The organism is Streptomyces sp. NPDC004284 (assembly GCF_042874035.1).
Lineage (GTDB): Bacteria > Actinomycetota > Actinomycetes > Streptomycetales > Streptomycetaceae > Streptomyces.
The window spans coordinates 224304-337712 of sequence record NZ_JBIAMJ010000007.1; the positions used below are offsets into that span (position 1 = coordinate 224304).

101 protein-coding genes and 2 pseudogenes (2 of these 103 running past the window's edge) are annotated in these 113409 nt (G+C 72.9%); 31 read left to right on the top strand and 72 right to left on the bottom strand.

The features are described 5' to 3' along the window. From ACFYUS_RS20305 to ACFYUS_RS20320, 4 genes are all read right to left on the bottom strand, one after another. Nucleotides 1–1099 carry the 5' portion of a lysine N(6)-hydroxylase/L-ornithine N(5)-oxygenase family protein gene (locus ACFYUS_RS20305; RefSeq protein WP_388853579.1) on the bottom strand. Its footprint begins 314 nt before the window's first position, so only the first 1099 of its 1413 coding nucleotides appear in the window; it begins with the start codon at nt 1097–1099; its stop codon lies beyond the left edge, outside the window. Continuing rightward, nucleotides 1096–2466 carry a pyridoxal phosphate-dependent decarboxylase family protein gene (locus ACFYUS_RS20310; protein WP_388853582.1) on the bottom strand — a complete coding sequence of 457 codons (1371 nt, stop codon included), beginning with the start codon at nt 2464–2466 and terminating at the stop codon, nt 1096–1098. The genes ACFYUS_RS20305 and ACFYUS_RS20310 overlap by 4 nt, the downstream gene beginning before the upstream one ends. A gap of 139 nt (nt 2467–2605) precedes the next feature. Then, entirely contained in the window at nt 2606–4222 is a 1617-nt protein-coding gene (locus ACFYUS_RS20315) for a multicopper oxidase family protein (protein WP_388853585.1), read from the bottom strand. Further along, the gene (locus ACFYUS_RS20320; protein WP_388853588.1) at nt 4215–4592 is read right to left on the bottom strand and encodes a hypothetical protein; all 378 of its coding nucleotides are present in this window, start codon (nt 4590–4592) and stop codon (nt 4215–4217) included. The genes ACFYUS_RS20315 and ACFYUS_RS20320 overlap by 8 nt, the downstream gene beginning before the upstream one ends. A 105-nt stretch (nt 4593–4697) precedes the next feature. On the opposite strand from ACFYUS_RS20320, the gene ACFYUS_RS20325 reads away from it, so the two are divergent. Next, nucleotides 4698–5588, top strand: coding sequence for a LysR family transcriptional regulator (locus ACFYUS_RS20325; RefSeq protein ID WP_388853591.1), 891 nt, complete (start codon nt 4698–4700; stop codon nt 5586–5588). A gap of 16 nt (nt 5589–5604) precedes the next feature. On the opposite strand, the gene pepN is transcribed toward ACFYUS_RS20325, so the two are convergent. From pepN to ACFYUS_RS20345, 4 genes are all read right to left on the bottom strand, one after another. Further along, entirely contained in the window at nt 5605–8088 is a 2484-nt protein-coding gene (pepN, locus tag ACFYUS_RS20330; protein WP_388853594.1) for an aminopeptidase N, read from the bottom strand. 82 nt (nt 8089–8170) lie between these two features. Then, nucleotides 8171–9160 carry an asparaginase gene (locus tag ACFYUS_RS20335; RefSeq protein ID WP_388853597.1) on the bottom strand — a complete coding sequence of 330 codons (990 nt, stop codon included), beginning with the start codon at nt 9158–9160 and terminating at the stop codon, nt 8171–8173. Beyond that, the gene (locus ACFYUS_RS20340) at nt 9160–9483 is read right to left on the bottom strand and encodes a chorismate mutase (protein ID WP_388853600.1); all 324 of its coding nucleotides are present in this window, start codon (nt 9481–9483) and stop codon (nt 9160–9162) included. The genes ACFYUS_RS20335 and ACFYUS_RS20340 overlap by 1 nt, the downstream gene beginning before the upstream one ends. Nucleotides 9484–9494: 11 nt before the next feature. Beyond that, complete coding sequence (locus ACFYUS_RS20345; RefSeq protein ID WP_388853603.1) at nt 9495–10382, bottom strand: AraC family transcriptional regulator; 888 nt, start codon at nt 10380–10382, stop codon at nt 9495–9497. 79 nt (nt 10383–10461) lie between these two features. Here ACFYUS_RS20345 and ACFYUS_RS20350 point away from each other — a divergent pair, with 79 nt between their 5' ends. Next, nucleotides 10462–12222 (top strand): beta-galactosidase family protein, encoded by a 1761-nt coding sequence (locus tag ACFYUS_RS20350; protein WP_388853606.1) that lies wholly within the window; start codon nt 10462–10464, stop codon nt 12220–12222. A gap of 57 nt (nt 12223–12279) precedes the next feature. Here ACFYUS_RS20350 and ACFYUS_RS20355 read toward each other — a convergent pair whose 3' ends face one another. Beyond that, entirely contained in the window at nt 12280–13050 is a 771-nt protein-coding gene (locus ACFYUS_RS20355; protein ID WP_388854134.1) for a S1 family peptidase, read from the bottom strand. A 201-nt stretch (nt 13051–13251) separates the two neighbouring features. Here ACFYUS_RS20355 and ACFYUS_RS20360 point away from each other — a divergent pair, with 201 nt between their 5' ends. Further along, a complete protein-coding gene (locus tag ACFYUS_RS20360) occupies nt 13252–14136 on the top strand; it encodes a hypothetical protein (protein WP_388853609.1) in 885 nt (294 codons plus the stop codon). 45 nt (nt 14137–14181) lie between these two features. After that, on the top strand, nt 14182–15651 hold the full coding sequence (locus tag ACFYUS_RS20365) for an ankyrin repeat domain-containing protein (RefSeq protein ID WP_388853611.1): 1470 nt from the start codon (nt 14182–14184) through the stop codon (nt 15649–15651). A 21-nt stretch (nt 15652–15672) separates the two neighbouring features. Here ACFYUS_RS20365 and ACFYUS_RS20370 read toward each other — a convergent pair whose 3' ends face one another. Then, nucleotides 15673–17052, bottom strand: a complete 1380-nt coding sequence (locus ACFYUS_RS20370; RefSeq protein WP_388853614.1) for an MFS transporter — start codon at nt 17050–17052, stop codon at nt 15673–15675. A gap of 114 nt (nt 17053–17166) precedes the next feature. On the opposite strand from ACFYUS_RS20370, the gene ACFYUS_RS20375 reads away from it, so the two are divergent. Then, a complete protein-coding gene (locus tag ACFYUS_RS20375; RefSeq protein WP_388853617.1) occupies nt 17167–17658 on the top strand; it encodes a MarR family winged helix-turn-helix transcriptional regulator in 492 nt (163 codons plus the stop codon). 191 nt (nt 17659–17849) lie between these two features. Further along, entirely contained in the window at nt 17850–18752 is a 903-nt protein-coding gene (locus ACFYUS_RS20380; RefSeq protein ID WP_388853620.1) for a tyrosine-protein phosphatase, read from the top strand. Here the strand turns inward: ACFYUS_RS20380 and ACFYUS_RS20385 are convergent. The 5 genes and pseudogenes from ACFYUS_RS20385 to ACFYUS_RS20405 form a co-directional block, all read right to left on the bottom strand. After that, nucleotides 18677–20398: a DEAD/DEAH box helicase gene (locus ACFYUS_RS20385; RefSeq protein WP_388853623.1), complete on the bottom strand. Its 1722-nt coding sequence runs from the start codon at nt 20396–20398 to the stop codon at nt 18677–18679. The genes ACFYUS_RS20380 and ACFYUS_RS20385 overlap by 76 nt on opposite strands. Before the next feature lie 190 nt (nt 20399–20588). Next, on the bottom strand, nt 20589–21260 hold the full coding sequence (locus ACFYUS_RS20390; protein WP_388853626.1) for a TetR/AcrR family transcriptional regulator: 672 nt from the start codon (nt 21258–21260) through the stop codon (nt 20589–20591). A 40-nt stretch (nt 21261–21300) separates the two neighbouring features. Next, nucleotides 21301–21810, bottom strand: coding sequence for a pyridoxamine 5'-phosphate oxidase family protein (locus ACFYUS_RS20395; RefSeq protein ID WP_388853629.1), 510 nt, complete (start codon nt 21808–21810; stop codon nt 21301–21303). Nucleotides 21811–21878: 68 nt separating this feature from the next. Continuing rightward, nucleotides 21879–22250, bottom strand: a pseudogene (locus tag ACFYUS_RS20400) (VOC family protein); the annotation flags it as partial. Nucleotides 22251–22303: 53 nt separating this feature from the next. After that, complete coding sequence (locus ACFYUS_RS20405) at nt 22304–22657, bottom strand: MerR family transcriptional regulator (RefSeq protein ID WP_388853632.1); 354 nt, start codon at nt 22655–22657, stop codon at nt 22304–22306. Between the two features lie 69 nt (nt 22658–22726). On the opposite strand from ACFYUS_RS20405, the gene ACFYUS_RS20410 reads away from it, so the two are divergent. Then, on the top strand, nt 22727–23623 hold the full coding sequence (locus ACFYUS_RS20410) for an aldo/keto reductase (protein WP_388853635.1): 897 nt from the start codon (nt 22727–22729) through the stop codon (nt 23621–23623). Here ACFYUS_RS20410 and ACFYUS_RS20415 read toward each other — a convergent pair. Next, nucleotides 23618–24337 (bottom strand): vWA domain-containing protein, encoded by a 720-nt coding sequence (locus ACFYUS_RS20415; RefSeq protein ID WP_388853638.1) that lies wholly within the window; start codon nt 24335–24337, stop codon nt 23618–23620. The genes ACFYUS_RS20410 and ACFYUS_RS20415 overlap by 6 nt on opposite strands. Further along, on the bottom strand, nt 24338–24913 hold the full coding sequence (locus tag ACFYUS_RS20420; protein WP_388853641.1) for a PadR family transcriptional regulator: 576 nt from the start codon (nt 24911–24913) through the stop codon (nt 24338–24340). 95 nt (nt 24914–25008) lie between these two features. Here ACFYUS_RS20420 and ACFYUS_RS20425 point away from each other — a divergent pair, with 95 nt between their 5' ends. Next, nucleotides 25009–26130 carry an LLM class flavin-dependent oxidoreductase gene (locus ACFYUS_RS20425; protein ID WP_388853644.1) on the top strand — a complete coding sequence of 374 codons (1122 nt, stop codon included), beginning with the start codon at nt 25009–25011 and terminating at the stop codon, nt 26128–26130. A gap of 108 nt (nt 26131–26238) precedes the next feature. Here ACFYUS_RS20425 and ACFYUS_RS20430 read toward each other — a convergent pair whose 3' ends face one another. From ACFYUS_RS20430 to ACFYUS_RS20440, 3 genes are all read right to left on the bottom strand, one after another. Further along, a complete protein-coding gene (locus tag ACFYUS_RS20430; RefSeq protein ID WP_388853647.1) occupies nt 26239–27699 on the bottom strand; it encodes a glutamate synthase subunit beta in 1461 nt (486 codons plus the stop codon). Next, the gene (gltB, locus tag ACFYUS_RS20435; RefSeq protein ID WP_388853650.1) at nt 27692–32254 is read right to left on the bottom strand and encodes a glutamate synthase large subunit; all 4563 of its coding nucleotides are present in this window, start codon (nt 32252–32254) and stop codon (nt 27692–27694) included. The genes ACFYUS_RS20430 and gltB overlap by 8 nt, the downstream gene beginning before the upstream one ends. 521 nt (nt 32255–32775) lie before the next feature. Then, the gene (locus ACFYUS_RS20440) at nt 32776–33504 is read right to left on the bottom strand and encodes a VIT1/CCC1 transporter family protein (RefSeq protein WP_388853653.1); all 729 of its coding nucleotides are present in this window, start codon (nt 33502–33504) and stop codon (nt 32776–32778) included. Nucleotides 33505–33756: 252 nt separating this feature from the next. Between ACFYUS_RS20440 and ACFYUS_RS20445 the strand changes: the two genes are divergently transcribed. The 7 genes from ACFYUS_RS20445 (at nt 33757) to ACFYUS_RS20475 (ending at nt 41735) form a co-directional block, all read left to right on the top strand. Next, nucleotides 33757–34752 (top strand): ADP-ribosylglycohydrolase family protein, encoded by a 996-nt coding sequence (locus tag ACFYUS_RS20445; RefSeq protein ID WP_388853656.1) that lies wholly within the window; start codon nt 33757–33759, stop codon nt 34750–34752. A 146-nt stretch (nt 34753–34898) separates the two neighbouring features. After that, nucleotides 34899–36263, top strand: a complete 1365-nt coding sequence (locus tag ACFYUS_RS20450; RefSeq protein WP_388853659.1) for an ADP-ribosylglycohydrolase family protein — start codon at nt 34899–34901, stop codon at nt 36261–36263. After that, on the top strand, nt 36244–37395 hold the full coding sequence (locus tag ACFYUS_RS20455) for an ADP-ribosylglycohydrolase family protein (protein WP_388853662.1): 1152 nt from the start codon (nt 36244–36246) through the stop codon (nt 37393–37395). The genes ACFYUS_RS20450 and ACFYUS_RS20455 overlap by 20 nt, the downstream gene beginning before the upstream one ends. After that, nucleotides 37392–38765, top strand: coding sequence for an ADP-ribosylglycohydrolase family protein (locus tag ACFYUS_RS20460; protein ID WP_388853665.1), 1374 nt, complete (start codon nt 37392–37394; stop codon nt 38763–38765). The genes ACFYUS_RS20455 and ACFYUS_RS20460 overlap by 4 nt, the downstream gene beginning before the upstream one ends. Further along, a complete protein-coding gene (gene rbsK / locus ACFYUS_RS20465; protein ID WP_388853668.1) occupies nt 38762–39682 on the top strand; it encodes a ribokinase in 921 nt (306 codons plus the stop codon). Before ACFYUS_RS20460 ends, rbsK begins: the two co-directional genes overlap by 4 nt. Beyond that, nucleotides 39679–40878, top strand: coding sequence for a CaiB/BaiF CoA transferase family protein (locus tag ACFYUS_RS20470; protein WP_388853671.1), 1200 nt, complete (start codon nt 39679–39681; stop codon nt 40876–40878). The genes rbsK and ACFYUS_RS20470 overlap by 4 nt, the downstream gene beginning before the upstream one ends. Then, on the top strand, nt 40875–41735 hold the full coding sequence (locus tag ACFYUS_RS20475; RefSeq protein ID WP_388853674.1) for an HpcH/HpaI aldolase/citrate lyase family protein: 861 nt from the start codon (nt 40875–40877) through the stop codon (nt 41733–41735). The genes ACFYUS_RS20470 and ACFYUS_RS20475 overlap by 4 nt, the downstream gene beginning before the upstream one ends. A 57-nt stretch (nt 41736–41792) precedes the next feature. On the opposite strand, the gene lgt is transcribed toward ACFYUS_RS20475, so the two are convergent. From lgt to hisI, 11 genes are all read right to left on the bottom strand, one after another. Then, a complete protein-coding gene (gene lgt, locus ACFYUS_RS20480; protein ID WP_388853677.1) occupies nt 41793–42806 on the bottom strand; it encodes a prolipoprotein diacylglyceryl transferase in 1014 nt (337 codons plus the stop codon). A gap of 100 nt (nt 42807–42906) precedes the next feature. After that, the gene (locus ACFYUS_RS20485; protein ID WP_388853680.1) at nt 42907–43731 is read right to left on the bottom strand and encodes a DsbA family protein; all 825 of its coding nucleotides are present in this window, start codon (nt 43729–43731) and stop codon (nt 42907–42909) included. A 64-nt stretch (nt 43732–43795) separates the two neighbouring features. Then, entirely contained in the window at nt 43796–44617 is an 822-nt protein-coding gene (gene trpA / locus ACFYUS_RS20490; protein WP_388853683.1) for a tryptophan synthase subunit alpha, read from the bottom strand. Then, nucleotides 44614–45861: a tryptophan synthase subunit beta gene (gene trpB, locus ACFYUS_RS20495; RefSeq protein ID WP_388853686.1), complete on the bottom strand. Its 1248-nt coding sequence runs from the start codon at nt 45859–45861 to the stop codon at nt 44614–44616. Before trpB ends, trpA begins: the two co-directional genes overlap by 4 nt. 330 nt (nt 45862–46191) lie before the next feature. Next, entirely contained in the window at nt 46192–46479 is a 288-nt protein-coding gene (gene trpM / locus ACFYUS_RS20500) for a tryptophan biosynthesis modulator TrpM (RefSeq protein WP_388853689.1), read from the bottom strand. 7 nt (nt 46480–46486) lie between these two features. Beyond that, nucleotides 46487–47296, bottom strand: coding sequence for an indole-3-glycerol phosphate synthase TrpC (gene trpC / locus ACFYUS_RS20505; RefSeq protein WP_376584785.1), 810 nt, complete (start codon nt 47294–47296; stop codon nt 46487–46489). A 133-nt stretch (nt 47297–47429) separates the two neighbouring features. Then, nucleotides 47430–47888, bottom strand: coding sequence for a DUF2752 domain-containing protein (locus ACFYUS_RS20510; protein WP_388853692.1), 459 nt, complete (start codon nt 47886–47888; stop codon nt 47430–47432). Nucleotides 47889–48319: 431 nt separating this feature from the next. Then, entirely contained in the window at nt 48320–48574 is a 255-nt protein-coding gene (locus tag ACFYUS_RS20515; RefSeq protein WP_388853696.1) for an HGxxPAAW family protein, read from the bottom strand. A 134-nt stretch (nt 48575–48708) separates the two neighbouring features. Further along, the gene (locus tag ACFYUS_RS20520; protein ID WP_388853698.1) at nt 48709–49359 is read right to left on the bottom strand and encodes a TIGR02234 family membrane protein; all 651 of its coding nucleotides are present in this window, start codon (nt 49357–49359) and stop codon (nt 48709–48711) included. A gap of 14 nt (nt 49360–49373) precedes the next feature. After that, nucleotides 49374–50864, bottom strand: coding sequence for an anthranilate synthase component I (locus ACFYUS_RS20525; protein ID WP_388853700.1), 1491 nt, complete (start codon nt 50862–50864; stop codon nt 49374–49376). A gap of 11 nt (nt 50865–50875) precedes the next feature. Next, complete coding sequence (gene hisI / locus ACFYUS_RS20530; protein ID WP_388853702.1) at nt 50876–51244, bottom strand: phosphoribosyl-AMP cyclohydrolase; 369 nt, start codon at nt 51242–51244, stop codon at nt 50876–50878. A gap of 84 nt (nt 51245–51328) precedes the next feature. Between hisI and ACFYUS_RS20535 the strand changes: the two genes are divergently transcribed. Next, nucleotides 51329–51964: a TIGR03085 family metal-binding protein gene (locus tag ACFYUS_RS20535; RefSeq protein WP_388853705.1), complete on the top strand. Its 636-nt coding sequence runs from the start codon at nt 51329–51331 to the stop codon at nt 51962–51964. On the opposite strand, the gene ACFYUS_RS20540 is transcribed toward ACFYUS_RS20535, so the two are convergent. The 10 genes from ACFYUS_RS20540 to hisD form a co-directional block, all read right to left on the bottom strand. Further along, entirely contained in the window at nt 51961–53202 is a 1242-nt protein-coding gene (locus tag ACFYUS_RS20540) for an MFS transporter (RefSeq protein ID WP_388853708.1), read from the bottom strand. The two genes, ACFYUS_RS20535 and ACFYUS_RS20540, sit on opposite strands and share 4 nt — an antisense overlap. A 5-nt stretch (nt 53203–53207) precedes the next feature. Further along, on the bottom strand, nt 53208–53795 hold the full coding sequence (locus ACFYUS_RS20545) for an ArsR/SmtB family transcription factor (RefSeq protein ID WP_388853711.1): 588 nt from the start codon (nt 53793–53795) through the stop codon (nt 53208–53210). A 112-nt stretch (nt 53796–53907) separates the two neighbouring features. Beyond that, entirely contained in the window at nt 53908–54663 is a 756-nt protein-coding gene (gene hisF / locus ACFYUS_RS20550; RefSeq protein ID WP_388853714.1) for an imidazole glycerol phosphate synthase subunit HisF, read from the bottom strand. Continuing rightward, on the bottom strand, nt 54660–55058 hold the full coding sequence (locus ACFYUS_RS20555) for a RidA family protein (protein ID WP_388853717.1): 399 nt from the start codon (nt 55056–55058) through the stop codon (nt 54660–54662). The genes hisF and ACFYUS_RS20555 overlap by 4 nt, the downstream gene beginning before the upstream one ends. Beyond that, the gene (gene priA / locus ACFYUS_RS20560) at nt 55055–55789 is read right to left on the bottom strand and encodes a bifunctional 1-(5-phosphoribosyl)-5-((5-phosphoribosylamino)methylideneamino)imidazole-4-carboxamide isomerase/phosphoribosylanthranilate isomerase PriA (RefSeq protein WP_388853720.1); all 735 of its coding nucleotides are present in this window, start codon (nt 55787–55789) and stop codon (nt 55055–55057) included. Before priA ends, ACFYUS_RS20555 begins: the two co-directional genes overlap by 4 nt. Before the next feature lie 2 nt (nt 55790–55791). Next, entirely contained in the window at nt 55792–56439 is a 648-nt protein-coding gene (gene hisH / locus ACFYUS_RS20565; protein WP_388853723.1) for an imidazole glycerol phosphate synthase subunit HisH, read from the bottom strand. Then, nucleotides 56436–56600 (bottom strand): hypothetical protein, encoded by a 165-nt coding sequence (locus ACFYUS_RS20570; RefSeq protein ID WP_388853726.1) that lies wholly within the window; start codon nt 56598–56600, stop codon nt 56436–56438. The genes hisH and ACFYUS_RS20570 overlap by 4 nt, the downstream gene beginning before the upstream one ends. Nucleotides 56601–56602: 2 nt before the next feature. Then, nucleotides 56603–57196 (bottom strand): imidazoleglycerol-phosphate dehydratase HisB, encoded by a 594-nt coding sequence (gene hisB, locus ACFYUS_RS20575; RefSeq protein ID WP_030492957.1) that lies wholly within the window; start codon nt 57194–57196, stop codon nt 56603–56605. Further along, on the bottom strand, nt 57193–58305 hold the full coding sequence (locus ACFYUS_RS20580; RefSeq protein WP_388853729.1) for a histidinol-phosphate transaminase: 1113 nt from the start codon (nt 58303–58305) through the stop codon (nt 57193–57195). The genes hisB and ACFYUS_RS20580 overlap by 4 nt, the downstream gene beginning before the upstream one ends. After that, a complete protein-coding gene (hisD, locus tag ACFYUS_RS20585; RefSeq protein WP_388853732.1) occupies nt 58302–59645 on the bottom strand; it encodes a histidinol dehydrogenase in 1344 nt (447 codons plus the stop codon). The genes ACFYUS_RS20580 and hisD overlap by 4 nt, the downstream gene beginning before the upstream one ends. A gap of 215 nt (nt 59646–59860) precedes the next feature. Between hisD and ACFYUS_RS20590 the strand changes: the two genes are divergently transcribed. From ACFYUS_RS20590 to ybaK, 4 genes are all read left to right on the top strand, one after another. Then, entirely contained in the window at nt 59861–61468 is a 1608-nt protein-coding gene (locus ACFYUS_RS20590) for an oxidoreductase (protein WP_388853735.1), read from the top strand. Nucleotides 61469–61570: 102 nt separating this feature from the next. Further along, entirely contained in the window at nt 61571–62611 is a 1041-nt protein-coding gene (locus ACFYUS_RS20595) for a hypothetical protein (protein ID WP_388853737.1), read from the top strand. A gap of 11 nt (nt 62612–62622) precedes the next feature. Beyond that, nucleotides 62623–63360 carry an LON peptidase substrate-binding domain-containing protein gene (locus tag ACFYUS_RS20600; RefSeq protein ID WP_388853740.1) on the top strand — a complete coding sequence of 246 codons (738 nt, stop codon included), beginning with the start codon at nt 62623–62625 and terminating at the stop codon, nt 63358–63360. A gap of 47 nt (nt 63361–63407) precedes the next feature. Beyond that, nucleotides 63408–63905: a Cys-tRNA(Pro) deacylase gene (gene ybaK / locus ACFYUS_RS20605; protein ID WP_388853743.1), complete on the top strand. Its 498-nt coding sequence runs from the start codon at nt 63408–63410 to the stop codon at nt 63903–63905. A gap of 24 nt (nt 63906–63929) precedes the next feature. On the opposite strand, the gene ACFYUS_RS20610 is transcribed toward ybaK, so the two are convergent. The 4 genes from ACFYUS_RS20610 to ACFYUS_RS20625 form a co-directional block, all read right to left on the bottom strand. Continuing rightward, a complete protein-coding gene (locus ACFYUS_RS20610; RefSeq protein WP_388853746.1) occupies nt 63930–64568 on the bottom strand; it encodes a DUF2567 domain-containing protein in 639 nt (212 codons plus the stop codon). A 34-nt stretch (nt 64569–64602) separates the two neighbouring features. Then, nucleotides 64603–65406 (bottom strand): ABC transporter permease, encoded by an 804-nt coding sequence (locus tag ACFYUS_RS20615; protein ID WP_388854137.1) that lies wholly within the window; start codon nt 65404–65406, stop codon nt 64603–64605. 70 nt (nt 65407–65476) lie between these two features. Then, nucleotides 65477–66448 (bottom strand): ABC transporter ATP-binding protein, encoded by a 972-nt coding sequence (locus tag ACFYUS_RS20620; RefSeq protein WP_388854145.1) that lies wholly within the window; start codon nt 66446–66448, stop codon nt 65477–65479. 20 nt (nt 66449–66468) lie between these two features. Then, nucleotides 66469–67794 (bottom strand): NYN domain-containing protein, encoded by a 1326-nt coding sequence (locus ACFYUS_RS20625; RefSeq protein ID WP_388853748.1) that lies wholly within the window; start codon nt 67792–67794, stop codon nt 66469–66471. 251 nt (nt 67795–68045) lie between these two features. On the opposite strand from ACFYUS_RS20625, the gene ACFYUS_RS20630 reads away from it, so the two are divergent. Further along, nucleotides 68046–68219, top strand: a complete 174-nt coding sequence (locus ACFYUS_RS20630; RefSeq protein ID WP_388853750.1) for a hypothetical protein — start codon at nt 68046–68048, stop codon at nt 68217–68219. Nucleotides 68220–68323: 104 nt separating this feature from the next. Here the strand turns inward: ACFYUS_RS20630 and dnaE are convergent, their stop codons facing one another. Further along, complete coding sequence (gene dnaE / locus ACFYUS_RS20635) at nt 68324–71863, bottom strand: DNA polymerase III subunit alpha (protein WP_388853753.1); 3540 nt, start codon at nt 71861–71863, stop codon at nt 68324–68326. Nucleotides 71864–72024: 161 nt separating this feature from the next. On the opposite strand from dnaE, the gene ACFYUS_RS20640 reads away from it, so the two are divergent. The 5 genes from ACFYUS_RS20640 (at nt 72025) to ACFYUS_RS20660 (ending at nt 78049) form a co-directional block, all read left to right on the top strand. Further along, a complete protein-coding gene (locus ACFYUS_RS20640; RefSeq protein ID WP_388854148.1) occupies nt 72025–73350 on the top strand; it encodes a DUF2252 domain-containing protein in 1326 nt (441 codons plus the stop codon). Nucleotides 73351–73411: 61 nt separating this feature from the next. Further along, entirely contained in the window at nt 73412–74098 is a 687-nt protein-coding gene (locus tag ACFYUS_RS20645; protein ID WP_388853756.1) for a hypothetical protein, read from the top strand. A gap of 55 nt (nt 74099–74153) precedes the next feature. Continuing rightward, nucleotides 74154–74969 carry a DsbA family protein gene (locus ACFYUS_RS20650; RefSeq protein WP_388853759.1) on the top strand — a complete coding sequence of 272 codons (816 nt, stop codon included), beginning with the start codon at nt 74154–74156 and terminating at the stop codon, nt 74967–74969. Nucleotides 74970–75112: 143 nt separating this feature from the next. After that, on the top strand, nt 75113–76762 hold the full coding sequence (locus ACFYUS_RS20655) for an alkaline phosphatase D family protein (RefSeq protein ID WP_388853762.1): 1650 nt from the start codon (nt 75113–75115) through the stop codon (nt 76760–76762). A 339-nt stretch (nt 76763–77101) separates the two neighbouring features. Next, nucleotides 77102–78049, top strand: coding sequence for a zinc metalloprotease (locus tag ACFYUS_RS20660; protein ID WP_388853765.1), 948 nt, complete (start codon nt 77102–77104; stop codon nt 78047–78049). A 78-nt stretch (nt 78050–78127) separates the two neighbouring features. On the opposite strand, the gene ACFYUS_RS20665 is transcribed toward ACFYUS_RS20660, so the two are convergent. The 6 genes from ACFYUS_RS20665 to ACFYUS_RS20690 form a co-directional block, all read right to left on the bottom strand. Continuing rightward, nucleotides 78128–78697, bottom strand: a complete 570-nt coding sequence (locus ACFYUS_RS20665; protein WP_388853768.1) for a dienelactone hydrolase family protein — start codon at nt 78695–78697, stop codon at nt 78128–78130. A gap of 53 nt (nt 78698–78750) precedes the next feature. After that, nucleotides 78751–80337 (bottom strand): Na+/H+ antiporter, encoded by a 1587-nt coding sequence (locus ACFYUS_RS20670; RefSeq protein WP_388853771.1) that lies wholly within the window; start codon nt 80335–80337, stop codon nt 78751–78753. A 56-nt stretch (nt 80338–80393) separates the two neighbouring features. After that, nucleotides 80394–80861: a GNAT family N-acetyltransferase gene (locus ACFYUS_RS20675; protein ID WP_388853774.1), complete on the bottom strand. Its 468-nt coding sequence runs from the start codon at nt 80859–80861 to the stop codon at nt 80394–80396. Beyond that, nucleotides 80858–81799: an RluA family pseudouridine synthase gene (locus ACFYUS_RS20680; protein WP_388853778.1), complete on the bottom strand. Its 942-nt coding sequence runs from the start codon at nt 81797–81799 to the stop codon at nt 80858–80860. Before ACFYUS_RS20680 ends, ACFYUS_RS20675 begins: the two co-directional genes overlap by 4 nt. Before the next feature lie 29 nt (nt 81800–81828). Further along, a complete protein-coding gene (lspA, locus tag ACFYUS_RS20685) occupies nt 81829–82413 on the bottom strand; it encodes a signal peptidase II (RefSeq protein ID WP_388853781.1) in 585 nt (194 codons plus the stop codon). A gap of 80 nt (nt 82414–82493) precedes the next feature. Further along, nucleotides 82494–83465, bottom strand: coding sequence for a TraR/DksA C4-type zinc finger protein (locus ACFYUS_RS20690; RefSeq protein ID WP_388853784.1), 972 nt, complete (start codon nt 83463–83465; stop codon nt 82494–82496). A 544-nt stretch (nt 83466–84009) separates the two neighbouring features. On the opposite strand from ACFYUS_RS20690, the gene ileS reads away from it, so the two are divergent. Continuing rightward, nucleotides 84010–87177, top strand: coding sequence for an isoleucine--tRNA ligase (ileS, locus tag ACFYUS_RS20695; protein WP_388853787.1), 3168 nt, complete (start codon nt 84010–84012; stop codon nt 87175–87177). A gap of 147 nt (nt 87178–87324) precedes the next feature. Here ileS and ACFYUS_RS20700 read toward each other — a convergent pair whose 3' ends face one another. From ACFYUS_RS20700 to rsmH, 17 genes and pseudogenes are all read right to left on the bottom strand, one after another. Next, complete coding sequence (locus ACFYUS_RS20700) at nt 87325–88434, bottom strand: DivIVA domain-containing protein (RefSeq protein WP_388853790.1); 1110 nt, start codon at nt 88432–88434, stop codon at nt 87325–87327. Between the two features lie 67 nt (nt 88435–88501). Then, nucleotides 88502–88792 (bottom strand): YggT family protein, encoded by a 291-nt coding sequence (locus ACFYUS_RS20705; RefSeq protein WP_388853793.1) that lies wholly within the window; start codon nt 88790–88792, stop codon nt 88502–88504. 80 nt (nt 88793–88872) lie between these two features. Then, nucleotides 88873–89493, bottom strand: coding sequence for a cell division protein SepF (locus ACFYUS_RS20710; protein ID WP_030693462.1), 621 nt, complete (start codon nt 89491–89493; stop codon nt 88873–88875). Between the two features lie 122 nt (nt 89494–89615). Beyond that, a complete protein-coding gene (locus ACFYUS_RS20715) occupies nt 89616–90335 on the bottom strand; it encodes a YggS family pyridoxal phosphate-dependent enzyme (RefSeq protein ID WP_388853796.1) in 720 nt (239 codons plus the stop codon). Next, complete coding sequence (gene pgeF, locus ACFYUS_RS20720; protein WP_388853799.1) at nt 90335–91072, bottom strand: peptidoglycan editing factor PgeF; 738 nt, start codon at nt 91070–91072, stop codon at nt 90335–90337. The genes ACFYUS_RS20715 and pgeF overlap by 1 nt, the downstream gene beginning before the upstream one ends. Then, nucleotides 91069–92283: a cell division protein FtsZ gene (gene ftsZ, locus ACFYUS_RS20725; RefSeq protein WP_388853802.1), complete on the bottom strand. Its 1215-nt coding sequence runs from the start codon at nt 92281–92283 to the stop codon at nt 91069–91071. The genes pgeF and ftsZ overlap by 4 nt, the downstream gene beginning before the upstream one ends. Before the next feature lie 284 nt (nt 92284–92567). Beyond that, nucleotides 92568–93365: a cell division protein FtsQ/DivIB gene (locus ACFYUS_RS20730; protein WP_388853805.1), complete on the bottom strand. Its 798-nt coding sequence runs from the start codon at nt 93363–93365 to the stop codon at nt 92568–92570. A 27-nt stretch (nt 93366–93392) separates the two neighbouring features. Continuing rightward, nucleotides 93393–94478: an undecaprenyldiphospho-muramoylpentapeptide beta-N-acetylglucosaminyltransferase gene (gene murG / locus ACFYUS_RS20735; RefSeq protein ID WP_388853808.1), complete on the bottom strand. Its 1086-nt coding sequence runs from the start codon at nt 94476–94478 to the stop codon at nt 93393–93395. Between the two features lie 6 nt (nt 94479–94484). Continuing rightward, complete coding sequence (ftsW, locus tag ACFYUS_RS20740) at nt 94485–95825, bottom strand: putative lipid II flippase FtsW (RefSeq protein WP_388853811.1); 1341 nt, start codon at nt 95823–95825, stop codon at nt 94485–94487. A 55-nt stretch (nt 95826–95880) separates the two neighbouring features. Continuing rightward, on the bottom strand, nt 95881–97320 hold the full coding sequence (murD, locus tag ACFYUS_RS20745) for a UDP-N-acetylmuramoyl-L-alanine--D-glutamate ligase (protein ID WP_388853814.1): 1440 nt from the start codon (nt 97318–97320) through the stop codon (nt 95881–95883). Beyond that, the gene (mraY, locus tag ACFYUS_RS20750; protein ID WP_388853817.1) at nt 97302–98372 is read right to left on the bottom strand and encodes a phospho-N-acetylmuramoyl-pentapeptide-transferase; all 1071 of its coding nucleotides are present in this window, start codon (nt 98370–98372) and stop codon (nt 97302–97304) included. The genes murD and mraY overlap by 19 nt, the downstream gene beginning before the upstream one ends. Further along, entirely contained in the window at nt 98369–99793 is a 1425-nt protein-coding gene (gene murF, locus ACFYUS_RS20755) for a UDP-N-acetylmuramoyl-tripeptide--D-alanyl-D-alanine ligase (protein ID WP_388853820.1), read from the bottom strand. The genes mraY and murF overlap by 4 nt, the downstream gene beginning before the upstream one ends. A gap of 4 nt (nt 99794–99797) precedes the next feature. Continuing rightward, nucleotides 99798–101462, bottom strand: a complete 1665-nt coding sequence (locus ACFYUS_RS20760; RefSeq protein ID WP_388853823.1) for a UDP-N-acetylmuramoyl-L-alanyl-D-glutamate--2,6-diaminopimelate ligase — start codon at nt 101460–101462, stop codon at nt 99798–99800. A gap of 16 nt (nt 101463–101478) precedes the next feature. Beyond that, a pseudogene (locus ACFYUS_RS20765) lies at nt 101479–102177 on the bottom strand (penicillin-binding transpeptidase domain-containing protein); the annotation flags it as partial. Nucleotides 102178–102210: 33 nt separating this feature from the next. Further along, nucleotides 102211–104205, bottom strand: a complete 1995-nt coding sequence (locus ACFYUS_RS20770) for a penicillin-binding transpeptidase domain-containing protein (protein WP_388853826.1) — start codon at nt 104203–104205, stop codon at nt 102211–102213. Between the two features lie 7 nt (nt 104206–104212). Then, nucleotides 104213–104743 (bottom strand): septum formation initiator family protein, encoded by a 531-nt coding sequence (locus tag ACFYUS_RS20775; RefSeq protein WP_388853829.1) that lies wholly within the window; start codon nt 104741–104743, stop codon nt 104213–104215. Beyond that, the gene (gene rsmH / locus ACFYUS_RS20780; RefSeq protein ID WP_388853832.1) at nt 104740–105696 is read right to left on the bottom strand and encodes a 16S rRNA (cytosine(1402)-N(4))-methyltransferase RsmH; all 957 of its coding nucleotides are present in this window, start codon (nt 105694–105696) and stop codon (nt 104740–104742) included. Before rsmH ends, ACFYUS_RS20775 begins: the two co-directional genes overlap by 4 nt. 278 nt (nt 105697–105974) lie before the next feature. On the opposite strand from rsmH, the gene ACFYUS_RS20785 reads away from it, so the two are divergent. The 4 genes from ACFYUS_RS20785 to ACFYUS_RS20800 all read left to right on the top strand — a co-directional run bounded on the left by ACFYUS_RS20785 (nt 105975) and on the right by ACFYUS_RS20800 (nt 111411). Next, a complete protein-coding gene (locus ACFYUS_RS20785; RefSeq protein WP_388853835.1) occupies nt 105975–106514 on the top strand; it encodes a beta-class carbonic anhydrase in 540 nt (179 codons plus the stop codon). Between the two features lie 123 nt (nt 106515–106637). Next, on the top strand, nt 106638–107669 hold the full coding sequence (locus tag ACFYUS_RS20790; RefSeq protein ID WP_388853838.1) for an AAA family ATPase: 1032 nt from the start codon (nt 106638–106640) through the stop codon (nt 107667–107669). Then, a complete protein-coding gene (locus tag ACFYUS_RS20795; RefSeq protein WP_388853841.1) occupies nt 107669–109024 on the top strand; it encodes a DUF58 domain-containing protein in 1356 nt (451 codons plus the stop codon). Before ACFYUS_RS20790 ends, ACFYUS_RS20795 begins: the two co-directional genes overlap by 1 nt. Then, complete coding sequence (locus ACFYUS_RS20800; RefSeq protein ID WP_388853843.1) at nt 109021–111411, top strand: DUF3488 and DUF4129 domain-containing transglutaminase family protein; 2391 nt, start codon at nt 109021–109023, stop codon at nt 111409–111411. Before ACFYUS_RS20795 ends, ACFYUS_RS20800 begins: the two co-directional genes overlap by 4 nt. 159 nt (nt 111412–111570) lie before the next feature. Here ACFYUS_RS20800 and ACFYUS_RS20805 read toward each other — a convergent pair whose 3' ends face one another. From ACFYUS_RS20805 to ACFYUS_RS20815, 3 genes are all read right to left on the bottom strand, one after another. Beyond that, the gene (locus tag ACFYUS_RS20805) at nt 111571–111960 is read right to left on the bottom strand and encodes a DUF3040 domain-containing protein (protein WP_041128792.1); all 390 of its coding nucleotides are present in this window, start codon (nt 111958–111960) and stop codon (nt 111571–111573) included. A gap of 278 nt (nt 111961–112238) precedes the next feature. Then, a complete protein-coding gene (locus ACFYUS_RS20810) occupies nt 112239–113027 on the bottom strand; it encodes a methyltransferase domain-containing protein (RefSeq protein ID WP_388853846.1) in 789 nt (262 codons plus the stop codon). A 67-nt stretch (nt 113028–113094) separates the two neighbouring features. Next, on the bottom strand, nt 113095–113409 hold the 3' portion of the coding sequence (locus tag ACFYUS_RS20815; RefSeq protein WP_388853849.1) for an SAV_6107 family HEPN domain-containing protein. The gene runs 204 nt beyond the window's last position; 315 of the gene's 519 nt are visible here — the last part of the coding sequence; the start codon falls outside the window, past its right edge — the gene reads right to left on this strand; its stop codon occupies nt 113095–113097.

Consider the following 113409-nt stretch of genomic DNA (forward strand, 5'->3'; position numbering starts at 1 on the left):
CGAGCATCCGGTCCACCGGGCGCTCCCGGTAGCCGGTCGCCAGGACGACGGCGTCGGTGGTGAGCCGGGAGCGGGTGCCCTGCTGCACGTGCTCCAGGTGCAGTTCGACCTGGGTGGTGGCGACCCGGCCGGCGGTGCGGACCCGGACGCCGGGGGTGAGGACGGCGTCGGGCCAGCCGCCGTGCAGGGTGCGGCGGTAGAGCTCGTCGTGGACGGCGGCGATGGTCTCCGCGTCGATCCCCTTGTGCAACTGCCACTGCCGGGGCATGAGTTCACCGCGCACGGGCTCGGGCAGGGCGTGGAAGTAGCGGGTGTAGTCGGGGGTGAAGTGCTCCAGGCCGAGCTTGGAGTACTCCATGGGGGCGAAGGCCTCGGTGCGGGCCAGCCAGTGGATCCTCTCGGCTCCGGCGGGGCGGGCCCGGAGCAGGTCGAGGAAGACCTCGGCGCCGGACTGGCCGGAGCCGATCACGGTGACGTGCCCGGCGCGCAGGAGCGTCTCGCGGTGGGTCAGGTAGTCGGCGGAGTGGATCACCGGGACGCCGGGGGCGTCGGCGAGCGGGCGGAGCGGCTCGGGGACGTACGGCTCGGTGCCGACGCCCAGGACGACGTTCCGGGTGTAGGCGCGGCCCAGGGCCTCGGCCTCGCCCTCCGGGTCGACCTGGGTGAAGTCGACCTCGAAGAGGCGCCGTTCGGGGTTCCAGCGGACCGAGTCGACCTGGTGGCCGAAGCGGAGTCCGGGGAGCCGCTCGCTGACCCAGCGGCAGTAGGCGTCGTACTCGGCGCGCTGGATGTGGAACTTCTCGGCGAAGTAGAAGGGGAAGAGGCGCTCGCGGCTCTTCAGGTAGTTGAGGAAGGTCCAGGGGCTGGCCGGGTCGGCGAGGGTCACCAGGTCGGCGAGGAAGGGGACCTGGAGGGTGGCGCCGTCGAGGAGGAGCCCCGGGTGCCACCGGAAGGCCGGCCGCTGCTCGTAGAAGGTGGCGGCGAGGCCGCCGGGGACGCCGTGCGCGAGGGCGGCGAGCGAGAGGTTGAAGGGGCCGATGCCGACGCCCACCAGGTCGTGGGGCTGGTCGAGGTCCTGCTGGGGGGTGCTGCCGGTCATCGGTGCGCGCTGCCTTCCACGAGGGTGAGGATCTCTGCGAGATCGCCGGGGGTGGTGTGGGGGTTGAGCAGGGTGGCCTTGAGCCAGAGGCGGCCGTCGGCCGTCGCCCGGCCGAGGACCGCGCGGCCCTCGGCGAGGAGGGTGCGGCGGATCGCCGCGACGGTCCCGTCGTCGGCGGCGGTGGGCCGGAAGAGGACGGTGGTGAGGACGGGCCGGCCCCTGAGGTCGAGGCCGGGGGCCTTCTCCACCTGGTCGGCGAGGTCCTGGGCGAGGTCCATGCAGGTGTCGACGAGCGCGCCGAGCCCGGCGCGGCCGAGGGCCCGGAGCGTGACCGCGGTCTTGAGGACGTCGGGGCGGCGGGTGGTGCGCAGGGAGCGGCCGAGGAGGTCGGGGAGGCCGGCCCCGGTGTCGTCGTCGGCGTTCAGATAGTCGGCGGTGTGGCCGAGGACGGCGAGGTCGGCGGTGTCGCGTACGGCGAGGAGTCCCGCGGCGGCGGGCTGCCAGCCGAGTTTGTGCAGGTCGACGGTGACGGTGCGGGCCCGGTCGAGGCCGTCGAGGAGGGGGCGGTGGGTACGGCTGAAGAGGACGGGCCCGCCGTACGCGGCGTCCACGTGCAGCTCCGCGCCCCGGGCGGCGCAGACGTCCGCGATCGCGGGCAGCGGGTCGATCAGGCCCTCGTCGGTGGTGCCGGCGGTGGCGGCGACGAGGACGGGGCCCGTCCCTCCGGCCAGGGCTTCGGTGAGGGCGGCCGGGTCCAGCGTGCCGCCGGGGGTGGGCAGGGTGACCGGCTCGGGCAGGCCCAGGAGCCAGGCGGCGCGGCGGAAGGAGTGATGGGCGTTGGCGCCGACGACGATCCGCAGTCCCGCGCCGTGCCGCTCCCGGGCCAGGAGCAGCGCCAGCTGGTTGGACTCGGTGCCGCCGGTGGTGACGAGCGCGTCGGGCGCTTCCGCCCCGGGGAAGAGCTCGGCCGCCAGGGCCGCCGTCACCTCCGCCTCCAGGGCGGAGGCCGCCGGCGCCTGGTCCCACGAGTCCATGGACGGGTTCAGCGCGGAGGCGGCCAGGTCGGCGGCCGCGGCGAGCGCGAGGGGCGGGGTGTGGAGATGGGCGGCGCACCGGGGGTGGGCGGGATCCGCGGCCCCTTCCGCGAGGGCCCGGGCGAGGGTCCTCAGCGCCTCGTCCGGCCCGGTGCCGGTCTCGGGCAGTACGGCTCCGAGGGCCCCGATCCGGCGTGCCACCGCCTCCGGCCCCCCGGCCGGCAGCGGCCCGCCCCTGGCCTGCGCTCCTTCCTGGAGCGCGTCCAGGGTGATGCCGAGCAGACGGCTCAGGGCGGTGGGGTCGGCGGCGAGGGGTGGGGGTGCGGCACGCATGGACGACAGGGTGCCGGGGCGTGCGGGGCGTTGTCCGGGGAGTCCGTCGACGTGACCCGAACGAGGGACGTCGGGCGTGTGCTTCCGGAGCGGGGGCGGGCGCCGCCCGGCGGGGCGGCGCCCACGACGGGCGGTGTCCTTACGTCACTTGGAGGTTGGCCATCATGCCCATGTCCTCGTGTTCCGCGTTGTGGCAGTGGAAGAGGTAGCGGCCGCGGTAGCCCTCCCAGCGGGTGATGATCTCGGCGGATTCGCCGGGGCGGAGGGAGATGGTGTCCTTGAGGCCGCCGTCGTGCGGGAGGGGGTCCTTGGTGCCCCGGGAGAGGATGCGGAAGCCGGTGAGGTGGAGGTGGACGGGGTGGTGGACGTCGGCGACGAGGCGCCAGATCTCCACGTCGCCGAGGCGGACGGTCACGTCGGAGCGGGCCGGGTCGAAGGGCTTTCCGCCGATGAGCCAGCCGTGCCTGCTGTCCTCGCCCATGCGTCCGGCGCGGAAGGAGAAGTCGCGGACGCGGACGGCGTCGGAGCGGCGCCAGGTCGGGAGGTCGGTCGAGAGGCGGGAGGGGACGCGGCTGTCGTCGGCGGCCTTGCGGGCGACCCGGAAGGCCATCACGTCGCGCGTGCGCCCGGAGCCCAGGCGGTTGACGAGCTTGACGAGGGTGCCGACGGGGAAGCGCGAGAAGTCGACGACCAGGTCGTAGCGTTCGGCCGGGGCGACGGGCAGGGAGGAGTGCTTCACCGGTGCCGCGAGCAGGCCCTGGTCGGCGCCGATCTGGACGAACTCGACCGTGCGCCCGTCGCCTTCGTCGACGAACTCCAGCTCGTAGTGCCGGGCGTTCGACGCGTTCAGGAGGCGCAGCCGGTAGCGGGCCGCGTCGACCTCGTGGACGGGCCAGGGGGCGCCGTTGACGAGGATGACGTCGCCGAGGACGCCGGCGAGGTAGGGCTCCTGGACGCCGGGGCGGTCGCGCAGGGTGGGGTCGAGGGAGGGGTAGTCGAGGCTGCCGTCGGCGGCGAAGGCGCGGTCCGCGATCATGAGGGGCAGTTCGCGCGGCCCGGCGGGCAGCCCGAGGGCCTCCTCGGCGTCGTCGCGCACGATGTGCATGCCGGCGAGGCCCCGCCAGATCGCCGGGGCGGTGAAGTCCATGCGGTGGTCGTGGTACCAGAGCAGCGTCGGCCGCTGTTCGAGCGGGAAGGTGTAGTCCCTGGTCAGGTCGGTCGTCACCGCCTGGGGGTCGTGCATGCCGCCGTGACCGGACCCGTGACCGCCGCCGTGGCCGCCGCCGTGACCGCCCTCCTGGCCGCCCCAGCCCGCGGGCAGCACCAGGTCCGTCGGGTAGCCGTCCGAGGCCGCCGGGGTGCGTCCGCCGTGCAGGTGCACGACGGTCGGCACGGGCAGTTCGTTGCGGTGGGAGACGGTGACCGGGCGGCCGCGGCGCGATTCGATCGTGGGGCCGGGGAAGGTGCCCCCGTACGTCCACAGCCGTGTCCTGACGCCGGGCAGGATCTCGGCGGTCGCCTCGCGCTGGACGATCTCGTAGCGGTCCGCGCGGCCGGACGTGGAGACCGGCTTCAGGACGGCGGGGAGCGGCAGCGGCACCTTGAAGGGCGGCGGCAGCGGTACGGCGCTGCGGAGTTCGGCTCCGGTGGCGGCGGGGCTGCGGGAGAGCACGGCGCCGACGGTGAGGCCGGTGGCCGCCATCGCTCCCAGCGCGCCGCCGATGCCGAGGACCCGGCGCCTCGTCAGGTCAGGCATCGACGGTCTCCTTGCGCTCCAGCGGCCGCAGCCAGGTCGCGGCGAACAGCAGGACGACGGCGGCGATGGTGAACACGCCCAGGGGGATGTGCAGCCACAGCAGCCCGGCCAGTCCCGCGGTGTACTGCGTCATCTCGGCGGCCACGAGCGCCAAGCTGACATAGAAGGGCCAGGAGCGGCGCAGCCGTACCCAGATCACGATCGCGACGACGAGCTGGACGAGGGCGAGCGTGGCGACGGCGTTGGCGCCCGCCGCGTGCATGCCCAGGCCGTCGAAGTCGCCGCTCAGATAGACACCGGCGAACACCGGCTGACCGAGGATCGCCAGCACGTGCACGGTGACGATGCCCCGCCACACACCTCTCAACATGACGCGCTCTTCCCCTCGTTGTCGGCGCGGAACGCTCATGACGCTATGTCCCCGGCGATAATCTGTCCAAGATCGATATCGCTATGGGGCCATGCCCCTGGGGGCATGATGGATCTCCACGCGCTCGGGCAATTCGTCGTCGTGGCCCGCCTTGAGCACCTCAGCCGGGCGGCCGAGGAACTCCACGTTGCCCAGCCGTCCTTGAGCCGCACCATAGCCCGGCTGGAGAGCGAACTGGGCGCACCTCTGTTCGACCGGGTCGGCCGGCTCCGGCTGAACGAGGCGGGGAAGGTCTTCCTCCGGTACGTCGAGCGCTCCCTCGGGGAGCTCGACGCGGGACGGCGGGCCGTCGCGGCCCTCACGGGCGGGGAGTCCGGCACGGTACGGCTGGCCTCGGAGACCTTCCTCACCCTGACCGGGCCGCTCGGGGCGTTCAAGCGGGCCCACCCCTCGGTCGAGGTCGAACTGCACCAGATGGGCGCCGAGGAGATGGCCCGCGGTCTGCGCACCCAGGAGGTGGACCTCTGCGTCGCCTCGCAGCCGTACCCGCCCGAGGGCCTGGAGGCGGTGCGGCTGCTCGACGAGGAGGTGTGGGTGGTCGCGCCGCTCGGCCACCCGCTGGCGGGCCGCTCCTCGGTGACCGTCGGCGAACTCGCCGGCGAGTCCTTCGTCGCCACCCGCCGGGGGCACTGGCAGCGCCGGCTCCTCGACCGGCTCTTCGCGGGGGACGGCCTCGCTCCCCCGCGGATCGTCTGCGAGGGCGACGAGCCGAGCGCCACCGCGATCCTGGTCGCCGCGGGGCTCGGCATCGGTCTCATCCCGGACATGGCCCGGCGCAGCGCCACCCGCGCCCCCGTGGCCTGGATATCCGTCGACAGCCCGGACTGCCGGCGCGTCCTCACCCTGCTCCGGCACGCCGACAGTCCTCCCACGGGCGCCGCGCGCCTGATGCACGCGGCGCTCACCGGCTGGGACTGGTCGGGAGGACCGGTCTAGACGGTCCCGGTACGCCTCAGCCGCGGACGCGCAGTGCGCGGCGCAGGTCGTCCAGCTGGTCGACCAGCTTGCGGTGGAGGGCCGGGATCATCCGGTCGTCCGCGAGGTGGCGGTCGCCCAGGGCCAGGGAGTCGGCGTCGATCGCGTACGCGGGGAAGGCGTAGCGGCCGGCGGCCTCGGCCATGGCGGGGCCCCGGCGGTCGCCGAGCGCGATGGCCGCCTCGTAGAAGCGCGGCACGTACTCCCGTACGAGCTCGGCCTGTTCGGGCTGCCAGAAGCCCTGGGCGGTGGCGGTGAAGAGGTAGTTGGAGAGGTCGTCGGAGGAGAACATCGCAGCCCAGGCCGCCTCCTTCGCCTCCGGGTCCGGGAGGGCGGCGCGGCAGCGGGCCGCGCCTTCCTGGCCGGTGGCGCTCGGGTCCCGTTCCAGTTCGGCGGCGATCACGGTCTCGTCGGTGGCGCCGAGGACGGCGAGCCGGGCGAGGATCCTCCAGCGCAGCTCGGGGTCGAGCTCGGGGCCGCCGTGGACGGTGCCCTCGTCGAGCCAGGAGGCGATCTTGTCGGGGGTGGTGGCGCTGTCGACGCAGGTGCGGACGGCGGTGAGGCGCAGCCCGGGGGCCTCGCCGTCCTCGGTGCGGCGGAGCAGGGCGCGGGCGATCTCACCGATGGCGGCGAGGGCGGCGGGGCGCTCGCCCTCGGAGACGTACCGGTCGGCGATCTGGGTGCGGGCGAAGCCCAGGACGCCCTGGACGACGGCGAGTTCGTCCTCCTCGGGCAGGTGGGCGAGGGCGGTCTCCAGGTAGGCGGAGGGCTCCAGCGCGCCGTCGCGGACCATGTCGCGCAGCGCGTTCCAGACGACGGCGCGGGTGAGGGCGTCGGGGATGCGGGAGAGGCCGCGCAGGACGGTCTCCAGGGAGACCTCGTCGAAGCGGAGCTTGGTGTAGGTGAGGTCGCCGTCGTTGAGGACGACGAGGGCGGGGCGGGGGCCGGTCAGCTCGACGGGCGCCTCCTGCGGGACGTCGAGCTCGCGGCGCTCGCGGAGGGTGAGGGCGCCGTCGGGCTGCCGGTCGAAGATCCCGGCCTGGATCCGGTGGGGGCGGCTGCCGTCGCGGTCGACGTGGAGCCGCCACTGGGTGCCCTCGCCCTCGAGGCGGGGGGTGAGGGTGTCGACGCCGGTGGTGCGGAGCCACTGCTCGGCCCAGGCGTGGACGTCGCGGTCGGTGGCGGCGGCGAGGTTGTCGATGAAGTCGGCGAGGGTGGCGTTGCCGAACTTGTGGCGCTTGAAGTGGATGTTGATGCCGGCGAGGAAGTCCTTCTCGCCGAGCCAGGCGACGAGCTGGCGCAGGGCGGAGGCGCCCTTGGCGTAGGAGATGCCGTCGAAGTTGAGGAGTGCGGAGGCGGTGTCGGGGACGGCTTCCGGGTCGGGGGCGACGGGGTGGGTGGAGGGCCGCTGGTCGGCCTCGTACCCCCAGGCCTTGCGGGTGACGCCGAAGTCGATCCAGGTGTCGGCGAAGAGGTCGGAGCAGGCCTCGTTGACGGTCTGGAAGCCCATGTACTCGGCGAAGGACTCGTTCAGCCAGATGTCGTCCCACCAGCGGAGGGTGACGAGGTCGCCGAACCACATGTGGGCCATCTCGTGCGCGATGACCATGGCGCGGGTCATCCGCTCGGTGGCGGTGACGGCGGAGCGGAAGACGAACTCGTCGCGGAAGGTGACGAGTCCGGGGTTCTCCATGGCGCCGGCGTTGAACTCGGGGACGAAGGCCTGGTCGTACGAGTCGAAGGGGTACGGCTCGTCGAACTTCTCGTGGTAGCGGTCGTAGCAGGCCTTGGTGACGGCGAGGATCTCGTCGGCGTCGGCGTCGAGGTGGGCGGCGAGGGAGCGGCGGCAGTGGATGCCGAAGGGCAGGCCGGCGTGCTCGGTGCGGACGCTGTGGAAGGGGCCGGCGGCGACGCAGACGAAGTAGGTGGAGAGCAGCGGGGTGGCGGCGGCCTTCCAGCTGCCGTCGGGCTGCTGCTCGGTGATGCCGTTGGACAGGACGGTCCAGCCCTCGGGCGCGGTGACGCCCATCTCGAAGACGGCCTTCAGGTCGGGCTGGTCGAAGCCGGCGAAGACGCGCTGGACGTCCTCCATGAAGAGCTGGGTGTAGACGTACGACTCGCCGTCGGTGGGGTCCGTGAAGCGGTGCATGCCCTCGCCGGTGCGGGAGTACCGCATGGTGGCGCTGATGTCGAGGGTGTGCTCGCCCTCGGTGAGGGTCAGCGGGAGCCGGTTGCCGTAGAGGGCGGTGACGTCGAGGGGCTCGTCGTCGAGGAGGGCGGAGTGCAGGGTCTCGGGCTTGAGCTCGACGAAGGTGTCCCCCGCGGCGCGGGCCGTGAAGCGGATGAGGCTGCGCGACGCGAAGGTCTCGTCGCCGGTGGTGAGGTCGAGGTCCACGCGGTAGTGGTGGACGTCGAGGAGCTGGGCACGGGTCTGCGCTTCGTCGCGCGTCAGTACGGACATGGGGGCCATGCTGCCTGATGGATTTCCCCAGCGGTACAGGGATGTCCGGCAAGAGGCCGCTTACCGGCCTCCCGCGGGCCTCTCACGCGAGTCCGGAGCCGTTCAGGTGGGTGAAGGCGGCGGCGATGCGGGGGCGGTCGTAGCCGGTCGGTCCGGCGGCGCCGCTGGAGATCAGGGTGTGGAGCAGGATCCGGGCCTTGGCGGGGTCGAGCGGGCCGGCCGGGATCAGTCCGTGGCGCAGCAGGTCGTACTCGGAGCCGGGGCTGCGGTAGGTGCGGGAGAGGGTCGCGCCGCCGCCCGTGCGGGAGGCCAGGACGACGGGGATGCGGCGGGCGATCTCGGCGAGGGGTTCGACGAGGTGGGCGGGGGCGTGTCCGGCGCCGAAGGCGGCGACGACGAGGCCCTGGAAGCGGTGGTCGACGGCTTCGAGGAGTTCGCCGCGGTCGCCGAGGGAGAGGGTCACCAGGGCGACGCGCACGGAGGGGTCGAGCTTCAGCGCGCAGAGCGCGGTGGGGGCGGCGGGGCGGAGCAGGATGCGGGGTTCGCCCTCGACGACGGTGCCGATGGGTCCGGCGCCGGGTGAGGCGAAGGTGGCGACGGAGGTGGTGTGGGTCTTGCGGGCGAGGCGGGCGGCGTGGATCTCGTCGGCGAGGACGACGAGGACGCCGAGGTTCCGGCAGGCGGGGTCGGCGGCGACGGCGAGCGCGGCGGCGAGGTTGGCGGGGCCGTCGGCTCCGGGCAGGTCGGGGCGGCGCATGGCGCCGGTGACGGCGATCGGCGCCTGTTCGGTGCTGCAGAGCAGGTCGAGGAGGAAGGCGGTCTCCTCCAGGGTGTCGGTGCCCTGGACGACGACCACGCCGGAGCCGTCGGCGACGGTCTCGCGGATCTCGTCGGCGAGGGCCGCGAGGTCCTCGAAGGAGAGGGTGGAGCTGGGGACGCGGCGGAAGTCCCGCAGGACGACGTCCTCGGGGGCGCCGAGCTCGGCGAGGACCTCCTGGCCGGTCATGCGGGCTGCGTCACCGCCTCGTGCGGAGATGGTCCCTCCGAGGGTGAAGACCGTGACGCGGCCCATCAGCGTGCTCCGTCCGCAATCGTCTCGTGGTGCCGGATGACCTCGGCGATGATGAAGTTGAGGAGTTTCTCCGCGAAGGCCGGGTCCAGTTTCGCGCTCTCGGCGAGTTCGCGCAGCCGGGCGATCTGGCGGGCCTCGCGGGCGGGGTCGGCGGGCGGGAGCTGGTGCTCGGCCTTGAGTATGCCGACCTGCTGGGTGCACTTGAAGCGCTCGGCGAGCATGTACACGACCGCGGCGTCGATGTTGTCGATGCTTTCGCGCAGCCGGGTCAGCTCGGCGATGACGTTCGGGTCGATGGCACTGGTGCCGCTGGTGTCGCTCATGATCTGCGAGCTTAGACGGATCTGGGGAGGATCGTGGGCGGGTGTTCGGGATCCGGAACGACGTTGCTCCAGCCCCCGTGCACGGACCGTCCCTGCTGCTCGCGGAAGCGGATGGGCGCGGTGCCGACCCGGCGGGTGAAGAGCCGGGAGAAGTAGGCGGGGTCGTCGTAGCCGACGCGGCGGGCGACGGCGGCGACGGGCAGCTCGGTGGCGGCGAGGAGCTCCTTGGCGCGGCCGAGGCGGACGGTGAGCAGATAGTCCTTGGGGCTGCACCCGGCGGCGCGGCGGACGGCGGTGCGCAGCTCGGCGGGGGTCATGCCGTGCCGGGTGGCGTGGTCGGCGACGGAGAGCGGCTGGAAGGCGTCGCGGGCGAGGGCGGCGAGGACGGGGTCGCCGTCGGCGTTGGTGTCGGCGCGGGCCCGGCGCAGGGCGACGAGCAGTTCGTGGACGGCGGCGCCGGTCTCGACCTCCAGGAAGGGGTTGCCGGGGCGGGCGGCGCGGGCGATCCGGCCGATGGCGGCGCGGGCGGGGGCGGCGTCGGAGAGGGGGACGACGGGCCGGTCGGGCTCGATGTAGCCGAGCTCGGTGTAGGTGGCGGTGGCGGGTCCGGTGAAGTCGACGAAGGCCTCGTCCCAGCCGGTGCCGGGGTCCGCGGCGTAGTGGTGGGGGACGCCGGGGGTGAGCCAGAGGAGGGCGGGGGCGGTGACGGTGGTGCGGCGCCCGTCGGCCCCCCGGTACCAGCCGCCGCCGGCGGAGACGACGACGGCGACGTGGTGGTCGAGGGTGCGCGGGCCGACGGTGGGCAGGGTGCCGTGCTGGAGTCCGACGCCCAGACAGACGAGGCCGAGGCGCTGGTGGACGGGGCCGGGCGTGAAGTAGCGCATCCAGGTGTGGTACATCGCCGTGCCTCCGTAACGTCCAAACTGCGACGATCTTTGTCCATGGACCGTGCCGCCGCCAGGGGGTGAGGGTGAGGCCATGAGCACGTTCGCTGTGGGTGACTTCGCTGTCGGTGACGAGGACTTTCTGCTCGACGGGCGGCCGGTGCGGCTGCTGTCGGGGGCGCTGCACTACTTCCGGGTGCACGAGGGGCACTGGGAGCACCGGCTCGGGATGCTGCGCGCGATGGGCCTCGACTGTGTCGAGACGTACGTCCCGTGGAACCTGCACGAGCCGGAGCCCGGCCGGTACGCGGATCCGGAGGCGCTGGGCCGGTTCCTGGACGCGGTGGGGCGGGCCGGGATGCGGGCGATCGTGCGCCCGGGGCCGTACATCTGCGCCGAGTGGGAGAACGGCGGGCTTCCGCACTGGCTGACCGGGCCGCTGGGGCGGCGGGTGCGGAGCCTCGACCCGGAGTTCCTGGCGCCGGTGGAGGCCTGGTTCCGGCGGCTGCTCCCGCAGGTGGTGGAGCGGCAGGTGGACCGGGGCGGGCCGGTGGTCCTGGTGCAGGTGGAGAACGAGTACGGGAGTTACGGGAGCGACCGGGGCTATCTGGAGTGGGTGGCGGGGCTGCTGCGGAGCTGCGGAGTGAGCGTGCCGCTGTTCACCTCGGACGGGCCCGAGGACCACATGCTGACGGGCGGTTCGGTGCCGGGGGTGCTGGCGACGGCGAACTTCGGCTCGGGGGCGCGGGAGGGCTTCGCGACGCTGCGGCGGCATCAGCCGTCGGGGCCGCTGATGTGCATGGAGTTCTGGTGCGGCTGGTTCGACCACTGGGGCACGGAGCACTCCGTGCGGGACGCGGCGGACGCGGCGGCGGCGCTGCGGGAGATCCTGGAGTGCGGCGCCTCGGTCAATGTGTACATGGCGCACGGCGGGACGAACTTCGGCGGCTGGGCGGGCGCGAACCGGGACGGCGAGCTGCACGACGGCCCGCTGCGGCCGACGGTGACCTCGTACGACTACGACGCGCCGGTCGACGAGGCGGGGCGGCCGACGGAGAAGTTCCGGGCCTTCCGCGAGGTGCTCGCGGAGTACGCGGAGGGGCCGCTGCCGGAGCTCCCGGAGCCGCCGGCCCGGCTCGGGGCGCCGGTGTCCTGCGTGCTCGACGGCTGGGCGCCGCTGGACGGCGTCCTGGAGGTGCTCGGCGGCGAGGAGACGGCGACGCCGATGCCGCCGGCCTTCGAGGAGCTGGGCGTGGACCGGGGGCTGGTCCGCTACCGGGTGGCGGTGCCGGGTCCCCGGCAGCCGTATCCGCTGGGCGTGACGGGGCTGCGGGACCGGGCGGTGGTGTACGTCGACGGGGTGGCGGCGGGGGTGCTCACGGAGACGGAGGCGGTGCTGCCGGAGCCGGTGGCGGGTCCCGCGCTGGTGGACCTGTGGGTGGAGTCGCTCGGCCGGGTCAACTACGGGCCGCGGCTCGCGGAGCCGAAGGGGATCACCGGCGGCGTACGGCACGAGCGGCAGTATCTGCACGGGGTACGGGCCCGGGGCCTGCGCCTGGACGCCTTCGAGCCGGCGGCGGTCGGCAAGGTGCCGTTCGGGCCGGTCTCCGACGGCCCCGGCCTCTACCGGGGGGCGTTCGACGTGACCGGGGCCGGTGACGCGTGGCTGCGGCTGCCGGGCGCGGCCCGCGGCTTCGTGTGGGTGAACGGCTTCTGTCTGGGCCGCTACTGGGCGGCGGGCCCGCAGGAGGCGCTGTTCGTGCCGGGTCCGGTGCTGCGGGAGGGCGCGAACGAGGTGTGGGTCCTCGCCGTGGAGGGCGGTCCCGGGTCGGGGCCGGTGCTGGACCCGGTGTGAGCGTGAGGGCGCCCCGGAGCCGAGGCCGCTCCGGGGCGCCCGTTCACGAGCCGTCCGCTACAGCGTGGCGGCGGCGGAGGTGATGGCGGCGGCGAAGGTCGAGACCTCCGTGTAGACGCCGGGGAAGCCGGGCCGCGCGCAGCCCTCGCCCCAGCTCACGATGCCGACCTGGATCCAGGCGCCGTTGTCGTCCTTGCGGAACATGGGGCCGCCGGAGTCGCCCTGGCAGGTGTCGACCCCGCCCTGGCTGTAGCCGGCGCAGATCTCGTCGGAGGGGACGAGGTCGCTGCCGTAGGCGGCCTGGCAGGAGGCGTCGGAGACGAACGGGACGTTCGCCTTGAGCAGGTAGCGCTGCTGCGCCCCGCCCTCGCGGGCGGCGCCCCAGCCGGCCACGGTGAAGGTGCCGTTGTTGTACGCGGTGGTGTCGGCGATCTTCAGGTTGGGCAGCGAGGTGATCGGGCTGGCGAGCTTGATGAGCGCCCAGTCCTTGCCCTGTCCGGTGTAGCCGGGGGCCTGGAGGACCTTGGTCGACTTGACCTTGATGGCGCTGCTGGACTGGAGGTCCACGACTCCGGCGGTGGCGGTGATGCTCGTGTTGGTGCCGGAGCCGCTCACGCAGTGGGCGGCGGTGAGGACGACCTGAGGGCTGATCAGGGAGCCGCCGCAGCCCATGGAGAGCCTGACCATCCAGGGGAACTCGCCCTGGGCGGCGCGGGTGCCGCCGACGACGGGCGCGGGGGCGGCGGAGGCGGTGGTGGTGGGCTGGAGACTGACGGCCGCCAGGACGACGGCGCCGGCGGCGGCCAGCTTCTGGAGGGCACGGACCATGCGGTTCTGCTTCACGTGTCTTCCTTCTCTCGTGGGGGGTCGGCCTCGGCGGGTGGCGGTGTGCGGGCGGGCCGCAAGCCGTGACATGCGCCCGTCAAGGCATGTCCGGAGTATGGACAGCGCCCAACTAACGCCACAAGAAAGCCTTTTCGGCCAGATCCGTTGGAGGGACCGTACAGTGGACGGGAGGGGGGATCCGGCATGCCGAACCGACATGAGGCCGACCGTGTCATCCACGGCTTTCCGCACCGCGCCGCCGTGCGGGCCTCGCTCACCGCGCTCTACCGCCGCCTCTCCCCCGACGGCGTGCACCGCTACCCGGCCTCCGTGACCGCCGCCGACGTGGCCTTCGGCGACGAGGAGGACCTCCACCTGGGCGCCCAGCGGGTGGCCCGCGCCCTCGTGCGGCACCTCGGGCTGCCCGAGGCGCGCATCGTGGTGAGCTTCCGGGCCATGGAGTACGCGGCGGCCGTCGACCTCACTCCGGGCCCCGAGTACTTCGTGGAGCTCAACGACCGCTTCCGGACCCGCCGCAGGGACATCGGCGCGGCCCTCGCCCACGAGATCACCCACGTCCTGCTGCACCGGCTCGGCCTCGGCTTCCCCGGCACCGCCGAGAACGAGATCCTCACGGACGTGGTCACCGCCTATCTGGGCGCCGGCTGGCTGCTCCTCGACGCCTACCGGCGGGACGGCGTCGAGAGCCAGCGGCTCGGCTATCTGACCCCGGAGGAGTTCGGCTACGTCCTCGCCAAGCGGGCCGAGGTCTTCGGCGAGGACCCCTCCCCGTGGTTCACCAGCGCGGTGGCGTACGAGGCGTGGCTACGGGGCCGGGCCGAGGCCGCGCGGGAGCGGACCGCACCGCCGCTCGCCGGGGCGGGCTGGGCCGAGCGCCGCCGGTACGGATGGGAGCGGCGCCGGGGCCGGGCCGCCGGGGACGCGCCGTACGCCTTCGACGGCGGGGCCCCGGCGGCCGGCGTCTCCTTCCCCTGCCCGGTCTGCGGGCAGCGCCTGCGGATTCCGGCGGGGCGGGCGCTGCGGGCCCGGTGCGGGGTGTGCGGATCGGTCCTGGAGTGCGCGGCCTGAGGAACCGACTTGCGCCGGGACCGGACGGGGAGTCAGGGTCGGCGCATGAGCACGTTGTTCGACGCGATCCTGGCCGGGGACGAGAACGGGGTCGTACGGGCCCTGCGGAGCGGAGCCGGACCCGAGGACCTGGACGACGGGGAGAGCGCCCTGTACCGGGCGGCCGTCGGCGACGAGGCCGGGATCGTGCGGGTGCTGCTCGCCGCCGGGGCCGATCCGGGCCGGCCCAGCGGCGAGGACGGCGGCGACCTGCCGCTGTGCGGGGCGGCCTGCGGCGGGCACACCGAGGTGGTGCGGGCACTGCTCGCGGCGGGCGCGGCGGCCGACCAGGAGGAGGAGTTCGGCTTCACCGCCCTCGCCTGGGCCCTCCGGCTCGGCCACGCCGACACGGCACGGGTCCTCCTGGAGCACGGCGCGGACCCGGACCGGCCCGGGCCGGACGGGCTCCGGCCGCTCGTCGCCGCCGCCCGGCGCGGCTCCTCCGCGTGCGTGCGGGCGCTCCTCGACCACGGCGCGCGGTTCCGGGAGGAGGCGCTGCGGGAGGCGCGGCGGTGGATCGGCGCCGACATCGCGGCCGAGCTGCGGCGCGGCCTGGTCGCCGGGCACGAGGGCGGGCAGACGTACGAGGCGGTCGTCCGGCGGGTCCGGGAGGACGGCGGGCTCACGGTCGTCGTGGAGCTGCTGCGGGAGGACGGCGCGCCGGGGCGCGGCGACGACCGGGGGACCGGCCACGCGGCGATCGCCACGCTCCTGGAGGCGGCGCTCGGTCTGCGCACCCCGCACGAGGAGCTCGCGGGGCGGGCGCTGCGCTGCGGCGATCCCGGGCTCGACGACTGGACGACGGCGGTGTCCGAGCTGGCGGGCCGGGCCGACGAGGAGACCTTCGTGGCGGCGGCCGGCTGGTGCGCCCACCGGGATCCGCTGCGCCGGGCGCTGGGCGCGCGGGTGCTCGGCGAGCTGCCCGGCTTCGGTCCGGGCGCGGTCCCGGTCCTGCGGCGGCTCGCGGCGGAGGCCGTGCCCCCGGCGCGGGAACCGCTGCTCTCGGCGGTGGCCGCGCTCGGGGAGTGCGCGGACCCGGCCACCGTGCCCGAACTCCTCGCGGCGGCCGGGCATCCCGACGCGGTGGTGCGCCGGGCCGTCGCGTCGGCCCTCGCCGGGATCGTGCCGGCCGGTCACGTCGAGGCGCTCGGGGTGGTGCTCGCGCTGAGCCGGGACGGCGACGCCCGGGTGCGGGACTGGGCGACCCTGGCCCTCGCCGAGCTGCCCGACGACACCCCGCTCGTGCGGGAGGGGCTCGCGGAGCGGCTCGGCGACGCGGACCCGGAGACGGCGGCGGAGGCGGCGCGGGGGCTCGCGATCCGTCAGGACCCGCGCGCCGTCGACGCGCTGGCGTCGATCCTGGCCGACGGGGAGGCGGACGGCGCGGCCCGCGAGACGGCCCTCGCCGCCCTGGAGCACGTGCACGACCCGCGGGTCAGGACCCGCCTGGAATGGACGACGCCGCGGCGGGGCTGACACCCGGCCACCGCCCGCCGCTCACGCCCCCTCGGCGACCGCCGCGGCCGCGGTCGACGACGTCGCCGAGGCCGGGAGCCGCAGGCTCAGCAGGGCGGTGAGGAGGTAGGCGCCGAGCACCCAGGGCATCGCGGCCGCGAGGGAGAGGTCGGCGAAGTACGCGGTGCCGATCACCGCCGCTCCGAGGGCGCCGCCGAACTGCTGGGCCGTCGAGAAGGCCCCGGAGGCGCTGCCCGCGAGCGCGGCCGGGGCGGACGACAGGACGATGTTCACGAGCGGCACGACGAGGAGGCCGAGCCCGGCGCCCGCGACCACGAGACCGGGGACCAGGGGCCAGGCGCCGGTGTGGGCGGGGGCGGCGCCCTCCATCGCGTACCAGACCCAGCCGTAGCCGGCGGCCATGAGGACCGCGCCGGCCGTCGGGACGTACCGGCCGAGCCGGACCGCGAGCGGTTCGGCCGCCGGCGCGGTCAGGAAGCCGCCGGCCGAGAAGGCGGCCATGAGCACGCCGGCCTGGGTGGGGGTGTAGCCCTGGCCGCCCTGGAGCCAGATCGCGAGGACGAGGAAGAAGCCCTGCATGCCGAGGGCGAAGAGCAGCTGGACGGCGAGGCCGTACGAGAAGGCGGGCACCCGGAACGTGCCGGCCGGGAGGACCGAGCCGCGCGCCGCCACGCCCGCCACGGCGAGCGCGCCCGCGGCGAGCAGGCCCCAGCCCCACGGCGGCCAGCCCCAGCCGCGGCCCTGCACCAGCGGGAGCACGACGGCCACGAGACCGGCGGCGAGGACGAGGCTGCCGGGGACCGGGGGCCGGGTGGCGGCCCGCTCGCGGGTGGCGGGGACGAGGACGACGGCCGCGATCAGGGTGAGGAGCGAGACGGGGACGTTGACGAGGAAGACGCTCCGCCAGCCGAGGCCGAAGAGGTCCGCGTCGGTGAGGACCCCGCCGAGCAGCAGTCCGATCGCGGAGGCGAAGCCGGCCACCGCCCCGTACAGGCCGAAGACCTTGCCGCGTTCCTCGCCCTTGAAGAGGCTGTGGAAGGAGCCGAGCACCTGCGGCATGAGGACCGCGGCCGCGATGCCCTGGACGGCGCGCGCCGTGATGAGCCGGCCGGGGGTCTGCGCGAGGCCGCAGGCGAGGCTCGCGAGGCCGAAGCCCGCGGTGCCGGCGAGGAAGAACGCCTTGCGGCCGTACCGGTCGCCGAGCCGTCCGGCGACGACGAGGGTCGCGGCGAAGCCGAGCAGATAGGCCGAGACGGTCCACTGGAGGGCGCTCTCGGAGGCTCCGAGGCCGCGCCCGAGGGAGGGCAGGGCGACGTTGACGATGGTGACGTCGACCAGGTCCATGAGGGCGGCGACCATCATGACGACGGCGGCGGCCCAGCGGTGCGGGGTGGGTGACACGGGTCCTCCTCGATTTATTTCGTTCGAGCGAACGAAATAAAAATGGCACGCACCGATCCTTGATCACAAGTCTTTCGTTCGGCCGAACGAAATGAATGTTGCTAGGCTGCCGCCATGAGCGAGCAGGGCAGCGGGCGGGACGGCGGGCAGGACCGGGAACGGAGCGCGGTCATCGCCGCCCTCACCGCCGCCGGCCGGGACTCCAGCGCGGCCTCCGTCGCCTTCCACTCGGCGATCGCGGCCCAGCAGGACCTGGGCGCCACCGAGACCAAGACGCTCGACCTGCTCGAACGGCACGGCCCCCTCACCGCCAAGGAGCTGGCCGAGCACTCGGGCCTGGCCCCCGCCTCCGTCACGGGACTGGTCGACCGCCTGGAGCGCAAGGGCTTCGTGCGCAGGGTGAAGCACCCGACGGACAAGCGCCGGGTGCTCGTCGAGCCCCGCCCCGAGAAGCTGGCCGAGCTCGCCCCGCTCTTCGACGACTGGGCGCGCGAGGTGCACGAGCTCTACGAGGAGTTCACGACCGGGGAACTGGCGACGATCACCCGCTTCCTGACGGGCGCGACCGCACGCCAGCGCGCCGCCACCAAGCGCCTCACGGAGTAGCCGGCGCGGCCGCGTGCCGCACACCCCTCCCGTTCGGCCCCCGCGGCTGATACCTTCCTCGCCGACACGTCACCTAACTAACGTTAGGTTCAGAGCGGCCCCGCGGGCCCGTCCGCCCACGGCTGTCCCACCCGAGTCCGTCAGCCGTACGGCCCTGCCGTACGTCCGTCAGTCCGTAAGGGAGCCCAGCCATGCCCCTGTCCCGTCGCGCACTGCTCACCACCACCGGTGCCGCCGCCCTGCTCTCGGCCCTGCCGACGGAGGCGCTCGCCCGCCCCCGCCCCCGCCCGGCGGAGGCGATCCGGCAGATCCCGCTCCAGGGCGCGGTCAACACCCGCGACCTCGGCGGACACCCCACCCACGACGGCGGCCGGGTCCGGCACGGCCTCGCCTACCGCAGCGACCACCTCGCCAGGCTCACCGACGCCGACCTCACCACCCTCGCCGGGCTCGGCCTCGGCACGGTGGTCGACCTGCGGATCCCGCTGGAGGTCGGGTACGACGGCGCCGACCGGCTGCCCGCGGGCCCGGTCCCGGTCGCCCGGCCCATCACCGACAACGGCCTGTTCGGGCAGCTGATGGCCGCCATCGGCTCCCGCGACCCGGTGCGCCAGGAGGAGATGCTCGGCGGCGGGCGGGCCGCCGCCTTCATGTGCGAGGTGTACCGCACCTTCGTCACCGACCCCGCGAACCGGGCCGCCTTCGCGGCCACCCTGCGGGACCTGGCCGATCCCCGCCGGGGGCCGCTGCTGCTGCACTGCACCTCCGGCAAGGACCGCACCGGCTGGACGAGCTGGCTCCTGCTCACCCTGCTCGGGGTGCCCCGGGCCTCCGCCCGCGCGGACTACCTGGCCTCCAACGCCTTCCGCGCCGCGAACGACGCACGGGTGCGGGAGGGCCTGAGGCAGGCCGGGCTCATGCAGAACCCGGAGCTGATCGTGCCGCTCCAGGAGGTGCGGGACGCGTACCTGGACACCGCCCTCGACCAGCTCCGCACCTCCTACGGGAGCCTCTTCCGTTACGTGTCGGTCGGCCTCGGCCTGGAGCTGCGCGAGCTCGCGGCGCTCCGCGAACGGCTGGTGGCCGAGGCCTGACGCCCGCGCCCGCCGCCCGCGCCGGAACCGGAGCCCCGGCCCGAACCGCCCGCACCGCGCCCGGAGCCGCCCGTGCCGCCGGAGCCCCGGCCCGAGCCCGTCGCGGCGTTGGGGGTCCGGTTTCCGGTGGGGGTGGCGGAGCCGCGGCCCGTGGACGTGCCGGGGGCGCGGCCCGAGGACGGTGCGGCCGTGCCCGTACCACCGTTTCCGGCTCCGGAACCGGCCGGACGGCGACGACGGCGGCCGCCGCCCGTGCCGGCGGCGCCGCCTCCCGCCGGCTTGCGCGGCGGGGTCGGCTGCGGGGTCTCGATGACGACGGGGACGCCCGAGGGCTCCCGGGCGCCGGTGAGCTCGACGAGCTCCTCGTCGCTGGACTTGATCTGCGCCGTACGGGGGCTGATGCCCGCGTTCGACATCAGCCGGCCCATGTCCCGCTTCTGCTCGGGCAGGACCAGCGTGAAGACGCTGCCGGACTCGCCGGCCCGGGCGGTGCGGCCGCCGCGGTGCAGATAGTCCTTGTGGTCCATCGGCGGGTCGACGTTCACGACCATGTCGAGGTCGTCGACGTGGATGCCGCGGGCCGCCACGTTCGTCGCGACGAGCGTGGTGACCTGGCCGGTCTTGAACTGGTCCAGGGTCCGGTTGCGCTGCGGCTGCGAGCGCCCGCCGTGCAGCCCGGAGGCCCGGACGCCGTTGGCGAGCAGCCGCTTGACCAGCCGGTCCACGGACCGCTTGGTGTCCATGAAGAGGATCGTCCGCCCGTCGCGGGCCGCGATCCGCAGCGTGACGGCCTTCTTGTCGGTCTCGTCCTGCACGTACAGCAGGTGGTGCTCCATCGTGGTCACCGCGCCCGCCGAGGGGTCGACGGAGTGCACGACCGGGTCGTCGAGGAACATCTTGACGAGCTTGTCGATGTTCCGGTCGAGGGTCGCGGAGAACAGCAGCCGCTGCCCGCCCGGCTCGACCTGCTTCAGCAGCTTCGTGACCTGCGGCAGGAAGCCCATGTCGGCCATCTGGTCGGCCTCGTCGAGGACGGTGACGGCGACCTGGTCCAGGCGGCAGTCGCCCCGCTCGATGAGGTCGTGGAGCCGGCCGGGCGTGGCGATGAGGACCTCGGCGCCGCGCCGCAGCGAGGACGACTGCCGGGTGATCGACATGCCGCCGACGACCGTGGTGATCCGCAGCCGCAGCCCGGAGGCGTACGGGGTGAGGGCGTCGGTCACCTGCTGGGCGAGCTCGCGGGTCGGCACCAGGACCAGCGCGAGGGGCGCGGTCGGCTCGGCGCGGCGGCCGGCGGTGCGGGCGAGGAGCGCGAGCCCGAAGGCGAGGGTCTTGCCGGAGCCGGTGCGCCCCCGGCCGAGGACGTCGCGCCCGGCGAGCGAGTTCGGCAGGGTCGCGGCCTGGATCGGGAAGGGCTCGGTGACGCCCTGCTCGGTGAGCGTCCGCAGCAGCGCGGCCGGCATGTCCAGGTCCTCGAAGGAGGCCACGGGCGGCAGCGCGGGCGTCACCGTCTCCGGCGGAGTGAACTCCTGCGGCGGCGGGGGCGCGGCGGGACGACGGCCGCCGCGGGGGCCCTTCGGCTGGGACGTGGACTTCGCCTGGGCGGTGCGGGGGCCGCGCTTGTGGGGGCGTTCGGAGCGGGTCATTCGTGCCTTCCTGCCGGTGCGCGGCACAGCCGGGGCCCGCACCTGCGCGATGCGGGCCCCGGCTGTTCTACCCGGAACACCTGATACGGGCCCCGGCTGTCTCTCCCGGGACACCCGTACGCGGGCCCCGGCTGTCTCCCCCGGGACTCGCGATACAGGTCCCGGACGTCTACCGGAACAATAGTGCGCCTCAGGACCTTCCCGCCCCGACCCCCCGCTCCCCGGACTCCCCGGACACCCCGGCACCGCGTACGGCGATCCCGTCCAGGACCATCGACAGGTACTGGCGGGCGATCTCCTCGGGGCTGTGCCGGCCGCCCGGCCGGTACCAGGAGGCGGCGACCCACACGGTGTCGCGGACGAAGCGGTACGTCAGCCGGACGTCGAGGTCGGCGCGGAAGACCCCCGCCGCCACACCGCGCTCCAGGGTCCCGAGCCAGGCCTTCTCGAACCTGCGCTGCGACTCGGTCAGATAGTCGAAGCGGGGCAGGTCGACCAGGTGGAGGGACTCCTTCTGGTAGATGGCGACGGCGGCGCGGTGCCGGTCGATCTCGCGGAAGGACTCGGTGACGAGGGCCTCGATGGTCTCGCGGGGGCCGAGCTCGGCGTCGAGGACGGCGTCGTACCCCTCCCACAGCTCGTTCAGGAAGGTGGAGAGGATCTCGTCGAGCATCGACTCCTTGGAGTCGAAGTGGTAGTAGAGGCTGCCGGCGAGCATCCCGGCGGCGTCCGCGATCTTGCGGACGGTGGTGGCGTTGTACCCCTGGGCGGCGAACACCTCGGCCGCCGTGTCGAGGAGTTCACGGCGCCGCTCGGGCCCGCCGTTCACCTGGTTTTTCTTCTTGCTTGCTGTGTTCGGCACATGCCCATTCTGGTCCCCCGCGCGGCGGCGCACCCAAGGGTCAGGCGTCCTCGCGGGGCGGGCCGTCGTCGTTGCCTCGCCGGAGCGTCCGCGTCGGGCGTCCCGGCGCCCAGCTGCGGAAGGCGATCTCCTCGCCGTCCACCCAGGTCCGTACGACCTCGGTCGGCTCCACCCGGAAGAGGTGGAAGGGCTGCGGGGCGCCCGCCTCGGCCGCGTACCGGTCCAGTCGCTCGGGGTCGGTGACCTCGACCGCCCGCCCGGAGATCCGGACGTCCCCTCCTCCCAGGTCGGTGCCGGGGCCCAGGTTGGCGAGCAGCGCGAACCGGGGGTCGCGGCGCAGGTCGAGCGCCTTGCGGGAGTTCGGCATCATGCCGAGCCAGAGCTCCCCGTCGCGGAAGTCGGCCTCGATGCCGCTGAGGCGGGGCGAGCCGTCCTTCCGCACGGTGGCGAGGGCGTGGTGGGTGTACTTCCCGAAGCGCTCCCGCACGGTCGCGGCGAACTCGGGCTCGGCGGCCTCGAAGTCCGACCAGGTGGTTCCGGTGTCTCCCATGACTTCAGGAAACACCGGATACCCGACACCTACTGTCCGGATTGCTCCGTCTCCCGGGTTCAGGAGGTCGCCGCGCGCTCCGCCGCGCTGCGCTCCACGCAGAACTCGTTGCCCTCCGGGTCCGCCATCGTCGCCCAGCCGGTGCCGTCCGGGTTCCGGCGGTCGTCGACCAATGTGGCGCCGAGGCCGAGCAGCCGCTCGACCTCCTCGTCCCGGGTGCGGTCCTGCGGCTGGAGGTCGAGGTGGACGCGGTTCTTCACCGCCTTCGCCTCGGGGACCTGGATGAAGAGGAGGTTCGCGCCGGGCGATTCGACCGTGGCCTCCGGGTCACCGGGGAAGTCGTCGTCGGCGAGCTTCGCGTCCAGGGCGGCGGCCCAGAAGCCCGCCAGGGCGTAGGCGTCGGCACAGTCGATGGTCACGTGGCGCACGAGAGAGGTCATGGCGTCATGATCGCCCGCGGCCGGGCCGGAAACCACCGGTTTCCCGGCCCCGTTCAGAGGCGGCGCCCCTCGGTCACCGCCACGAGCGCGGCGAGCGAGGAGCGGGTGCCCTGGAGGTCCTGGATCTGCTCGTCGATGGCGTCGAGCCGGGCGACGAGCAGCGGGCTGAGGCAGGGCTCGATCTCCGCCTCGCTGCCGCAGACGCAGTCGAGGACCTCGGCGATGATCCGGGTCGGCAGCCCGGCGCCGAGGAGGGCCCGGATGCGGCGCACGACGGCGGGGGCGTCGGGGCCGTACACCCGCTGCCCGCCGGAGGTGCGCTCCGAGTCGAGGAGGCCCTGCTCCTCGTAGTAGCGGAGCAGCCGGACGCTCACCCCGGTCTCGCGCGCCAGCTCACCGATCTTCATGTGACCCCCCTCACATCCGCCCGTCCGTGCTTGAACCTCACACCTGTGTGAGCTCCTACGGTCCGGACCATGACGAACAACACGAACTCCCCTACCGGCACGACGGTATTCCAGCTCGGCGGCGACCTTCCGGTCCGGCGCATCGGGTACGGCACGATGCGGCTCGCCGACGGCCCCGGCGACCCGACCGGCCCGGAGGCCCGCATCTGGACGGCCCCGGCCGACCGGGCGGCGGCGGTGGGCCTGCTGCGGACGGCCGCCGAGGCGGGCGTCACCCTCTTCGACACGGCCGACGCGTACGCCCTGGGGGCCGGCGAGGAGCTGCTCGCCGAGGCGCTGGCCCCGTACGGCGACGGGGTCGCGGTGGCCACCAAGGTCGGCGTGGTCCGCCCCTCCCCCACCGAGTGGGTGCCGCTCGGCCACCCCGCCTATCTGCGCCAGCAGGCCGAGCTGAGCCTGCGCCGGCTGCGTACGGAGCGGATCGACCTCCTCTATCTGCACCGTCTCGACGAGAACGTCCCGGTCGCCGAGCAGATGGGCGCCCTGAAGCGGCTTCAGGAGGAGGGCAAGGTCCGGCACATCGGGCTCTCGGAGGTGACCGTCGAGCAGCTCACCGAGGCCGAGGCGACGGCCCCGGTCGCGGCCGTGCAGAACCTCTACAACCTGGCGACCCGCGGCCACGAGCCGATGGTCGACCACACGGCCGGACGCGGGATCGCCTTCGTCCCCTTCTTCCCGGTCGCCATGGGCGGCCACGCGGGCCCGGACGGGCCGGTCGCCCGGGTCGCCCGGGAGCTCGGCGCGACCCCCTCGCAGACGGCCCTGGCCTGGCTCCTGCACCGGGCCCCGCACGTCCTCCCGATCCCGGGCACCTCCTCGGCGGCCCACCTCCTGGAGAACCTGGGCGCGCTCGACGTCACGCTCACCGAGGAGCAGTTCGCGCGCCTGGCCCGAGAGGTCTCATGACCGGACGACGCCCTGGGCCCGGGCCGCGGCGAGCCACGCGGGGAACTCGGAGACGAGCCTGTCGTACAGCTCCGCGTCCGGGACCCGGCTCGGGTCCTGGCCCGCGTGGAAGAAGCCGACGTTGTCGAGGGGCCGCCGCTCCGGCACGGACAGCTCGTCGAGCCTGCGCAGGAACTCGAACTGCCGGCTGCCGGGATCACCGAAGCCGATGAACTGCCAGAAGATCGGCAGCCGGGCCGCCTTGCAGACGTACCGCTCGGCGGCGAGCTTGTCGATCGGCCCTCCGTCGGTCTGGAAGACGACGAGCGCGGGCGCGGTGGAGCCGCTGTCCAGGTAGTGGTCGATGACGGCGTCCATGGCGAGGTGGTAGCTCGTCTTCCCCATGTGGCCGAGTCCGGCGACGATCCGGTCGATCCTGCCGACGTGGTCGTCGAGCCGGATGTCGGTCTCCGCGTCGATGTCGGTGGAGAAGAAGACCACCGGCACCCGCCCGTCGTCGTCGAGGTGCGCGGAGAGCCCGAGGACCCGGTCGGCGAGGGCCTGGACGGTGCCGTTGGCGTAGTAGGGCCTCATGGAGCCGGAATGGTCGATGACGAGGTAGACGGCGACCCGCTGTCCGCTGATGCCGTGCCGCACCAGTGACGCCCCGGCCTCCTTGTAGAGGCTCACCAGCGCGGGCGCGGTCTCCTCGACCTTCCGCGGGCTCAGTGCCATCTACCGCTCCCCCTCCAGCCGCTCGATGTCCGCGAGCATGGCGTCGGCCAGGTCGCGTTCCGCCGTGTAGTACCGCTCGGCCCAGGCGAGGGTGAGCCGGGGGTACGCCCAGGCCTCGTCCGCCCCCGCGTCCGCCACGTCCGCCTCGGCGCGCCGTCGCATGCCCTCGGCGTACTCCCGGTGCGCGGCCAGGATCTCCCGCATCCGCTCGGGTTCGAGGAGGTGTCCGAGCCAGAGCCGCAGCATCGGCCCGTGCTTGAGGACGGGCGGGTCGAGGGGGGCGGTGCGGGCCCAGGTCCGGACGGCGTCGAGGCCCTCGCCGGTGATCCGGTAGACGCGCTTGTCGCGGGTGCCGGCCTCGGGGGCGACGAGCCGCGAGGTGGCGTAGCCGCTGTTCTCCAGGCGCTTCAGCTCGCTGTAGATCTGGCTGAAGGACGGGCTCCAGTAGAAGAGGCCGAGGGACCGGTCGGACCACTTCTTGACGTCGTAGCCGGACAACTCCCGTCCGTGGGAGAGCAGTCCGAGCACCGCCCAGCTCGTCGCGGGAAGCCCTGGCACGCTCTCTCGGTCCACCACGGACGGCAGTCTACGGTCCTTCCCTCCTCTCCCTATGCCTGCTAGAAGTATTTCGATTAGGCATAAGGTTCGGCCTGCCCCGGGAGGAGCGTCCCGTGAAGTTCTCCATGATCTTCGAAGCACAGCTCGTCGACCCGACCCCCGACCGCGAACGCCAGATCATCCACGACTGCGTCGAACAGGCCGTCCTCGCCGAGGAGATGGGCTTCGACCGGATCTGGGCGGTCGAGCACCACTCCCTCGTCCAGTACGCCCACATGAGCGCCTCCGAGGTCTTCCTGACCTGGGTCGCCGCCCGCACCCGGACCATCCGCGTCGGCCACGGCGTGGTCACCATGCCCTTCGGCTACCAGCACCCCGTCCGGGTCGCCGAGCGCGCCGCCATGCTCGACGTGCTCTCCGGCGGCCGGGTCGACGTGGGCGCCGGCCGGGGCGCGACCCGCCAGGAGACCCGCATGTTCGGGGTGCGCCCGGAGGACACCCGTCCCCAGACCGAGGAGGCGCTGCGGATCTTCGCCGCCGCCTGGCGGGAGCCGGAGTTCGAATGGCACGGCACCCTCGACATCGGTCCCGGCGCGGTCCTCCCCCGCCCCGTACAGATCCCGCACCCCCCGCTCTTCATGGCCTGCTCCCAGCACGACTCCCTCCGCCAGGCCGCCGAACTCGGCATCGGCGCCCTGGTCATGGGCTTCGCCGGCGCCGAGGACGTCCGGGCGATGCGCGCGGTGTACGACGAGGCCCTCGCCTCCAGGGACGGCTCCCGCTTCGTCTCCACCGAGGTCAACGACCACTTCTCCGCCCTCTGCCCCACGATCGTCCTCGACGACCCCGCCCGCGCCCTCCGCCTCGGCACCCGCGGCCAGCGCTTCTTCGCCGAGTCCATCGCCCACTGGTACGCCGGCGCCCCCGCCCCCACGGGCTACGCGGAGGACGAGGACCACAGCGGGGCGCTCGACGAGCAGCGGCAGAAGCTGATCGCCCGCCTGCACGAGGCGAACATCCCGGCCCGCCCGGTCGACACGGGCACGTACAACACCGACCACGCCTACGGGGACGCGGCCACCGCGATCGCCTACGTCGAGCGGCTCCGGGAGATCGGGGTCGACGAGGTGATGTGCCTGATCCAGATGGGCACGGTCCCGCAGGAGGTCTGCCTGGAGACGATCCGGCAGTGGGGGGAGCACGTGATCCCGCGCTTCCGTTCAGAACGCGCCTGAGAACGCACCGCAGCGCCCCCCAGTCGTCCGGTCGGGGACATTCAGGGGGCGCTGCGTTCAGTTCCGTACGCCGTTGTACGGGACGTCCTCAGGGGTGATCCGGCCGGATCAGACCGTCAGGGCGCGGTCCGTCGGGCGGATCGGGGCCGGCAGGGAGCTGGCGCCGGTCAGGTAGCGGTCGACGCCGCGGGCGGCGGAGCGGCCCTCGGCGATGGCCCAGACGATGAGGGACTGGCCGCGGCCGGCGTCGCCGGCGACGAAGACGCCGTCGACGTTGGTGGCGAAGTCGGCGTCGCGGGCGATGTTGCCCCGCTCGTCGAGCTCCAGGCCGAACTGGGCGACCAGGCCGTTCTCCACGTCCGTGCCGGTGAAGCCCATCGCGAGCGTGACCAGCTGGGCGGGGATCTTGCGCTCCGTGCCCGGCTTCTGGGTCAGCTTGCCGTCGACGAACTCGACCTCGACGAGGTGGAGGAACTGGACGTTGCCGTCCTCGTCGCCCTCGAAGTGGGTGGTGGAGACGGAGTAGACCCGCTCGCCGCCCTCCTCGTGCGCGGAGGTGACCTTGTAGAGCATGGGGAAGGTCGGCCAGGGCTGGCCGGCGTTCCGCTCGTCGCCCGGCTTCGGCATGATCTCCAGCTGCGTGACCGAGGCCGCGCCCTGGCGGTGTGCCGTGCCGACGCAGTCGGCGCCGGTGTCGCCGCCGCCGATGACGACGACGTGCTTGCCCTCGGCGGTGATCGGCGGGGCCACGAAGTCGCCCTCGACGACCTTGTTGGCGAGCGGCAGGTACTCCATCGCCTGGTGGATGCCGTTCAGCTCGCGGCCCGGGACGGGCAGGTCGCGGGCGGTGGTGGCGCCGGCGGCGATGACGACCGCGTCGTACCGGTTGCGCAGCGCCGTCGCCGGCATGTCGCGGCCGATCTCGACGCCCGTGCGGAACTTGGTGCCCTCCGCGCGCATCTGCTCGATGCGGCGGTTGATGTGCCGCTTCTCCATCTTGAACTCGGGGATGCCGTAGCGGAGGAGGCCGCCGATGCGGTCGGCCCGCTCGTACACGGCGACCGTGTGGCCGGCCCGGGTCAGCTGCTGGGCGGCGGCGAGACCGGACGGGCCGGAGCCGATGACGGCGACGGTCTTGCCGGAGAGGCGGTCGGGCGCCTGCGGCTTGACGTCGTTGGCGTCCCAGGCCTTGTCGATGATGGAGACTTCGACGTTCTTGATGGTGACGGCCGGCTGGTTGATGCCGAGCACGCACGCCGACTCGCAGGGAGCCGGGCAGAGGCGGCCGGTGAACTCCGGGAAGTTGTTGGTGGCGTGCAGGCGCTCCTGCGCCGCCGACCAGTCCTCGCGGTAGGCGTAGTCGTTCCACTCGGGGATCAGGTTCCCGAGCGGGCAGCCGTTGTGGCAGAACGGGATGCCGCAGTCCATGCAGCGGCCGGCCTGCTTGCTGATGACGGGGAGCAGGGAGCCGGGGACGTAGACCTCGTTCCAGTCCCTGACGCGCTCGCCCACCGGCCGGGTCTGGGCGACTTCGCGCCCGGTGGTCAGGAAGCCCTTGGGGTCAGCCATGGGACGCAGCCTCCATCATCTTCTCGGTGGTCTCGGACTCGGAGAGACCGGCGAGCTCAGCGGCGTCCTTGGCGGCGAGCACTGCCTTGTACGTGGCGGGGATGATCTTGCTGAACCGGGCCGCGGCGGCGTCCCAGTCGGCGAGGAGCTTCTCGGCGACCGTGGAGCCGGTCTCCTCGAAGTGGCGGCGCACGACGTCGTGCAGCCAGGTCTTGTCGGTGTCCGACGGGGCCTCGATCGCGCCCAGGTTGCCGGAGTTGACGTGGTCCCGGTCGAGGTCGATGACGTAGGCGACACCGCCCGACATGCCGGCCGCGAAGTTGCGGCCGGTCTCGCCGAGGACGACCGCCGTGCCACCGGTCATGTACTCGCAGCCGTGGTCGCCCACGCCCTCCGAGACGACCAGGGCGCCGGAGTTGCGGACGCAGAAGCGCTCGCCGGTGCGGCCGCGGAGGAACAGCTCGCCGCCGGTGGCGCCGTAGCCGATCGTGTTGCCCGCGATCGTCGAGTACTCGGCCAGGTGGTCGGCGCCGCGGTCCGGGCGGACGATCACACGGCCGCCGGAGAGGCCCTTGCCGACGTAGTCGTTGGCGTCGCCCTCCAGGCGGAGGGTGACACCGGCCGGCAGGAAGGCGCCGAAGGACTGGCCGGCGGAGCCGGTGAAGGTGATGTCGATGGTGTCGGCCGGGAGGCCGGCGCCGCCGAACTTCTTCGTCACCTGGTGGCCGAGCATGGTGCCGACCGTGCGGTTGATGTTGCGGATCGCGACCTGGGCGCGGACCGGCTGGGCCTCCTCGGCGGAGGCGGCGCCCAGGGCCTCGGCGGCGAGCTCGATCAGCTCGTTGTCGAGGGCCTTCTCCAGGCCGTGGTCCTGCTCGATCCGGGCGTGGCGGACCGCGCCCTCGGGCAGCTCGGGCACGTAGAAGAGGGGCTCCAGGTCGAGGCCCTGCGCCTTCCAGTGCGTGACCGCGCGGCTGGTGTCGAGCAGCTCGGCGTGGCCGACGGCCTCTTCGAGGGTGCGGAAGCCCAGCTCGGCGAGGAGCTCGCGGACCTCCTCGGCGATGAACTCGAAGAAGTTGACGACGAACTCGGCCTTGCCGGAGAAGCGGTCGCGCAGGACCGGGTTCTGGGTGGCGATGCCGACCGGGCAGGTGTCCAGGTGGCAGACGCGCATCATGACGCAGCCGGAGACGACGAGCGGCGCGGTCGCGAAACCGAACTCCTCGGCGCCGAGCAGCGCGGCGATGACGACGTCGCGGCCGGTCTTCAGCTGGCCGTCGGTCTGGACGACGATCCGGTCGCGCAGGCCGTTGAGCAGCAGCGTCTGCTGGGTCTCGGCGAGGCCGAGCTCCCAGGGACCGCCCGCGTGCTTCAGGGAGGTCAGCGGGGAGGCGCCCGTACCGCCGTCGTGGCCGGAGATGAGGACGACGTCCGCGTGGGCCTTGGAGACACCGGCGGCGACCGTGCCGACGCCGACCTCGGAGACCAGCTTCACGTGGATGCGGGCGACCGGGTTGGCGTTCTTGAGGTCGTGGATCAGCTGCGCCAGGTCCTCGATGGAGTAGATGTCGTGGTGCGGCGGCGGCGAGATGAGGCCGACGCCCGGCGTCGAGTGACGCGTCTTGGCGACCCACGGGTAGACCTTGTGGCCGGGCAGCTGGCCGCCCTCGCCGGGCTTGGCGCCCTGGGCCATCTTGATCTGGATGTCGTCGGCGTTGACCAGGTACTCGCTGGTGACGCCGAAGCGGCCGGAGGCGACCTGCTTGATCGCGGAGCGGCGCGCCGGGTCGTACAGGCGGTCCGGGTCCTCGCCGCCCTCACCGGTGTTGGACTTGGCGCCCAGCTGGTTCATGGCGATCGCGAGCGTCTCGTGCGCCTCGCGGGAGATGGAGCCGTACGACATGGCGCCGGTGGAGAAGCGCTTGACGATCTCGGAGACCGGCTCGACCTCGTCGATGGAGATCGGGGTGCGGCCTTCGGCGGCGAAGCCGAAGAGGCCGCGGAGCGTCATGAGGCGCTCGGACTGCTCGTTCACCCGGTCCGTGTACTTCTTGAAGATGTCGTACCGCTTGGTGCGCGTGGCGTGCTGCAGGCGGAAGACGGTCTCCGGGTCGAACAGGTGCGGCTCTCCCTCGCGGCGCCACTGGTACTCGCCGCCGATCTCCAGGGCGCGGTGCGCCGAGGGGACGCCGGAGACGGGGTACGCCTTGGCGTGGCGGGCGGCGACCTCCTTGGCGACGACGTCGAGACCGGCGCCGCCGATCTTGGTGGCCGTGCCGTTGAAGTACGTGGCGACGAAGGTCTCGTCGAGGCCGACGGCCTCGAAGACCTGGGCGCCGCGGTAGGAGGCGACGGTGGAGATGCCCATCTTGGACATGACCTTGAGGACGCCCTTGCCGAGGGCGTAGATCAGGTTCCGGATGGCCTGCTCGGGCTCCAGGCCCTCGATGAAGGTGCCGGCGCGGACCAGGTCCTCGACGGACTCCATCGCCAGGTACGGGTTGACCGCCGCGGCGCCGTAGCCGATGAGCAGGGCGACGTGGTGGACCTCGCGGACGTCGCCGGCCTCGACGAGCAGACCCACCTTGGTGCGCTGCTTGGTGCGGATGAGGTGGTGGTGGACGGCCGCGGTGAGCAGCAGCGAGGGGATCGGGGCGTGCTCGGCGTCGGAGTGCCGGTCGGAGAGCACGATCAGGCGGGCGCCGCCCTCGATGGCGGTGTCGGCCTCGGCGCAGATCTCCTCGATGCGGGCGGCGAGGGCGTCGCCGCCGCCGGAGACCCGGTAGAGGCCGGAGAGGGTCGCGGCCTTCATGCCGGGCATGTCGCCGTCGGCGTTGATGTGGATGAGCTTGGCCAGCTCGTCGTTGTCGATCACCGGGAAGGGCAGGGTGACGCTGCGGCACGACGAGGCGGTGGGCTCGAGCAGGTTGCTGCCGGGGCCGAGGGAGGACCGGAGCGAGGTGACCAGCTCTTCGCGGATGGCGTCCAGCGGCGGGTTCGTGACCTGCGCGAAGAGCTGCGTGAAGTAGTCGAAGAGCAGCCGCGGGCGGGCGGACAGGGCCGCGATCGGCGAGTCCGTGCCCATGGAGCCGATCGGCTCGGCGCCGGCGCGGGCCATCGGGGCGAGGATGACGCGGAGCTCTTCCTCGGTGTAGCCGAAGGTCTGCTGGCGGCGGGTGACCGAGGCGTGGGTGTGCACGATGTGCTCGCGCTCGGGGAGGTCGGAGAGCTCGATCTCGCCGGTCTCCAGCCACTCCTGGTAGGGCTGCTCGGCGGCGAGGGCGGCCTTGATCTCGTCGTCCTCGACGATGCGGTGCTCGGCGGTGTCGACGAGGAACATCTTGCCGGGCTGGAGGCGGCCCTTGCGGACGACCTTGGCGGGGTCGATGTCGAGGACGCCGACCTCGGAGGAGAGGACGACGAGGCCCTCGTCGGTGACCCAGTAGCGGCCGGGGCGCAGACCGTTGCGGTCGAGGACCGCGCCGACCTGGACGCCGTCGGTGAAGGTGACGCAGGCCGGGCCGTCCCAGGGCTCCATCAGGGTGGAGTGGTACTGGTAGAAGGCGCGGCGGGCCGGGTCCATGGTCTCGTGGTTCTCCCACGCCTCCGGGACCATCATCAGGACCGCGTGCGGCAGGGAGCGGCCGCCGAGGTGGAGGAGCTCCAGGACCTCGTCGAAGGAGGCCGAGTCGGAGGCGTCCGGGGTGCAGATCGGGAAGATCCGCTCCAGGGAGCCCTCGCCGAAGGCGGTGGAGTCGAGCTGCGCCTCGCGGGCGGTCATCCAGTTCCGGTTGCCCTTGACGGTGTTGATCTCACCGTTGTGGGCGACGAAGCGGTACGGGTGGGCCAGCGGCCAGCTCGGGAAGGTGTTGGTGGAGAACCGGGAGTGGACCAGGGCCACGGCGGTGGCGCAGCGGCGGTCCGACAGGTCCGGGAAGAAGGGCTCCAGCTGGCCGGTGGTCAGCATGCCCTTGTAGACGATGGTGCGGGCGGAGAGCGACGGGAAGTACGTCGCGGCCTCGCGCTCGGCGCGCTTGCGCAGCACGAAGGCCTTGCGGTCGAGCGCGATGCCCGTGTGCTCGCCGTCGGCGACGAAGAGCTGGCGGAAGACCGGCATGGTGGCGCGGGCGGAGGCGCCGAGCAGCTCGGGGGCGACGGGGACCTCGCGCCAGCCGAGGACGGTGAGGCCCTCTTCGGAGGCGATCGCCTCGATCTTCGCGGCGGTCTCGTCGGTGCCGTCCTCGGGGAGGAAGGCGATGCCGACGGCGTACGCGCCGGCCTCGGGGAGGGCGAATCCGGCGACCTCGCGGAGGAAGGCGTCCGGGACCTGGAGCAGGATGCCGGCGCCGTCGCCGGAGTCGGGCTCGGAGCCGGTGGCGCCGCGGTGTTCGAGGTTGCGCAGTACGGTCAGCGCCTGCTCGACCAGCGCGTGGCTGGCTACACCGGTGAGGGTGGCCACGAACCCGACACCGCAGGCGTCGTGTTCGTTACGGGGGTCGTACATTCCCTGCGGGGCAGGGCGACCGTCCATGGGCGACCAGGCGTCGGAACGCATCGGCTCTCCCGTCGTCGTCGTGGCATATGCAGATGCCGAGGGACGACGTTGGCCCTCCGCGAAATTTCGTGCAGGTTACATGATGACCGGCTTCTCGCTAAGCGGAAAGCTCATTCCAGCATGCGGACACCGCCGATACGCAGCGGTGGTGTGGGTTCACCTGGGGGGTGCGGCGACAGAGGCTGTCCCGCGGGGGACGGATCGGGGTCCGGAGGATCTTCGGGTCTCCGGCGACCCGTCGCTGGGAGTGGGCTTCGTTGCCCGAATGGCGCTCAGGCCTCTTTCCCGTTGGTCACGGGTTCGAAACCGCCGGGTAACCGGCTACATATGTGGCGTCATGCATAGTGTCTCATCGCCACGGTGGAATGGACCAGGGATATACGTCACAGACGTTCCGTGCCCTATGTCCGGAAAAGGGGCCCCGAAATGAACGAGAGGCCCCTTTTGGGGGCCTCTCGGTCTTGTGCGGGGGTACGGAATCCGTACCGCCGAAGTACGAAATCCGTACCGGTTCCGCCGGGCTACAACGCGGCTCCGAGGAGCATGCCGAGCCCGTACGTGACGGCCGCGGCGGCACCTCCCAGGACGAGCTGGCGCATACCGCTGAAGAGCCAGCCGCGGGCGGTCACCCGGGCCACCAGGGCGCCGCAGGCGAAGAGCCCGAGGAGCGCGAGCAGCACGGCCGGCCAGAGCGCGGTCGCCCCGAGCAGGTACGGCAGGACGGGGAGGAGCGCGCCGAGCGCGAAGGAGCCGAAGGACGAGACGGCGGCGACCGTCGGCGACGGCAGGTCGTCCGGGTCGATGCCGAGCTCCTCGCGGGCGTGGATCTCCAGGGCCTGCTCGGGGTCCTTCGACAGCTGCATCGCGACCTCGCGGGCGAGCGCGGGCTCGACGCCCCGGGAGACGTAGAGCGCGGCGAGCTCCTCCATCTCGTCGACGGGGTGCTTGCGCAACTGACGGCGCTCGACGTCCAGTTCCGCCTGGACGAGCTCGCGCTGCGAGGCGACGGAGGTGTACTCGCCGGCCGCCATGGAGAAGGCGCCGGCGGCGAGGCCCGCGAGGCCGGTGATGACGACGGTCTGCGCGGAGACCTGGCCACCGGCGACACCGGTCATCAGGGCGAGGTTGGAGACGAGTCCGTCCATCGCGCCGAACACCGCCGGGCGCAGCCAACCGCCGTTCACGTCGCGGTGCGTGTGGTTGTCGCGGTGGGCCTCGTGCAGTGGCGCCTGAGCTTCGATGATGGACATGGTTCTCCCCTCTTTCCGGCGGGCCGGGATGCACCCGCCGCCCCCAACACCCTCGAAACTACGCGCGATGTAAGGGTCGCGCCAGCAAGCCAGGCCGTACTTACTAAGGCCCGCCTCACTGAGGGCACCCCTATCTGTCGAGGCGTCAGCCGGGTGACAGGGACGTTTCTTCGGCGAGTTCGCGGCTCGTGGTGGCACAGATCCAGGCAACGGGGCGCCGCTGTCGGCGCCCCACCGAGGAAGGGGCACGAGATGGTGAACAGCACGGCGTGCGACACGCGTGAACGGGCGAGAGGGGCGCTCCTCGGCCTCGCCGTCGGCGACGCGCTCGGCGCCCCCGCCGAGAACATGCGGCCCTCCGAGATCCGCCGCCGCTGGGGCCGCGTCGAGGGCTTCGTGACGGACCGTCCGGCGGGCACCGACGACACGGAGTACGCGATCTTCTCCGCCCTCCTCCTCGCCCGGCACGGCTCCGCCCTCACCGTCCACCACGTCGAACGGGCCTGGCACCGCTGGATCGCCGACCTCGACGAAGGCCCGTTCCGCGGGGCGGGGTTCTCGGAGCGCGGCACCCTGGAGAACCTCCGGCGGGGCCTCGCGGCCCCCATCTCGGCCCAGCACCGCCACGCCTGGTCGGACGGCCTCGCGATGCGCGCGGCCCCCTTCGGCGTCTTCGCGGCCGGCCGCCCGGCGGAGGCGGCCCGGCTCGTCGCCATCGACGGCAGCGTCAGCCACGACGGCGAGGGCATCTACGGCGGCCAGGCGGTCGCGGCGGGCGTGGCGGCGGCGATGACGGGAGCGACGGTCACCTCGGTGATCGCGGCCGCCCTCTCCGTCGTCCCCATGGACTCCTGGACGGCCCGCTCCCTGCGCCGCGCGGTCGTCGCCGCCCAGCGCGTCCAACCGGACCCCCTCACCCGCGAACGCCAGGTCCGCTCCGCCGTCGTCATCGGCGGCTACCCCTGGACGGACCTCGCCCCGGAAGCGGTGGGCCTCGCCTTCGGCGCCTTCGCCGCCGCCCGCGGCGACTTCCGCACCTCGGTCCTGACCGCCGTCAACATGGGCCGCGACGCCGACACCACGGCAGCGGTCGCGGGCGCCCTGGCCGGCGCGCTGGGCGGCGTCCACGCGATCCCCGCCGACTGGGCCTCGGCCATCGCCCCGGTCACCGGCAGCTGCCTCCCCTCGATGCGCGGCCACCACGTCCTGGACATCGCGGACCTCCTGACCCCGGAGGAGGCGGCATGAGCGCGGACACCTCCGCGGGCGATCGTTCCGCGGGGCGAGGGGGGTCCCCCCTGTTCGAGCGGAGCCGAGAGCTCGGGGGAGGGTGGGCACAGGCCCCGGTGCCGGGTTCCGGCCCGGCGACCGACGCCCCGCGGGACCCGGGCCCGGTGCCGGGTCCCGGCCCGGCGACCGACGCCCCGCGGGACCCGGGCCCGGTGCCGGGCGACGACCTCGCGATCGGCGCGCTCCAGGCCTCCGCCCCGGTACGGGGCGCGGAACTGCTGGACCTGACCCCGCACGGCCCCGCCCCGCACGGTCCCGCCCCGGTGCGGGGCACCGGCTCCTGGGGCGTCGCCCACGGGGCCCCGCGGCTCGACGCCCCTCGCAGGGCCGGCCGTGACGCGGTCGAGGGCCTCCTCCTCGGGCTCGCCGCGGGCGACGCGTCCGGATGGCCCGCCGCGCGACACCGCGCCGCCCGCATGCCCGAATGGACCCGCCGCCTCACCCGCGAACTCGACACCTTCGCCGAGCAGAACGCGACGACCACCCTCCCCGTCCCCATCGCCCTCAACCAGCCCCCCGAGCCCCTCCGCCTGGGCCCCTCCGACGACGCCGAGTGGGCGGTCTTCACCGCCGAGGCGATCCTCGCCGCCGACAGCGGGGTCTTCGCCGCCCTCCCCCCGGACCGCCGCCTCCGCACCACCGTCGACCTCGCCTGGAACGCCCTCGCCGGGCAGGTCGCGGCCGCCGCCGAACGCGCCCCCGAGGTCGAGTCGGCCGTACTGCCCCTCCGCGCCCGGATCTCGGTCCGCGCGGGCCTCGGCAATCTCGCCACCGGCCTGCGCCCGCCCGCGACGGGCCACGACAACCCGCACTTCTTCGACGACGCGGCCTGCGTCCGGGCCGCCGTCCTCGCCGTCGTCCACCCCGGCGATCCCCGCGCGGCCGCCGAACTCGCCGAGTTCGACGCCCGGTACACCCAGGACGGCGACGGCGTGCACGGCGCCCGCGCGACGGCGGCGGCCGTCGCCGCGGCCCTCGGCGGGGCGACGGTCGACGAGGCCGTCGAGGCGGCGCTCGCCGAACTCCCGCCCGTCACCGAGATCGGCCGCAACGCCCGGCACGCCGTGCAGCTCGCCCGGGCCGCCGATTCGGCCTTCGAGCTGGTCCCGCTCCTGGAGCACCAGATCGTGGACCACGTCTACAGCTACGGCATCGCCGCCGCCGAGACCGTCCCGGTCGCCCTGGCCCTCGCCACCGCCGCCCGGGGCGAGATGACGGCCGCGGTGCCGGCCGCCGCCTGCCTCTCCCGGGTCGCCGACTCGGCCCCGGCGCTGGCGGGCGCGCTCACCGGCGCGCTGGGCGGCGGCCGTTCGGTCCCGGCGAGCTGGCGCGAGGCGTGCAGGACGCTCGCGGGCTGCGCGCTGCCCCGGCTCGCGGGGACGGACCTGGTGGAACTCGCCGGGCTGCTCGGAGCCACGGAACCGGCCACCCCAGGTGGACAATTCCGACATGACACCCACATTGGATGACCGGATCACCGGAAGTCTCCTCGGGGCCGCCGTCGGCGACGCGCTCGGCGGCCCCGTCGAGGGCTACACCCCCGAGCAGATCGTGGAACGCCACGGCGGCCGCGTCACCGGGATCGTCGGCCCCTGGAACGGCGGCGACTGGCGCACCGCCCGCCCCATCGCGCCGTACCACAAGGGCGACGGGCACGTCACCGACGACACCTTGATGACCCACGCCCTGATCCGGGTGTACGAGAAGGTCCGCGGCCACCTCGACGCGTACGCGGTCGCGGACCACCTCGTCCCCGAACTCATCGGCTCCCCCGTCTGGATCCCGGAGCTGGAGGCCGAGGCGCTCCCCCTCCAGCGGATCTTCCTCGCCGAGAAGTGGATCGTGACCCGGCTCCACTACGGCCACGTGGACCCCCGCGAGGCCGGCAACGGCAACGTCGTCAACTGCGGGGCGGCGATGTACGTGGCGCCGGTCGGCCTGGTCAACGCCGCCCATCCGGCGGCCGCCTACGCCGAGGCGGTCGACCTGACGGGCGCGCACCAGTCCTCGTACGGCCGGGAGGCGGCGGGGGTCTTCGCGGCGGCGGTCGCGGCGGCCTGCGCGCCGGGCGCGACACCGGCGTCGGTGGTGGAGGCGGCCCTGTCCCTGGCGAAGGACGGCACGCACGCGGCGATCGAGGCGGTCGCCGAAGTGGCCTCCCGGCACACGGACTTCGAGTCCGCCCTCGGCCCCCTCCGCCGGGCGGTGGCCCCCTTCGACACGGTCGGCCCCGACTACCGCGCCCCCTCCCTCGGCGCCCGCCGCCCCTCCCGCCTGCACGCGATCGAGGAACTCCCGATCGCCCTCGGCATGCTCCTGGTCGGCGGCGGCGACTACCGTCGTACGGTCCTGGGCGCGGTCAACTACGGCCGCGACTGCGACTCGATCGCCACGATGGCGGGCGCGATCGTGGGCGCGCTGCACGGCGAGGCCGCCGTCCCGTCCGCGTGGGCGAAGCAGGTGGCGGAGGCGAGCCGTCTGGACCTCCACGCCCCGGCGAGAGCGCTGACGGCGGTGGCCCGCGAGGTCTTCGCCGCGGACACCGCCGCCCGCCGGTCCCACGAATCGGCCTTCGCGACCCTGACGAGCGCGGACCGATGACCCTCCGCCTGACCTGGGTCCAGCCGGAGGACCTGGTGGGCCACGAACTCCGCCAGGCGTCGGAGGACGGCCGCGACGCCGACGCCCTGGCGGCCCGCTGGACGGCGGCGGGCGGCCCCCCGGCCCCGGAATCGGCCGGCGCCTCGCCCCTCCCCCACCCGCACCTCCGCCCCTTGGCGGAACGGCTGCTGGACGCCCTGGCGGCCCTCCCCGCCCCCCTGTCGGCCCGGGAGCCGACCGCCCTCCCCGAGATCCAGGCTTCGACGACCCCCCGCACCACCCCTCCCCCGCGCTCCGACGGGGCCGGGGGCACCGCCCTCCGGGACCGCCTGCACGCAGCCTGGCTCGGCCGGGCCGCGGGCTGTCTGCTCGGCAAGCCCGTCGAGAAGCTCCCCCTCCCCGCCGTCCGCGCCCTCGCCCGCGCCGCCGGCAACTGGCCCCTCACCACCTGGTTCACCGCCCGCGGCGTCCCGCCGGAGCTGCTCGCCGCGCATCCGTGGAACCGCCGCTCCGCCGCCACCTCGCTCGCCGAGAACATCGACGGCATGCCCGAGGACGACGACCTCAACTACCCCCTCCTCAACCTGCTGCTCCTCCAGCGGTACGGCCGCGACTTCACCACCGCCGACGTCGCCCGCCTCTGGCTCGACGAACTCCCCGCCGGCCGCACCTTCACGGCCGAGCGCGTCGCCTACCGCAACCTCCTCGACGGCGTCGAACCCCCGCTGACCGCCGTCCGCCGCAACCCCTTCCGCGAGTGGATCGGCGCCCAGATCCGCGCCGACGTGCACGGCTGGACCCACCCGGGCGACCCGGTGGCCGCCGCCGCGCAGGCGCACCGGGACGCGGTGCTCACGCACACCGCCAACGGCGTCTACGGCGCCATGTTCGTCGCCGCCGCCCTCGCCACCGCCGCGACCGGGACGGCGGACGTCCACCAGTCCCTCGCCGCCGGTCTCGGCGTCGTCCCGCCGCGCTCGCGGCTCGCCCGAGCCGTCCGCCTCGGGATCGGGGCCGCCCGCACCACCGCCGACTTCGACACCGTCGTCGACCGCCTGCACGCCGAACTCGGCGGGTACCACTGGGTGCATGCCGTCCCCAACGCCGCCCTGCTCGCCGCCGCCCTCACCCACGCCGACGGCGACTTCTCGCGCTCGATCTGCGCGGCGGTGTCGGGCGGCTGGGACACCGACTCCAACGGCGCCACCGCCGGTTCGCTCGCCGGGCTGCTCGCCGGGCACCCGGACCGGCTGCCGGAGCGCTGGACCTCCCCCCTCAAGAACCGCCTCGCGACCTCGGTGCCGTCCTTCGACGGCATCGGCTTCGACACCCTGGCCGAACTGACACACCTGGAGGCAGTACGCCCATGACCAGCATCGTCGTGCTCGGCAGCACGAACATGGATCTCGTCGTCTACGTGCCGCGGGCCCCCGCCCTCGGCGAGACGGTCACCGGCCGCTCCTTCCGTACGATCCCCGGCGGCAAGGGCGCCAACCAGGCCGTCGCCGCCGCCCGCGCGGGCGGCGAGGTCGCGATGATCGGCGCGGTCGGCGCGGACGGCTTCGGGGCACAGCTGCGCGCCACCCTGGAGCACTGCGCGGTCGACATCGATCTGCTCCGCACCGCCGAGGGCCCCTCCGGCACCGCCCATGTCGTCGTCGACGACGAGGGCGGCAACGCGATCGTCGTCGTCCCCGGCGCCAACGGCACCGTCACCTCCCTCACCCACGGCGACGAGGCCCTCATCGGCACCGCCGACGCCCTGCTCCTCCAGCTCGAACTCCCCCTCTCCGTCGTCGTCGAGGGCGCCGTCACCGCCCGCCGCCTCGGCGTCCGCACGATCCTCACCCCCGCTCCCGCGCAGCCCCTGCCGCCGGAACTCCTCGCGGCCACCGACCTGTTGGTGCCCAACGAGCACGAGGCCGCCGCGCTCACCGGCCTCACCGACCCCCGCGAGGCCGCGCGGGCCCTGCTGCGGGACGTCCCCGAGGTGGTCGTCACCCTGGGCGCGGCCGGCAGCCTGTACGCCACCCGCGGCGCCGAACCGCTCGCCGTGCCCGCGCCCCGGGTCCGGGCCGTCGACACCACGGGGGCCGGCGACACCTTCGTCGGCGCGCTCGCGGTCGCCCTCGGCGAGGGCCGTCCCGCCCCGGAGGCCCTCGCCTGGGCGCAGACGGCCGCGGCGCTCTCCGTCCGGCGCGAGGGCGCGTCGACCTCGATGCCGTACCGCGTCGAGATCGAGGCCGCGTTCCTCTCCCCCGACGCCCTGGAGGCCGACGCCGTATGACCACCCCCACCCCGGCGCCCCTCCACGGGCTGCGCGTGCTGGATCTCGCGACCCTCTTCGCCGGCCCGCTCGCGGCCATGATGCTGGGCGACTTCGGCGCCGACGTCGTCAAGGTCGAGCATCCCCGCAAGCCGGACCCGTCCCGCGGCCACGGCCCCGCCAAGGACGGCGTCGGCCTGTGGTGGAAGGTCCTCGGCCGGAACAAGCGGACGATCACCCTCGACCTGTCCTCGCCGGGCGGCCGCGACACGCTGCTCGCGCTCGCCGCCGACGCGGACGTCATCGTGGAGAACTTCCGCCCCGGCACCCTGGAACGCTGGGGTCTGGGCTGGGAGGAGCTGTCCGCCGTCAACCCGGGTCTGGTCCTGACCCGGGTCACCGGCTTCGGCCAGTTCGGCCCGTACGCCCACCGCCCCGGCTTCGGCACGCTCGCCGAGGCGATGAGCGGCTTCGCCGCGATCACCGGCGAGCCGGACGGCCCCCCGACCCTTCCTCCCTTCGGCCTCGCCGACTCGATCGCCGCCCTGGCCACCGCGTACGCCGTGATGACCGCGCTCACCGCCAGGACGGCGACCGGCCGCGGCCAGGTCGTCGACATGGCGATCATCGAACCGATGCTCTCCGTCATCGGACCCCACCCCCTCTGGTACGACCAGCTCGGTTACGTCCAGCCCCGGACCGGCAACCGCTCCCGCAACAACGCCCCGCGCAACACCTACCGGACCGCCGACGGCTCCTGGGTCGCCGTCTCCACCTCCGCCCAGTCGATCGCCGAGCGGGTGCTGCGGCTCGTCGGCCGCCCGGAGCTGATCGACGAGCCGTGGTTCGCCGACGGCACGGGCCGGGCCGAGCACGCGGACGTCCTGGACGAGGCGGTCGGCTCGTGGATCGCCCGCCACACCCGTGACGAGGCGATGGCGGCCTTCGAGAAGGCGGAGGCCGCCATCGCCCCCGTCTACGACATCCGGGACGTCGTCGCCGACCCCCAGTACCAGGCGCTCCGCACCGTGACCGAGGTGCAGGACCCCGAACTCGGCCCGATCAAGATGCAGAACGTCCTCTTCCGCCTCTCCGAGACCCCCGGCGCCATCCGCTGGTCCGGCCGCCCGCACGGCGCCGACACCACCGCCGTCCTCTCCGAGCTCGGCCTCACCCCCGCCGAGATCGACGCCCTCCGCGAGCAAGGAGCGGTATGAGCCCCCTCAGCGGTCCCACCGGCTCGGCCGTCGGGCGGACCGGAGACGCCACCGCGCACCCCGTCGCCCCCCTCACCTGGCTGTACGCCCCCGGCGACCGCCCCGAGGTGGTGCGCAAGGCGCTGGCCTCGGGCGCCGACGTCGTGATCGTCGATCTGGAGGACGCGGTCGCCCCGCACCGCAAGCCGTACGCCCTCGACGCCACGGCCGAGCTCCTCTCGGACGTCCACCCCGTCCCGGTGCACGTCCGCATCCACACCCCGCGCGACATCCCCACCCTGGCCCCCCTCCCCGGCCTCTGCGGTCTCCGTGTACCCAAGGTGACACACGCCACTGACATCCACCGGATCGCCGGGCTCGCCCCGGGCCTCGCGCTCTATCCGCTCCTGGAGAGCGCCCTCGCCGTCGAGCACGCCTACGCCATCGCCTCCGCCCATCCCGCGGTCCGCGGCATCGCCCTCGGCGAGGCCGACCTCCGCGCGGACCTGGGGGTACGGCAGGACACCGGCCTCGACTGGCCGCGCGGACGGGTGGTGGTCGCGGCCCGCGCGGCCGCCCTCCCCCCGCCGGCCCAGTCCGTCCATCCGGACATCCGCGACCTGGACGCGCTGGCCGCCGGCTGCTCCCGGGGCCGGGCCATGGGCTTCTTCGGCCGGGCTGCCATCCACCCCCGTCAGCTCCCGGTCATCGAGCGCGCCTATCTGCCCACCCCGGCGGAGGTCGACGCGGCCCGTGAGGTCGTCGCGGCGGCCGCGACCGAGCGGGGCGCGCTCGCCCTCCCGGACGGCCGTTTCGTCGACGCGGCGGTGGTGGAGGGCGCCCACCGGGTCCTCGCCCTCGCGGCCCGCGCGGGCTGAGACACGGCGAAGGGCCGCCGGGCTTCTGCGGCCCGGCGGCCCTTCGACTGGGAACGATCAGCTTGTGGCGGTCGAGCCGGCACCGTTCTCGGCCTTCTCGGCCTTCTCCGGCTTCTCGGAGTCCGAAGGGTCGGAGGAGTCCGAGGGCTCCGGTGCGGCGTCCGAGGAGTCGGGGTCGGCGTCCTTCGGCTCGGCGTCACCGGCCTTGTCGGCCTCGGCACCCTCGACGGCGTCCGTCTTCTCGGCGGCCCTCTCCGCGGCCCTCGGCTCGATGATCTCCTCGCGGCCCGGACGCACCCGCGCCGAGATCACGAAGTAGAGCACCGCGAGCAGGCCGACGATGATCGCGGTCCACACGTTGAGCCGCAGTCCGAGGATGTGGTGCGCCTCGTCGACGCGCAGGGCCTCCGTCCACACGCGGCCGGAGCAGTACGCGGCGACGTACAGCGCGAAGGCGCGGCCGTGGCCGAGCTTGAAGCGGCGGTCGGCCCAGATGACCAGGAAGCCGACGGCGACGTTCCACAGCGACTCGTACAGGAAGGTCGGGTGGTACAGGCCCGCCTCGCGGTTGGGTCCCTCGGTGATCTTCAGCGCCCACGGCACGTCGGTCGGCTTGCCGTAGAGCTCCTGGTTGAACCAGTTGCCCCAGCGGCCGATGGCCTGGGCGAAGGCGATGCCGGGCGCGATGACGTCCGCGTACACGGGCAGGGAGATCCCGCACCGGCGGCAGCCGATCCAGGCGCCCACCGCGCCGAGCGCGATGGCGCCCCAGATGCCGAGGCCGCCCTCCCAGATCTTGAAGGCGTCGACCCAGTTCTCACCCTCGCTGAAGTACAGCTGGTAGTCGGTGATCACGTGGTAGAGGCGTCCGCCGACGAGGCCGAAGGGCACCGCCCAGACGGCGATGTCGGCCACGGTGCCGGCGGTGCCGCCCCGGGCGATCCAGCGCTTGTTGCCGAGCCAGACGGCGACGAAGACACCGATGATGATGCAGAAGGCATAGCCGCGCAGCGGGATCGGTCCGAGGTGGATCACGCCGGTCGACGGGCTGGGAATGTAGGCAAGGTCCATGGCAGAACCGACGCTACCCTGCCGGACGGGCGAAGCGGCAGCCCGCCCGGCAACTTATGGGTAACCAATCCTCTGATCAGGCCGATGACCGGGCCGCCGGCTAGCCCGCCGACGGGGACGCCGTGCCCGCCTTCTTGCCCTTGTTGGCCTCGGCGACCCACTTCTTCAGGTTCTCCGGGGAGATCTGTTCGTTCCCCTTGGTCGGGAAGATCGATTCTCCGTTGAGGAGGACGGACGGGGTGCCGCGGAAGCCGCCGTTCTGGAAGGCCTCGTTCGACTTCTTCACCCAGCCGTCGTGCGTGCCGTCGTTCACACAGCTGCGGAAGGCGGGCGTGTCGAGCCCCGGCACCTTCGCCGCCAGCTCGATCAGCTTGTCGTTCTTCCCGTAGGCGTCGTCCGTCTCCGGCGGCTGGTTGATGTAGAGCGTGTCGTGGTACGCGGTGAACTTCCCCGCGTCCTGGGCGCACGCCGCCGCGTTCGCCGCGCGCAGGGAGCCGCTGCCGCCCATGTTCCCGTCGATGAGGGTGGCGAGGTGGTAGTCGACCTTGAGCGCGCCGGAGGCCTGCAGCTCGTGGATCGAGTCCCGCATGACGTTCTCGAACTGGGCGCAGGCCGGGCAGCGGAAGTCCTCCCAGACCGCGAGCGTCGACGGGGCGTCCGCCTTGCCCGTGGGGATGGCGGGCTTGGCGTCCTCGTCGGTCGCTCCGGTCGGCGCGACCACGGGGCCCGCCTTGTCGGAACCGCTGTTCTTGTCACCGCCGGCGGCGATCACGCCGACGACCGCGGCCAGGCCGAGGACGCCGACCACCGCCGCCGACACGATCAGGACGCGCCGCTGCTTCTCGCGGGCCTTGTCGCGCTCGCGCTGCTGCTGGAGGCGCTCCCGCGCGCTCCGGTTACCGTCACCACTGTTCTTCTCGCTCACGCCCCAGGCAACGAACCGGGGAGGCACATCCGCGCCTCCCCGGTCCCAGATCCACCCATACGGGCTACGAAACGCGGCGGACGCCCTCGGCGAGTTCGGCCGCCAGTTCCCTTACGGCGGCGAGCCCGGCCGCCTCGTCGCCGTCGGCGTCGAGGAGCCGCTGCACGAAGGCGGAGCCGACGATGACGCCGTCGGCGAAGCCGGCGACCTCCTTCGCCTGCGTCGGGTTGGAGACGCCGAGACCCACGCACACCGGCAGTTCGGAGGTGGCACGGGTACGGCGGACCAGATCGGCCGCCGACTCGCCGACCGACTCGCGGGTGCCGGTGACCCCCATGAGCGAGGCCGCGTAGACGAAGCCGGAGCCGGCCGCCGTGATGGTGGCGAGGCGCTCGTCCTTGCTGCTGGGCGCGACGACGAAGACGGTCGCGAGACCGTGCTTGTCGGCGTGCTCGCGCCAGACGGCGGACTCCTGGACGGGCAGGTCGGGCAGGATGCAGCCCGCGCCGCCGGCCGCGGCGAGCTCCTCGGTGAAGCGCTCGATGCCGTACCGGTCGATCGGGTTCCAGTACGTCATGACGAGGACCGGCTTGCCGGTGGCCTCGTGGGCCTCCTTGACCGTCCGCATGACGTCGGCGATCTTCACCCCGCCGCGCAGGGCGATGTCGTCGGCGGTCTGGATGACCGGGCCGTCGAGGACCGGGTCGCTGTGCGGGAGCCCGACCTCGACGACGTCGGCGCCGCCGTCGAAGACGGCCTTGATGGCGGCGATGCCGCCGTCGACGGTCGGGAAGCCGGCCGGCAGGTACGCGATGAGCGCGGCCCGGTTCTCGGCCTTGGCCTTGGCGAGGGTGTCGCTGAGGAGCTGGATGTTTCCGGTGGTCACTTGGAGCCCCCCTCGGCGCCGTTGTCGTAGAGCCCGAAGTAGCGGGCGGCGGTGTCCATGTCCTTGTCTCCGCGCCCGGAGAGGTTCACCAGGAGCAGGGCGTCCTTGCCGAGCTCCTTGCCGACCTCCAGGGCGCCGGCGAGGGCGTGCGCCGACTCGATGGCCGGGATGATGCCCTCCGTACGGGAGAGCAGCCGCAGCGCCTGCATGGCGGCGTCGTCGGTGACGGCCCGGTACTCGCCGCGCCCGCTGTCCTTGAGGTAGGCGTGCTCGGGGCCGATGCCGGGGTAGTCGAGTCCGGCGGAGATCGAGTACGGCTCGGTGATCTGGCCCTCCTCGTCCTGGAGGACGTAGGAGCGGGAGCCGTGCAGGATGCCGGGCTCGCCGGCGGTGAGGGTGGCCGCGTGCTCGCCGGTCTCGACGCCGTGGCCGGCCGGCTCGCAGCCGACCAGGCGGACGCCCGCGTCCGGGACGAAGGCGTGGAAGAGGCCGATGGCGTTGGAGCCGCCGCCGACGCAGGCGATGGCCGCGTCGGGCAGGCGCCCGGCGCGCTCCAGGATCTGGCGGCGGGCCTCGACGCCGATGACCCGGTGGAAGTCGCGGACCATGGCGGGGAAGGGGTGCGGGCCGGCGACGGTGCCGAAGAGGTAGTGCGTCCGGTCCACGTTCGCGACCCAGTCGCGGAAGGCCTCGTTGATGGCGTCCTTGAGGGTGCGGCTGCCGGACTTCACGGCCACGACCTCGGCGCCGAGCATCCGCATCCGGGCCACGTTGAGGGCCTGGCGCTGGGTGTCGACCTCGCCCATGTAGATGGTGCAGTCGAGGCCGAACAGGGCGCAGGCGGTGGCCGTGGCCACGCCGTGCTGGCCGGCGCCGGTCTCGGCGATGACCCGCGTCTTGCCCATGCGCTTGGTCAGGAGCGCCTGCCCGAGGACGTTGTTGATCTTGTGCGAGCCGGTGTGGTTCAGGTCCTCGCGCTTGAGGAAGACCCGGGCACCGCCGGCGTGCTCGGCGAACCGCGGCACCTCGGTCAGCGCGCTCGGCCGGCCGGTGTAGTTGACCATCAGGTCGTTGAGCTCGCGGGCGAACTCGGGGTCCGCCTTCGCCTTCTCGTACTCCACGGCGACCTCGTCGACCGCGGCGACGAGGGCCTCCGGGATGAACTTGCCGCCGTACGCGCCGAAGTAGCCCTCGGCGTTGGGGACCTGGCCTTCCAGGTCCGGGATGAAGAACTCGCTGGACATGCGGATGCGCTCCTCGCGGGGCGGGGGCCCCGGGATACGTGGGGTTGGTGGTCACGGTATGCGCGCGACGCACTCACGTACGGCAACCTCGTCGCTCCCCGTTGTGGGCAATCGTTCCGCTGGGGCGGAACGGGTGGGCACGACGGAACGGCGCCCTTGCCGGCGCCGGAGGCTCCCGAGCCTGAACCCGCACCCCTGGTGGCGGCGCACTCGTGGTGCGGGTCCAGGCGCGGAACGCGGAGGCGCCGCTGAAGGCGCCGTCCCGTGTGCCCACCCGTCCCGCCCTGCGGGACGATTGCCCACACGGCGGGTGGCGCGGGCCCAACGGCGTCAGGCGGCGTTGCTGTACGTGAAGGTGCGCGCGGGGCGCGGGCGCCATCGCATGCCGTTGACCTGGCCCGGTTCGGAGCCGATGACGTAGCGGACCCGGCGGCCGTGGACACGGCGGGCGGGTGCGCGGCAGCCGCGCGGTCGGCAGCCCCGGGCCAGGGGGGCGTGCTTGGAGACGGGGGCGGCGGCGGTACGGAGCCGGCCACGGCGGCCCGAGGCGTCCGCGGGCACGACCGGGCCGCCCGGGGCGGAGCCCAGGGCGGTCGGCGTGGCGCGGACGGGGGTCATGACTCGGTCAGCTCCGGCCGTGGCGGAGGGCCGGGTGGGCGCCGGCGGCGACGAGGTCGGCGACGGCGGCCTTCGGGTCGCGGCCGGTGACGAGGGACTCGCCGACGAGGACCGCGTCGGCTCCCGCGTTGGCGTAGGCGATGAGGTCGTGCGGGCCGCGGACGCCGGACTCGGCGACCTTGACGATGTGCGCGGGGATCTCGGGGGCGACGCGCTCGAAGGTGGAGCGGTCGACCTTGAGGGTCTTGAGGTTGCGCGCGTTGACGCCGATGATGCGGGCGCCCGCGTCGACGGCGCGCTCGACCTCCTCCTCGTCGTGGACCTCGACCAGCGGGGTGAGACCGATGGACTCGGCGCGCTCGATGAGGGAGACCAGCGCCTCCTGCTCCAGGGCGGCGACGATGAGGAGCGCGAGATCCGCTCCGTACGCCCGCGCCTCCCAGAGCTGGTACGCGGTGACGATGAAGTCCTTGCGCAGCACCGGGATGTCGACCCGGGCGCGGACGGCCTCCAGGTCGGCGAGGGAGCCGCCGAAGCGGCGCTGCTCGGTGAGGACAGAGATGACGGCGGCGCCGCCCGCCTCGTAGTCCGCGGCGAGTCCGGCCGGGTCGGCGATCGCGGCGAGCGCGCCCTTGGACGGGCTGGAGCGCTTGACCTCGCAGATCACCTTGACGCCGTCCCCGCGCAGTGCGGCGACGCCGTCCTTGGCCTGCGGCGCCTTGGCGGCGCGCTCCTTGAGCTCGTCGAGGGTGACCCGCGCCTGCCGCTCTGCGAGGTCGGCGCGCACGCCGTCGATGATCTCGTCGAGCACACTCACGCGAGGGGCCCCCTTCCGGGACGGTGACGGTGATGATGAACCAGGTTCAGCCACTTCGATCCTATCCGCAGGACGGCCCCGGATTCGCATCGGCCGGAGCGGCGTCCCACCTGCTGGGACTCCCGAACGGCCCTCAGGGGGCCAGGGCGGAGCCGAAGGGAAGGTTCCGGACCAGGGTGAAGAGGGCGAGGACGGCCCCGATCCCCCACCACCAGGCCGGGGAGACCGCGATGCGCATGGGCACTCCGCGGACGGCGCGAATCAGCCATACGACCATGACGACGGCGAAGATCCCGTAGCCGACGACGGCGAGGGCGTTGGCGCCGAGGGCGGCCTGCAGGTCGCCGTGGGCGAAGGCGTGGGCACTGCGGAGTCCGCCGCAGCCGGGGCAGTAGACGCCCGTGAAGCGCAGGAGCGGGCAGACGGGGTAGTGCCCGGGTTCGTTGGGGTCGACGGCCCCGACGTACGCGAACGCGGCGACGACCCCGGCGAGGACCCCGACCGGCACGGACAGCCGCCGCACGAGCGACCTCGGCGCGGGCGGCGCCGCCGGAACGTACGCCCCCGGCCAGGGGCCGTGCCCGGGCGGCACGGGCCCGGACGGTGACACGTACCCGTCCGGGGGTACGGGCCCGCCCGGCCACAGGGCAGGGCCCGGCGATACGGGCGGCGCGCCCGGCGAGGCGTCAGGGCCGCCAGGCGAGGCGTCGGCGGGGCCCGGCTCGGCCGGCCCGCCCCGCGTGGCGCCGGAGGCCGAAGGCACCGGACCGCCCGGCAACGCGCCGGAGACCGGCTGTACCGCGGCACCCTCCGACACCGCCGCACCCCCCGGCGCCCCCGCGCCCGGCGCGGCCGGCGCGGCCGCCGGAGCATTCGGGCGGGCAGGTTCACCCGGGCGGGTGGGGGGATCGTCGGTCACGGCTCCGGCCGTCGGCTGCGCGTCCATCCGGTGATTCTCGCCCCTGACGCGCGAGGGCGCAGCCCGGCACGGCCGGACTGCGCCCTCGGGTGCGTCGGGCCGTGTCAGGCGCGGGCCTTCGCGGTGGCGGTCGCGGCCGCGCGGGCGGCGACGACGGCCTCCGAGTCCTTCGGCATGCCGAGGCCCGCCGCCTTCATCGCGCCGCCGACGACGCCGCCGAGGAGGATGACGCCCATGCCGGCCCAGAAACCGGGCAGGTTGGCGGCCACCATGAAGACGCCGGCGATGCAGAAGCCGATGAAGGAGATGATGACACCGGTCCAGGCGGCCGGGGTGTGTCCGTGGGCGCTGCCCGCCATGAGTTGCTCCTCGTTGCAGTTGCTCGATGGTGAGGTCTCGCGTGCGCGGACACTCGGCGTTCATTCTCCCGCACGTGGGCGCGCGAGGATGAATCGGGGGTGCCCGGACGATCACGCGTCGCGAACAGAACCGTTCACTCGCCCCGGGTGGGGTCCTCGCCGCGGTCCAGGGCCTTCCACAGGTCCTCGGGGCGGTCCGGGTCGGTGGCCGGGGCCTTGCGGCCGGCGCGGGGGGTGCCGGAGCGTTCGTAGCGGCCGCCCATCGCCGGCCAGTTCTGGCCGAAGCGGAGGGCGAAGAGGCCGGCGAGCAGGATGAGGACGGCGCCCGCGGCGGTCACGTACGGCCAGACGGTGTGGGTGAGGCCGGCGACGGCTGCGGCGGTGTCACCGCTGATCCGGGCGGCCTCGGAGTCCAGGGCGGCGCTGTCGGAGGCGCCGAGGACCGCGGCGAGCGCGGCGCCCGCGCCGCTGAGCGCGAGGAGCGCGGCGACGAGGGTCCGGCCGGTGCGGCGGACGGCGAAGACGGCGAAGAGCGCGGCGAGGCCGACGATCGCGAGGGCGGTCGGCACTCCGGTGACGGCGCTGCCGTCGGCCTTGACGGGGACGCTGCCGCCGACGACGGACGCGGTGCCCTCGGCCCAGATCTGGCCGGCGGAGAGGAGGACGACGGTGGCGCCGAGGGCACCGAGGAGGAGGGCCGTCGCCAGGCTGCGGCGGCCACCGGTGGGGGCGGCCGCGCGGGCGGCCCGGGGCTGGGGTACGGGTACGGCACTCACGCACCCCACTATCCCCTACGTGCTCAGTCGTTGTTCATCCGGTTGGCGGTGTGGACGGCACGGAGGACGGCCGCGGCCTTGTTGCGGCACTCGTTGTCCTCGGCGACCGGGTCGGAGTCGGCGACGACACCCGCTCCGGCCTGCACGTACGCCGTTCCGTCGCGGAGCAGCGCGGTGCGGATGGCGATGGCGGTGTCGGCGTCCCCGGCGAAATCGAGATAACCGACACATCCGCCGTAGAGGCCCCGCCGGGAGGGTTCGAGCTCCTCGATGATCTGCATGGCGCGGGGCTTGGGCGCGCCGGAGAGCGTGCCGGCGGGGAAGCAGGCGGTGAGGACGTCGAAGGCGGTGCGGCCCTCGGCGACCTCGCCGGTGACGGTGGAGACGATGTGCATGACGTGCGAGTAGCGCTCGATCGACATGAAGTCGACGACCTCGACGGAGCCGGGGGTGCAGACGCGGCCGAGGTCGTTGCGGCCGAGGTCGACGAGCATGAGGTGCTCGGCGCGCTCCTTGGGGTCGGCGAGCAGTTCCTCGGCGAGGTCGTGGTCCTCCTGCGGGGTGGCGCCGCGGTGCCGGGTGCCGGCGATGGGGTGGAGCATCGCCTGCCCGTCCTCGACCTTGACGAGGGCCTCGGGCGAGGAGCCGACGACGTCGAAGCCGTTCTCGAAGCGGAAGAGGTACATGTACGGGGACGGGTTGGTGGCCCGCAGGACCCGGTACACGTCGAGCGCGGAGGCGGTGCAGGAGGTCTCGAAGCGCTGCGAGGGCACGACCTGGAAGGCCTCGCCGGCGCGGATGCGCTCCTTGATGTCCTCGACGGCGTCCTGGTAGGCATCGCCGCCCCAGAGGGCCGTGAAGCCGGGGAGCTCGGAGGGCGGCAGGGCGGCGGGGGCGGTGGCGACCGGACGGGCCAGGTCGGCCTCCATGGCGTCCAGGCGGGAGACGGCGTGCGCGTACGCCTCGTCGACGCCGGTCTCCAGGTCGTTGTGGTTGATCGCGTTGGCGATCAGCAGGACCGAGCCGTCCCAGTGGTCGAGGACCGCGAGGTCGCTGGTGAGGAGCATGGTGAGCTCGGGGAGCTCCAGGTCGTCGCGGGTGGAGTCGCCGATCTTCTCCAGGCGGCGGACGATGTCGTAGCCGAGGTAGCCGACCATGCCGCCCGTGAAGGGGGGCATCCCGGACGCGAGGTCGCGCGGGGTGTGGAGGGTCTCGACGGTGGCGCGCAGGGCGTCGAGCGGGTCGCCGTCCGTGGGGACGCCGACGGGCGGGGTGCCGAGCCAGTGCGCCTGGCCGTCCTTCACCGTCAGGGTCGCGTCGCTGCGGACGCCGATGAAGGAGTAGCGGGACCAGCTGCGGCCGTTCTCCGCGGATTCGAGGAGGAAGGTGCCGGGGCGTTCGGCGGCGAGCTTGCGGTAGAGCCCGACCGGGGTGTCGCCGTCCGCGAGGAGCCTGCGGCTGACGGGGATGACGCGGCGGTCGGCCGCCAGCTTGCGGAAGGTCTCGAGATCCATGGCGCCAGACCTTACTGGGATACGGGGAGCACGTCGGTGTCGAAGCAGGTGCGGGTGCCGGTGTGGCAGGCGGCGCCGACCTGGTCGACCTTGACGAGGAGGGTGTCGGCGTCGCAGTCGAGGGCGACGGACTTGACGTGCTGGACGTGCCCGGAGGTGTCACCCTTGACCCAGTACTCGCTCCGGCTGCGGGACCAGTAGGTGCAGCGGCCGGTGGTGAGGGTGCGGTGGAGGGCCTCGTCGTCCATCCAGCCGAGCATCAGCACCTCACCGGTGTCGTACTGCTGGGCGATGGCGGGGACGAGCCCGTCGGCGCTGCGCTTGAGGCGGGCGGCGATGGCCGGGTCGAGGTCGCTGGAGGTCCGGGGCGTGCTGGTCATGGCGCCATTGTGCCGCGATCCGGGGCGGTGTCCGGCGGGGCGTCCACTGGGCGGACCGGAGGGGCCGGTCGTACGCTGGCGGACATGTCGACCCATGCGAAACGTGAACGGCTTCTGCTCGCCGATCTGTTGGAGGCGGCGGGCCCCGACGCGCCGACGCTCTGCGAGGGCTGGCGCACCCGGGACCTGGCGGCCCATGTGGTGGTGCGGGAGCGGCGTCCGGACGCGGCGGCGGGAAACCTCGTACCGGTGCTGAGGGATCGGCTGGACCGGGTGCAGGCGGAGTTCGCCGACAAGCCGTACGAGGAACTGATCCAGCTCATCCGGACGGGTCCGCCGAAGTTCTCGCCGTTCACCATCAAGCAGGTGGACGAGGGGGCGAACGTCGTCGAGTTCTACGTCCACGCGGAGGACGTCCGCCGGGCCCAGCCCGACTGGTCGGCGCGGGAGCTGGACCCGGTCTTCGCGGACGCGCTCTGGTCCCGCCTCGAACGGATGGCCCGTCTCCTCGGCCGCAAGGCGCCGGTGGGTCTGGTCCTCCGCCGTCCGAACGGCCAGACGGCCGTCGCCCATCGCGGCACCCCCGTGGTGACGGCCTCCGGGGAGCCGGGCGAGCTGGTGATGTACCTGTACGGCCGCCAGGACTCGGCGAAGGTGGCCCTCGAGGGCGAGCCGGAGGCGATCGAGCGGCTGCGGGAGACGAAGCAGCTGGGGATCTAGCCCTTCGGGAGTTCGGCGCGGCGGACGGCGGTGACCAGCAGGCTGTACACGCCGGACAGGGCGCAGACCGCCGCGCTGACGACGAAGACCGGGCCGGGGCCCCAGACGCCGATGGCGGTGCCGGTGACCGGGAAGCTGAGCGGGGCGATGCCGAGGCTGCCGAGGCTGGAGACGGCGCTCACCCGGCCGAGGTAGGCGGGGTCGCACTCGGTCTGTACGAGGGCGTTGCAGAGGGCTCCGGAGAGTCCGGCGAGCAGGCCGATGGAGACCGCGACGAGGACGGCGAGGGGCAGCTGGGGGACGTAGGCGAGGGCGCCGATCGATACGGCTCCGAGCACCATGGTCCAGCCCATGACGACGCCGGCCCGGGGTATGCGGCCCTTGACGGTCAGCAGCAGGGAGGCGCCGCCGGCGCCGATTCCGAAGCCGGCGAGGACCCAGCCGATGCCGGAGGCATCCCAGCCGCGCTGGTCGGAGAGGATCGCGAGGCCGACGTTGAGGGGGCCGGCGAAGCCGAGGTCGGCGAGCAGGACGACGATCATCAGCGGGCCGAGCGCCTTGTGGCCACGGAGGTAGCGCAGGCCGTCGGCGAGGTCGCGTAGGGCGGTGCGGTCGGACGCCTCGTCCTCCTGCGGCAGCGGGCGGAGCTTCAGCGCGCCGAGCAGGGGCAGGGAGAGCGCGAAGAGGATCCCGGCGACGCCGAAGGCGGTGGCGGAGCCGCCGAGGGCGACGGCGAGGCCGCCCAGCGGGGCGCCGAGGACGGCGCCCGAACGGTAGGCGAGGCCGCGCATCCCCTGGACGCGGGCCAGCTGGTCGCGCTCGGCGATGCGGGGCGGCAGGGCGCCCACGGCGGGCAGGAAGAGGGCGTCGACGACGCCGAAGACGAGGGCGACGGCGGCGAGCGCCCACAGGCCGGGCGAGGCGAGGAACAGGGTCGCGGCCAGGCCGAGGACGACGAGGGCACGGACGGTGTCGGAGGCGAGGACGACCCGGCGCGGGCCGAGGCGGTCGGCGATCGCTCCGCCGACGAGCAGAAGCAGGGCGCGGGGCACGGCCGACACGGCCATGACGAGCCCGGCCTGGGCGGGGGTGCCGCTGCTCACGGCGGTCCAGGAGAGGGCGAGGTAGAAGACGCTGTCGCCGAGCGTGGAGGCGGTGTAGGCACCGAGCCAGCGCAGGACCCGGGGGTTGCGGTGGGCGGGGCGGACGGCCGCGGGAGCGGCGGTGGTCGTGGTCATCGCCCTCAGCCTCGGTAGGGGAAGCCGTGCAGGTGGACGGCGACGTTCTCGCGGCCCTCGGTGTCGCCGGCGGCCTCGGCGGCGCGGGCCGCCTGGTCGTACTTCTTGAGAAGCGCGTCCAGCTCCTCGCCGAGGGAGGCGAGCTCCGGAGCGGTGAGGCGGGGCAGCCACTCGGAGCTGATGACGGCCGAGCGCCACTCGTCGGACCAGGTGAGGCGCTCGTCGAGGTAGCGGCGGTGGAGTTCGGTGCGCTGTTCGTTGATGGTGCGCCCGACGGCGTCGCTCGCGGCGGCCATCTCCGGATTCCCTCGCACGTCCTCGTCACGGATGGACAGCCCGTAGGAACTGGGCTGCCACCAGCGCTCGCGGCCGTCGGCGGACTGCGCCTCGGCCTCCTCGATGAGGCCGTGCTCGGCGAGCTTGCGCAGGTGGTAGCTGACGAGGGAGACGGCCTCGTCGACCTGCTCGGCGAGCTGGGACGCGGTGGCGGTGCGGGCCACGAACAGGGCCCGGTAGAGGCGCATGCGCAGGGGGTGCGCGATGGCCTTGAGGGTGCCGAGGTCGTCGATGCGGCGGTTCTCCTGCGAGGTCATGTCCACGACCCTAGATACGAAAGAAAACTTGCGCAACATAATTTGCACAAATAATCCTGCGCATCCCGCGAAAGAAGAAGGGCCCCCGAGGGGGCCCTTCTCACGGCGTCGTTCAGCGGACCGGGTGGCCCGCCTCCCGCAGCGTCTCCTTGACCTGCGAGATCCGCAGGTCGCCGAAGTGGAAGACGGAGGCCGCGAGCACCGCGTCCGCGCCCGCCGCGACGGCCGGCGGGAAGTCGGCGAGCTTGCCGGCGCCGCCGGAGGCGATCACCGGGACCGTCACGTGCTTGCGCACGGCCGCGATCATCTCGGTGTCGTAGCCGTCCTTCGTGCCGTCGGCGTCCATCGAGTTGAGCAGGATCTCCCCCGCGCCCAGCTCGGCGGCCCGGTGCGCCCACTCGACGGCGTCGATGCCGGTGCCCTTGCGGCCGCCGTGCGTCGTCACCTCGAAGGAGCCGGTGGGCGTGCGGCGGGCGTCGACCGACAGGACGAGCACCTGGCGGCCGAAGCGCTCCGCGATCTCCCGGATCAGCTCGGGGCGCTCGATGGCGGCGGTGTTGACGCCCACCTTGTCGGCGCCGGCCCGCAGCAGCTTGTCGACGTCCTCGGCCGAGCGGACGCCGCCGCCGACCGTGAGCGGGATGAAGACCTGCTCGGCGGTGCGGCGCACCACGTCGTAGGTGGTCTCCCGGTTGCCGGAGGAGGCGGTGATGTCGAGGAAGGTCAGCTCGTCGGCGCCCTCGGCGTCGTACAGCTTGGCCATCTCGACGGGGTCGCCCGCGTCCCGCAGGTTCTGGAAGTTGACGCCCTTGACGACCCGGCCGTTGTCCACGTCCAGGCAGGGGATCACGCGTACGGCGAGGCTCATGCCGCATCACTCCTGTACGCCTCGACCTCGACCTCGACCACCAGGCGGGGGTCGACGAAGCCCGAGACGATGATCATCGAGGCGGCCGGACGGACGGCGTCGAACAGCTCCTTGTGGGCGCGGCCGACCTCCTCCACGTCCCGGGCGTGCGTGATGTACATCCGGGTCCGGACGACGTCCTGGGGGCCGAGGTCCAGCTGCTTCAGGGCGTCGAAGGCCACGTTGAAGGAGTTGACGGCCTGCTCGTACGGGCCGCCGTCGGCGATCGCTCCGCCGATCACGGACGTGCAGCCGGAGACGAGGACGGTCCCGTTGGGCAGCTCGACCGCGCGGGAGTAGCCGAACTGCTCCTCCCAGGGAGCGCCGGTGACGACCTTGCGGACCTCCGCGGTCACGACGCCACCGCCGCGAGCGCCTCTTCGAGGGTGAAGGCCTTGGCGTACAGCGCCTTGCCCACGATCGCGCCCTCGACGCCCAGCGGGACCAGGCCGGACAGGGCCCGCAGGTCGTCCAGGGAGGACACGCCGCCGGAGGCGACGACGGGCTTGTCGGTGGCCGCGCAGACGTTCTTCAGGAGCTCCAGGTTGGGGCCCTGGAGGGTGCCGTCCTTGGCGATGTCGGTGACGACGTAGCGGGAGCAGCCCTCGGAGTCGAGGCGGGCGAGCGTCTCGTACAGGTCGCCGCCGTCGCGGGTCCAGCCGCGGCCGCGCAGGGTCGTGCCGCGCACGTCGAGGCCGACGGCGATCTTGTCGCCGTGCTCGGCGATGACCTTGGCGACCCACTCGGGGGTCTCCAGGGCGGCGGTGCCGAGGTTGACGCGGGTGCAGCCGGTGGCGAGGGCGGCGGCGAGCGTGGCGTCGTCGCGGATGCCGCCGGAGAGCTCGACCTTGATGTCCATGGCCTCGGTGACCTCACGGACCAGGTCGCGGTTGTCGCCGGTGCCGAAGGCGGCGTCCAGGTCGACGAGGTGGAGCCACTCGGCGCCGGCGCGCTGCCAGGCGAGGGCGGCCTCCAGCGGGGAGCCGTAGGAGGTCTCGCTGCCGGACTCGCCGTGGACGAGCCGGACGGCCTGGCCGTCGCGGACGTCGACGGCGGGGAGGAGTTCGAGCACGCTTCTAGACGGCACAGTCACAGGGTTCCGATCCAGTTGGTGAGGAGCTGGGCACCGGCGTCGCCGGACTTCTCGGGGTGGAACTGGGTGGCCCACAGGGCGCCGTTCTCCACGGCGGCGACGAAGGGCTCGCCGTGGGTGGCCCAGCTGACCTTGGGGGCGCGGATGTTGGGGTTGCCGACCTCCAGGGTCCACTCGCGCACCGCGTAGGAGTGCACGAAGTAGTACCGGGCGTCGGCGTCGAGCCCCGCGAACAGCTGGGTGTCGGCGGGCGCGTCGACCGTGTTCCAGCCCATGTGGGGGACGACGGGGGCGTTCAGCGGCTCGACCGTGCCGGGCCACTCGTCGAGGCCCTCGGTCTGCACGCCGTGCTCGATGCCCTCGGCGAAGAGGATCTGCATGCCGACGCAGATGCCCATGACGGGGCGGCCGCCGGAGAGCCTGCGGCCGATGATCCAGTCGCCGCGGGCCTCCTTGAGGCCCTGCATGCAGGCGGAGAAGGCGCCGACGCCGGGGACGAGGAGTCCGTCGGCGTTCATGGCCGTGTCGTAGTCGCGGGTGATCTCGACGTCGGCGCCGACGCGGGCGAGCGCGCGCTCGGCGGAGCGCACGTTGCCGAAGCCGTAGTCGAAGACGACGACCTTCTTCGGGGAAGTCGTGCTCATGACCACACGTCCAGACGCAGCACGCCGGCGGAGAGACACATCGCGGCGCCGATGGAGAGCAGCACGATGAGGCTCTTGGGCATCTGCTGCTTGACGAAGGAGTAGATGCCGCCGAGCAGGAAGAGCCCGACGAGGATGAGGATGGTGGAGAGGCCGGTCACGGTTACAGCGCGCCCTTCGTGGAGGGGAGGATTCCGGCGGCGCGCGGGTCGCGCTCGGAGGCGTAGCGCAGCGCGCGGGCGAGGGCCTTGAACTGGCACTCCACGATGTGGTGCGCGTTGCGGCCGTACGGCACGTGGACGTGCAGCGCGATCTGGGCCTGGGCGACGAAGGACTCCAGGATGTGCCGGGTCATCGTCGTGTCGTACGAGCCGATCATCGGCGCCATGTTCTCGGGCTCGGTGTGCACGAGGTACGGGCGGCCGGAGAGGTCGACGGTGACCTGGGCGAGCGACTCGTCCAGCGGGACCGTGCAGTTGCCGAAGCGGTAGATGCCGACCTTGTCGCCGAGGGCCTGCTTGAAGGCGGCACCGAGGGCGAGGGCGGTGTCCTCGATGGTGTGGTGCGAGTCGATGTGCAGGTCGCCGTCGGTCTTGACGGTCAGGTCGAAGAGCCCGTGCCGGCCGAGCTGGTCGAGCATGTGGTCGTAGAAGCCGACCCCGGTCGACACGTCGACCTTCCCGGTGCCGTCGAGGTCGATCTCGACGACGACCGAGGTCTCCTTGGTGGTGCGCTCAACGCGGCCTACGCGGCTCATCGTTCCTGCTCCTTCATCAGTTCACGGACCGCGTCGAGGAACGCGTCGTTCTCTTCGGGGGTGCCGGCGGTGACCCGCAGCCATCCCGGTACGCCGTTGTCCCGGACCAGGACGCCCCGGTCGAGGATCGACTGCCAGGCCGCGTGCGTGTCGGGGAACTTCCCGAACTGCACGAAGTTGGCATCGGATTCGGTGACCTCGCAGCCGAGGGCGCGCAGCTCGGTGACGAGGCGGTCGCGCTCGGCCTTGAGCTGCTCGACGTACCCGAGGAGGGTGTCGGTGTGCTCCAGGGCGGCGAGCGCGGTGGCCTGGGTGACGGCCGAGAGGTGGTACGGCAGGCGGACCAGCTGCACGGCGTCGACGACGGCCGGGTGGGCGGCGAGGTAGCCGAGGCGGAGTCCGGCGGCGCCGAAGGCCTTGGACATCGTCCGGGAGACCACCAGGTTCGGGCGGCCCTCGATGAGGGGCAGCAGCGAGTCGCGGTGGCTGAACTCCACGTACGCCTCGTCCACGACGACCATCGAGGGCTTGGCCGCCTGCGCCGCCTCGTACAGGGCGAGGACGGTGCCCGCGTTCACGGCGGTGCCGGTGGGGTTGTTGGGCGAGGTGATGAAGACGACGTCCGGCGCGTTCTCGGCGATGGCCGAGACCGCCGCCTCCACGTCGATCGTGAAGTCCTCGTTGCGCGGGCCGGAGATCCAGCCGGTGCCGGTGCCGCGGGCGATCAGGGCGTGCATCGAGTACGAGGGCTCGAAGCCGATCGCGGTGCGGCCGGGGCCGCCGAAGGTCTGCAGCAACTGCTGGAGGACCTCGTTGGAGCCGTTGGCCGCCCACACGTTCTCGACGCCGACGCGGTGTCCGCCGGTCCGGGTGAGGTAGGCGGCGAGCTCGGTGCGCAGCTCGATCGCGTCCCGGTCGGGGTAGCGGTTGAGGCCGCGGGCGGCCTCGGCGACCCGCTCCGCGATCCGGGCCACCAGGGGCTCGGGCAGCGGGTAGGGGTTCTCGTTGGTGTTCAGCTGGACGGGGACGTCGAGCTGGGGCGCGCCGTAGGGGGACTTGCCGCGCAGCTCGTCCCGGACGGGAAGGTCGTCGATCTCGATCTTGCTCACTTGCTCTGCGGCACCTTCCATCCGAACCGTGCCTTGATCGCCGCGCCGTGGGCCGGGAGGTCCTCGGCCTCGGCGAGGGTGACGACGTGGTGGGCGACGTCGGCGAGGGCGTCGCGCGTGTAGTCCACGATGTGCACGCCGCGCAGGAAGGACTGCACGGAGAGGCCCGAGGAGTGGCAGGCGCAGCCGCCGGTGGGCAGGACGTGGTTGGAGCCGGCGCAGTAGTCGCCGAGCGAGACCGGCGCCCAGGGGCCGACGAAGATCGCGCCGGCGTTGCGGACGCGGTCGGCGACGGCGGCGGCGTCGGCGGTCTGGATCTCCAGGTGCTCGGCGCCGTACGCGTCGACGACCTTGAGGCCGTCGGCGAGGTCGCGGACGAGGACGATCGCGGACTGGCGGCCGACCAGGGCCGGGACGATCCGGTCGTCGACGTGCTTGGAGGCGGCGACCTGGGTCTTCAGCTCGCCCTCGGTGGCGGCGGCCAGCTCCTCGGAGTCGGTGACGAGGACGGAGGCGGCCATCGGGTCGTGCTCGGCCTGGCTGATGAGGTCGGCGGCGACGTGCACGGGGTCGGCGGTGGAGTCCGCGAGGATCGCGATCTCCGTGGGGCCGGCCTCGGCGTCGATGCCGATGCGGCCCTTGAGGAGGCGCTTGGCGGCGGCCACGTAGATGTTGCCGGGGCCGGTGACCAGGTTGACGGGGGCGCAGCCGGGCTCGTCGGCGGTGCCCTCCGTGCCGTACGCGAACATGGCGATGGCCTGGGCGCCGCCGGCCGCGTACACCTCGTCGACGCCGAGGAGGGCGCAGGCGGCGAGGATCGTCGGGTGCGGAAGGCCGCCGAACTCCTTCTGCGGGGGCGAGGCGATGGCCACGCCCTCGACGCCGGCCTCCTGGGCGGGGACGACGTTCATCACGACGGAGGACGGGTAGACGGAGCGGCCGCCCGGCACGTACAGGCCGACGCGCTCGACGGGGATCCACTTCTCGGTGACCGTGCCGCCGGGGACGACCTGGGTGGTGTGGGTGGTGCGGCGCTGCTCGCGGTGGACGAGCCGGGCGCGCCGGATGGACTCTTCGAGGGCGGCGCGGACGGCCGGGTCGAGCTCGTCGAGGGCGCGGCCGATCGCCTCGGCGGGGACGCGCAGGCCCGGGACGCGGACGCCGTCGAATTTCTCCCCGTAGTCGATCACCGCCGCCGCACCATGATGCCGGACGTCCTCGCAGATCGGCCGCACCTTCTCCAGGGCGGCTTCCACGTCGAACTCGGCACGGGGCAGCAGGTCGCGCAGGGCGGTTCCCTCGGGGAGGGCGTCGCCGCGCAGATCGATTCGAGAGATCACGGGTCAATTCTCGCAGACGGCCTACAACGCCGGTCGCCCGTATCAGCAGCTGATACATGCCCCTCACTGGCTGATACGCGCCACGGTGGCGTCTCCTCGCCACTCCTGACCGTTAGCGTTCAGCCCGTCACAGTGCGGGAAGAACGACTGTACGAATCCACGAATCCCGGGAAGCGGAATCGTGGGAGCGCATCGGGGAGAGCGAGGGGGCGGCAGTGACCGAGCCGCACGAGGACGGAATGCCGGAAGGTCTCACGGGCCCGGAGCGGGCCATGTGGCGGGCGTTCCGGATCGGCAGGACCTGCGATCTGACGGAGGGGATCGCGGAGCGGGACGACCCCTTCGGGGGACGGGAGTGGGGGGAGGAGCGGAGCGTCCGCGCCGACGTGGTGGCGCTGCTGCTGCTCGACGGGCCGCCGGCCCGGTCCGGGCGGGTGGCCGCGCTGAAGCTGCGCGGGGTCAGGATCACCGGCGTGCTGAACCTGGCGGGCGGGACGATAGGGCCGTACGTGGAGCTGCACGGCTGCCGGTTCGACGGCGAGGTGGTGCTGCCCGAGGCCCGGTTCGGCACGCTGCGGATGGTCGAGTGCGCGCTGCCGCGCCTGGAGGCGGCCCGGCTGCACACGGAGGGCGATCTGCACCTGCCGCGCTGCCGGGTGCGGCGGGGCATCCGGCTGACGGACGCCCAGATCGGCACGGACCTGCTGATCAACCAGATCCAGGTGTGGCCCGACCGGCGGGGGCGGGCGATCACGGCGGACGGGATGGTGGTCGCCCAGGACCTCCAGGCCGAGCTGATCGAGACCCACGGGGAGCTGAGCCTGCGCGGGGCGAAGGTGGGCGTCTCGCTCAGCCTGCGGGGCAGCGTGCTGCGCGGGGCGCAGGGCCGCCGCGCGCTGAACGCCCCGCAGCTGACGGTGGAGCGCTCGCTCTACCTGAACGCGGCCTGGGTGTACGAGGAGGCCTCCGGCCGTACGGGGAGCACGACGGCCACTCCGCCGTACGGGGTGACGCCCGTCCAGGGCACCCGGCGCAGACCGGTGGAGTGCCACGGCGGGGTGCGGCTCGACGACGGCCGGTTCGGTGACGCGGTGGACCTGCACTCCGCCCGCTTCCTGCTGAGCGGCGCCCGGCGGGAGGAGGTGTCGCTGCGCCGGATCGTCACCCCGGAGCTGCGGTTCAACGGCGAGCGGCCGGAGGAGGGGCGGGTGGTGCTCAACGGCGCCAAGGTCGTCACCCTGATCGACCTGTCGACGAGCTGGCCGGGGCCCGGCGGGCTCGCGATGGGCGGCTTCGTCTACGAGAACCTCGTGCCGTACGGGCACTTCCCCCTGGCCCGGCGCCTGGAGTGGGTGGCGGCGGCGACCCCGGAGTACGCCCCCGAGCCGTACGAGCGGCTCGCGGCGGTCCTGCGGAACAGCGGGGAGGACGCCGACGCCCGCGAGGTGCTGCTCGCCAAGCAGCGGCGCCGACGGGAGACCCTGCCGATCGCGGGGAAGCTGTGGGGGTACCTCCAGGACTGGACCGTGGCGTACGGCTACCGGCCGGGCCGGGCGGCGCTGTGGATGGCCGTGCTGTGGGCGGCGGGCACGGTGGCCTTCGCCCACTACCGCCCGATACCGCTGAAGGCGGACGAGGCACCCGAGTGGAACGCCACGCTGTACGCGCTCGACCTGCTGATACCCGTGATCAACCTCGGCCAGGACGGCTCCTGGCGCCTGGAGGGCATCTGGCAGTGGGCGGCGACGGTCCTGATCCTCCTCGGCTGGATCCTCGCGACGACGGTGGCGGCGGGCGCGACCCGCTTGCTGAGGAGGGGGTGAGGGCGCGGGGGTGAGGGTGCTGTCACCACGAGGTGAGGGTGCTGTCGTGACCCGGTGATGCGGCTGCCGTGGCGGGCACGGCCGGGGGAGAATGCAGACATCATGTCCCTTCTCCGCGCCCTGGTCGGCATCGTCCGCTCGGCCCGGCACGCGCCGCGGCTCGCCGCGGAGCTCGTGCCGGGCGACGACGTGCTCCTCGACGCCCCGGACGAGCGGCTCTCCCCCGCCCTGGTCGCCGCGGCCCTCGGCGATCCGGAGCCCGCGGCGAAGCTGCTCGCGACCACCCGGGACGCCGGCGAGTGGGAGGACCGCGACCGGTACGTCACCCGGCTCGCCACCTTCGCGTACAGCAGGGGCGACTGGCTCACCCGGTGGCTCGCCGCCGCGCCGGGCGATCCCGACGCCCTCCTCGTCACGGCGCAGCTCGCCGTCCGCAGGGCCTGGGAGTCCCCGGCGCGGGGGGAGCGGCTGCGCGAGCTCGCCCCGCTGGTGCGGGAGATCGCCGGGGAGGCGCCGCACGATCCGGTGCCGTGGCGGCTGGCGCTCGACCACGCGCGCGGGGCGCACGCCGGGCACGCGGTCTTCGAGTCGCTGTGGGAGCAGGCCGTGCGCCGCTCCCCGCACCACTACGGCTGCCACGTCGCCGCCCTGAAGTACCTCTCCGCGCAGTGGTACGGCTCGCACCGCGCCGCCTTCGACTTCGCCGAGCAGGCCGCGGACGACGCCGCCCCGGGCTCGCTCGTCGGGGCGCTGCCGGTCCGCGCGGCCTACGACGGGCTCCGGGTGCCGCAGGGCCCGGACGGGGCCGTGCCGGCCGCCCGGATCGACCGGGCGGTGCGCCGTGCCCTGGCCCTGTCGGCGGATTTCCCGGTGGGCGACCCGTGGCCGGCCGAGGTCCGCAACCTGCTCGCGTACGTGCTGGTGGAGCGGGCGCGCTGGGCGGAGGCGTGGGAGGAGTTCGGGCGGATCGGCCCGTACGCGACCTCGTTCCCCTGGGGTGCCGCACGGGGTGCCGTACGGGGGGATCCCCTGCTGGGCTTCCTGGCCGCGCGGGACCGGACACGGGGCGAACTGGCCCACCGGACGCCCCTTCGCGGCCCGGGTCCGGGAAGGACCGGACGGGGCGGGCCCGGCGGCCATTAGGCTTGGCGGCTGTGACCACCGCTCGCCTGCCTCTCTTCCCGCTCAACGCGGTGCTGTTCCCCGGCCTCGTGCTGCCGCTGAACGTCTTCGAGGAGCGTTATCGCGCCATGATGCGCGAGCTGCTCACGATCGACGACGCCGAGCCGCGCCGCTTCGCCGTCGTGGCCATCCGCGACGGCCGCGAGGTCGCGCCGACGGCCCCCGGCATGCCGGACCAGACGGCGCTGCCGGAGAAGGGCCCGGCAGCGGGCTTCGGCTCCGATCCCATCCAGTCCTTCCACCGGGTCGGCTGCATCGCCGACGCGGCGTCGATCCGGGAGCGCGCCGACGGCAGCTTCGAGGTGATGACCACCGGCACGACCCGGGTCAAGCTGCTGTCGGTCGACGCGAGCGGGCCGTTCCTGACGGCCGAGGTCGAGGAGATCCCCGAGGAGCAGGGCGAGGAGGCGGCCGCGCTCGCCGAGGGCGTGCTGCGGGCCTTCCGGAACTACCAGAAGCGCCTCGCGGGGGCCCGTGAGCGCTCGCTGACGACGAGTGAGCTGCCCGACGAGCCCTCCGTGGTGTCGTACCTGGTCGCGGCGGCCGCGGTCCTCGACGTCCCCTCGAAGCAGCGGCTGCTCCAGGCGCCGGACACGGCGACCCGGCTGCGCGAGGAGCTGACGCTGCTGCGGGCGGAGACCGCGGTGCTGAGGCATCTACCGTCGCTGCCGGTGGTGGACCTGACGCAGGCCCCGACCTACCCGAACTGACCCGGCCCCGCCGGGCCGACCGAGCCGACCGAGCCGAGGAAGAACGCGTGGCGAAGAAGCAGAAGAAGAACAGCGGGGGCACTCCGGCGACGGTGGCCCTGACGGCGGCCGGCACCCCGTTCACCCTGCACGCGTACGAGCACGACCCGGCCTCCCCCTCGTACGGCGAGGAGGCGGCGGAGGCCCTCGGCGTCTCCCCCGACCGGGTCTTCAAGACGCTGGTCGCGGACGTCGACGGCGAGCTGACGGTCGCGGTGGTCCCGGTGGCCGGCCAGCTGGACCTGAAGGCGCTGGCCTCGGCGGTCGGCGGGAAGCGGGCCGCGATGGCCGACCCGGCGGCGGCGGAGCGCACGACGGGGTACGTCCGGGGCGGCATCTCCCCGCTGGGCCAGCGCAAGCGGCTCCGTACGGTCCTCGACTCCTCGGCCTCGGAGCACGCGACGGTCTGCATCTCGGCGGGCCGCCGCGGCCTGGAGGTGGAGCTCTCCCCCGCCGACCTGGCCGCCCTCACCTCGGCGGTCGTGGCCCCGATCGGCCGCGCCTGACGTCAGGCGCGGCCTCCCCGGGTCTCAGTGCGAGCCGGGTCCCTGTGTGTACGGCTTCGGCTGCCCCCAGGGCTCCGGTTCCGGGTCGCGGGGGCCGAAGGCGGCCGTCAGCGCGAGGTGCACGATCATGGCGGCGAGCGGCCAGGCCAGCATCGCGGCGGCCCCGAGGTTCAGTTCGAGCGGCGCCTCGAAGGGGACGTTCGGGCCGACCGCCTTCGCGTGGGCGACCACGTCACCGGTCGGGCCGAAGCCCGTCCCGATCCACCAGGCGAGCAGCGAGCCCAGGCCGCCGCCGAGCGCGAGGCCGAGCACGAGCGGGACGCCGCCCTTGCGGCGCAGCAGGAAGACGACGAGCGCGGCGACCGCGCCGAAGGCCAGCGCGAGGAGCACGAACGTTCCGTCGGCGCCGATCGCCTGCTCCCCCTCGGAGTTCCGGAGGTAGACGCCCTTGCCGTCCGAGATGAGCAGGACCCGCGGGGCCAGGTTCAGCCACAGCACCCCGAGCAGCGCCCCCGCGACCGCGGAGGCGAGGGTCACCAGCACGCCCTGCACGACCTCGGCGCCCGTGATCGGGTCCCCGGCCGGGCCGAGCGGCGGCGGGGGCGGCGGGGGCCAGTCGGGATCGTTCGGCGGCTGGTGAGGCGGAGTCAGGGGTGCGGTCACCCCGCCATCGTGCCAGGTGTCCCTGTGGCCCGCCTCAGCGGACGGCGGCCCGCCGGTAGGCCCAGGTGGCGACGGCGAGCGAGACGACGCCGACCACCCCGCACACGGCGAGGTCGCCTGCGACGGCCGCCCAGTCGGGACGCGGCTCGAAGGTGCGGGCCAGGGCCTCCACGCCGTACGTCGACGGCAGCAGGTCCCGCGCCCAGCCGATCGGTCCCGGCAGCCGCTCGGCGGGGAGGACCCCGAGGAGCAGGGCCGCCGACATCCCGAGCTGGCCCAGGAGGGTGGCCAGCTCCTGGCGGGGCGCGAGCAGCCCGAGGGCCGCGCCGAGCCCGGCGAGCGCCGCCCCGGCGAGCGGGACGACGGCGGCGAGGATCCACAGCTGGCCGAGGGGCAGCCCGAAGAGCAGGGAACCGGCGACGGCGGTGACGGCGGTCCCGGGCACGGTGAAGGAGGCGTACGCCCCGGCCGCGCCGAGGACGACGGCGGCGGGCGGCACGGGCAGGGTGGCGTAGTGGTCGAGGCCGCCGCCGGCCCGCAGCTGCCCGAAGTACTGGGCGAGCAGGTTGAGCGCGACGAAGGCGACGACGAGGACGGTGGAGCCGGCCACGACCGCGCGCGCCTCGGAGCCTCCGTCGACGACCCCGCGCATCAGGACCATGATCCCGATCGACTGGAAGGTGGCGACGAACAGCAGCGGGATGCGGGCGACGCGGGCCCGGCTGAGCTGCGCCCGGTAGACGGCGGCCAGGGACGGCAGGAGCCGGGCGCGCGGGGCGAGGGGCGCGGCGCCGTCGTCCGCGTCCCGGCTCGCGGCGGGGAGTGCGCCGGTCGGCAGGACCTCGGCGGGCAGGGTGCTCACTGCGTGCGGCTCCTGAGGGTGACGTGCGGTACGTGAGGGGGGTGCGTCACGCCTTCACCAGTCCCTCGGTCGCGCCGCCCAGGGCGAGGTACACGTCCTCCAGGCTGGGCGTGGCCAGGGTGAAGTCGTCGAGCGCGGCGAAGGCGGCCCCGCCGGTGACGGTGGCGACGGCTTCGCGGGCGGCGTCGGGGGCGAGCCGGAGGTGCCAGCGGCGTCCGGTCTCCTGGGCGAGCCCGCGCAGGGCGGCGACCTCGGGCAGCTGGAGCGGGGGCGCGTCGCGCCAGACCAGCTCGACGCGGACCTCGCCGGCGACCCGCTCCTTGAGTCCGGCGGGGGTGTCGCAGGCGATGACCCGGCCGCGGTCGATGACGGCGACCCGGTCGAGGACGGTCTCGGCCTCGATGACGTTGTGGGTGACGAGCAGCACGGTGGTGCCGTGCTCGGCGCGGCGCCGGTCGACGGCGGCCCAGACGGCGCGCCGGGCGACCGGGTCCATGCCGGTGGTGGGTTCGTCGAGGACGAGGACGGGCCGGCGGCCGACGAGCGCGGCGGCGAAGCAGGCGAGCCGCCGCTGTCCGCCGGAGAGCTTCTTGAGGGCGCGGCCGGCGATCTCGCCGAGCCCGAGCTCCTCCAGGACGGCGTCGCGCTCGGCGCGGGCGTCGTGGGCGCCGAGGCCGCGGAGCCGTCCGGTGGTCTCGGCGGCGAGGGAGACGGTCAGCTCGTCGAGGGCGGTGGACTCCTGGCCGAGGTAGGCGAGGAGCCGGGCCGCCCGCTCGGGGTGGCGCACGAGGTCGTGGCCGAGGAGTTCGACGGTGCCGGAGTCGGGGCGCATGAGCCCGGTGAGCTGGCGGACGAGGGTGGACTTGCCGGCGCCGTTGGGGCCGAGCAGGCCGAAGATCTCGCCGCCGCGCACGTCGAGGCTGATCCCGTCGGTGGCCCGCACCTCGGGGGTCGCGGGCGCACCGCGCCTGCCGCGCGTGGCGGGGTACGTCTTGACCAGATCCCGCACCACGCACACCGTACTCACGGGGTAAGAGCCTACGGGGTCGCCGGGCCGACTCCGGGCGCGGGGGCGTGTTCGGCGGCGGCCCGGACGTCGATCTCGCGCCAGAAACCGGCCCGGATCGCGTACCGGTCGTGCTCGTCGATCTGGTCGTCCTTGTGAGCGAGAAGTCCGAAACGGGCGGCGTAGCGGAGGAGTTCGCCGTCGATGCGGTGCGGGATGCGCGGGTAGAGGGTGGAGAGCTTCTGGACGTGGCTCTGCTCGGGGAGCCGCTCCATCCACCGCCTGGCGAACACCTGCCCGACCTCGAACGGGTCACCGCCGACGGTGGTGATGTCCTCCTCGCGGTCGGCCCAGCGCTGCTCCGCGCTGGTGAGCGTGGCGAGGGTGGGCAGGGTGGCGGTCTCGGCCGGCTCGCCGAAGGAGGGGGCCGGGCGCTCGATCCAGCCCCGGTCGGAGGACCAGCGGAGCGCGCTCGCGCCCTGCGGCACCGGGGCGGCCGGGATGCCGGGTCCGCGCAGTCCCGCCAGGTCCTTGGGGGTGGGGACGCCCTTGCCGGCCGCCGGGGCGGGGACGCCCGGGCCGTGGACGTGCTCGTCCTCGCGGACGTGGCCGTCGGCGCGGAGGCGCTCGTGGCCGCCGTCGCCGTTCGCCTCGGCGGCGGGGGCCGGTCCCCCGTTCCGCGCGGCCGCCTCGGCGGCCCGTTCGGCGGAGGCGGCGAGCGCCGCCTCGGGCAGCGGCGCGGAGAGGATGGCGGCGATCTCCGGGCGCGGGGCGGGCGGCGGCGCGCAGATGCCGGTGAGGTCCCTGGCGCGGACGGCGCGGGTGATCCAGGCCCGGTCGAGGACCCGCCGCTCGTCGGCCTCGGCGACGAGGTCCTCGGACTGGTTGTAGTCGCCGTCGGCGGCCTGGACGGCCCAGAGGTGGACGGCGACGCCGTGCTCCTTGGCCGACATGAGGCCGGGCAGCAGGTCGCCGTCGCCCGTGACGAGCACGATGTCGGAGCAGGCCCTGTTCCTGGCGAGCTCGGTCAGCTCGGTGTGCATGGCCGCGTCGACGCCCTTCTGTGCCCAGCGCCCGTCGCTCCTGGTCAGAGCGCCGAGCCGGACGGTGACCCGGGGCATCACGCGGAGTCTGCGGTGCTCGGGCTGGGGCACCCGGTCGGGCGCGCCGTCGAACCAGTAGATCCGCAGGAGGGGCAGCGCGGTCTCGGCCTCGGCGCGCTGCCGCAGCTGCTGGATGAGCCCGGCGTGGTCGACGGTGATCCTGGAGCGGGCCGGTTCCCCGGCGAGGAGACTGGCGGCGGCGCCCAGCAGGTAGCCGGCGTCCACCAGGACGACGCAGCGGTCCACGTGTTCCACCCTCTTTCGGGAGCCTCGGAGTCGGACTCGGCATCGGATCAGGATCGGAAGCGGGAGCGGAAGGTGCTTCGAGTTTCCTTCGAGTCTGCCCGACCGCCGGGGGCTTGACGGCCGGAACTGGATCATCGGCGTGGCGGATGTCACGCCGGGGGCGCCCTTACGCTCCGTAATGATCCAACATGCGGCGGTTCGTACCGTATGTGAGTCTGACAGCGGCCCTGGCCCCTAAGTCCCCTTGAGGAGGAAACCCCATGGCCAAGAACCGCAACCAGAACCGCAGTCAGAAGCAGCCGTCGTCGGCCGAGCGCGGTGCCCAGCAGGCGCAGCAGTCGTCGATGGAGTCTCAGGCCGAGCAGCGCGCGAGCCAGGTCACTCCTGGTGACATGGCCCGCAAGGGCCGTCAGAAGCGCTTCGGCCACAACTGACGCTCGGACGGCAAAGGGGCGCGCCCGTGGGAACGGGCGCGCCCCTTGCGCGTGTACGGAACCGGGCCGACCGGACGGAACCGGGTCGGCTGCACGGAACCGGGTCAGCCGGCCAGGCAGGACGGGCCGAGCAGCACCTTCAGGTCGCCGAAGAGCGCCGGGTCCGCGGTCACCCGGTGCCGGTCGAGCCGGAGCACGGTGGTGGTGCGGGGACCCTGGAGCTTGATCCGCACCTCGGTGTTGCCCTTGTGGTGCTTGAGGATCTCGCCGAGCCTGCTGACCATCGGCGGGGTCACCTTCACGGTCGGGATGGTGAGGACCACCGGCGCGTTGGTCCCGGCGTTCGACAGGTCGGGGACCATCAGCTCCATGGCGACGAGGCGGGGCACGTCCTCGCGCTTGTCGAGCCGTCCCTTGACGAAGACGACCGTGTCCTCGACGAGCTGGGTGGAGACCAGCTGGTACGTGGCCGGGAAGAACATGCACTCGATGGAGCCGGCCAGGTCCTCGACGGTGGCGATGGCCCAGGCGTTGCCCTGCTTGGTCATCTTGCGCTGGAGGCCGGAGATGATGCCGCCGATGGTGACGACCGCGCCGTCGGCGTGCTCGCCGCCGGTCAGCTGGGAGATCGCCGCGTCCGTCTTGTCGGACAGGACGTGCTCGATGCCGAAGAGCGGGTGGTCGGAGACGTACAGGCCGAGCATCTCGCGCTCCTGGGCGAGCAGGTACGACTTCTCCCACTCGACGTCGGAGAACTCGACGTCCAGGCCGAAGCCGGGCTCGTCGCTCGACTCGTCACCCATCCCGCCGAACAGGTCGAACTGTCCCTCGGCCTCCTTGCGCTTGACCGCCACCACGTTGTCGATCATGGGTTCGTGGTGGGCGACCAGGCCCTTGCGGGTGTGGCCCATCTCGTCGAAGGCGCCGGCCTTGATCAGCGATTCGACCGTCCGCTTGTTGCAGACGACGGCCTCGACCTTGTCGAGGAAGTCGGGGAAGGAGGAGTACTTCCCCTTGGCCTTGCGCGATTTGATGATCGACTCGACGACGTTGGAGCCGACGTTCCGGACGGCGGTGAGGCCGAAGAGGATCACGTCGTCGCCCTGCGCGGCGAAGTTCGCCTCGGACTCGTTCACATTGGGCGGCAGGACCTTGATGCCCATGCGGCGGCACTCGTTGAGGTAGACCGCGGACTTGTCCTTGTCGTCCTTGACCGAGGTGAGCAGTCCCGCCATGTACTCGGCGGGGTGGTTCGCCTTGAGGTAGGCGGTCCAGTAGGAGACCAGGCCGTACGCGGCGGAGTGCGCCTTGTTGAAGGCATAGCCGGCGAAGGGGACCAGGACGTCCCAGAGGGCCTGGATGGCCTCGTCGCTGTAGCCGTTCTTCTTGGCTCCGGCCTGGAAGATGGTGAAGTTCTTCGCCAGCTCCTCGGGCTTCTTCTTGCCCATGACGCGGCGGAGGATGTCGGCCTCGCCGAGCGAGTAGCCGGCGATGATCTGGGCGGCCTTCTGCACCTGCTCCTGGTACACGATGAGGCCGTAGGTGACCGCGAGCACCTCTTCGAGCGGCTTCTCCAGCTCGGGGTGGATCGGGGTGATCTCCTGCTGGCCGTTCTTGCGCAGGGCGTAGTTCGTGTGCGAGTTCATGCCCATCGGGCCCGGCCGGTACAGGGCGGACACGGCGGAGATGTCTTCGAAGTTGTCCGGCTTCATCAGCCGGAGCAGCGAGCGCATCGGGCCGCCGTCGAACTGGAACACCCCGAGGGTGTCACCGCGCTGGAGCAGTTCGAAGGTCTTCTGGTCGTCGAGCGGCAGCGCGAGGAGATCGATGTCGATCCCCTTGTTGGACTTCACCATCTTGACGGCGTCGTCCATGATCGTGAGGTTGCGCAGGCCGAGGAAGTCCATCTTCAGCAGGCCGAGCGACTCGCACTGCGGGTAGTCCCACTGCGTGATGGTGACGTTGTCGGTGTGCCGCACCCAGATCGGGGCGTGGTCGACGATCGGCTCGCTGGACATGATCACGCCGGCGGCGTGCACGCCCATCTGGCGGACCAGGCCCTCGACGCCCTTGGCGGTGTCGATGACCTTCTTCACGTCCGGCTCGTTCTCGTACATCGCCCGGATCTCGCCGGCCTCGCTGTAGCGCGGGTGGCTCGGGTTGGTGATGCCGTCGAGGTCGATGCCCTTGCCGAGGACGTCGGCGGGCATGGCCTTGGTGAGCCGGTCGCCCATGGCGTACGGGTAGCCGAGGACGCGCGCGGAGTCCTTGATGGCGTTCTTCGCCTTGATCTTTCCGTACGTGCCGATCATGGCGACCTTGTCGGAGCCGTACTTCTCGGTCACGTACCGGATCACCTCGACGCGCCGACGCTCGTCGAAGTCGATGTCGACATCGGGCATCGAGATGCGCTCGGGGTTGAGGAAGCGCTCGAAGATCAGGCCGTGCGGGATCGGGTCGAGGTCGGTGATGCCCATGGCGTACGCGACGATCGAGCCGGCCGCGGAGCCTCGGCCGGGGCCGACGGCGATGCCCTGGCTCTTCGCCCACATGATGAAGTCGGCGACGACGAGGAAGTAGCCCGGGAAGCCCATCGAGATGATGGTGTCCATCTCGTACTCGACCTGCTTCATGCGGTCCTCGGGGATGCCGCCGGGGAAGCGGCGGTGCATGCCCTTCATGGTCTCCGCGCGGAACCAGGTGACCTCGGTGTAGCCCTCGGGGATGTCGAACTTCGGCATGAGGTTCTTGGCCTCGAACATGCCGGAGGTGTCGATCTGCTCCGCGACGAGGAGGGTGTTGCGGCAGCCCTCCTGCCAGGCGTCCGAGGAGTCGACGGCGTACATCTCGTCCGTGGACTTCAGGTAGTAGCCGGTGCCGTCGAACTTGAAGCGGTCCGGGTCCGAGAGGTTCTTGCCGGTCTGGATGCACAGCAGGGCGTCGTGCGCGCCGGCCTCGTGCGCGTACGTGTAGTGCGAGTCGTTGGTGACCAGCGGCGGGATGCCGAGCTTCTTGCCGATCTCCAGGAGCCCGTCGCGGACCCGGTGCTCGATCTCGATGCCGTGGTCCATCAGCTCCAGGAAGTACCGGTCCTTGCCGAAGATGTCCTGGTACTCGGAGGCGGACTTCAGGGCCTCGTCGAACTGGCCGAGGCGGAGGCGGGTCTGCAGCTCGCCGGAGGGGCAGCCGGTGGAGGCGATCAGGCCCTCGGACCACTGGGAGATGGTCTCCTTGTCCATCCGGGGCCACTTCTGCAGCCAGCCCTCGGCGTACGCGTCGGAGGAGAGCTTGAAGAGGTTGTGGAGGCCGGTGGAGTTCGCCGCCCAGATCGTCTTGTGGGTGTAACCGCCGGAACCGGAGACGTCGTCCCGCTTCTGGTGCGGCTGGCCCCACTGGATCTTCCGCTTGTTGCGCCGGGACTCGGGCGCCACGTACGCCTCGATGCCGATGATCGGCGTCACACCGGCCTTCTTCGCGGTGTGGAAGAAGTCATAGGCCCCGTGCAGGTTGCCGTGGTCGGACATGGCGATGTGGGTCATGCCCATCTCGTTGCACGCGTTGAACATGTCCTTCAGCCGCGCGGCACCGTCCAGCAGGGAGTACTGGGTGTGGACGTGGAGGTGCGTGAAGGGCGGCCTGGTCACAGTGGGGATGCCTCCGACGATGAATTTCTGGGGGGACAGCGTGGAAGTCTACGTCGGCCGACTGACAGATCACGGGCACTCGCCGGTACCGTCGGGCGTTGGAAGACCGGGAACACCTGTCCCATTTGTTCATGAGCAGTCTTGCACCAGGAGGCACCTCGATGTCGGTCCCGCAGCCCACCGCAGCCGAGCGCGGTGAGCACATCCTCGCCGTCTTCGACACCGCCTTCGGCGAGCTCCTCGCCGCCGATCCGGCGGCCTTCCGCGTCAAGTTCCGGAAGATGGCCGGCTCCGCCTTCGCCTTCTACCGGGGCACGGCGTGCCTCTTCTACTCCGACCTGGAGCAGGAGGTGCACGAGGGCCCGTACCTGGACGAGCGGACCGGCCGGGTCTGGATCCACGGCGACCTCCACGCGGAGAACTTCGGCACGTACATGGACGCCAACGGGCGGCTCGTCTTCAACGTCAACGACTTCGACGAGGCGTACGTCGGCCCCTTCACCTGGGACCTCAAGCGCCTGTCCGCCTCGCTCGCCCTGATCGGCTACGCGAAGGCGCTGAGCGACGAGCAGATCACCGAGCTCGTCCGGATCTACGCGGGCGCGTACCGGGAGCGGATCCACGCCCTCGCGACCGGCGCCAAGGGCGACGAGGTCCCCTCCTTCACCCTGGAGACCGCCGACGGGGCCCTGCTCGGCGCGCTGCGCGAGGCCCGGGCGCTGACCCGCTTCGAGCTGCTCGACTCGATGACCGAGATCCGCGACTTCGAGCGCCGCTTCTCGGCGGGCTCGGGCACGATCGAGCTGGACGCGGCCACCCGGTACAAGGTCCTGGCGGCCTTCGACGGCTACCTGGAGACCCTGCCGGAGTCGAGCCTGGCCCGCCCCGACTCGTACCGGGTGAAGGACGTCGTCGGGCGGCGCGGGATCGGCATCGGCTCGGCCGGCCTGCCCTCGTACAACATCCTCCTGGAGGGCAACAGCGACGCCCTGGAGAACGACGTCGTGATCTACATGAAGCAGGCGCAGACCCCGGCGGTCTCGCGGCACGTCACGGACCCGTCGGTACGGGGCTACTTCCGGCACGAGGGCCACCGCACCGTGATCTCGCAGCGGGCGCTCCAGGCGCACGCCGACCCGTGGCTGGGCTGGACGGAGCTGGACGGGGCGGGCCAGCTGGTCGCCGAGGTGTCGCCGTACGCGGTGGACCTGGACTGGTCGGACATCGACGACCCGCAGGACATCGCGGCCACCGTCGCCGACCTGGGCCGGGCGACGGCCACGATGCACGCGGCGGCGGACGACTCCAGCGGCCACTCCCTGGTGCCGTTCTCGACGGAGCGGGCCATCGACGCGGCGATCGCCGCCGACGAGGAGGGCTTCGCCGAGCTCCTGGTCGGCTTCGCGCACGCCTACGGGGCGCGGGCGCGGGCGGACCACCAGATCTTCGTGGACCTCTTCCGCAACGGCCGGATCCCGGGCCTGTAGGGCGGGTCCACAGGCTGCGCTTAGGGCCGTCTTACGCGCGCGCATGGGACACTCCACGACGATGGACATGGCAGGGACGCAGCTGAGGGCGCTGCGGGCGGCGTTCTTCACGGCACTGGTCGTGACGCTGTCCGTGGCGTCCCACGTGCTGCTCTCCCGCGTGCCGCTGCCGCTCGGGACGGTCGTCCCGGTGGCGGTCGGCGTCTTCGCCGTGGCGTACGCGCTGGCCGGCCGCGAGCGCGGCCTCGGCCCGATCGCCGGGGTCCTCGTCCCGCTGGAGCTGGCCGCCGACACGCTCTTCACCAGCGGTCAGACGGTCTGTTACGGCCCCGCCGGCGGTCCGGTCGCCGGTTCGCTGCGCTCGGTGGGCGTGGACGTGTTCTGCGGCGGCGCCGTGGGCACCCCGCTGCCCGGGGTGGTGACCCCGGAGGGCGGGAGCGCGGCCGCCCTGCTCTCCTCCCCCGACCCGGCGCTGCCGTGGCTGCTGCTCCTGGCCCATGTGGGCGTGGGGCTCTCGGCGGCGTGCTGGCTGCGCGGCGGGGAGCGGGCGCTCGCCCGGCTGCTCCGTGCGGTGGAGGCCTTCGCGTTCCGGCCGCTGCTGCTCGTGGCGGCCTTCTTCCGGACCGCCGGTCCGGCGCCGCTGCGGGCCGGCCGGCCCGCCGGGCGGCCCCGGTCCGCCCGTGCCCGGCTCCTCGTGCACTCCGTCGGGCGGCGGGGGCCGCCGCGTCCGGTGCCCGCTCTCGTCTGAGCGGGTCCCGCGCCTCCCCCTGCCCTTCCCCTCGTCTTTCACGGAGATCACGATCATGAGTGCACGCAACAGCCACGCCAACAAGGCCGCCGCCCGCGAGCGTCTGCGCGAGGAGCGCGAGCGCCAGGCGAAGAAGGACCGGGCGCGCCGGCAGCTGATCGTCGGCGTCTCGGCCGTGGCGGTCCTGGCCGCCGCCGGCGGCATCGGCTACGCGGTCGTCCAGTCGAACAAGCCCTCCCAGTGGGAGGCGGCGGCCGACGCGAAGAGCGTGACGGCCCCGAAGAACACCTCGGGCACGAACGGCACGACCGTCGTCATCGGCAAGGACTCCGCGAAGAAGACGCTGGAGCTGTACGAGGACTCGCGCTGCCCGGTCTGCGCGACCTTCGAGCAGACCGTGGGCTCCACGGTCGCGAAGGACGTCGAGGCCGGCAAGTACAAGATCCGGTACGTCGGTGCCACCTTCATCGACAACGGCATCCCGGGCGAGGGCTCGAAGAACGCCCTCTCGGCGCTCGGCGCCGCGCTGGACGTGAGCCCGGAGGCCTTCCTGAAGTACAAGGCCGCCCTCTACTCCGCGAAGTTCCACCCGGAGGAGAAGGACGACAAGTTCGCCAAGGACTCCTACCTCCTGGAGGTGGCGGACTCGGTCCCGGCCCTCAAGGGCAACGCGGCGTTCAAGAAGAACGTCGAGGACGGCACCTTCGACGCGTGGGCGATGAAGATGTCGAAGGCCTTCGACGCCAGCGGGGTGCAGGGCACCCCGACGCTGAAGATGAACGGCAAGGCGGTCACGACGCCGGGCACGACCAACCCGCCGATGACGGTGGCCGAGTTCGACACGGCGATCGACGCGGCCCTCAAGGCCTGACGCCCCCTCGCTCCGCGACGGCCCCGGACCGGTTCGGTCCGGGGCCGTCGCGTACCCGGCCCGGGCGTCCGGGGGGCGACGAGTGGGCGAACTTCCGGATTTGGTCTGCCCTTGAGGCGTACTCGTCAGTAATCTGACTGCCCGTGACCAGTCGTTTCATATCCTCCGCCCCCACGCGGCGCGCCGTCGTCAAGGCCGCCGCCGTCACCGCCGTCGCCACGCCCGCCCTGTTCGGCGCGGCCTCTCCGGCGCTCGCGGACTCCGGGGCACCCGCCTTCCTCCACGGCGTCGCCTCGGGCGACCCGCTGCCCGACGGCGTCCTGCTCTGGACGCGCGTCACCCCCACCCCCGAGGCCGTGCCGGGATCCGGCCTCGGCCCCGACGTCCAGGTCGGCTGGGAGCTCGCCGAGGACCGCTCCTTCGCCCGGGTCGTCGCCTCCGGCACGACCACGGCGAGCGCCGCCTCCGACCACACGGTGAAGGCCGATGTCCGGGGCCTGCGCCCGGCCACCGCCTACTGGTTCCGCTTCACCGCGGGCGGCGTCGCCTCCCCCACCGCCCGCACCCGCACCGCGCCGGCCGCCGACTCCGCCGGGCCCGGTGTCCGCTTCGGCGTGGTCTCCTGCTCGAACTGGGAGTCCGGCCACTTCTCCGCCTACCGCCACCTCGCGGCCCGCACCGACCTGGACGCGGTCCTCCACCTCGGCGACTACATCTACGAGTACGCCACCGGCGCCTACCCCGAGGCGAAGTACGTCGTCCGGCAGCACGAGCCGCGCCACGAGATCCTCTCGCTGGCCGACTACCGCACCCGGCACGGCACGTACAAGACGGACGCCGACCTCCAGGCGATGCACGCGGCGCACCCGATCGTCGCCATCTGGGACGACCACGAGTTCGCCAACGACGCCTGGTCGGGCGGGGCCGAGAACCACACCCCGGGCACCGAGGGCGACTGGGCGGCCCGGGTGGCCGCCGCGAAGCAGGCGTACTTCGAGTGGATGCCGGTCCGCACCTCCACCGAGGGCACGGTCTTCCGACGGCTGCGCTTCGGCAAGCTGGCCGATCTGCACCTGCTGGACCTGCGCTCGTTCCGGTCCGCGCAGGCGAAGGCCGGCAGCGGCACGGTCGACGACCCGGAGCGGTCCATCACCGGCCGCGCGCAGCTGGACTGGCTGAAGGCCGGTCTGGCCGGTTCGGACGCGACCTGGCAGCTGGTCGGCACCTCGGTGATGATCTCGCCGGTCGCCTTCGGCTCCCTGCCGGCGTACCTCCTGGAGCCGCTCGCCGGGCTCCTCGGCCTGCCGAAGGAGGGGATCGCGGTCAACGTCGACCAGTGGGACGGCTACACCGACGACCGCAAGGAGCTGCTCGCGCACCTGACCGAGCGGGCGATCCGGAACACGGTCTTCCTGACCGGCGACATCCACATGGCCTGGGCCAACGACGTGCCGGTGAAGGCCGCGACGTACCCGCTCTCGGCCTCGGCGGCGACCGAGTTCGTGGTCACCTCGGTGACCTCGGACAACCTCGACGACCTGCTGCACGTGGCCCCGGGGACGCTCTCGGTGGTGGCCGCGGGCGCCGTGAAGGCCGCCAACCGCCATGTGAAGTGGGTGGACATGGACCACCACGGCTACGGCGTGCTCGACGTGACGGCCGCGCGCTCGCAGATGGACTACTACACGGTCTCCGACAAGACGGACCCGGCCGCGACGACGTCCTGGGCGCGCTCGTACCGGACGCTGAGCGGAACGCAGCGTGTCGAGCGGGTGTACCAGCCGGTGCTCTGAGCGATGCCTTAACGGCGATTTTCAGCCATGATCCCCTTTGTTAACGGGGGATCACATCGCTACGGCGGGTGGTGGGTTCGGGAGATCGAATCCGGACACACCACCCGTCTCCATCACTTCGTTCGTTACGTCCACGTCTCAAACCCTGGAAGCGACGCAAGTTTTTCTTCCCGATGACCCGAATTGCCCCATGAATGATTGGGCTTGATCGATTCTCGGCGACCTCTGACATGGCCGCGTAATCTCCCCGGCGTGGCGAGGAAGTTCCTCGCAACCACCCCCCGCGAGGAGTCACCCGTGCGTGCTCTTGTCCGTATATCGCCGCGTACGTCCCGTCGTGTGCTCGGCACCGCCGTGATGGCCGGAACTCTGGCCCTGGCCCCGCTGTCCGCCCCGGCGGCCAGCCCGTCGACCACCACGCTGGCCTCGGCCGAGAAGTGCGCGGACGGCACCGCCGCCCTGTCCGGCGCCCGCAAGGCCAAGGGGAGCTCCACCAAGGCCGAGCCCAACGCCGTCACCGCCGCCCAGGCCAAGGCCATGGACGACGACCTGAAGAAGAAGGTCGCCGCCGCCCGGAAGTCCGGCCGCCTCAGCGCCTCCTCCGTCACCGCCGGCGCCACGATCCCCGTCTACTTCCACGTGATCCACAGCGGCACGACGGGCAAGCTCAGCGCCACCGCCATCAACAACCAGATGGCCGTCCTCAACGCCGCCTACGGGGGCCAGGGCACCGGCAACGCCAACACGGGCTTCCAGTTCACCCTGGCCGGCACCGACTACACGGACAACGCCACCTGGTACAACATCACCGACGGCACCCAGGCCGAGAAGGACATGAAGACCGCCCTGCGCAAGGGCGGCGCCAACGCGCTGAACGTCTACACCGCCAACCTCGGCGGCGGCCTGCTCGGCTGGGCGACCTTCCCGTCCTCGTACAAGTCCGCCCCGAACATGGACGGCGTCGTCATCCTCGACGCCTCGCTCCCGGGCGGCTCCGCCACCAACTACAACCAGGGCGACACCGCCACCCACGAGGTCGGCCACTGGATGGGCCTGTACCACACCTTCCAGGGCGGCTGCACGGGCAACGGCGACTACGTCTCCGACACCCCGGCCGAGAAGAGCGCCGCCTTCGAGTGCCCGACCGGCCGTGACACCTGCACCTCGAAGCCCGGTGTGGACCCGATCCACAACTTCATGGACTACACGTACGACTCCTGCATGTACCAGTTCACCGCGGGCCAGGTGGCCCGCATGAGCGACGCCTGGACCGCGTACCGCGCCTGACGGCCCGTCCGCGTGAAAAGGGGTGTGGCCCCGGGGAGTTCCCCGGGGCCACACCCCTTTTCCGCGCTCTCGTACGCCCTACAGGCCGTCGATGAAGGACAGCGCGACCGACCAGGTCCGCTCCGCCGCCTCCGCGTCGTAGTCCGGCAGCTCCGGATCCGTGTAGATGTGCCCCGCGCCCCGGTAGCGGTAGATCTCCACGTCCGCCCCGGCCTTGCGCATCTGGAGGTACCAGGAGGACAGCCAGTCGTCCGTCTCGAAGGGGTCGGGCTCGGCCACGTGCAGCTGGACCGGCAGCTCGTCCACCGAGGCGGACTCCGCGAGGTCCGAGGTGCCGTGGAGCAGCAGCAGCCCGCGCGCCTTCTCGTCGCCGAGCGCCAGGGTCTGCGCGATCGAGGCCCCGAGGGAGAGGCCCATGTAGACCAGGCCCCGCTCGGAGTAGGGCGCGGCGGCCAGGACCGCCCGCTTCAGCAGCTCGTCCTTGCCGATCTCGTCCCGGAGCACCACGCCCTCCTCGACGGTCCCGACCGTCCGGCCGTCGTAGAGGTCCGGCGTCCAGACCTGGTGCCCGGCGGCCCGGAGCCGCTCGGCGGCCGCCTCGACGGAAGGGGTCAGCCCGTAGGCCGAGTGGAAGAGCATGATGTCCATGCGTCCCATCCTGCCACCCGGCGCCGACGGGACCGGGCAGGCCCCTGGAGACGTCAGCGCATGCTGCGCACGTCCAGCTGGCGCAGCACCCGGTCCACCACCTCGGGGTCGGCGCCCGGCTCGCTGCGGGCCGAGAGCACCTCGTGCCGGGCGGCCGACATCAGCTCCCGCTGGATCCGCTGCACCGCCTTGAACCGCTCGGCCCGCTCCTGGAACGCGGCCCGCCGCTCGTCGTCCACCATGTCGGGGCTGATCCGCGCCCCGATGTCGTACGCCCCGCGCAGCAGCCGCTCCTGGACCTCCTCGGGCAGCTCCTCGACCTCCTCGATCTCCTTGAGCCTGCGCCTGGCCGCCCTCGCCGCCCGGATCGCGAGGTCCCGCTCCAGGGCGCGCTCGGTGTCCGTGTCGGCCCGCACCCCGAGCCGCCTGACCAGCCAGGGCAGGGTGAGGCCCTGGAAGACGAGGGTGGCGATGATCACGCAGAAGGCGATGAAGACGATCTCGTCGCGGCCGGGGAAGGGCGCGCCCTCGTCGGTGGTGAGCGGGATGGCGAGCGCGAGGGCGACCGAGGCCACCCCGCGCATCCCCGCCCACCACATGACGACGGTCTCCCGCCAGCTCATCGGGATCTCCTCGTCGACGTCCCGGAGCGTGTGCAGCCGCTTCGCCAGCCAGGTGGCGGGCAGCAGCCACAGGAGCCGGACGCCGACCACCACGCCGACCACCGCGGCGCCCCAGCCGAGCATCTCCCAGCCGCGACCCTCCGCGACCCCGAAGACGTGGATGAGCTCCAGGCCGATGAGGCCGAAGGCGATGCCGGTGACGAGGGTGTCGACGATCTGCCAGAAGGTCTGTCCGGCGATCCGGCCCATGACGTCGTCGGCGTCGGCCGCGTGCTCGGCCAGGAAGAGGGCGGTGACCAGGACGGCGAGGACGCCGGAGCCGTGCAGCTCCTCGGCGAGGACGTAGCTCACGAAGGGGACGAGGAGGGTCAGGCCGGTCTGCAGGGTGACGTCGCCGAGGAGTCCGATGAGCTTGTTGGAGAGCCAGCCGAGGGCCAGGCCGATGACGACGGCGACCACGGCGGACAGCACGAACTCGCCGAGCGCCTCGGGCCAGGAGAAGGAGCCGCTGACGACGGCGGCGATCGCCACGTGGTAGAGCACGATCGCGGTGACGTCGTTGAAGAGGCCCTCGCCCTCCAGGATCGACACGAGCCGGCGGGGCAGCCCCAGCGAGCCGGCCACGGCGGTCGCGGCGACCGGGTCCGGCGGTGCGACGAGGGCGCCGAGCGCCAGCGCGGCGGCCAGCGGAAGGCCCGGCACGAGCGAGTGCGCGACCGCGCCGACGGCGGCCGTGGTGACGAAGACCAGGGCGACGGCGAGCAGGAAGATGGGCCGTCTGTTGGCCGCGAACTGCCGCCAGGAGGTCCGCTGCACGGAGGCGTACAGGAGCGGCGGCAGCACCAGCGGGAGGATGAACTCCGGCGGGATGTCGACGTTCGGCACGAAGGGCAGGAAGGCCAGCGCGATCCCGACGAGGGTCATCAGGACGGGCGCGGGCAGCCCGAGCCGGTCACCGAGGGGCACGGTGAGCAGGGCGCCGAGGAGGAGCAGGAAGAGCAGGGCCAATTGATCCACGGCCCCACCCTGTCACGTACGTCCGTTTTGGAAGCGATTGCCCCCGGCCGGACGCTTTACAGCGCGCGGCGCATGGCCCGGTGCGGGATGCCCGCGTCCGGGAACTCCGGGCCGTACACCTCGTAGCCGAGCCGCTCGTAGAAGCCCAGCGCGTGGGTCTGCGCGTGCAGGTCGACGGCGCTCAGACCGCGCTCCCGCGCCGCGTCCTCGACGGCCCGCACGAGCGCCGCGCCGACCCCGAGGCCGCGCGCCGCCTTGGCGACGGCGAGCCGGCCGAGGGAGCCCACCGAGGCGTCGCCACCGGTCTTGCCGGCCGCGTCCGCCCCGTGCAGCAGGCGCCCGGTGCCCAGCGGCAGTCCGTCCGCGCGCACGGCCAGGACGTGCACCGCGGTGGCGTCGTACGTGTCGTACTCCAGCTCCTGCGGGACGCCCTGCTCCTCGACGAAGACCTCGCGACGCACCGCGAAGCAGGCCTCCCTGTCCCCTTCGCCGACCGCCTCGCGGACGGTGTACGCGTCGCTCACCGGCTCTCCGAGGCGATCCGGTCGAGGGCCGTCTGCAGGTCCGCGGGGTAGGAGCTCTCGAACTCGACCCAGGAGCCGTCGCCGGGGTGCTCGAAGCCGAGGCGGACGGCGTGCAGCCACTGCCGGGTCAGGCCGAGGCGCTTGGCGAGCGTCGGGTCGGCGCCGTAGGTGAGGTCGCCGACGCAGGGGTGGCGGTGGGCGGACATGTGCACCCGGATCTGGTGGGTGCGGCCCGTCTCCAGCTTGATGTCGAGCAGCGAGGCCGACCGGTACGCCTCGATGAGGTCGTAGTGCGTGACCGAGGGCTTGCCTTCGGCGGTGACCGCCCACTTGTAGTCGTGGTTCGGGTGCCGGCCGATCGGCGCGTCGATGGTGCCGCTCATCGGGTCCGGGTGGCCCTGGACCAGCGCGTTGTAGCGCTTGTCCACCACGCGCTCCTTGAACTGGCGCTTGAGCGAGGTGTACGCGTACTCCGACTTGGCGACCACCATCAGGCCGGAGGTGCCGACGTCGAGGCGGTGCACGATGCCCTGGCGCTCGGCGGCGCCGGAGGTGGAGATGCGGTAGCCGGCGGCGGCGAGGCCGCCGATGACCGTGGTGCCGGTCCAGCCGGGGCTGGGGTGCGCGGCGACGCCGACCGGCTTCATGATCACGACGATGTCGTCGTCGTCGTGGACGATCTCCATGCCCTCGACGGGCTCGGCGACGACCTGCACGGGCGCGGCCGCGCCGGGCATCTCGACCTCGAGCCACGCGCCGCCGCTGACCCGCTCGGACTTGCCGACGACGGAGCCGTCGACCTGGACCTTCCCTGCGGCGGCCAGCTCGGCCGCCTTCGTACGGGAGAACCCGAACATTCGGGCGATGGCGGCGTCGACGCGCTCGCCCTCCAGGCCATCGGGAACGGGCAGCGTGCGGATCTCGGGACTCGTGCTCACCCGTCGAGTATGCCTTGTGCCGGAAGTGCTCAGTCCTTGTGGACGGTGCCGTCGGGGTCCAGGCCCCGGAACGACAGGATGACGATCAGGATGCCGCCGCAGACGATCGCCGAGTCGGCGAGGTTGAAGACGGCGAAGTGCGCGGGGGCGATGAAGTCCACGACCGCGCCCTCGAAGACGCCCGGCGAGCGGAAGATCCGGTCCGTGAGGTTGCCGAGCGCCCCGCCGAGCAGCAGGCCGAGCGCGATCGCCCAGGGCAGGCTGTAGAGCTTCCGCGCGAGCCGGATGATCACGACGATCACGGTGGCCGCGATGCAGGTGAAGATGATCGTGAAGGCCTCGCCCATGCCGAAGGCGGCGCCCGGGTTCCGGATGGCGTCGAGCCGCAGCAGGTCGCCGATCAGATCGATCGGCTCGTGGCCCTCCAGCTTGGCGACCACCAGCATCTTGCTGCCGAGGTCGAGCAGATAGGCGAGGACGGCCACGACGAAGAGGGCGACGATCCTGCGCCTGCCCTTCGGCCGCTCCTCGGGAACGGCCGCGCCGTCGGGGACGGCCGTCTCGTCGGCCCCTGCTGAATCCGGCGTACCGATGATGCGCTCCGCCTCTGCCACGTGAGTGAGTCCCTCGACCTCGATGCCTGACCGTGCCCCGAGCGTACGGCACAGGCGTACGAGACCGGCAGCCGAGATCGTCAGCCGCGCCGCTCCTGTCGCTGTTTGTCCTCGACGCAGAGCGTGGCCCGCGGGAAGGCCTGCATCCGCGCCTTGCCGATCGGCTTCCCGCACACCTCACAGAGGCCGTAGGTGCCCGCGTCGAGCCGCTCCAGGGCGTGCTCGCTCTGTTCCAGCATCTCCCGGGCGTTCGCCGCGAGGGCCAGCTCGTGCTCGCGCGTGATGTTCTTGGTGCCGGTGTCGGCCTGGTCGTCCCCGGCGCCGTCGCCGGAGTCCCGCATCAGGCCGGTCAGCTCCTCCTGGGAGTGGACGAGCTCGCTGCGCAGCCTCAGCACCTCCGACTGGAGGACGTCTCGGGCCTCGGCGACCTCCGCCGGGGTCCACGGGTCCTCACCGGGACGCACCGCGAGCTCACCGGCCCGCGCCGGGGGCACCGCCGCCTCTTCCCCGACGGTCGTGACGCCACCCGTGGTCTTCTTCGCTGCCACCGTCCTGGCTCCTGTCTGCTTCTTCGCGGCGGGCGCCTTCCGGGCGCCCGCCTTCTTCGCCACGGCCTTCTTGGCCGGCGTCCTGGGGGCGGAGGCCTCGTCGGCGGAATCCGCCGCACCGGCCTTCCTGGCGGGTGTCTCCGGGGCCGCCGCCCCGTCGGCGGAGACCGCCGCACCGGCCTTCTTCGCGGGCTTCCCCGGGGTGGCGGCCTCGTCGACGGAATCCGCCGCGCCGGCCTTCCTGGCGGGTGTCTTCGGGGCGGAGGCCTCGTCGGCCCCCTTCGGGGCGGAGGCCTCGGAGGCCGTCTTCCGGGCCGCGGTCTTCCGGGCGGGCGTCTTCTTCGCGACCGTCTTCCGGGCCGGTGCCTTCTTCGCGACCCGCTTCCCGTCGACCGTCGACTTCTTGCCGGCCACGTCCTTGGCGGCCACGTCCTCGGCGACCCCGGCCGCGCCGGCGGAGCCGGCGACCGGGGTCTTCTTCGCGGCGGTCTTCTTCGCCACCATGTCGCGGCCCCTTCACATTTTGTGATCTTGCTCGCGAATCGTGCTGGGACGATAAATCGGCCCAAGGCCCGCGGCAACGGGGCACGCCGCCGTTCCCACCCGCCCCCGCTCCCCGCGGGGCGGGCCTGCCTCCCTTGTGCCCAGCTCCCCGCCCGGTTATCCGTCCCGCACCTCCCCCACATGGGCGCACGCGAAGTCCGGCACGGGCCGTATGGCCATTCGGGTCACGGGAAAACCGGTCCGCCTCCCTCCTCCGGGCCCCGTACACTGGCTCCAGCGAAAGGCATGGATGGGGACGAGTAGCGTCGCAAGCAGCCATGAGCGACCCGGGGACGGTGAGAGCCCGGGGGCGAGCCCGATGTGAAGCATCACCCCGGAGCCGTCGGAAGAAAGCCGCGTGACAGCGCGGTGACTAGACCCGGCGTCGCGACCCCAATGAGGGGGCTCAGGGCGTCCGCGCCCGGGGCCAAGGAGGGTGGTACCGCGGGAGCAGTGCTCTCGTCCCTCCGGACGGAAACGTGGCACATCCGCCGGAGGAAGATCGATGTCTTCGCAGTACCGCCAGGTACCCGCCCAGGTAGACCTGTCCGCGCTCGAGCACGCCGTGCTCGACTTCTGGCGCGACAACAAGGTCTTCGCCAAGACCCTGGAGCAGTCCGAGGGACGCCCCGAGTGGGTGTTCTACGAGGGTCCGCCCACCGCCAACGGCATGCCCGGTGCCCACCACATCGAGGCCCGCGTCTTCAAGGACGTGTTCCCCCGCTTCCGGACCATGCGCGGCTACCACGTGGCCCGCAAGGCCGGCTGGGACTGCCACGGCCTGCCGGTCGAGCTCGCCGTCGAGAAGGAGCTCGGCTTCTCCGGCAAGAAGGACATCGAGGAATACGGCATCGCGGAGTTCAACGCGAAGTGCCGCGAGTCCGTGACCCGGCACACCGACGCCTTCGCCGAGCTCACGACCCGCATGGGCTACTGGGTCGACCTCGACGACGCGTACCGGACCATGGACCCCTCGTACATCGAGTCGGTCTGGTGGTCGCTGAAGCAGATCTTCGACAAGGACCTCCTGGTCCAGGACCACCGCGTCGCCCCCTGGTGCCCCCGCTGCGGCACCGGCCTCTCCGACCACGAGCTGGCGCAGGGCTACGAGACGGTCGTCGACCCCTCCGTGTACGTCCGCTTCCCGCTCACCTCCGGCCCGCTGGCCGGCAAGGCGGCGCTCCTCGTCTGGACGACGACCCCGTGGACCCTGGTGTCCAACACGGCGGTCGCCGCGCACCCGGAGGTGACCTACGTGGTCGCCACCGACGGCGACGAGCGCGTCGTCGTCGCCCAGCCGCTGGTCGAGAAGGCGCTCGGCGAGGGCTGGGTCACCACGGGCGAGTCCTTCACGGGCGCGGAGATGGAGCGCTGGACCTACCAGCGCCCCTTCGAGCTCGTCGAGTTCCCGAGCGCCGGCGAGGGAAGCGACGAGCACAGCCCGGCCGAGGCCCACTACGTGGTCAACGCCGAGTACGTCACGACCGAGGACGGCACGGGTCTGGTCCACCAGTCCCCCGCCTTCGGTGAGGACGACCTCAAGGTCTGCAAGGCGTACGGCCTGCCGGTCGTGAACCCGGTCCGCCCCGACGGCACCTTCGAGGAGGACGTGCCGCTGGTCGGCGGCGTCTTCTTCAAGAAGGCCGACGAGGCGCTCACCGCCGACCTCGACGCGCGCGGCCTGCTCTTCAAGCACATCGCGTACGAGCACAGCTACCCGCACTGCTGGCGCTGCCACACGGCCCTGCTCTACTACGCGCAGCCGTCCTGGTACATCCGCACGACCGCGGTCAAGGACCGCATGCTGGCGGAGAACGAGAAGACCAACTGGTTCCCGGAGTCGGTCAAGCACGGCCGCTTCGGCGACTGGCTGACGAACAACGTCGACTGGGCGCTCTCCCGCAACCGCTACTGGGGCACCCCGCTGCCGATCTGGCGCTGCGAGGACGACCACCTGACCTGCGTGGGCTCGCGCGCCGAGCTCACCGAGCTGACGGGCACCGACCAGTCGGAGCTCGACCCGCACCGCCCGTACATCGACGCGGTCACCTTCCCGTGCCCCAGCTGCTCGAAGACCGCCACCCGCGTGCCGGAGGTCATCGACGCCTGGTACGACTCGGGCTCCATGCCGTTCGCGCAGTACGGCTACCCGTACAAGAACAAGGAACTCTTCGAGTCCCGCTACCCGGCGCAGTTCATCTCCGAGGCCATCGACCAGACCCGCGGCTGGTTCTACACGCTGATGGCCGTCGGCACCCTCGTCTTCGACAAGTCGTCCTACGAGAACGTGGTCTGCCTCGGCCACATCCTCGCCGAGGACGGCCGGAAGATGTCCAAGCACCTGGGCAACATCCTCCAGCCGATCCCGCTGATGGACCAGCACGGCGCCGACGCCGTCCGCTGGTTCATGGCGGCCGGCGGCTCCCCGTGGGCGGCCCGCCGCGTCGGCCACGGCACGATCCAGGAGGTCGTCCGCAAGACGCTCCTGACGTACTGGAACACGGTCGCCTTCCAGGCGCTGTACGCCCGTACGTCCGGCTGGGCGCCGAGCGCGGCCGACCCGGCGCCGGCCGAGCGCACGGTCCTCGACCGCTGGCTGCTCTCCGAGCTGAACACGCTGGTCGCCGAGACGACCGAGGCGATGGAGTCGTACGACACCCAGCGCACCGGCAAGCTCATCTCGGCCTTCGTCGACGACCTCTCCAACTGGTACGTGCGCCGCTCGCGCCGCCGCTTCTGGCAGGGCGACGCCTCCGCGCTCCGCACCCTGCACGACGTCATCGAGACGGTCACGCGCCTGATGGCCCCGCTGACCCCGTTCATCACCGAGCGGGTCTGGCAGGACCTGGTGGTGCCGGTCACGCCGGACGCCCCGGAGTCGGTGCACCTGGCGACCTGGCCGGAGGCGGACGCCTCCCTGATCGACGGCACGCTCTCGGAGCAGATGCTCCTGGTCCGCCGCCTGGTCGAGCTGGGCCGGGCGACGCGGGCGGAGTCGGGCGTGAAGACCCGTCAGCCGCTGTCCCGCGCGCTGGTCGCGGCGACGGGCTTCCCGGCCCTGTCTCCGGAGCTCCAGGCCCAGATCACGGAGGAGCTGAACGTCTCCTCCCTGGCCTCCCTGTCCGAGGTCGGCGGCTCGCTCGTCGACACGACGGCCAAGGCGAACTTCCGCGCGCTCGGCAAGCGCTTCGGCAAGGGCGTCCAGGACGTGGCGAAGGCGGTGGCGGCGGCCGACGCGGCGGCCCTCTCGCTGGCGCTGCGGTCCGGTGAGGCGTCCCTGGTGGTGAACGGCGAGGAGATCACCGTCACCCCCGAGGAGATCATCATCACGGAGACCCCCCGCGAGGGCTGGTCGGTCGCCTCCGACTCCGGCGCGACGGTCGCCCTCGACCTGGAGATCACCCCGGAGCTGCGCCGCGCGGGCCTCGCCCGTGACGCGATCCGCCTGATCCAGGAGGCCCGCAAGAACAGCGGCCTGGACGTCGCGGACCGCATCGCGCTGCGCTGGACCTCCACGTCCCCGGAGACGGCGGAGGCCCTGACGGCGCACGCGGAACTCATCGCGGACGAGGTGCTGGCCACGGACTACGCCTCCGGCGAGGCCGACGACACCTACGGCAGCCCCTTCGAGGACGAGTCCCTCGCCCTCACCTTCCGCCTCCGCAAGGCCTGACGCACCAGAAGGGCCCGGCACCGCTCGGTGCCGGGCCCTTCGCCGTACCCGCCCCCGCCGGGCGGGGGTACGGCGAAGGGCCGGTCCCCCCGGAGGGGAACCGGCCCTTCGTGACTGCCGACGGCTACACGCTCGGGTGGCGCCGCGTCAGTTGTCGTCCTCGTCGATCAGGAAGCCCCGCATCGGCGCCGGCGCCTGCTGCATCGGCTGGGGCGCCTGCGGACGGACCGGAGCCATCGGCTGGGTCATCGCCGGGGACATCTGCTGCTGGCCGCCGTAGGAGGGGGCACCGCCCATGGACGGGGCACCGCCCATCGCGCCGTTGCCGCCGTAGGACGGCGCGCTCGCGCCCGCCGAGGCCATCGACGGGGCCGGCGGCAGCGAGGCCGTGGCCGGGGTGCGCGGCGGAGCCAGCGAGTCGTCCGCCTGGGTCTCCAGCTGACGCAGCTGGGACTCCAGGTAGGACTTCAGACGCGTGCGGTACTCGCGCTCGAAGCCGCGCAGGTCCTCGACCTTGCGCTCCAGCGTGGCGCGGGCGGACTCCAGGGAGCCCATCGCGACGCGGTGCTTCTCCTGCGCGTCCCGCTCAAGAGCGTCCGCCTTGGCGCGGGCGTCCCGCTCCAGGCCCTCGGCGCGGGAACGCGCCTCGCCGACGATCTTGTTGGCCTCGGAGCGCGCCTCGGCGATCGCCTGGTCGGCGGTCTGCTGGGCGAGCGAGAGGACACGCGCGGCACTGTCGCCACCGGGGCCCTGCTGCGGCTGCGGCTGCTGCATCTGCGGCGGCATCTGCTGCTGCATCTGCTGCTGCGGGTGACCCATGGGGCCGCCCTGCATCGGGCCGGGACCCATCGGGCCGCCCTGCATGGGACCGCCCTGCATCGGGCCGGGGCCCATGGGGCCGCCCTGCATGGGGCCGGGGGGAAGCGCGGGGGCACCGGAGGGCAGCTGCGGCGGACCCATCTGCGGCTGCTGCTGCTGGGCCGGCGGTCCGGATATGGCGGCGGGCACCGGCGCGCCGGGACCGACGGGACGATCCTGCGGCTCCGGGGGCTTGCGCATGCCCTGCTGCTGGTTCTGCGCGGCGGCACGCGTCGCGGCGGCCAGCTTGGCGCGCAGGTCCTCGTTCTCGCGGAGCAGGCGGGTCAGTTCGGCTTCGACCTCGTCGAGGAAGGCATCGACCTCGTCCTCGTCATAGCCTTCTCGAAGGCGGACGGTCGTGAACTGCTTGTTCCGCACGTCCTCGGGGGTCAGCGGCATCTCTTCTTCACCTCTACGTAGTCGTCGGCAGTCGGCAAGACCGTATCGTCCACTTGTTCCTCCACCATCACCCCGCGAAGCGGCTCACGATGGAGATCAGGATGTAGACGATGATCATCAGAACGAAGAAGGACAGGTCGAGTGCCACGCCCCCGAGACGCAGCGGCGGGATGAGTCGCCGCAGAAGCTTGAGCGGTGGATCGGTGACAGTGTAGGTGGCCTCAAGGACGACCACCATCGCCTTACCGGGTTGCCATGAACGGGCGAACTGGAAGACGTAGTCCATGACAAGCCGGACGATCAGGAGGACGAGGAAGCACATCAGCACGATGTAGACCACCTGTAGTGCGACGCCCATCCCGCGTTTCCCTCTCCCCTGGCTTCCGTGCTCTCGCTTGTCCGGCCGCTTCGCGACCGGTCCGTCCGGTTGTCGTGTTCTCAGCTCTGGTTGAAGAATCCGCCCTCTGCGATCCGGGCCTTGTCCTCCGCCGTGACATCGACGTTAGCAGGCGACAACAGGAACACCTTCTGCGTCACGCGCTCAATGCTGCCATGGAGCCCGAAGACGAGTCCGGCGGCAAAGTCGACAAGTCGCTTCGCGTCCGTGTCGTCCATCTCCGTGAGGTTCATGATCACGGGGGTGCCCTCACGGAAGTGTTCCCCGATGGTACGGGCCTCGTTGTAGGTCCGCGGGTGCAGCGTGGTGATGCGGTACGGCTCCCGCTCGGACACGACCTTGGGCATGATCACCGGTGCGTTCTTCTCCAGGCTCGGGCGTTCGGGTGTGATGGATGCCACGGGGGCAATTCGGGCCGGACGTCCGCTTTCGGCGAGTACCGGGACAGAATGGGCGATCGGCTCCCGGGGGGCCGGAGGCTGCACCACTCGCACCGGCTCCTCGCGCTCCACCTGACGCGGGGGGGTGTGGCGCCGGTCGCGCTCGGGCTCCGGCTCCAGCTCGGGTTCGAAGTCGTCGTCGGGGTCGAAGCCCCGGCCGTCGTACCCATCGTCCTCCACGAGGCCGAGGTAGACCGCCATCTTGCGCATCGCGCCGGCCATTCTCTGAGTCCTCCGCTCTGTGGTGGATCGGCCTTGTCACCAAGTGCCGGCGATCCACGGGCCATCCCGCCGTTCTGCGGAATGACCATATTTTCTGCTGTGGTCCGACTTGCTTCGCGACGTTACCCGAGCTTCGGGCGGACACCGAGTACCGCCGTACCGACGCGTACGTGTGTCGCCCCGGCAGCGATGGCCTCTTCGAGGTCCGCACTCATCCCTGCTGACACCATGTTCGCAGCAGGACGGGTCGCGCGCAGGACAGTCGACAAATCCATCAGCCGGTCGAAGGCGGCACGTTGCCGGCCGGCGTACTCCCCGGCGAGCGGGGCGACGGTCATCAGTCCGTCGAGCCGCAGTCCGGGCGCGGCGTCCACGGCCGCCGCCAACTCCTCGATCCCGTCCGGCGCGATGCCGCCGCGGTCGCCCCGCTCGCCGGACTCGGCGTCGAGCGCGACCTGGATCAGGCAGCCGAGCTCGCGGCCCTCCTTCTCCGCGGCCGCGGAGAGAGAGGAAACGAGCTTCAGGCGGTCGACGGACTGCACCACATCGGCATAACCCACCACGGATCTGACCTTGTTGGTCTGCAACTGGCCCACGAAGTGCCAGTTCAGGTCAAGATCGGAACAGGCGGCCGCCTTGGGGGCTGCGTCCTGGTCCCGGTTCTCGGCGACGTGTCGGACACCGAGCCCGTGCAGGAGTCTGACGTCGCTCGCGGGGTAGGTCTTGGTGACCACGATCAGGGTCACCTCCTCCCGCGGGCGCCCGGCGGCGGCGCACGCGGCGGCGATGCGCTCCTCCACCCGGGCCAGGTTCGCGGCGAGTTCCGACTTGCGGTCCGTCATCAGTTCTTCCCTGCCAACCAGACATATCCCGCGAGTCGCCCCGTGGTGCGATCGCGGCGGTACGAATAGTGGTCGCGCGATTCCAGGGTGCAGACCCCGGCGTCCGCGACGTCCCGGACCCCGAGCCGCTCCAGCTGCGCGCGCACTCCGGCGGCGACGTCGACGGCGGGGGTCCCCCAGGAGGTCTCGGCGTACGCGGCCGGTTCGACGGCGGCGACCTCGGCGCGCATCGCCTCCGGCACTTCGTAGCACCGGCCGCAGACGGCCGGTCCGGTGCGGGCGACGATCCGGGCGGGGTCGGCGCCGAGCTTCACCATCGCCCCGACCGCGGCGGGGACGACTCCGGCGACCATCCCGGGCCGCCCGGCGTGGGCGGCGGCCGCGACTCCGGCGACCGGGTCGGCGAGGAGGACCGGGACGCAGTCCGCGGTGAGGACGGCGAGGCCGAGTCCGGGGCGGGCGGTGACGATCGCGTCGACGGACGGGATCTCCCCGTCCCCCCACGGTCCGTCGACCTCGGCGACGTCGGCGCCGTGGACCTGGTTCATCCAGACCACCCGCGCCGGGTCGAGCCCGAGCGAGCGGGCGGCGAGCCCCCGGTTGGCGAGGACGGCCTCCGGGTCGTCCCCGACCGCCCCGCCGAGGTTGAGCTCCTCGTACGGAACGGCGCTCACCCCGCCCCACCGGTCGGTGAAGGCGAAGTGGGCGCCGTTCGCGTCGAAGCGCTGCCCTATCACTTCAGGAAGTCCGGGACGTCCAGCTCCTCGGCCTGGCTGTCCGCGTACGGACGGGCCGGCGGGACGACCGGCGGGACCGGCGGCAGCGGGGCCTCGTTGACGACCGGGGCGGGCTCGACCGGGACGGACACCGGCTCCTCGCGCGGGGCGAGGGTGCCGAGGCCGCCCAGCGGGCGGGGGGTCTCGGCGATGCGGGGCGCCGGGGCCGGCTCCTCGCGCTTGGCCGAGACCGAGCCGATGATGTTGTCCCGGCGGGCCGGCGGCTGGCCGCCGTCGAAGCCGGCCGCGATGACGGTGACCCGGACCTCGTCACCGAGGGCGTCGTCGATGACGGCGCCGAAGATGATGTTGGCCTCGGGGTGGGCCGCCTCGCTGACCAGCTGCGCGGCCTCGTTGATCTCGAAGAGACCGAGGTCGCTGCCGCCGGAGATGGAGAGCAGCACGCCGCGGGCGCCGTCGATGGAGGCCTCCAGGAGCGGCGAGGAGATCGCCATCTCGGCCGCCGCCACCGCGCGGTCGTCGCCGCGGGCGGAACCGATGCCCATGAGCGCCGAACCGGCCTCGGACATGACCGACTTGACGTCGGCGAAGTCGAGGTTGATCAGACCCGGGGTGGTGATGAGGTCGGTGATGCCCTGGACACCGCTCAGCAGGACCTGGTCGGCCGACTTGAAGGCGTCGAGCACGGAGACCTGGCGGTCCGAGATCGAGAGCAGCCGGTCGTTCGGGATGACGATGAGGGTGTCGACCTCTTCGCGGAGCTCGGCGATGCCGTCCTCCGCCTGGTTGGCGCGACGGCGGCCCTCGAAGGTGAACGGCCGGGTGACCACACCGATCGTCAGGGCGCCGAGCGAGCGCGCGATGTTGGCGACGACGGGCGCGCCGCCGGTGCCGGTGCCGCCGCCTTCGCCGGCGGTGACGAAGACCATGTCGGCCCCCTTGAGGACCTCCTCGATCTCCTCACGGTGGTCCTCTGCCGCCTTGCGACCGACGGCCGGGTTGGCCCCGGCCCCGAGGCCGCGGGTGAGTTCACGGCCGACGTCGAGCTTGACGTCGGCGTCGCTCATCAACAGCGCCTGCGCGTCGGTGTTGATCGCGATGAACTCGACGCCCTTGAGGCCGACCTCGATCATTCGGTTGATGGCATTGACACCACCGCCGCCGACACCGATGACCTTGATGACTGCGAGGTAGTTCTGCGGTGCTGCCACGTCGAAGGCCTCTCGCCTCGAGTTACGTGTCGTCGCTGCGCGGTTGGTCGCGCCGCTCCGACGGATGCCGATTGGGACGGTCCGAATAGCCGACCCGAACCCTAACGTTGAAGTTTAGGGTTACCAGTGTCGCTGTTCGTTGGACTCTTCCGAACAGGACACTAAGTCGACAAGTGGCGCACGTTCAACGAACACGCCGAACCTCCCGTTTTTCTTTTCACCCTATGTGATCACCCGTAGCGCTGGCCAACCAGGGTGCTGGCCAGCGGAGATACCCGTCAACTTCAGGACGAGGCGGGCGCCGTGGGGGCACTTACGTCGAAGTGCCCCGCTTTGGGCGTGGCCTTCAGGAGGGCGGTCAGCACCCGGGCCTTGACGGGCCCGTGCTCACCGCTGCCCCAGAAGACCGTTCGCCCCCTGGTCAGTTCCAGAGTGACGGAGTCGTACGAGGTGATGCGCACGACACGAGTGTCCCGCGCGATTTGTTCCGGGAGTTCACCCCGGACGCGGACCGCCTCCCGAAGCAGCCGGTCCGCGCCGAAGCGGCGGAGGCTCGGCGAGGAGGCGCTGTCGAGGACGAGTCGGGGCACGCCGCGGGGGGCGGTGTCGACCGTGGCGAACCGCACGCCCGCCGAGTCCACTTCGATGAACTTTCCGCCCTTTTCCACCAGGAGAACGGGCTGCCGTTCTGTCACTTTCAGCCCGATTCCGTGCGGCCACGACCGCACCACGTCGATCGAGTCGATTCGCGGCAGTTCCTGCCGGAGCCGGGCCTCGATCGCGTCGGTGTCGACGGTGACGAGCGGGGCGCCCATGGGAACCGCGGCGACCGCCTCGACCTCGGCCGGCGTCAGCACCCCGGTGCCCGAAGTCTTCACACGTTCTACACGGAACCAGGTCGACCCGTAGAGCGCCCAGACCCCGCCGACCACGAGCACGACGAGGCCGAGCGCCACGAGGACCACCCGGGGGGCGGGCACCCGGAACCGACGGTTCCGGGCGTCCGCGCCGGACGACCGCCCCGACGACCCCTTCGACTTGCTGGTACCGCTCTTCTCCGCGGTCGTCGGTCCGGCTGCCACCCGGCGCCTCCTGCCCTCAGTCCCCCGCTAGCGGGAGGCGATCGCCTCGTACACCATGCCGACGAGCAGGTCGTCGGCGTCCCGGCGGCCGAACTCGGCGGCGGCGCGGGACATCTCGTACAAACGGTGCGGATCGGCCAGTACGGGCAGGACGTTGCCCTGCACCCACTGCGGCGTCAGCTCCGCGTCGTCGACGAGGAGTCCACCGCCGGCCTTGACCACCGGCTGGGCGTTGAGCCGCTGTTCGCCGTTGCCGATGGGCAGCGGGACGTAGGCGGCGGGCAGTCCGACGGCGGAGAGCTCGGCGACGGTCATCGCGCCCGCACGGCAGAGCATCATGTCGGCCGCGGCGTACGCGAGATCCATCCGGTCCACGTACGGTACCGGCACGTAGGGCGGCATACCGGGCATGTTGTCGACGCGCGGCATCTCGTTCTTCGGGCCGACCGCGTGCAGGATCTGGATGCCGGAGCGCTGGAGCACCGGGGCGATCTGCTGGATCACCTCGTTGAGCCGCCGGGCGCCCTGGGAGCCGCCGGAGACGAGCAGCGTCGGCAGGTTCGGGTCGAGGCCGAAGGCGGCGCGCGCCTCGGGCCGCACCCGCGCCCGGTCGAGGGTCGCGATGGTGTGCCGCAGCGGGATGCCGATGTAGCGGGCGTTGCGGAGCTTGCTGTCCGGGGTGGCGACGGCGACCCCGGCCGCGTACCGCGAACCGATCTTGTTGGCCAGGCCGGGCCGGGCGTTGGCCTCGTGGACCACGATGGGCACCCCGAGGCGCTTGGCCGCGAGATAGCCGGGCAGGGCCACGTAGCCGCCGAAGCCGACCACGCAGTCCGCCTTGGTGCGCTCCAGGACCTGCTCGGCCGCCTTGATCGTGCCGCGCAGCCGCCCCGGGACGGTGATCAGCTCGGGGGTGGGCTTGCGGGGCAGCGGTACGGCGGGGATGAGCGCCAACTCGTAGCCCCGCTCGGGCACGAGCCGGGTCTCCAGGCCCTTCTCCGTGCCGAGCGCCGTGATCCCCACACTGGGGTCCTGCCTGCGCAGGGCGTCCGCGAGGGCGAGCGCCGGCTCGATGTGGCCGGCGGTCCCCCCGCCGGCGAGTACGACATGCACCGAAATTCACCGCTCTCCGGACGGGCGCTTCTTGACGCGCCGTCGCATCGACTTCCATCTCTTCCCGGCCCGCTTGCCCCAGCCGGGGCGGCGCATGGCCAGGGCCGCTTTCGCGGCGGGTTCCTGTCGCGCGAAGGCGACGAGGAGCCCGACGGCGAACATGGTCGGCAGCAGGGCCGACCCTCCGTAGGAGAACAGCGGGAGCGGGACACCGGCGATCGGCAGCAGACCGAGCACCGCACCGATGTTGACCACGGCCTGGGCCGTGATCCAGGTGGTCACACCTCCCGCGGCGAACCTCACGAAGGGGTCCTCCGTGCCTCCGGCCACGCGGATACCCGCATAGCCTAGAGCCGCGAACAGGGCGAGTACCGACAGCGTCCCCGCGAGGCCCAGTTCCTCACCGGTGACCGCGAAGATGAAGTCGGTGTGGGCTTCGGGGAGTTGACCCCATTTCTCGACGCTCGCGCCGAGTCCGGAACCGAACCATCCGCCCGAGGCCAGAGCATAGATTCCGTGCGCGGCCTGCAGACAGGGGGCTCCCTCGCCGCCGGGGTCGGAGGCCATGATGCACTGGAAGCGGTCCATCCGGTGCGGGCTCGTCTTGATGAGCAGCGCCCCGATCGCGCCGGCCACCGCGAGCACCCCGACGAAGAGCCGGGTGGGCGCTCCGGCGGTCCACAGGAGGCCGAAGAGGATCGCGGTGAGGATGATCGCGGTGCCCATGTCGCCGCCGAGCATGATGAGCCCGAGCAGCAGGAGGGTGCCGGGGACCAGCGGCACCAGCATGTGCTTCCACTGGGCGAGCAGCTTCATGTCCTGTTTGCGGGCGAGCAGATCGGCCCCCCACAGGATCAGCGCCAGCTTGCCGAACTCGCTGGGCTGGAGCATGAAGGGGCCGCCCAGCGAGATCCAGTTCTGGTTGCCGCCGACGTTGCGCCCTATCCCGGGGACCTGGACGAGCACCATCAGGAAGACCGCACCGACCAGGATCGGATAGGCGAGGGCCCGGTGCAGCTTGACCGGCATCCGCGAGGCGGCCAGGAGCAGTCCGGTGCCGAGCAGGGCGGCGAAGAACTGCTTGCGGAAGAAGTAGGAGGGCACCAGCTCGTAGCGGAGTGCCGTGATCATCGAGGCGGAGTAGACCATCACGAGGCCGAGCGTGGTGATGAGCAGCGCGGCGCCGATGATCACGTAGTACGCCGTCAGAGGCCGGTCCCAGGCCTTCTGCGCCCGTCTGTACAGCCCCCGTACGCCCCCGCCGCGCGCCCGCCGCGGGGTCGCGGGAGCCCGCCCCCCGCCGCGTGCGGCGGAGGGCCGGCGCGTCCCGGCGATCTTGCTCGGCATGCTCGCTGTCCCCTCCGGTCGTGCCCGGTCCGGCCGGACCCTCCCGCTGGTCGGGTCAGGCGTCCCCGGTGGCGGCGAGGGCGCGGACGGCGTCCGCGAAGGCCTCGCCCCGCTTGTTGTAGTTCGTGAACATGTCCATCGAGGCGCAGGCCGGGGCGAGCAGGACCGTGTCCCCCGGGGCGGCGAGCCGGGCCGCTTCGCGGACCGCCTCGGACATCGCACCAGTGTCGGTCCGGTCGAGGTCCACCACCGGGACCTCCGGGGCGTGTCGCGCCAGGGCTTCGCGGATCAGGGCCCGGTCGGCGCCGATCAGGACGGCTCCGCGCAGGCGCTTCGCCGACTTCTGGACGAGCTCGTCGAAGGTCGCGCCCTTGGCGAGGCCGCCGGCGATCCAGACGATCGGGTCGTAGGCGGCCAACGAGGCTTCCGCGGCGTGGGTGTTGGTGGCCTTGGAGTCGTCGACGTACGTGACTCCCTGGACCTCCTCGACCAGTTCGATGCGGTGCGGGTCGGGCCGGAAGGCCTTGAGGCCGTCCCGTACGGCCTTCGCCTCGACGCCGAAGGCGCGCGCGAGGGCGGCCGCCGCGAGGGCGTTGGCGATGTTGTGCGGGGCCGGGGGCTGGACGTCGGCGACCTCGGCGAGCTCCTGGGCGTTCTTCTGCCGGTTCTCGACGAAGGCCCGGTCGACGAGGATGCCCTCGACGACGCCGAGCTGGGAGGGGCCGGGGGTGCCGAGGGTGAAGCCGATGGCGCGGCAGCCCTCCTCGACGTCGGCCTCGCGCACCAGGTCCTCGGTCGCCTCGTCGGCGACGTTGTAGACGCAGGCGACCTTGTTGCCCTCGTAGATGCGGCCCTTGTCGGCGGCGTACGCCTCCATGGAGCCGTGCCAGTCGAGGTGGTCGGGCGCCAGGTTGAGCACGGCGGCCGAGTGGGCGCGGACGGAGGGCGCCCAGTGCAGCTGGTAGCTGGAGAGCTCGACGGCGAGCACGTCGTACTCCTGCTCGCCGAGGACGGCGTCGAGGAGCGAGACGCCGATGTTGCCGACGGCGGCGGTCCGCAGGCCGGCCGCCTCCAGGATCGAGGCGAGCATCCGCACGGTCGTGGTCTTGCCGTTGGTGCCGGTGACCGCGAGCCAGGGGGCGGCCTCGGGGCCGCGGAGGCGCCAGGCCAGCTCGACGTCGCCCCAGACCTCCACGCCCGCCTCGGCGGCGGCCGCGAAGAGGGGCTTGTCGGGCTGCCAGCCGGGGGTGGTGACGATCAGCTCGGTGCCGGCCGGCAGGGTCGCCCCGTCGCCGAGGCGGACGGTGATGCCCTCCGCCTCCAGTTCGGCGGCCTGCGCCCGGGAGCGCTCGTCGTCGCCGTCGTTGACGACGGTCACGAGCGCGCCGCGGGCGTGCAGGACGCGGGCGGCCGGGATGCCGGAGATCCCGAGCCCCGCGACGGTGACCTTCTTGCCGTTCCAGTCGAGCTGTTCTGTCACTTGTCCGCTGCCCATCCCGCGTAGAAGAGGCCCAGGCCCACGATCACGCACATGCCCTGGATGATCCAGAACCGGACGACGACCAGGACCTCGGACCACCCCTTGAGTTCGAAGTGGTGCTGGAGGGGGGCCATCCGGAAGACGCGCTTGCCGGTCAGCTTGAACGAACCGACCTGGATGACCACGGACATCGTGATCAGGACGAACAGGCCGCCGAGCAGCGCGAGGAGGAGCTCCGTACGGGAGCAGATGGCGAGACCGGCGAGGGCGCCGCCGAGGGCGAGCGAGCCGGTGTCACCCATGAAGATCTTGGCGGGCGAGGTGTTCCACCAGAGGAAGCCGAAGCAGGCGCCCATCAGCGCGGAGGCCACGACCGCGAGGTCGAGCGGGTCGCGGACCTCGAAGCAGGCGTTGGGGTTGGTCAGCGTGATCGCGTTGGCGCAGGACTCCTGGAACTGCCAGAGCCCGATGAAGGTGTACGCGCCGAAGACCATCACCGAGGCGCCGGTGGCCAGACCGTCCAGGCCGTCCGTCAGGTTCACGCCGTTGGACATGGCCAGGATCATGAAGAGCGCCCAGACCACGAAGAGCACCGGGCCGATGTACCAGCCGAAGTCCGTGATGAAGGAGAGCTTCGTGGAGGCCGGGGTCAGCCCGCGCACGTCCGCGAACTGGAGCGAGAGCACCGCGAAGGCGATGCCGACGATCAGCTGGCCGGCCATCTTCGCCTTGGCCCGCAGACCGAGCGAACGCTGCTTGACGATCTTGATGTAGTCGTCGAGGAAGCCGACCAGGCCCATGCCGGCCATGAGGAACAGCACCAGGACGCCCGAGTACGTCGGGTCCTCACCGGTGATGACCTTGGCCAGCGCGTACGCGATGAGCGTGGCCAGGATGAAGGAGATGCCGCCCATGGTGGGCGTGCCCTTCTTCCCGGCGTGACCGCGCGGGCCGTCGTCACGGATGAACTGCCCGTACCCCTTGCGGGCGAGGAGCTTGATCAGCAGCGGCGTGCCGATCAGGGTCAGGAAGAGCCCGATGGCCCCCGCGAAGAGGATCTGCCTCATCGGCCGGTGACCTCGCCCTCGGTGTCGAGGAGCGCCAGCGCGACCTGTTCGAGACCGACCGACCTGGAAGCCTTCACAAGGACGACGTCCCCCGGACGCAGCTCCCTGCGCAACAGGTCGACAGCCGCCTGCGCGTCGGACACGTGCACCGACTCCTCACCCCACGAACCCTCGTTATATGCGCCCAGTTGCAGCCAGGACGCTTCCCTGTCCCCGACCGCGACGAGCTTGCTGACGTTGAGCCGGACGGCAAGCCGTCCGACCGCGTCGTGCTCGACGAGCGATGCGTCACCGAGCTCGGCCATCTTGCCGAGCACCGCCCACGTACGAGCCCCTCGGGCCTGTGCGGCCCTGCCCATGGCCGCGAGCGCGCGCAGGGCGGCTCGCATGGACTCGGGGTTCGCGTTGTAGGCGTCGTTGACGATCGTCACGCCGTCCGGACGCTCGGTGACCTCCATGCGCCAGCGCGACAGGGTGCCGGCCTCGGAGAGCGCGGTGGCGATCTCTTCGACAGGCATGCCCAGCTCGTGCGCGACGGCGGCCGCTGCGAGCGCGTTCGACACGTGGTGCTCACCGTACAGGCGCAAGGTCACGTCACTGCACCCGGTGGGTGTGTGAAGCCTGAAAGAAGGCTGTCCGTTCTCTGTGAGGTGGACGTTCTCGGCCCGTACGGCCGCTTCGTCCGCTTCTCCGAACAGGGTCACGCGGGCCTTGGTGCGGCTGGCCATCGCGCGGACGAGGGGGTCGTCGGCGTTGAGGACGGCGATTCCGCCCTCCTCGGCGGAGGGCAGGGCCTCGACGAGCTCGCCCTTCGCCTCGGCGATCTGCTCCCGGCCGCCGAACTCGCCGATGTGGGCGGTGCCCACGTTGAGGACGAGGCCGATGCGGGGCGGGGTGAGCTCCGTCAGGTAGCGGATGTGGCCGATGCCGCGGGCGCCCATCTCCAGGACCAGGTGCCGGGTCTCGTCACTCGCGCGGAGCGCGGTGAGCGGCAGGCCGATCTCGTTGTTGAGCGAGCCGGGCGTCCACACGGTGGGCGCGTGCCGGTCGAGGACCTGGGCGATCAGGTCCTTGGTGGAGGTCTTGCCGGCCGAGCCGGTGAGGGCGACGACATCGGTGCCGAGCCGTTCCACGACCGCGCGGGCGAGGGTCCCGAGCGCGGTCTGGACGTCGTCCACGACGATGGCGGGGACGCCGACGGGACGGACGGCGAGCACGGCCGTCGCTCCGGCCGCGACGGCGCGCTCCGCGTAGTCGTGGCCGTCGACGTGCTCACCGGTGAAGGCCGCGAAGAGGCTGCCGGCCCGCACCTCGCGGGAGTCGATGACGACGGGCCCGGTGATCCGGGCGGCCGGATCCGGTATGTCGTGCGCCTGCCCGCCGACGATTTCGGCGATCTCGGCGAGGGAGAGGGCGATCACTGCTTCATCCCTGACTGTTCTCGTGGCGGTGTGCGTCCTGCTGGCTGAGAATCGCCTCGCGCAGGACCTGACGGTCGTCGAAGGGGCGTACGACCCCGGCGATCTCCTGGCCCTGCTCGTGGCCCTTGCCGGCGACCAGGACGGTGTCGCCGGGCCGCGCGCGGGCGACGGCGGCGGCGACGGCGGCGGCCCGGTCGGGTTCGACCAGGACGGCGCCGCGCTCCCCCGCGGGCACCTCGGCGGCGCCGGCGAGCATGGCGGTGAGGATCACCAGGGGGTCCTCGGAGCGGGGGTTGTCGGAGGTCAGGACGGCGGTGTCGGCGAGCCGGGCGGCGGCGGCGCCCATCGGGCCGCGCTTGGTGGTGTCCCGGTCGCCGCCGCAGCCGATGACCACGTGCAGCCGGCCCTCGGTGACCTCGCGCAGGGAGCGCAGGACCGATTCGACGGCGTCCGTCTTGTGCGCGTAGTCGACGACCGCGAGGTACGGCTGTCCGGCGTCGACCCGCTCCAGGCGGCCCGGGACGCCGGGGACGGCCGCGACGCCCTCGGCGGCGGCCTTCGGGTCCAGGCCGGCGGCGGCGAGGGTGGCGATCGCGGCGAGGGTGTTGGCGACGTTGAACGGGCCGGGCAGCGGGGCGGTGGCCGAAATCCGCTCCCCCTCGGGGCCGACGGCGGTGAACGTCGAGTCGTGGGAGCCGAGGACGAGGTCCTCGGCGCGCCAGTCGGCGTCCGCGCGGCCCTCGGCGGAGAAGGTGACGACCGGGACGGTCGCCTCCGCGACGAGCCTGCGGCCGTACGCGTCGTCGGCGTTGACCACGCCCAGGCGGCTGCGCTCGGGCGTGAAGAGCGCGGCCTTGGCCCGGAAGTAGTCCTCCATGTCGGAGTGGAACTCCATGTGCTCCGGGCTGAGGTTGTTGAAGACGGCGACGTCGAAGACGCAGCCGTCGACCCGGCCGAGCACGAGGGCGTGGCTGGAGACCTCCATGGCGACGGCCTCGACGCCCCGCTCGCGCATGACGGCGAAGAGGGCCTGGAGGTCGGTGGCCTCGGGGGTGGTGCGCTCGGACTTGATGCGCTCGTCGCCGATCCGCATCTCGACCGTGCCGACCAGCCCGGTCTTCCGCCCGGAGCCGCGCAGCCCGCCCTCGACGAGGTAGGCGGTGGTGGTCTTGCCCGAGGTGCCGGTGATGCCGATCTGCAGGAGGTCCTCGCCGGGGCGCCCGTAGATCTCGGCGGCGAGTTCGCCCATCCGGCCGCGCGGGTTCTCCACGACGAGGACCGGGAGGCCGGTCGCGGCGGCGCGCTCGGCACCCGCCGGGTCGGTGAGGATCGCGGCGGCGCCGAGTCCGGCGGCCTGGGCGGCGAAGTCGGCGCCGTGGAGGCGGGCGCCGGGCAGGGCCGCGTACACGTCCCCGGGGCGCACGGCCCGCGAGTCGTGCGTGATGCCCGAGATCTCGGTGGTCTCGGAGACGTCGGCCCCGAGCTGCGCGGCCAGGTCGCCCAGGGGTGTCGGGCGGGCCTGCTCCGGCCGGGGTGGGGCGTTTCTGTACTGATCAGCGTGTGGCACGGCGGTGAGCGTACCGGGCGCACCCTGTGCGGGGCCAAAAGAGCCCGGGGCCTCGCCGGAGTTCGATTTCCGGTTCCCGGAATGTGGGGTGATCGTTGTCACTGGTGCTCCCGGAGTGTCACGGGGTGGGTTCGAAGGTGACCGGCAGTCGGGCGGGTTCGCTGCCCGTGGGGGCGACGTGGAGGGTCTTGAGGGCGAACTCCATGACCTTCTTGTAGATGGGCCCGCAGATCTGGCCGCCGAAGTAGCTGCCCTTGGTGGGGTTCTGGATGGCGCAGTAGACGGTGATCTGCGGGTCGTCTGCGGGGGCGAAACCGGCGAAGGAGGCGGTGTAGCCCTTGTAGTAGCCGAGCTCGGGGTCGACGCGGTTGGCGGTGCCGGTCTTGCCCGCGACGCGGTAGCCGGGGATGGCGGCCTTGGTGCCGGTGCCCTCCCGGTCCTTGACGACGGACTCCAGCATCTGGGAGAGGGTCTTGGCGGTCTTCTCGCTGACGACCCGGGACTCCTTGGGCGCGGGGGCCGCCGCGAAGCGCCCGTCGGGCCCCTTGGTGCCGCGTACGAGGGTCGGTTCGATCCGTACGCCTCCGTTGGCGATGGTCGAGTACACGGAGGCGGCCTGCATGGCGCTGACGGAGAGGCCCTGGCCGAAGGGGATCGTGTACTGCTGCGAGGTGGACCAGTCCTGGGGCTTGGCGAGGATGCCGGGGGTCTCGCCGGGGAAGTCCAGGCCGGTGGGGCTGCCGATGCCGAACTTGCGCAGGTAGGAGTGGAGGACCCGGTTGGCCTCGGCCTGGTCCTTGCCGAGCTGGCCGGTGGCGGGGTGATCGTTGTCACTGGTGCTCCCGGAGTGTCACGGGGTGGGTTCGAAGGTGACCGGCAGTCGGGCGGGTTCGCTGCCCGTGGGGGCGACGTGGAGGGTCTTGAGGGCGAACTCCATGACCTTCTTGTAGATGGGCCCGCAGATCTGGCCGCCGAAGTAGCTGCCCTTGGTGGGGTTCTGGATGGCGCAGTAGACGGTGATCTGCGGGTCGTCTGCGGGGGCGAAACCGGCGAAGGAGGCGGTGTAGCCCTTGTAGTAGCCGAGCTCGGGGTCGACGCGGTTGGCGGTGCCGGTCTTGCCCGCGACGCGGTAGCCGGGGATGGCGGCCTTGGTGCCGGTGCCCTCCCGGTCCTTGACGACGGACTCCAGCATCTGGGAGAGGGTCTTGGCGGTCTTCTCGCTGACGACCCGGGACTCCTTGGGCGCGGGGGCCGCCGCGAAGCGCCCGTCGGGCCCCTTGGTGCCGCGTACGAGGGTCGGTTCGATCCGTACGCCTCCGTTGGCGATGGTCGAGTACACGGAGGCGGCCTGCATGGCGCTGACGGAGAGGCCCTGGCCGAAGGGGATCGTGTACTGCTGCGAGGTGGACCAGTCCTGGGGCTTGGCGAGGATGCCGGGGGTCTCGCCGGGGAAGTCCAGGCCGGTGGGGCTGCCGATGCCGAACTTGCGCAGGTAGGAGTGGAGGACCCGGTTGGCCTCGGCCTGGTCCTTGCCGAGCTGGCCGGTGGCGAGGATGGTGCCGATGTTGCTGGACTTGGCGAGGACGCCGTTGAGGGTCAGGTACCAGGTGATGTGGTCGATGTCGTCCTTGAAGAGCCGGTCGCCGCGGTGGAGCCGGTTGGGGACGGTGACGTGCGTGTCGGGGGCCGCCTTGCCCTCCTCCAGGACGGCGGCCATGGACATGACCTTGGCGGTGGAGCCGGGCTCGTAGGCGTCCTGGAGGGCGGCGTTGCCCATGGCGGCCGAGTTGGCGGCCGAGAGGTCGTTGGGGTCGAAGCCGGGGGCGTTGGCCATGGCCAGGACCTCGCCGGTCCTCGTGTTCTGCACGACGACGTAGCCGCGGTCGGCCTTGGACTTCCTCACCTGCTCGGTGATGGCCTGCTGGGCGGCCCACTGGATGTCCCGGTCGATGGTCAGCTCGATGTCGGAGCCGGGGACGGCGGGGGTGCCCTGGGAGCCCGCGGTCGGCACCTGGCGGCCGCCGGACTGGGTGAAGCGGATCTTGCCGTCCTTGCCGGCGAGCTCCGCGTCGAGCATGGACTCCAGGCCGCCGGCGCCGCGGCCCTCGGCGTTGACGTACCCCAGTATCCCGGCGGCCAGCCCGCCGTTCGGGTACACGCGCTTGGTGCTGGGCTCGCTGAGGATGCCGCCGAGGAGGTTGACCCCGTTGCCGCCGACGGCCTGGGCCTTCTGCCCGTAGACCTTCTTGAGGTCCTTGATCTGGTTCCAGACCTGCGGGGTCCGCTTGCGGGCGAGCAGGGTGTAGCGGGACTTGGGGGTACGGAGCTTCTTCGCGAGCTCGGCGGGCTCCTTGCCGAGGATCGGGGCGAGGAGCGCGGCCGCCTGCTCGGGGGCGTCGGGGAGCTTCGACTCCTCGGGGGTGAAGAGCTTGGGGTCGGCGGTGATGTCGTACGCGTCGACGCTGTCGGCGAGCGCGATGCCGTTGCGGTCGGTGATCTCGCCGCGCTCGGCGGAGAGCGTGTACTCCTGGAAGCGGTACTTGTCGGCCTTGGCCGCGTACGCGCCGGCGTCGACGGCCTGGACCTGGAGCAGCCGGACCACGAAGACCAGCATGACGAGCGTCAGCCCGAGCGCGATCAGGCGCAGCCGGGGCCGCGGCTTGCCGAGCCGGATCGTGCGGGGCTGCCGGGCCGGAGGCCGCGGCGCGGTCCGCTTCGCGGCCGGGCGCGGGACGGGACGGGACGGGCGTGCTCCGGGCGTGCGGGCTCCGGCGGAGGCGGGCCGGGGACGTGCGGGCCCGGCGGGACCGGGGACGCGACGGCGCGGGGGCTCCTTGGGGGGCACTGCTCGGTCACCTGCCGGGGGTCGTCGGGGTCGTCGCGGGCGCCGCCGGGGCCTGCCTGGTGCCGGTGGGAGCGGTGCCGGTGTTCGCCGACGGCTTCGGGGCGCCGGCGGAAGCGGGCGGCGTGGGCCTCGGGGTGGGCTTCGGGGTCGGCTTCGGGCTCGGTTCGGGGGCGACCGCGACCGACGGCTCGCCCAGGACCTTGCCGTCCGGGCCGAGGAAGGCGGGGCTGCCGCCCGGGACCATGCCGAGTTCGCGGGCGCGGCGCTCCAGGGCGTCGGGGGCCGCGTAGTCGTCGACGTCGCGCTGGAGCGCCTGCTCCTCGTCGGTGAGCTCGGTGGTCTTGTTCTTGAGCTCGTTCAGTTTGAAGGAGCCCTGGTTGAGGGCCGAGTTCAGCAGGAGCAGGCTGATCAGCCCGCCGCCGAGCAGGACCACGACGAGCAGGACGAAGGGGGTGCGGGCGGCCGAGCTGGGCCCCGACGGCATGAGCCGTCCGAGCCGCGCGGCCCGCCCTTTGAGGGGCCCCTTCGCCGTGCTCACAGGACGTCTTCCCGGATGCGCTCGACGCCCCGGAGCCGGGCGGGGGCGGCGCGCCGGTTCTCGGCGACCTCCTCCTCGGTGGGCAGCTCGGCGCCGCGGGTGAGCAGCTTCAGCCGGGGCTGGTACTTCTCGGGGACGACCGGGAGTCCGGGCGGGGCGGTGGTCGCCGCGCCGGCCGCGAAGACGCCCTTGACGATCCGGTCCTCCAGGGACTGGTACGAGAGGACGACGACCCGTCCGCCGACGGCGAGGGCCTTCACGGCCGCCGGGATCGCGTTCTCGACGGCTTCGAGCTCGCGGTTGACCTCGATGCGCAGGGCCTGGAAGGTGCGCTTGGCCGGGTTGCCGCCGGTGCGCTTGGCGGCCTGGGGCAGGGAGTCGCGGATGAGCTCGACGAGCCGGGCGCTGTTGCTGAACGGCTCCTTCTCGCGCTCGCGCACGATCGCGGAGACGATCCGCTTGGCCTGCTTCTCCTCGCCGTACGCGCGCAGGATCCGGACCAGCTCGCCCGCCGGGTAGGTGTTGAGGACCTCGGCCGCGCTGATGCCGGTCGTCTGGTCCATGCGCATGTCGAGCGGCGCGTCCTGGGCGTAGGCGAAGCCGCGGTCGGCCTCGTCCAGCTGCATGGAGGAGACGCCCAGGTCGAAGAGGACGCCGTCCACCTTGGGGATGCCGAGCCGGTCGAGGACCTCGGGCAGCTCGTCGTACACGGCGTGGACGAGGGTGGCCCGGTCGCCGTACGGGGCGAGCCGCTCGCCGGAGAGCCGCAGGGCCTCCTTGTCGCGGTCGAGGCCGATGAGCCGCACCTCGGGGAACCGCGCGAGCATGGCCTCGCTGTGGCCGCCGAGGCCCAGGGTGCAGTCGACGACGACCGCTCCGGGGCGCTCCAGGGCGGGGGCCAACATGTCCAGGCACCGCTGGAGCATCACCGGGACGTGTCGGTCGTTGCTCAATGCGCCCTCTCAGAGCCGGCGCGGAGGCACGTACCGCGGGAGGGGCCGAGCCGTAGGTACCGCCGCACACACGGGGGGAGAAACCGCGGAAATCGCTCGTTGTCTCCGTGAACTCCGCGTCACTTTAGTCCACGGGACGCGCCGGTCAATCAACCGACTGGCGCGCCGCGCGGCCCGGGGAGCCCCATCTGTGGATTAGCTCACAACAAGACTCATTGAGGTTCTTTGTCCCCTCTCACAGCGGGCCGGAAAGAGGTGTGACCACTACCGTCGGAACCATGTCGACCTCCGCGCACCCCTCAGCCGACGCCATACGCACCGGCCCCACGGTCACCGACCGTCTCGTCGAGGCCAACGCACACTACGCCGCCGACTTCTCCGACCCGGGAATGGACGCGCATCCCGTGCTGCGCGTCGCCGTCGTCGCCTGCATGGACGCCCGTCTCGACCTGCACGCGGCCCTCGGCCTCGAACTGGGCGACTGCCACACCATCCGCAACGCCGGCGGCGTGGTCACCGACGACGTGATCCGCTCGCTCACCATCAGCCAGCGGGCCCTGGGCACCCGCAGCGTGATGCTCGTGCACCACACGAACTGCGGTCTCGAATCCCTCACCGAGGACTTCCGGCACGAGCTGGAGGACGAGGTCGGCCAGCGCCCGGCCTGGGCGGTCGAGGCCTTCCGCGACGTCGACCAGGACGTCCGGCAGTCGATGCAGCGGGTGCGGACCTCCCCCTTCCTGCTGCACGCCGACGACGTCCGCGGCTTCGTCTTCGACGTGACGACGGGCCTGCTGCGCGAGATCGACCCGGCTTAAACCAGCAACTTAACCCGTCAAACCCTGGCATTTCCCCCGCACTTGTCCGCATGCGAGTGACAGGCCCGGCCACGGCAACAACAATGCTCGGACGACAGTTCCGAAAGGCCGAGGAGGGCCGGGGTGACGACCTATGACGATCGAGCGAGCCTCGCTGATCTGACCACCACTGTGGAGCGAGTCCGCCGATCGGTGGAGAGCGTGATCGAGGGCAAGCCCGAGGTCGTACGGCTTTCGCTGACCGTGCTGCTCGCCGAGGGGCACCTCCTCATCGAGGACGTCCCCGGCGTCGGCAAGACCATGCTGGCCAAGACGCTGGCCCGGTCCATCGACTGCTCGGTGCGCCGGATCCAGTTCACCCCGGACCTGCTGCCCTCGGACGTCACCGGCGTGTCCATCTTCGACCAGCAGCGGCGGGACTTCGAGTTCAAGCCGGGCGCGATCTTCGCCCAGATCGTGATCGGCGACGAGATCAACCGCGCCTCGCCGAAGACCCAGTCCGCGCTCCTGGAGTCCATGGAGGAGCGCCAGGTCACGGTCGACGGCCAGACGTACGAGCTGCCCAGCCCGTTCATGGTCGTCGCCACCCAGAACCCGGTCGAGATGGAGGGCACCTACCCGCTGCCCGAGGCCCAGCGCGACCGCTTCATGGCCCGCGTCTCCATCGGCTACCCGAGCGCCGAGGCCGAGCTCCGGATGCTCGACGTGCACGGCTCCGTCTCCCCGCTGGACGACCTCCAGCCGGTCGCCCACGCCCACGACGTCCTCAAGCTGATCGAGGCCGTGCGCGCGGTCCACGTCGCCGACGCGGTGCGCCGGTACGCGGTCGACCTCGTCGCCGCCACCCGCACCCACCCCGACCTGCGGCTCGGCGCCTCCCCCCGGGCCACGCTCCACCTGCTGCGGGCCGCCAAGGCCTCCGCGGCGCTCAGCGGCCGCGAGTACGTCCTGCCGGACGACCTCCAGGCCCTCGCCGCGCCCGTCCTCGCCCACCGGCTGCTGCCGACGGCGCAGGCCCAGCTGAACCGGCGCACCGCCGAGCAGGTCGTCCACGAGATCATCCAGCGCACCCCCGTCCCGGCCTCCGGACCGTCCGCCGGACCGGATGCCGGGCCGCTCTACGGCCAGCAGCAGCCCGGCGCCCGGCGGCTGTGATGAGTGGCGCCGCCGTGCCGGACGGACAGCGGGGCGACGAGGACGACCGGGGCGGGCTGCGGGCCGCCCTCGGCGGTCTGACCACCCGCGGCCGCTCCTTCCTCGCCGCGGGGGTGGCCGCCGCCGTCTGCGCGTACGTCCTCGGCCAGGCCGACCTGCTGCGCGTCGGGCTGCTGCTCGCCGCCCTCCCGCTGATCTGCGTCCTCGTGCTGCACCGGACCCGCTACCGGGTCGCCGCCTCCCGCCGCCTCACCCCCCAGCGGGTCGAGACCGGCACCGAGGCCCGGGTCCAGCTGCGGATGGAGAACGTCTCCAAGCTCCCCACCGGCCTCCTGATGCTCCAGGACCACGTGCCGTACATGCTGGGGCCCCGCCCCCGCTTCGTCCTCGACCGGGTCGAGGCGGGCGGGCGGCGCGAGGTGTCCTACCGGGTCCGCTCCGACCTGCGCGGCCGCTTCCCGCTGGGCCCGCTCCAGCTCCGGCTCAACGACCCCTTCGGGATGTGCGAGCTGACCCGCTCCTTCAGCGCGTACGACACCCTCACCGTCGTCCCCAGGACCGAGGCCCTCCCGCCGGTGAGGCTCTTCGGCGAGGCCTCGGGATACGGGGACGGGCAGTCCCGCTCCCTCGCGCTCGCCGGCGACGACGACGTCATCCCGCGCACCTACCGGCACGGCGACGACCTGCGCCGGGTCCACTGGCGCTCCACCGCCCGCTACGGCGAGCTGATGGTCCGCCGCGAGGAACTGCCCCAGCGGGCCCGCTGCACCGTCCTCCTCGACACCCGCCGGATCGCCTTCCAGGGCGCGGGCCCCGACTCCGCCTTCGAATGGGCGGTCTCCGGCACCGCCTCCGTGCTCGTCCACATGCTGGAGCGCGGCTACGCGGTCCGGCTGCTCACCGACACCGGCAGCGCGATCCCCGGCGAGGGGGCCGAGGGCTTCGCCGGCTCGGCCCAGGACTCGGCCGAGGCCGCCGGTCTGATGATGGACACCCTCGCGGTCGTCGACCACTCCGAGGGCGCCGGGCTCTCCCGCGCCTCCGACGTGCTGCGCGGCGGCGGCGACGGGCTGCTCATCGCCTTCCTCGGCGACCTCGACGAGGAGCAGGCCGCCCTCACCGCCAAGATGCGCGGACGGTCCGGCGCGGCCGTCGCCTTCGTCCTGGACTCCGGCACCTGGCTCACCGCCGGCGCGGTCGCCGGAGCGGTCGAGGACCGGGTGCGGCAGCTGCGGGAGGCGGGCTGGACGGCACTGGCCGTACCGCCCGGCGCCTCCCTCGCCGACCTGTGGCAGCAGGCGGCCGGGCTCCGTCCGGAGACCGCCGCCGCCGACACCTACGGAGGATGGTCATGAGCGGCCGCACACGGCTGACGCTCGCTTCCTGGGGCGCCACCCTGATGGCGGCCGGGGCGCTGCTCCCCCTGGTGAAGCCGGCGACCTGGATCTTCACGGCGGCCTTCGTCCTCGCCCTGGTCAGCGGGGTGGGCATGCTGACCCGCCGGGTGCCGCTGGCCCGGCCGCTGACGCTCCTCGCCCAGGCCGTCACCGCGCTCCTCGCGCTGACCCTGTTCTTCGCCCGCGAGCAGGCCCTCCTCTGGATCGTCCCGGGCCCCGAGGTCTTCACGCACGCCGCCGAACTGTTCCGGGCGGGCGCCGCGGACGTGGGCCGGTACGCGATCCCCGCGCCCGACACCGAGGGCATCCGGCTCATGCTGGTCGGCGGCGTCGTCGCGATCGGGCTCCTGGTGGACGGCCTCGCGGTCACCTTCCGCAAGGCGGCCCCGGCCGGCCTGCCGCTGCTCGCCCTGTACTCGGTGGCCGCCGGCCTCTCCGGCGGCGGCGCCGGCTGGCTCTGGTTCCTCCTCGCGGCCTCCGGCTATCTGCTGCTGCTCCTCGCCGAGGGCCGCGACCGGCTCTCCCAGTGGGGGCGGGTCTTCGGCGGTGCCCAGCGCTCCGGCCGGCCCGGCTCCAGCGTCGCCGCCGGCGGCGGCCCCGCCTTCGCCCCGGCCCGCACCGGCCGCCGGATCGGCGCCGTCGCCATGGGCGTCGCGCTGGTCGTGCCGTTCGCGCTGCCCGGCTTCTCCGGCGGCCTCTTCGGCGGTGGCGGCGAGGGCAGCGGGGGCTCCGGCAAGGGCGGCACGATCTCCGCCGTGAACCCGCTGGTCTCCCTCCAGAACAACCTGCGCCAGCCGGAGGACCGGGAGGTCCTGCGCTACCGGACCAACGCCCGCGACACCAGCGGCATGTATCTGCGGCTCGTCGCGCTCGACCAGTTCGACGGCACCTCGTGGAAGTCCTCGGTCCGCCCGATCGAGGACGTCCCCCAGCGGCTGCCCTGGCCGGACGGCCTCTCCCAGAGCGTCCGGGTCACCGAGGTGACCAGCAACTTCGTCGCCTCCGACGCGTACGAGCAGAAGTGGCTGCCGATGCCGTACCCGGCCGCCCGGGTCGACATCGGCGGACGCTGGCGGTACGAGCCGGCCGGCCGGATGCTCGTCGGCGACGACAAGCAGACCACCAGGGGCGCCCGCTACCAGGTCGCCAGCCTGGAGGTGCAGCCGACGGCCGAGCAGCTGGCCGGCGCCCTGCCCGCCCCGGAGAAGCTGCGCCGCGAGTACACCAAGGTGCCCGCGTCGCTGCCGGCCGACGTGAGGGCGACGGCCCTGACCGTCACCAAGGGCGCGCGGAACGACTACGAGCGGGCGGTGAGGCTCCAGGACTGGTTCGCCCAGGACGGCGGCTTCCGCTACGACGTCGACGTGGAGTCCGGCACCGGGACGCAGGCGATCTCCCGCTTCCTGAAGGACAAGGAGGGCTTCTGCGTCCACTTCTCCTTCTCCATGGCGGCGATGGCCCGCTCGCTCGGCATCCCGGCGCGGGTGGCCGTGGGCTTCATGCCGGGCACGACGCAGACCGACGGCTCGGTCTCCGTCGGCATCCGGGACGCGCACGCCTGGCCCGAGCTGTACTTCGAGGGCGCCGGGTGGACGCGGTTCGAACCGACCCCCTCGCGGGGCTCCACCCCCTCGTACACCCGGGAGAACACGCCCTCGGGCACGGCCACCGGGCCCGCGCAGCCGCAGCAGAGCTCCTCGGCTCAGCCGTCCGCCGCGCCGACCTCCCCGGAGAGCTGCACCCCGCAGATGAAGAAGCTCGGCGACTGCGGGCCGGACGCGGCGACGGCGGGCGCCTCGGGGGACGGCTCGGGCCCGGACCTCCGGACGGTCCTCCTGCTGTCCCTCGCGGCCCTGCTGCTCCTCTCCCTCCCCCTCCTCCCCCTGCTCTGGCGGACGCGGGTACGGGCCCGGCGGCTCGGCCCGGACGCCGCCGCGCTCCCGGTCTGGCAGGAGATCAACGACACGGCCTGGGACCACGGGGTCGAGCCGGACGACTCCCTCACGCCGAGGAAGTCCGCGGCGCGGATCGTCCGCCTCGGCGAGCTGCGCGGCGAGTCCGCCGACGCGGTGCACCGGGTGGCGCGGGCGGTGGAGGAGGTGCTGTACGCGCCCCGGCCGCAGCCCGTCGCGGACCTGGCCTCCGAGGCGGCGCGGGTCCGTGCGGGCTTCCACGCGGCCGCCGACCGCCGCACCCGCCTCCGCGCCCTCCTCGCCCCCCGCTCGGCCGCCCGCCTCCGCTGGGCCGCGTCGGCCCGCTGGTCGTCATGGACGGCCCACTGGTCGAACCGCCGCCATGCGGCGACGTCCCGGGCGACGTCGTTCCTCCGCCGCGAGGCCGGCTGACGGGGTCCGTCCGTCGCGGGGCCGCCCCGCCCCGTCGCGGGCGGCGCGGGCCCGCGCGGGCCCGGAAACGGGTCGAGCCCCGCAGGGGGCGCGCCGAGTGGCGCGGGTCCTGCGGGGCTCGGGTGTTTTCGGGGGCGCGGGACTACCGCTCAGGGGCCGTCAGTGGCCGCCGCCCTGCTGCTCGTCGCGGCGACGCTGCCACCGCGCTTCGATCCGGTCCATCATGGAGCGTCGCTGCCGAGCCTGGCGGCCTCCGGCCGCCCGCTGCTCGCCCGGCTTGGGCGCCTTGCGCCATCCGGTGACCGCCAGGACCGCGCAGCCCAGCATGACGAGGAAACCCACCACGCTGATCCAGATCTGCTGTGCGACCATTCCGGCCATGAGGAGCGCGATACCCACCAGGAAGCCGACGACTGCCTGGTAAACCCGTCGCCGGGTGTACGTACGCAGTCCGCTTCCCTCGAGCGCTGTCGCGAACTTGGGATCTTCGGCGTACAGCGCTCGCTCCATCTGCTCGAGCATTCGCTGCTCGTGCTCCGAGAGCGGCACGGAGTCCTCCTAGTCGTCGGTCGCGGGGGCGACCGGTTTGCGGCCCTTTCAGGATAGGCAGGGAATCGCCCCCGTGAAACCTGCCCTCAATCTCAATGCCGAATAGCCAATCCGGGCCGCCATGCGGATCGGTTGCTGAGGCGTTGATTCCCCAGCCCCTTGTCCGTCATGCCGGATGGTGTCCCCCGATCATACGGGGCGGAGCCCCATATCGGGCGGGCTGTGGCGTACTCCATGGGGCACCACGGCCCACACCGCCGGACGGGTGGCCGTCCTGCTCAGGCCCGCTTCTGGCCGAGAACGTGCAGCTGGGTGGCGATGGCCTGGAAGGAGGGGAGCTCCGCCGCGGCCGCCTCCAGCCGGAGGAGGGCCTCGGCGGCCCCGGGCTCGGTGTCGACGAGGGCGCCGGGGACCAGGTCGGCGAAGACCCGGACGCCGTGCACGGCGCCGACCTCCAGTCCGGCCTCGTCGGCCAGCTCGGCGAGCTGCTCGGCGGTGAAGCGCCGGGGCACGGGGTCGCCGGTGCCCCAGCGGCCCGCCGGGTCGTCGAGCGCGTGCCGGGCCTCGGTGAAGTGGCCGGCGAGGGCGCGGGCGAGGACGGCGCCGCCGACCCCGGCGGCGAGCAGGCTGAGGCTGCCGGCGGGGCGGAGCGCGGCGGCGGCGTTCCGCACGCCCTCGGCGGGGTCGTCGACGTACTCCAGGACGCCGTGGCAGAGCACGGCGTCGTAGGAGTCGCGCTCGACGACGTCGAAGAGGCCCCGGACGTCGCCCTGGACGCCGGTCACGAGGTCGGCGACGCCGGCCTCGGCGGCCCGGCGCCCGAGGGCGAAGAGCGCGTTGGGGCTGGGGTCGACGACGGTGACGCGGTGGCCGAGGCGGGCCACCGGCACCGCGAAGTTCCCGGAGCCGCCGCCCGTGTCGAGGACGTCGAGGCTGTCCTTCCCGGTGGCCTCGACCCGGCGGTCCAGGGCGTCTTTGAGGACGTCCCAGACGACGGCGGTACGCAGGGAGGCGCGCGACGGGCGCGACGACGCCTCACGGCCGAAGACAGGGGAAGGGTCCGGCACGGCTGTTGACTCCTCGGTGACGGGTCTGGACGCTCCCCACCCTATGGCCTCGCCCTCGCCTTTCGGATCATCCCGGGCTCCCGTCGGTCCCGGGCTGGAGGGGCAGCACGGGATGGAGGGCGAGCAGCCGCTCGACGAGGCGCAGGAAGTGCTCGGCGTCCCGGAGCAGGTCGTCGGCCTCGCGCCGGGTGACGGCGCCGCTGATGCCGGCCTCGGCGCGGGCCCTGCGCGGGGCGCCGGCGGCGAAGAGGGCGCTCCATTCGGTCAGCTCGGGGGCGAGGTCGGGGAGGAGCTCCCAGGTGCTCCTTATGCGCTGCCGGTGGCGGGGCCGGGTGTCGGGCCTGGCCCGGGCGGCGAGCACGGCGGCCGCGGCGCGCAGGGC

Excerpts from the sequence above, each read along its gene's own strand:
- ACFYUS_RS20310 (WP_388853582.1), bottom strand. The coding sequence starts at position 2,466 with ATGCGTGCCGCACCCCCACCCCTCGCCGCCGACCCCACCGCCCTGAGC.
- ACFYUS_RS20315 (WP_388853585.1), bottom strand. The coding sequence starts at position 4,222 with ATGCCTGACCTGACGAGGCGCCGGGTCCTCGGCATCGGCGGCGCGCTG.
- ACFYUS_RS20320 (WP_388853588.1), bottom strand. The coding sequence starts at position 4,592 with ATGTTGAGAGGTGTGTGGCGGGGCATCGTCACCGTGCACGTGCTGGCG.
- ACFYUS_RS20325 (WP_388853591.1), top strand. The coding sequence starts at position 4,698 with ATGATGGATCTCCACGCGCTCGGGCAATTCGTCGTCGTGGCCCGCCTT.
- pepN (WP_388853594.1), bottom strand. The coding sequence starts at position 8,088 with ATGTCCGTACTGACGCGCGACGAAGCGCAGACCCGTGCCCAGCTCCTC.
- ACFYUS_RS20335 (WP_388853597.1), bottom strand. The coding sequence starts at position 9,160 with ATGGGCCGCGTCACGGTCTTCACCCTCGGAGGGACCATCTCCGCACGA.
- ACFYUS_RS20340 (WP_388853600.1), bottom strand. The coding sequence starts at position 9,483 with ATGAGCGACACCAGCGGCACCAGTGCCATCGACCCGAACGTCATCGCC.
- ACFYUS_RS20345 (WP_388853603.1), bottom strand. The coding sequence starts at position 10,382 with ATGTACCACACCTGGATGCGCTACTTCACGCCCGGCCCCGTCCACCAG.
- ACFYUS_RS20350 (WP_388853606.1), top strand. The coding sequence starts at position 10,462 with ATGAGCACGTTCGCTGTGGGTGACTTCGCTGTCGGTGACGAGGACTTT.
- ACFYUS_RS20355 (WP_388854134.1), bottom strand. The coding sequence starts at position 13,050 with ATGGTCCGTGCCCTCCAGAAGCTGGCCGCCGCCGGCGCCGTCGTCCTG.
- ACFYUS_RS20360 (WP_388853609.1), top strand. The coding sequence starts at position 13,252 with ATGCCGAACCGACATGAGGCCGACCGTGTCATCCACGGCTTTCCGCAC.
- ACFYUS_RS20365 (WP_388853611.1), top strand. The coding sequence starts at position 14,182 with ATGAGCACGTTGTTCGACGCGATCCTGGCCGGGGACGAGAACGGGGTC.
- ACFYUS_RS20375 (WP_388853617.1), top strand. The coding sequence starts at position 17,167 with ATGAGCGAGCAGGGCAGCGGGCGGGACGGCGGGCAGGACCGGGAACGG.
- ACFYUS_RS20380 (WP_388853620.1), top strand. The coding sequence starts at position 17,850 with ATGCCCCTGTCCCGTCGCGCACTGCTCACCACCACCGGTGCCGCCGCC.
- ACFYUS_RS20385 (WP_388853623.1), bottom strand. The coding sequence starts at position 20,398 with ATGACCCGCTCCGAACGCCCCCACAAGCGCGGCCCCCGCACCGCCCAG.
- ACFYUS_RS20395 (WP_388853629.1), bottom strand. The coding sequence starts at position 21,810 with ATGGGAGACACCGGAACCACCTGGTCGGACTTCGAGGCCGCCGAGCCC.
- ACFYUS_RS20405 (WP_388853632.1), bottom strand. The coding sequence starts at position 22,657 with ATGAAGATCGGTGAGCTGGCGCGCGAGACCGGGGTGAGCGTCCGGCTG.
- ACFYUS_RS20410 (WP_388853635.1), top strand. The coding sequence starts at position 22,727 with ATGACGAACAACACGAACTCCCCTACCGGCACGACGGTATTCCAGCTC.
- ACFYUS_RS20415 (WP_388853638.1), bottom strand. The coding sequence starts at position 24,337 with ATGGCACTGAGCCCGCGGAAGGTCGAGGAGACCGCGCCCGCGCTGGTG.
- ACFYUS_RS20430 (WP_388853647.1), bottom strand. The coding sequence starts at position 27,699 with ATGGCTGACCCCAAGGGCTTCCTGACCACCGGGCGCGAAGTCGCCCAG.
- gltB (WP_388853650.1), bottom strand. The coding sequence starts at position 32,254 with ATGCGTTCCGACGCCTGGTCGCCCATGGACGGTCGCCCTGCCCCGCAG.
- ACFYUS_RS20440 (WP_388853653.1), bottom strand. The coding sequence starts at position 33,504 with ATGTCCATCATCGAAGCTCAGGCGCCACTGCACGAGGCCCACCGCGAC.
- ACFYUS_RS20445 (WP_388853656.1), top strand. The coding sequence starts at position 33,757 with ATGGTGAACAGCACGGCGTGCGACACGCGTGAACGGGCGAGAGGGGCG.
- ACFYUS_RS20455 (WP_388853662.1), top strand. The coding sequence starts at position 36,244 with ATGACACCCACATTGGATGACCGGATCACCGGAAGTCTCCTCGGGGCC.
- ACFYUS_RS20460 (WP_388853665.1), top strand. The coding sequence starts at position 37,392 with ATGACCCTCCGCCTGACCTGGGTCCAGCCGGAGGACCTGGTGGGCCAC.
- rbsK (WP_388853668.1), top strand. The coding sequence starts at position 38,762 with ATGACCAGCATCGTCGTGCTCGGCAGCACGAACATGGATCTCGTCGTC.
- ACFYUS_RS20470 (WP_388853671.1), top strand. The coding sequence starts at position 39,679 with ATGACCACCCCCACCCCGGCGCCCCTCCACGGGCTGCGCGTGCTGGAT.
- ACFYUS_RS20475 (WP_388853674.1), top strand. The coding sequence starts at position 40,875 with ATGAGCCCCCTCAGCGGTCCCACCGGCTCGGCCGTCGGGCGGACCGGA.
- lgt (WP_388853677.1), bottom strand. The coding sequence starts at position 42,806 with ATGGACCTTGCCTACATTCCCAGCCCGTCGACCGGCGTGATCCACCTC.
- trpB (WP_388853686.1), bottom strand. The coding sequence starts at position 45,861 with ATGTCCAGCGAGTTCTTCATCCCGGACCTGGAAGGCCAGGTCCCCAAC.
- trpM (WP_388853689.1), bottom strand. The coding sequence starts at position 46,479 with ATGACCCCCGTCCGCGCCACGCCGACCGCCCTGGGCTCCGCCCCGGGC.
- ACFYUS_RS20515 (WP_388853696.1), bottom strand. The coding sequence starts at position 48,574 with ATGGCGGGCAGCGCCCACGGACACACCCCGGCCGCCTGGACCGGTGTC.
- ACFYUS_RS20525 (WP_388853700.1), bottom strand. The coding sequence starts at position 50,864 with ATGGATCTCGAGACCTTCCGCAAGCTGGCGGCCGACCGCCGCGTCATC.
- hisI (WP_388853702.1), bottom strand. The coding sequence starts at position 51,244 with ATGACCAGCACGCCCCGGACCTCCAGCGACCTCGACCCGGCCATCGCC.
- ACFYUS_RS20535 (WP_388853705.1), top strand. The coding sequence starts at position 51,329 with ATGTCGACCCATGCGAAACGTGAACGGCTTCTGCTCGCCGATCTGTTG.
- ACFYUS_RS20540 (WP_388853708.1), bottom strand. The coding sequence starts at position 53,202 with ATGACCACGACCACCGCCGCTCCCGCGGCCGTCCGCCCCGCCCACCGC.
- ACFYUS_RS20545 (WP_388853711.1), bottom strand. The coding sequence starts at position 53,795 with ATGACCTCGCAGGAGAACCGCCGCATCGACGACCTCGGCACCCTCAAG.
- hisF (WP_388853714.1), bottom strand. The coding sequence starts at position 54,663 with ATGAGCCTCGCCGTACGCGTGATCCCCTGCCTGGACGTGGACAACGGC.
- hisH (WP_388853723.1), bottom strand. The coding sequence starts at position 56,439 with ATGAGCACGACTTCCCCGAAGAAGGTCGTCGTCTTCGACTACGGCTTC.
- hisB (WP_030492957.1), bottom strand. The coding sequence starts at position 57,196 with ATGAGCCGCGTAGGCCGCGTTGAGCGCACCACCAAGGAGACCTCGGTC.
- ACFYUS_RS20595 (WP_388853737.1), top strand. The coding sequence starts at position 61,571 with ATGTCCCTTCTCCGCGCCCTGGTCGGCATCGTCCGCTCGGCCCGGCAC.
- ACFYUS_RS20630 (WP_388853750.1), top strand. The coding sequence starts at position 68,046 with ATGGCCAAGAACCGCAACCAGAACCGCAGTCAGAAGCAGCCGTCGTCG.
- ACFYUS_RS20640 (WP_388854148.1), top strand. The coding sequence starts at position 72,025 with ATGTCGGTCCCGCAGCCCACCGCAGCCGAGCGCGGTGAGCACATCCTC.
- ACFYUS_RS20645 (WP_388853756.1), top strand. The coding sequence starts at position 73,412 with ATGGACATGGCAGGGACGCAGCTGAGGGCGCTGCGGGCGGCGTTCTTC.
- ACFYUS_RS20650 (WP_388853759.1), top strand. The coding sequence starts at position 74,154 with ATGAGTGCACGCAACAGCCACGCCAACAAGGCCGCCGCCCGCGAGCGT.
- ACFYUS_RS20665 (WP_388853768.1), bottom strand. The coding sequence starts at position 78,697 with ATGGACATCATGCTCTTCCACTCGGCCTACGGGCTGACCCCTTCCGTC.
- ACFYUS_RS20690 (WP_388853784.1), bottom strand. The coding sequence starts at position 83,465 with ATGGTGGCGAAGAAGACCGCCGCGAAGAAGACCCCGGTCGCCGGCTCC.
- ileS (WP_388853787.1), top strand. The coding sequence starts at position 84,010 with ATGTCTTCGCAGTACCGCCAGGTACCCGCCCAGGTAGACCTGTCCGCG.
- ACFYUS_RS20700 (WP_388853790.1), bottom strand. The coding sequence starts at position 88,434 with ATGCCGCTGACCCCCGAGGACGTGCGGAACAAGCAGTTCACGACCGTC.
- ACFYUS_RS20705 (WP_388853793.1), bottom strand. The coding sequence starts at position 88,792 with ATGGGCGTCGCACTACAGGTGGTCTACATCGTGCTGATGTGCTTCCTC.
- ACFYUS_RS20710 (WP_030693462.1), bottom strand. The coding sequence starts at position 89,493 with ATGGCCGGCGCGATGCGCAAGATGGCGGTCTACCTCGGCCTCGTGGAG.
- ACFYUS_RS20715 (WP_388853796.1), bottom strand. The coding sequence starts at position 90,335 with ATGACGGACCGCAAGTCGGAACTCGCCGCGAACCTGGCCCGGGTGGAG.
- ftsW (WP_388853811.1), bottom strand. The coding sequence starts at position 95,825 with ATGCCGAGCAAGATCGCCGGGACGCGCCGGCCCTCCGCCGCACGCGGC.
- murD (WP_388853814.1), bottom strand. The coding sequence starts at position 97,320 with ATGGGCAGCGGACAAGTGACAGAACAGCTCGACTGGAACGGCAAGAAG.
- mraY (WP_388853817.1), bottom strand. The coding sequence starts at position 98,372 with ATGAGGCAGATCCTCTTCGCGGGGGCCATCGGGCTCTTCCTGACCCTG.
- ACFYUS_RS20785 (WP_388853835.1), top strand. The coding sequence starts at position 105,975 with ATGTCGACCTCCGCGCACCCCTCAGCCGACGCCATACGCACCGGCCCC.
- ACFYUS_RS20795 (WP_388853841.1), top strand. The coding sequence starts at position 107,669 with ATGAGTGGCGCCGCCGTGCCGGACGGACAGCGGGGCGACGAGGACGAC.
- ACFYUS_RS20800 (WP_388853843.1), top strand. The coding sequence starts at position 109,021 with ATGAGCGGCCGCACACGGCTGACGCTCGCTTCCTGGGGCGCCACCCTG.